This is a genomic window from Streptococcus sp. LMAG:39 (assembly GCF_008680485.1).
Classification (GTDB): domain Bacteria; phylum Bacillota; class Bacilli; order Lactobacillales; family Streptococcaceae; genus Streptococcus; species Streptococcus pasteurianus.
In genome coordinates this window covers 1837628-1952970 of record NZ_NALE01000001.1, presented here as the reverse complement: position 1 = coordinate 1952970, position 115343 = coordinate 1837628, and the positions used below count along the sequence as shown (strand labels likewise).

Sequence of the window (115343 nt, the reverse complement as noted above, 5' to 3'; positions counted from 1 at the left end):
TTGTCCTCTAAAGCTGCTTCAGCATTAATTACTTTATTATCACTAGAATATGAAATCCAAGGTTCTGAAGTTGAAAATCCATAACCATCGGTGATATCTCCATTCCAAGGAAATGGTGTCCGAGCATTATCTCTTGACTTCAGGTAAAGCGATTCTTTTATATAACTTTCAGGCTCTCCTTTTTCTTCCATTAACTGTGAAAAATACTGAGTTTCGATGTCTTGATATTCCTCAAATGTCGCAAAAGGTACATTCTTCATACCTAACTCTTCACCTTGAAAAATATAAGGTGTGCCCTTCATCATATGGAGTAGGGTTCCTAACATCTTAGCAGATTCGACACGATATAACTCATCATTACCAAATCGTGTTACCACCCTAGGCTGATCATGATTACTCCAATATAAACTATTCCACCCTTCAGATAATTTGTCTTGCCATTCAGATAATACCTTCTTCAGATCACTTAATTTAAAACGGACATCAGAAAATTTACCATAACGTCCGTAATCTAAATGCATATGATCAAAATGAAAAACCATATTTAATTCTTCATTTTCAGCTTTCGTATAACGAAGAGCCTGATCAGCATTGGTATTAGGCGCCTCACCTACCGTCATCACATTATACCGTTTAAGCACCTTCTGGTTTAATTCATGTAAGTACTCATGAACCCTAGGACCATTTGATGCACCAATATAATACGATTTAGTATATGGTAAAGATTCGGGTGCATCAGGATAACTAGGATCTTTGCTAATTAATGTAATGACATCCATTCTGAAGCCATCAATACCAAATTGAAACCACCAATTAATCATCTGAAAAATTTCTTCACGTAGTTTAGGATTCTCCCAATTTAAATCGGGCTGTTCCTTAGCAAAACAATGTAAGTAATATTGGTTTCTCTCTGAAACATATTCCCAAGCTGAACCTCCAAAAGTTGATCCCCAATTAGTTGGTTCACTACCGTCTGGTTTTGGATCTTTCCAGATATAATAATCAGAATAAGGGTTATCTTTACTTTTTTTAGATTCTTCAAACCATTTATGTTGATTACTGGTGTGATTAACTACCAAATCTAAGATTACTTTCATCCCAATTTTATGGGCTTCTTCTAATAATGTCTTTAAATCGTCTAGTTTCCCATATTTGACATCAACCTTATAATAATCACTAATGTCATATCCATTATCTACCCCTGGTGATTCATAAATCGGATTTAACCATATCACATCAATACCTAGCAAAGATAAATAAGGAAGTTTTTCAATGACTCCTTTTAAGTCCCCAATACCATCTCCATTACTATCTTTAAAACTCTGTGGATATACCTGATATACCACACTATATTTCCACCAATCTTTCTCCATTACTCTATTCCTTCATATTATTTTCAACGAGATAATGTGCTGTAAAAATTACATTTCATCATCTTCTGAATCGACTGTTTCTTGTAGAAAATGATTAACGTAAATAATCTGATTTTTAGCCTCTTCAATCGCCTGTGTGATTAGTGACTCAGATAACTCTTGATTTTCCAATTGGAGTAACAAAGCCATAATAACTGGCAAATTCATACCTGTAATCAAATGAACATTTGGTTTTAACTGTTTAACAAATTCCTGATTGACTGATCCCCCCAACAAATCTGTAAAAACCAGGATATCTTCCGTACCTTGACAACGATTTAATGCCGCTTCAACAGCCACAGTAATTGGCTCATTATCAACATATGCACTGATGGTTTCAATATTCGTCAGGGAAGGAACTAGATACTTCAACGTATCATCCATACCATCTGCTAAATGACGATGACTAGCAATTATAACTTTAACCATATCATAAACCTACGCTTTCAAAATCCCAAAATAAGATAAAATAATAGATAATACAATAATTCCAAATATAATCTGGATAACAGACATTTTTTTACTTGCAATCAATTTATAAACAACTAGCGTTAATAATGCAGGTAATAGCGACGGCATAATTTTATCTAAAACTTCTGTTTGTAAAGATAAAGAGACTTCTCCTGTTTTAAAAACAGGAGCAACATTAATTTTGATGACAGAAGCCACTAAAGCACCAATAACGGTTAAGCCCATTATAGAAGCTGCTTCAGTAAAAACACTAAGTCGATCACCTAGAGCTGTTACTAATTTGATACCTGATTGGTAACCAATCTTAAATAGCTTCACTCTAAATAACAGAAAGATGATATTGAGTAGTAACCAAATAATTGCTCCTGTAGGATTTCCTTCTAATCCCATATATGCAGCTATTGAACCAATGATAGTTGGATAAAGAACCCAAACAAGAGTGTCACCTATACCCGCTAAAGGCCCCATCATTCCTGTTTTAAAGCTCTGAACAGCTTCTTGAGCAGCAACGCCATCTCTTTCTTCCATTGCCACACTCGCTCCAAGTAAAACATTAGCCATCCAAGTTGTCGTATTAAAGTATTTAAAATGATTATTTAAAGCAGCAACATACTCATCGTCATTAGAATAAATTTTTCTCAATAATTTATTTAATCCAAACACCACTGCGGGTCCTTGTTGAGTTTCGTAGTTAAAAGTATTACAAGCCATAAACATATATCTAAAAGCTGCTTTATTAATATCTTTATTTGTTACAATATCATTTTGCTTATTCATCAAAATCATCTCCTATTTCTTCAACGGTATTAAGATTAGAAGTCGTAACTTTCTGAATTGTTGTTGTGAAATAATAATACGCTAACGCTAGTCCAACAATAGAGACTCCTAAGATTGGTAAATTAAGATACGCTGTCAAGACAAAGCCAATTAATAATAGGGATAAATATTTTTTTGCTGGCATAACTTGTAGTAATAAAGCAATCCCCACAACCGGAAGCATATTTCCAGCAATCGTCAAGCCGCTCGTAACCCAATCAGGCACATAGTTCAGTATAAGTGTAACAATTGTTTGTCCAAATAAAACACATAAAGTCGTTGGGATAGCCGTCGATAATCCAAAAATAAGTGGACCAATCCAAAGAATCCGATTCATTTTCTCAAACTGTTTAGCATTAGCTGCTTTCTGTGCCCAGTGTGCTACATAAGTATTTAAAATTTTGGCTAATACATCTAACTGAATTCCTAACATACCAACTGGAACCCCAACAGCAAGTGCAACAGCCTTAGCCTCTTCAATAGTTGTCGTGCTTTTAATCGCAACATAACCTCCAACTAGCGCTGCTAATCCCCAGTTTGGAACGGATGAGCCCCCGATATTGGCAACACCTAAAGACATTAATTGGAAAGTTCCACCAATAACCATAGCTGTTTCCATATCCCCCATGATAAGACCAACAAATAATGACACCATAATAGGAAACCAAGTCACAACGACCAGTCCTTGTTGATCTAATACTACCCAAAATGATAGTAAAATAATTAAGATTCCTTGAATAATATCCATTTCTTTTTACCTCAATCAATGTAGTAACTCATTGGCTCCTCAACGTCATTTGGGACAAAATGGAAAGTCACTTCAATACCAAGTTTCTCCAATTCCTTCAAAGAATTGATTTCCTCATCATTTACTGAAACCATTTTCCTAATTGTCTTTTTACCAGGACCATCAAATATAATTCCGATATTAACTTTTGGAATAGCTACTCCTCCCTTAACCAAATCAACTAGCGTTTGAGGATGGCGAACAATCAAAAATACATTATGACTGTCATATTTCCCTGCTGCAAAATTGGTAATAGCGGTATTAGTATCAATGATAGACATACCTGTACCAGCTGGCTTACTCATTCTCATTGCTGCCTTCTGACTTTCATCTTTGCTAATCTCGTCATCCACAACCATGAGACGTTTTGCTTTTGTAAATCCTGCCCATTGGGTAACCACAATACCATGTATAAGACGTTGATCAATTCTTGCTAATACTACTGACATAAGATTTTCTCCTTTTGTTATCGTTTACATTTTAATTTTATCAACTCCATTAGGGGAAAACAATAGATTATCAACATAATGAAACTTAGTAACTCATATTGGGAAAAGTATCATAAACAAGGACTTTTTCCCAACAACTTATTTGTTTAGTATAATCAATTTTTCACAGTGTTTAAAACCACCGCAGAAGTAAGCAAATTTGGCTCATCACTATATCCCCTCTCCCACAATCGTTTTAAATACTTCTATCAGACTTCATATTTGATACTATTTCTGACACACAATCAGATTTATTCAATATAAGTGTGATAAAGATTCACCCTTAAATATCTACAAAACAAAAAAGACAATCAATTTTAAACTGCACCTCAAAAGTTGGACATAAAATCTAACAATTAGGGTGCTTTTTGCATGACATTAAGTTATGAAGATAAAGTAAAAATATATGAGATGAGAAAATCAGGCGTTACTTGGTCATAAATTCATGACCAGTTCGGTATGAATACTAATAACTTAATATGTTCCGCTTAATTGAGCGTCATGGTATCAAGGTTATTCAAAAGACAGCCAATCGTCACTATTCCCCTGAGCTAAAACAGGAAATCATTGATAAGGTTCTGATTCAAGGGGATTCTCAAGGGAGTGTTTCTATTGACTATGCGCTTCCTAATATGAGAACATTACCAAATTGGATAGCACAATACAAGAAAAACGGGTATATTATTGTTAAGAAACAACGAGGGAGACCGAGTAAGATGGGGGGTAAACCTAAAAAAAGACGCCTGAAGAGATGACTGAGCTAGAGCATGTTCTTGAAGAGAATGAACATCTGCGTGCTGAGGTAGCTTATCTAAAAAAGTTGAGAGAATTGCGCTTGAGGGAGAAATCTTACAGCGCACAAGGCGGAGACTGTTAGAGAACTGGTCTCAGGAGGATTTCGATTAGACCTTTTACTGAAAACCGCTAAGCTAGCTCATTCTACTTACTATTATCAGTTGAAACGTTTTAATAGAGCTAATAAAGATAAGAAGGTCAAAGAGATGATTCAAACCATTTACGATGACCATAAAGGTAATTATGGTTATCGCCGTATTCAGGTCTTCTTTGAGGACAATAGTTACGCTTATACACGACTCAATCCCTTAGAATCCAAAAAACAACTAGATAGCTTACGAGTACGTAAAACGGATAAGATTGACGCTGAAAAACTAGCTATGTCTCAGTTCATCCTCAATCGTAAACCAAGCTATGTCCAAGACGCGCTTTATCAAGAATTACGCGACCTCAGCCGTTTCTATCAGAATCTTACTGAGGATATTGTCTGCGCTAAAAACCGTCTGCACAAGGTTTTACAAGTCACTTTTCCTGAATTGGAAAACATCTTGTCGGCACCAACTGGGAAACAATATTGGAACTTGGTCATGACTTTTCCATGTAATAGTTTTGTACTGGAGTTGGATGACGCCGCATTAACAGCTATCATCCGTCAGTCTACATCAAAACGCATCTCTGAAAAACGTGTAACTTACTTAGTAGATAAGCTTACAAAACTAGCTAATCAGTCTTATTGTGCGGTCAAAAAAACCTCTCCAATGATGGAAGAGGTCAAATATTATGCAGGGGAGTTACTTAGGCTTTCTGAATACAGACAAGGTGTTTTAGAGGAGATGGTAACATTGGCTCAATCTTTGCCAGAATACGAGATTCTTCTCTCTATTCCTGGAATAGCTGAAACCACAGCGACAAGTATTATTGGTGAACTAGGTGACATTCGTCGATTTCACTCTGCCAATCAAATCAATGCTTTTATCGGCATTGATCTCAGACATTATGAATCTGGGAACTTTCTAGCTAAGGAACATATCACCAAACGTGGGAATCCCTATGCCAGAAAGATTCTCTTTAAGTGCATTCATAACATAGCTTCAGCTAGCCATACCAATCTTTGTCATATTGCAGACTTCTATGAGAAACGGAAAAGACAATCGTAAGTAACTTCAACCAAACCACATACGATTGCCTCTATACATCGTCTCATCAGAACAATGTATTACCTCATAACGCATAACAAACTTTACGATTATACTTCTACCCAAAATCGGTAAAATTGTTTATGCCATATTATTGTAACACCTTATCAAAAAAATCACTAGGTAAGGTGTTGGTTTTGTGTACACTTTTTATACTAAACTTTAGCTCAAAAAAAGACAATTTCCTTAGTTTGACATATGGAACTCAAACTATTTTTCATCAAATACCTTGATATGCTTGACAAATGGTAGAAAAGGACTTAGCCCTGTACAATACAGAACTAAATCCTTATCATAATTAATGGTCCAACTTTTTGGGGGCAGTACAGATTAAAGTGTCATTCTTCTATAAGTTCATATAGCTTTTTAATACAAGATTCTCTTTATGATAGTATCATTATTGTGAGACTACTCCTGATTTTCTAGATATTTCAGCGTAACAACCCATATCTTCTAGTTTTCCTAATAGAACCAAGACATCTTATGCGTATAATGACATTCATGACGTCATTCGCTTTTTTCAATATCTTCTTTCAATTCATCCATATTAAATTTTGCAAAAAGGTATTTACGATCCTGAACCGGAAAACGCTGATCTAGTTGATCAACTGGCCCAACTTCAACAACACCTTCTGAAATAATAAAATCCATCACATGACCACCAAATGTGAAATCATCAGAAATAAAATGCAAATGATAACCTGCAACACTCACACCATGGAACATCTTTGGTGTCCAAATTCCGACAATCGTCCCTGAAATATTTTCACGTGTGTATTCTGGTTGGCGTGTAGCAACATCAGCAAACTTAATGTCAGGGGCTGACTTTGGAATCATACGAACATGCATCTTCACAAATGTTCCTTTTATCTTAATTGAACGAAATAAATTAACACCATCATAATATGACTCAATGCGTTTTTCTAATTCCTTATCAGTCATTTCAAAGCGTTGTTTAAAAATCACTTCAGCTCGGTGAGGGACGACAGCAGCATAAGGAATTTTGACATCATCAGAAACTTCTACCACCTCTGCTTTACCATCAGATCCTTTAGCTTGATACGCTTTACCATCAAGAATAATCAGTTCCCCGTCAATAGAATCTAGTGTTCCAATCCCCAAATCCCCATGTTCTAAAAGTTCACCTATAGTCAATGTTCCACCATAAAGACCAGCCATAAGTGCACTTAACGTATTATACTGAAACAGTTTAATTGCTTCTGACATATTCTCCTTCACTTTCATCAATAACCTTAAATAGTGCCTTCTGATATTATTTTATTGTCATATGATTAAAAAATCAAGTTTAATAAAATTCATCTGGTAAGATTGTTTCACCAAGTTTGATGTTATCTTTGTAGTCAATTGGAATATCAATTAAAACTGGTCCATTATTTGCTTCTTTTAAAGCTTCCTTGAATATTTCTTCAAATGAAGCTCTACTATCAACACGATACCCTTTTGCCCCAAAACTGCTAGCATATTTTACAAAATCAACAGAACCAAAGTCAACACCTGATGAACGACCATATTTCATTTCTTCTTGGAACTCGACCATATTGTACTTGCCATCATTCCAAATGATATGGACAATCGGCAACTTGAGACGTACTGCAGTTTCTAATTCTTGTGCTGAAAAAAGGAACCCACCATCTCCAGACACTGAAACAACTGTCGTATTTGGACGAACAAGTGCTGCTGAAATTGCCCAAGGAAGTGCAACTCCAAGGGTCTGCATGCCGTTTGAAAAGAGCAGATGACGAGCTTCGTATGATTTGAAATAACGTGCCATCCAAATGTAGTGACTACCAACGTCAACAGTGACAGTCATATCATCTGTTGTATTTTCTTGTAAGACATCAATAACATCAAGCGGGTGAACCAAACCTTCCTTGGAATTACGATCAAATTTGACATCTTCGACAACATTTTTCTTCAGATTTTGCAAATAATCTACTGATGCTTTTGGCAAAACATAACCATTAACGGCAGGCAAGAGCAAGTCAATCGTATCCGCAATGTTACCAATCAATTCACGTTCTGGTTGGAAATAAGTATCGATTTCAGCTTGCGCAACGTCGATAACAATAATACGAGCTGAAATTTCAGCATTCCAATTTCGGGCTTCATACTCAATTGGGTCATAACCAATAGCAATAACAAGGTCAGCTTTTTTAAGCAACATGTCACCTGGCTGATTGCGGAAAAGCCCAACACGTCCAAAGAAAGTATCTTCTTCCAACTCACGAGAAACAATACCTGCACCTTGGAAAGTTTCAACAACTGGTAATTTTACAGCATCCAATAACTTACGAATAGACTTTGTAACTGCACGCGTTGAAGCACCATTTCCCAGAAGAAGAACGGGTAAGTCGGCATTTCGGATAGCTTGCGCTAAATAGTTGATATCACCAACTGACGCAGAACCCAATTGAGGATCTGTTAATGGCTTGATTGCTTTTACGGAAACCAAACTGTCAGTCACATCTTGTGGAATGGAAACAAAGCTTGCACCACGTTTACCTGACTTTGCCACACGATAGGCATTAGCAATTGTTTCAGAGAGAGTATCTGGCTCATGAACTTCTACAGCATATTTTGTAACTGGTTCCATCATTGCCACATTTTTCATAGATTGGTGAGACCGTTTCAGCAAATCGGCACGTTTTACTTGACCTGAAATCGCTAAAACAGGATCCCCTTCATCCGTTGCGGTCACCAATCCTGTCGCCAAATTTGAAACTCCAGGTCCACTTGTTGTAATCACAACGCCAGGTGTACCTGTAATACGTCCAATCCCTTGTGCCATAAAAGCAGCATTTTGCTCATGACGAGCTACAATCAACTGTGGTCCCTTATCTTCAAGAGTGTCAAAAATACGATCAATTTTAGCACCAGGAATACCAAAAACATAGTCAATGTCATGGTTGATGAGACTATCCACTACCAAATCAGCCCCATATTGTTTATTGTTATCTGTCATTATATCTCCTATAAATCTTTAGATGACTAATTCATAGCGGTGTTGTTTACCATCGAAGAGCATCAAATTCATAGCTGGATTTGGTGTAAAAATCAGTCAAATCTAAATCACAATTTTTTGTTTTTTCACAAGTATGATTCAATTATATCATAGTTCATTTGAAAGTTTGTGAAAAATAGCTTGTGATTTTTTTATTTAACTTTCCTTAAAATACTCTGGAGATAATTAAACTCCCCAAAATAAAAACAAAGAAAACACCGTATCCAGTCTACATATCCTTATCAAGAAGACAATTTAAGACATCATGCTATGCTGCTTTGTATTGCAGCAGATATATGGAATAGTTACACTATAAAAATGAAGAAGCAATAAACAGAAAACCATAGAATCGAAAATGCTTATTGGAGAATATCAAATATCTGACTACAAAGAAATTACAGACTTTTAGAGTGCCGTTCAAAATTGCTATATCGCCTAAATTATTTTTTTAATGCATCTAGATATTTTAAAACTCATGTTGTGATTGAATTACGTTCAATGCTTCTTGCATACTTCCGACTTTCCAATTTGCCTTATCATTAAATAGTGGCAATCGACTATCGTAATATCCAATAGTAGCAATACCAGCACTCGTTGATGCTTCAATCCCTGAGTAAGAATCTTCAATAGCAATACACTGTTCAGCCTGAACAGACAATTCATTCAATGTCGCTTGATAAATTTCTGGATTAGGCTTACTCTCCATAAAATTTTCACCGCTAACTATAACATCAAAATAACCTCTTATACCACAACTTTCCAGAATCTCAATAATATGTTTATACTTTGAAGAAGAGGCAAGAGCTAACTTTATGCCATTTTCAACAGAAAAATCTAGAATTTTTATAATGTCTTCCCTAAATAATTCCCGATAATTCAATTTACTATATTTTACATCACTGAAAACACCATATTCTTTCTCAATTTTTTCTATACTATATTCTTCGCCGATAAAATGCTGTAAAAGTTTATAAAGTGTCAAATAGGATTTACCTACTAGTACTAATAACTCTTTATCACTATAATTAGAGTGTGGATTAAAAAGTTTTATGAATTCTTTTTGTATCGAAAAATCTTGATACTCCGTGTCAACTATTACCCCATCCATATCAAAAATAAGCGCTTTCAAATCCATAATACTCTCCTTTCTAAAAGTTCTTGATTTATCAAATCTGATGGACTTTCGGATATAATATCTGTAATACTTTTAAAATGCCTTTTTCTGTACCAATTTACACCAACAGATTGACCACAAACCATCCTTGGCAGAAATTATATCTGCATCTGAATCGCCTACAAACACTGCTTCTTTTACCTTCACTTCAAAATAATCTAGTACTTTTGAAACTCCATCACTGCTAACTTTAGAAACACACACCATCATCCAAAATAATATGCTAAATATTACTATAATATTAGCATATTGTTTTGAAATAATCCAAGATAAATCAAAAGGATGTCCTAACATTATTGCGTTTTGTTAGTATACCTTTTTTTATTTCGTCGTATAAGCAAAACTCAAGCTACTATCCACCCCAGATAATTTACGGAAGGTGTAGTTTGGATTGCCATTATAGTTGGTTTCGGAGATAAGGAAAGAGCCATCCGAGTAAGCTTTCTATAGCGATAGGTAAAACTTTGATACTATCTCCATTTTTCCCTCACTTCACACCGTGCATGCGACTTTCACTGCACACGGCGCTCCATCAATAGTGTATTATCATAATTTTGCTTTATCGTGCTATATTGATGATATGATTAACATTATTATTCTGAGTTCAAATTTTCTTTCAAAAGTGGTGAAGTTCCTACAAGTTCACGTAACTGATTTAATTTGGTCAGTCCTGTATTACTCAAATTCAAAAGCTGAAAGAAATTTTTGATAATCTTCTCATTTGTTGCATGAATCAGGCGATGAATATCATCCATATCCAATTCCTGATCTGTGACATCACATTTTCCTTTTTGAGCTACAAATAAAGAAATTCGATTATCATTTTGTATTCAACTGTTGACGCTCATTTATAATTGGGTGTTCTCGTCTTGACATAGCTAATTGGAAGAATTGGATAACCCATTAAGTACCGAATATTTTGAGATTGGAGGTAGGGGAGAGCTCCTTTATCTTTTCCCTTGTATTCTCCTATTTTTGTCAGTTCTGAACTTCTTCCAAGTCAAAGAGTTGAAGCTATACTATCTCATCACTGATTCGGGTTATAAAACACCAAGTATCGCATACTTCTTATTATCTCAAAACTGAATCATTATACGATTACCTCTCTTAACACAGAGTAAGAGACTTCCTCAAGCTACTCTACTCTTAACATGCGATAACCAACTCCTATGTGAGTTTGAATGTATTGAGGAGAATTCGGTTCTTTTTCTATTTTTTTCTCAGAGTTGCCATAAATACTCGCAAAGAGGCAATATCATTGTCCCAGTTACTACCCCATATGTTTTGTGTAATATAGGTATGCGTCAGAACTTTTCCTGTATTTTTCGATAATAAACAAAGTAATTTGTATTCAATAGGTGTTAAATGCAATTCTTCACTATTAATATAGGCGCACCCTGCTGCATAATCAATTCGTAGTTCTCCATTTATAAAAACAGAAGCTTCTGTAGGAGAAAATCTCTGCATCATCGTTAACCTTCTTTGCGTTACTCGCAAACGTGCTAACAGTTCCTCAACAGAAAACGGTTTAGTTAAATAGTCATCTGCACCTGCATCTAGTGCATCAATCTTGTCGGTATCTTCACTTCGTGCACTAATAACGATAATGGGCATACTTGACCAGGAACGAATTTTTTTAATTACCTCAACACCATCCATACCTGGTAACCCTAAATCAAGTAACACAATATCTGGATTATGTGAAGATGCTTCCAATATTGCTGCATCACCATTAGGTGCAGTTAAATAACGATAACCATGTGCTTTTAAGGTTGTCGTCATCAGATTCCTTACCGATGAATCATCTTCTACTAATAGAACAAGTGTTTTATTCATGTATTTGTCCTCCTATAGGTAAAGTGAATGTGAATATTGATCCCTGAGGAATATTATCTGAAACACTAATCTCTCCTCCATGGGCATTGATAATTGATTTACATAAAGCCAAACCTAACCCTAAACTTCTATGACTATCAACAACTTTGTTGATCCCGCTATAGAACATATCAAAGACTCGCTCCTTCACCTCATCAGACATCCCCTCACCATCATCTGATATGGAAATAACTGCTTTATTACCTTGTCGTTCTGTTTGAATAAGGATATGTGATCCTTGAGGTGTGTACTTTATAGCATTATCAACGATATTAATTATGACTTGAACAATTAGTCGGGCATCCATTTTAGCAATAAGAAACTCATCTTTATGCTTCACTTCAATATGATGTTCCACGCTTTTTCGATTCACATGGCGTAATGCTTCTGATACAACATCATCAACTAAATCATCTATAATGCGTAAATTTACATTATTTTCTTCAATCCTTGTCACAGCTAATAGATTTTCGACAAGATTGATAAGCCACATAGAATCATCATAGATATCTGTGTACATCTGCTTTTTAGTCGCTTCATCAAAGGAATCGCCATTTGAAAGAAGATTACTAGCATTTCCTGATATAGAAGTCAGTGGTGTACGTAAATCATGAGAAATAGCACGTAGTAAGTTAGCACGTAATTGCTCATTTTTAGCAAGAATAGCTACTTTTTCTTTCTCATAAGCATTCTTTTCATTTTCCAAGGCTAATGCACACTCTCCAATAATGGATAAAAGAATACTTTTTTCAAATGAGTCAAGAGGCTGCTCATCAATAACTATTCCTACTACACCATACACGTTATTATTAACTCGAATCGCTAAATATAAACACTTCGCATTTGGGAGAGTATCAGTCGTTGAACCAGCAGCTTTATTGTTTTTAAATACCCACTCTGCGACTGCTTTTTCATTGCTACTAGTATAGCCGTTATTTAGCAAATCTTTCGTAGCTGAAAAAATATAGGGCTCACCCAGCGTTTCCTTTTTTGCCAAATAAAAAACAACGTCTTTACCTAAGAGCTTGACAATCTGATTTGAAGTAGCAGATATAATATCTTGCCGACTTTTCGCTTTCTGTAAGAGATGATTTGTATCAAATAAAACTTTCATACGATAAGCATCACGTGTAGCTTGTTTTGCATGTCTTTCTAAACGATTTGCCAAGGATCCTGTTAAAAAAGCAGCAAAAAACATTATGAGAAAAGTTACTGGATATCCCTGATCATAGGCTTGAAAAGTAAATTGAGGCTTAGCAAAAATAAAATTAAAGACAAGAACACTAACTACCGAAGATATTAAACTATATATCTGATGTGTTGTCACCACTGCAGTAATTAAGACACCCAGCACATAGACTGTAATAATATTAGCCTCATCAAATCCTAAATTACGGAAAGTGTATCCAATTAAACTAGATATGATTAAAATGACAAGACATTTTAGAATATCAGTAGTTGACCAAATGATGTTTTTCTTTTTCTGTGCTTTTCGTGCTCGATAAACAGAAACCGATGGCAACGTATCAGGAATAATATAAATATCCAAATTCGGGGCCATTTCTACCAATTTTTCTGTTAGTGTTGGTTTCTTGAAAAAGTGTGGTCTAGTTGCTGAACTTCGTCCAATAACAAGTTTAGACACTCCAAATACTCTCGCAAACTCCGCAATTTGAAAAGGAACATCTTCTCCACGAACTGTCTCAACCTGAGCACCAAGCTGCTCTGCTAGTCGTAAGTTAGCATATAAACGCTCCTTATTTTTGTCATCCATTGTAGAAAGGTCAGCTGTCTCAACAAATAAAGCTGTAAACCTTCCTTTAAAAGCTTTTGCCATCCTAGCCGCTGTTCGAATAATTTTAGTGCTCGAAGGAGATGAGGATAAACAGACAAGTATGTGTTCATCGATATAATAATCACCATGATTCTTAATGCGCGCATTCTCTGAAAGAATCTCAACACGTTGGGCACAACGACGCAATGCAATACCTCTAAGTGCTGTTAAATTATCTACAGTAAAAAAATTATCAACTGCTCGTTTAGCTTGCGACTCTTGATAAATGGCACCAGCATTCAAACGCTCAATTAAGTCTTGCGGTTCAATGTCTACTAACTCAACCTGATTAGCATTATCAAACACTGAATCTGGAATACGCTCCCTTACGGGTACCTCCGTGACAGAAGCAACCATATCATTTAAGCTTTCAATATGTTGGACATTAACTGTCGTGTAAACATCTATCCCTGCTTTTAAAAGCTCTTCAATATCTTGATATCTCTTTACATGACGGCAACCTTCAGCATTAGTATGAGCAAGCTCATCTACCAAAATTAATTCAGGAGCTCGTGCAATTGCCGCATCCAAATTAAATTCATGCAATTGAATCCCATTATAAACAATATCTAACTGTGGAAGCATCTCTAAACCATCCAGAAGGGCTGCGGTTTTCGGACGAGCGTGAGGTTCAATATATCCAGCAACTACATCAACTCCTCTATTCTGAGCCTCATGGGCTGCGGTTAACATCGCATAAGTTTTACCAACGCCAGCTGCATAACCAAAAAATATTTTAAGTTTTCCTCTTTTTTGTTTGTTTTCCTCTTGACGAATAATCTCTAATAACTGATCTGGATTTTTTCTATTTTGATCCATTAAATACCTCCAAGAATGTTATAAATGAAAGCAGAGAAAGTTCAGCACATGTTTTCGAGACAGACTTTAATATTACATAAAGATTGTAACACAAACTAGTTACCGTTTCCAACTTATCCTAACTCTAGGAGGTATTCATTAAACCAAACATTATCCTCCTAAATCGACTCATCAAAAAAACTTTGTATATCATAATCTTGGAATAAGAGTAACCAAGAGACGAAAAGCGATATACAAAGTCAATTTTACTATCTTGCAAAGTCTAATCGATTTGCAATAATTTTTAAATACTTACCAATTGCTCACTGCGTCCCCCTTATTCTCCTATGCAGTAGAGAACACTTTAATAAACAGTCACAAAAACAATCAGATTTGCTTTTGATTGCCTTGTCAAATGATTGAGGAACTTATATCTAAGTTAACTATGGTAATGCATCACAATATGATATTTATATAATACCATCCAACATCAAATTAACTTTCAAGACATTAACTGTTTTCTCACCAAAAATCCCTAAAAATCTACCCTTAGTGCACTTCTTTATAATTTTTCTAACACTCTGTTCAGATATATTATTTGCCTTGGCAATTCTCGCGACTTGATATTCTGCTGCTGCAGGAGAAATGTCAGGATCTAAGCCACTACCTGAGCTTGTCACTAGATCAACGGGAATGGTTTCTTCATTCATATCTGGATTATGCATACGCAATTTGGATATGCGTTCACTTAGCAATTTTTGATATTTATCACTTGAAGGACTTAAGTTAGAAGGCTCAGCATACATTAATATTTTACCATTTTTATCTTTATAAGTAGAAACGTCAACATTCATAATACGTCCCCACATATGCGCATCATCAGTATATTGCTGTCCTAGCAACTCACTACCATATTTTTTCCCATTAACCGTAATAATAGATCCATCAGCTTTATCTGGAAAAAGAAGTTGTGCTGCACCCGTTACAACTCCTGTATAAACAACTCCACAAAGTACTGTAAAAATAGCGAAAATCATCAGTGCTTTTGGAAATGTATTTTTTAATGTTTTCATTACAAAACCTCTCTTGATTTTTTACCACTAGACTTGTTATCTCAAAACAAAGAAAACTAAAAACATATCAATTAATTTCACACAGATAAACGGTGTTATTAGACCACCTAAACCGTAAATGAGTAAATTTCGAGATAGAAGCTTTCCAGCTGGAACTTCACGATATTTAACACCTTTTAATGCCAATGGAATTAATGCAATAATAATCAATGCATTATAAATAATCGCAGATAAAACAGCGCTTTGTGATGAATGTAGGTGCATAATGTTTAACTCGGATAAACCAGGATAAAGTCCTACAAACAATGCTGGGATAATTGCAAAATATTTTGCAACATCATTAGCTATAGAAAAAGTTGTAAGGCTCCCTCTGGTCATTAAGAGCTGTTTTCCAATACGAACAATATCAATTAATTTTGTAGGAGATGAGTCCAAATCTACCATATTACCAGCTTCTTTTGCTGCTTGAGTTCCAGTATTCATAGCAACAGCCACATCCGCTTGCGCTAGAGCCGGAGCATCATTTGTACCATCTCCAGTCATGGCAACTAAGTGTCCTTTAGATTGAAAATCACGAATCATCTGAAGTTTAGCTTCTGGAGTTGCTTCTGCAAGAAAATCGTCCACCCCAGCTTCGGCAGCGATGGCAGCAGCTGTCACTGGGTTATCTCCAGTAATCATTATGGTTTTAATTCCCATTTTACGTAAATCAGAAAATTTCTCTTGAACCCCTTGTTTGATAATATCTTTTAAATGAATAACACCTAAAATTTTATGATTTTTTGAAACTACTAACGGTGTGCCTCCCTGTTTAGCAATATCTTGTACAACATGGTCACATTCAGAAGAATAAATACCTCCTGCCTGTGTGACATATTGTTGCATTGTCTCAGCAGCACCTTTTCTAATCTCATTGTCATCATAATCAACACCGCTCATACGTGTTTTAGCAGTAAAAGGAATGAATTCCATGTTTTTATCAGAAAGATCGCGTGCACGAATTCCAAATTTTTCTTTTGCTAAAATAACAACACTTCGACCTTCTGGTGTTTCATCAGCTAGTGATGATAATTGAGCCGCATCAGCAAGTTCAACTTCACTTACTCCATCTACGGGTATAAATGCATGAGCTTGACGATTACCTAAGGTAATAGTACCAGTTTTATCTAACATTAAAATGTCAACATCTCCAGCTGCCTCAATGGCTCTACCACTCATAGCTAACACATTGGCTTGATTTAAGCGACTCATTCCAGCAATTCCTATAGCAGAAAGTAAAGCTCCAATAGTTGTTGGTGCTAAGCAAACAAGCAATGCTACCAATGTCGTAATGGAAATTGTATTACTAATCCCTGCCTGTTTTGCTGAAAAGACTGAATAAGTATATAAAGACATGGTAACAAGAATAAAAATAATAGAAAGTGCAATAAGAAAAATTTGTAAGGCAATCTCGTTAGGTGTTTTCTTTCTAGCAGCACCTTCAACCATAGCAATCATCTTATCCAGAAAACTTTCCCCAGCCTCACTTGTGATTCTAACTACAATCCAGTCTGATAGAACTGTGGTACCACCAGTAACAGCACTTCTATCACCACCTGCCTCACGAATAACAGGAGCAGATTCACCAGTAATGGCACTCTCATCTACAGATGCTGCCCCCTCTTCAACTTCACCATCTCCAGGTATTTGCTCTCCTGCTTTTACGATAACGAAATCACCTTTTTTTAAACTAACAGATGATACAGGGGTAATTTGGTCTTTCTTGTCTAGCGACGGAATTTTATGTGCTTCGACATCTTTTTTAGCTGCACGTAATGAGTCAGATTGAGCTTTACCACGGCCTTCTGCAATAGCTTCTGCAAAATTTGCAAAAATACAAGTAAACCAAAGAATAATTGTGATTGCAAGTGTATAGCCACTAGAAGCATCCTTTAATCCAAACAAAGATACTGCCCAAAGTATAGTTGTTAAGATTGCAGAAATATAAACTAAAAGCATAACAGGATTTTGAACTTGTGTTTTTGGATTTAGTTTTATAAATGAATCTTTTATAGCTTTACCAATCATTTTTTTATCAGAAAAAGTACCTTTTACTTTTGATGACATGTTAGGATCTCCTTAAATATTATTACTGAAAAAATTCTGCCAATGGACCAAGCGCCAAGGCTGGTAAAAAGCTCAGTGCTCCAACTAACAAAATAATGACAATCAGTAAGAAGACAAACGTACTATTTGTTGTAGAAAGTGTGCCTGCAGTTGTTGCAATTTTCTTTTTACTTGCTAAACTTCCTGCAATCGCAAGTGTCCCAATAATAGGGAGAAATCTAGCAAATAACATAACCAATCCAAGAGTGATATTCAAAAACGGTGTATTAGCATCAAAGCCTGCAAATGCAGAGCCATTATTACCACCTGCAGATGAGAAAGCATACAAAAGTTCTGAAAAACCGTGAGCACCACTATTATTTAAGCTATTTACCACATTTGGTACTATAGCAGCAATACCACTCCCTACCAAAATAGCAATAGGCGTTGCAAGACAAACCATCACTGACCACTTCATTTCATAAGGTTCAATCTTCTTACCTAACAGCTCTGGTGTCCTACCTACCATAAGACCTGCAATAAATACGGTCAGAATAGCAAATGCAAGCATTCCGTAAAGTCCACAACCAACACCCCCAAATACAACCTCTCCAAGTTGTATCAATAGCATTGTTACCATACCTCCGAGAGGTGTATAACTATCATGCATAGAATTAACAGAGCCGTTAGAAGCAGCTGTTGTAAATGCTGCCCAAGTAGCTGAAGAAGCAATACCAAAGCGTGTTTCTTTTCCTTCCATATTACCTCCTGATTGATTTGTCATGGAAAGATTAACCGCTCCATTTTGCGATAATTGAGTTGTTCCAAATTGTTCACTAACTGCAATAGAAGCAAGTGCTAAAACAAGACAGATAAACATTGCCATAAAGATTGCAATACCTTGTTTTTTATTTCCTACTGCTTTTCCAAATGTAAAACAAAGCGCGGTAGGAATTAACAATATAGAAATCATCTCTATGAGATTAGTGAAAGCATTAGGGTTTTCAAGTGGATGTGCTGAGTTTACTCCTGTATAACCACCACCATTTGTCCCAGTTTGCTTAATTGCTATCTGACTTGCAGCTGGCCCCATTGGTACAAACTGCTCTTTTACAATTTGAGCATCCTTAACAACATGACCGTCAACAGTTACAGTATTATCAGATAAGTCAATTTGAGCATTTTCAATGATTTCTCCTCTCGAGCTAACTGCAATAGGTTCAACAAGAGAAACTGTTTCAGCGCTTTTCCAATTCTGAATCACACCACCACTAACAAGCAATAAAGAGATGACCAAGTTAAGCGGAATTAAAATATGAATAATAATTCTTGTAATGTCTACCCAAAAGTTTCCTAATCCATCAGATTTCACTTTTTTAAATCCACGAATTAGAGCAAATAATACAGCAATACCAGTAGCAGCTGACACAAAGTTCTGAACTGTTAATCCGATAGATTGTGTCAAATAGCTCATTGTAGATTCTCCACTATAAGCTTGCCAGTTTGTATTCGTAATAAAGCTTATTGCAGTATTAAATGCTAAATCCCATTTTACTCCTGAGAGGCCTTGGGGATTTCCTGGAAGAATACCTTGTAAAAGTTGTAAAAGAAATAAGAAAATAAAACCTATTCCTGAAAAAACAAATACTGAAATAGCATATTTTTTCCAATTCATCTGTTCTTCTTTATTTAAACGCAATAATTTATATACCGCATTTTCACAAGGCGTTAAAATTTTGGACAAAAAGGTCCTCTCGCCATTCATCACTTTTTTAATATAGGTTCCAAGCGGAATTGCAAGAATTACTACTATAGCTAGATAAAATATGTATTGAAATACTGAGCTCATTATTGTGAATCTCCTTTCATGAGAATGTACACATAATAACTTAGTAGTGCCACAGCACATAGACCGATTATACTGATTATCACAGTCATTTTTATAACTCCTCCTTGTTTTATAATTGTAACACCAGCATTATTAAAACGGAATTAATAGAAAAGCCACAACATAAAGATTCTATAAAGAAACATTCAAATAATATAGTTATTTGATAACAAAGCTATGTCATAATATGAATTATTTTTACAGATCAATCTGCCCTATATAAAACTAGTGTAAAAGTAAGGAAAATCAATATTAATAAAAGAAGTATAGCTCTAATGTGCTATACTTCTTTTATTATTTATTTTTTCCGTCTTGTTTTAACAAAATCATAAACAGTCATTAAAATAAAACCTGTAAAGACAATAATGATATTACGTAATGGTGTACCACTATGGTCAAAAAAAATTAGCAAGCAAAAAATAATAATGACTGTGATAAGATTACTAATTAAACGGTTTCTAAAATTCATTTTCATTTAAAAATCCTACCATATTCACATCATCTGGAACTAGTTGCAAATAACGTTCTGCAACCTGATGAGCACGTTCCTTTTGCCCAAATTCACGTAAAATATAAGCATAATCTTGCAAGAACTCTGGATTATCCGATAAATCTGTTGCCAATTCATCATAAAGATTGAGCGCTTTTTTATCAGCTTCCAAAGCTTGGTAAGCTTTAGCGATATTCCATTTTGTTAGGACGCTGTCGATATTATCGCGTGACAAAGTAACAACATCCTCATAACGTTTCTCTTCCAAATACAAGTTGGTCAAACGCATTAAGACATCTTCATCATCAATCGCAACATCTTTTGCTTTCAAAAGATAGTTTTCAGCTTGCTTAGAATCATGCAACTCATATGAAAATTGTGATGCAGTAAGCAACAAATTGGTATCAAATTCGTTTTTACTCAAGCCTTTTTGAACTAGACGAAGCGCCTCTTCTGTTTTGTTTTCCTCATGAAGAGATTGGGCATAGACGTATTCATAGCCCTCAAAATCAGGATTCATCGTATCCAACTGCTTAAAGTAAACATTTGCCTTTTGATACTCCCCTTGGTCATACAAAATAGTGGCTAATTCAAAAATTGTTCCGTCGTCATATTCAATTTCAATCGTTTTTTCAAGAAATTCAATCGCTGCTTCAAATTTCCCAAGACTAGCATAAGCACGACCGATACGTTGATAAGTAGAAATCCCTGTTAATTCAAGGATTTCACGGTTATCCAACTTAGCGTATTCTTTGATTGCTTGATTAAAATTACCTAATTCTAACTCAATTTCAGCCAAACCAAAGATAACCAATGGGTCATCGCTGATTTTACTAGCTAGCAATAATTTCTCACGCGCAACATCTGTCAAACCTTCCATATCGTAAATATCAGCCATGACAAGCAAAGCTGATAAATATGCTTCGCTTTCTGGTGAAATGGCATCCAAATACAAGAAAGCTCCCTCAATATCACCATCTTCAGTTGCAATCTGCGCTAGGTTAATGTTTACTTCAGGATAACTCTCACGCTCCTGCAAATAAATTTCCCTTGCTTGTGGCAAAAAGCCAATGCTTTCAAGATATTCTGCCAATTCCAAGAGCGTCTCAGCATCATCTTCTTTTAAAGCGCGTTTAAAGTATTTATCAGCATGCTCCAAATCTTGTTTTTGAATCGAAGCCACCATTTTTTCACTATTCAACATCTTTAGCTTTTTCTTCCCCTTCTATAATAAGTACTTCTTCCTCATACAAACCACTGATACGTTTGTACCATTCAAAAATTTCTTTAACAACAACTTTGATTGAAGCGTAAATTGGAATCCCTAGGAAAACGCCCCAAACACCAAACATTGCCCCAGACGTTAGCAAAATAAACATGATGGTAATCGGGTGAATGCTCAATTTGCTTCCCAGAACCAAAGGCGAAACAAAACGTCCCTCGATTGTCTGCTCAATAACAAATGCTATCAAAACTTTAATGAGCATAATCGGACCTTGGACAACTCCCATGATAACGACTGGAACCATGGCAAGAAAGCTCCCAAGATATGGAATCATGTTAAGAAAACCAGCAATGATCCCAAAAGTAGCCGCATAACGCAAACCAATAATATTAAAGAAAATCGTAAATATAATACCAACAACAATAGCAACCGTTACTTGTCCTTGAACATAACCAGCTAATTGTTTATTAATATCACCGAGAACACGCGAAATTGGGCGGCGCATCCGTGTCGGAAGTGTTTTTAATAAGCCTTCTTTCATCTTACCGCTATCACGCAAGAAATAAAATAAGATAAAAGGAGACATAATGATTGCCACAGTTACACGAGCAATAGCACTGGCAAAATTTGATGCCCAGTCAATCGCATTTTTTGAAAAGCCTTCCGCATAATCAATTGCTTTAGTGCTCACATTTGACAGCATTTCTTCCAATTCTTCTTGATAATTGGCTAGCCAGGGGCTCTCTAAGAATTTATTAGCTTCAACATTAATGCTTCTGACATAGCTTGGTAAATTCTCAACGAAAGACGTTAACTGCTCTTGAATCGTTGGGATAAAGCTCGCCACAGCCCAGATTAACAAAGCAATGATAATCGCAAACACAATAAAAATAGAAGTTGTCCGACTAACGCCACGTTTCTCAATAAAACCAACCAAAGGTTTGATTAAATAATAAAGAATTGCCGAGATCACCAAAGGCAACATAATAATAGCTATAAAAGATATAATCGGCGTAAATAAAAATGAAATCTTGGTAAAGAGATAAAGGGTTAAAAACACAAGAAAAGTAATCAAAACAGCGACAACTGCTTGATTATTTAAAAACCATTTAAAAAACCAAGAATCTGTAAATTTCTTCTCTTGATGATAATTCATGTAAACTCCTCACTACTGTTTGCAATCGATGATTAAACTAACTTCCATTATAGCATTTTCTATTAAAATCACCATTTTTTAGAATGATGCGCTCATTTATCATAAAATGTCACGCTTTTATCAATCAAGCGCTGTTCGTCGTCATAAGTAAATTTGGCTGAAAAGAATGGCACATCATCCAAAATCCATTTAAAAATTTCGTAGTCACCCTCCCAAGTCGGTTTTGATAGAACTTGGTCGTAAGGCACCCACTCTAAAGTTCCTTCACGTGACTCTTCATCAGAAATCAATTCTCCCTCAAAATCGGTTACCTTGAAAACATAAGTGTACCAATCATGCCCTGGTGTGAATTCTGGAAACGTAATCACTCCCTTGAAATCCATTTCTTTAACAGTAAAATGCGTTTCCTCAAAAATCTCACGTTTCGCACATTCATCTGGTGTCTCACCTACTTCTAGCTTACCACCAACAGAAATCCATTTTCCTTCATGAACATCATTTGGTTTTTTATTGCGATGTAAAAGCAAAAGCGCTTCACCATTATCAATATAACAAATCGTTGCTAATTTTGTCATTTCTCTCTTCTTTCTTGTTTTATTCTATTGTACCAGAAAACTAAGGACAATTCTTGAATCAAAGGTTAACTTAGACGGCATTTCCTATTTTTAAGGGGATAAAAAGCACATAGAGCTATCTAAGTGCTTAAAAATATAGTGGCATCTTGGTATTTTTTCAGACGTTTGATGTCGTTTCGAGTGACCTGAGCCAGCCTTGATAAATCTGAATTGTGCTTTAAATCCGCCAATTTGACAACACGTGCTAATTCATTTGTTTTAACAAGTTTAAGATATTGCTTGTACGATTGCCCATCTTTTCTAGTCAATAAATCAACTGCTTTTATGATTTCAGACGAGAAACCTGCTTCTTCTAAATCACTCAGCTGATAAGGAGTGTCTTCTATCACATCGTGTAAATAGGCAACAATTTTTTCATCATCTTTCGTGACAAACGATGCCACAGTCTCAGAGTGTAAAATATACGGCGCACCAGCTTTGTCAACTTGATCGTGATGTGCTCTTTTAGCAATTTCGTGAGCTAATTTTACATCATCTTTCATCACTGTTCCTCCTTTACCGAAAAATTAAATCTATTATAGCACTTTTCTACCCTTACGTTGCCTCCGAAAATGCCCCAAAACTACAAAAAAGCCTGTCGCCCAAGCTGTAACCCTTGATACGATAGGCTTTTATGATTATTTGTCAAGAACTTTTTGTGTTTTAGCGTAGTTAGCTTCAACAGCTTCTTTTTCAGCTTTCCACCAATCTTGGTTATCTGTGTACCATTTGATTGTTGCTTCAAGTCCTTCTTCAAAGTTTGTGAATTGAGGTTTCCAACCAAGTTCTTCACGAAGTTTAGTTGAATCAATAGCGTAACGAAGATCGTGACCAGCACGGTCTGTTACGTGGTCATATGCGTCTTTTGGTTGACCCATTTTTTCAAGGATAAGTTCAAGAACTTCTTTGTTGTTCTTTTCACCATCTGCACCGATAAGGTAAGTTTCACCGATACGTCCCTTAGTCAAGATAGCCCAAACGCCAGTTGAGTGGTCGTTTGTGTGAATCCAGTCACGAACGTTTTTACCGTCACCGTAAAGTTTTGGTTTAATTCCTGACAAAATGTTTGTGATTTGACGAGGAATGAATTTTTCGATGTGTTGGTATGGTCCATAGTTGTTAGAGCAGTTAGAAATAGTTGCTTTAACGCCAAATGAACGTACCCAAGCTTTAACAATCAAATCTGATGCAGCTTTTGTTGATGAATAAGGTGAACTTGGATTGTATTTTGTTTCAGCAGTGAATTTTTCACCCGGTCCTTCACCATGTCCTGGAAGGTCCTCACGAAGTGGAAGATCTCCGTAAACTTCGTCAGTTGATACGTGATGGAAACGAATATCGTATTTACGAGCTGCTTCCAAAAGTGTGTATGTTCCAACAAAGTTCGTTTGGATGAATGGGCTTGGATCTTTCAATGAGTTATCGTTGTGGCTTTCAGCAGCGTAGTGAACGATAGCATCAGCTTTAGCAGCTAATTTATCAACCAATTCAGCATCTGCAATGTCACCAACAACCAATTCAACACGGTCACCAAGGATTTCTTCCAAGTTAGCACGATTACCAGCGTATGTTAATTTATCAAGAACAGTAACATGTACGTCTGGATGGTTATTATAAACATAGTGTACGAAGTTTGAACCGATGAAACCTGCACCACCGGTTACAATGATATTTTTGTATTCAGACATAACTTAAGATACAAAGGGACGTTTCGCTTGCGAAAAATCTCGTGGAAAAATAGAAAGTCCGACGTAGACGACTAGCGTCTAGGAAGATTTATCTTTTTTCTCAGAGATTTAGTCCCGTGTTCAGTTTTTTTAATAAACTGAACATTCCTTTCTGATTTATTTTTTTATTAGGTATTACAAATCTTCTTTGCTTAATGGTTTAACGTCTTTAAGCAATGGGTGATTTTTGTCAGCTTCAGAGACTTCTGCTGCTTCCAAGTTTTCCCATTTAATGCCTAATGTTGGGTCTGCATAGTTAACAAAGGCATATTTTGGTTTGAGTTCAAGTGCCCAGTAATCATTAACCAAATAGCTATATGCAACTTTATCAGACAATACTTGGAAACCATTGGCAACACCGCGAGGAACAAAGATACCTTTTGAGGCATCAATAACAGTTTGATAAACATGACCAAAACTGTCACCTTCACGTAGGTCAACCCATGACCCTAGAACTTTACCTTCGTCAGCCACAGAAATGTATTTATCCCAAGGTTCTGCATGAAGTCCACGCAAAACATTTTTATGTGAGAAGCTAACGTTATTTTGTAATTTACCTTCTGCAAAGAAAGATTCTGGAAAACCAAGAGGAATCATTTTTTCTTTTTGGAAGTTTTCTTTGAACCATCCGCGGTTGTCACCATGGACCGGAATATCAAATTCAATCATTCCAGGGATAGCATCAATTTTGCGCCCTGCTAATTCTTTACCAAAAAACTGTTCAGTCATTACTCTTCTCCAATCAAACGAAGCAAGTATTTTCCGTATTCGTTTTTCTTCAATGGTTGTGCAAGGTTATGAACATCTTCTTTGGTGATGTAGCCCATACGATAAGCAATCTCTTCCAAGTTTGCCACTTGAAGATTTTGCATACGCTGTACAGTTTCAATGTATTGAGCCGCTTCCAAAAGACTTTCGTGTGTTCCTGTATCAAGCCACGCAAAACCACGTTCCATAACTTCTACAGAAAGGTCGCCACGTTCAAGGTAAACTTTGTTGACATCTGTAATTTCAAGTTCACCACGCGCACTTGGTTTGATACTTTTAGCAATTTCAATAACATCATTGTCATAGAAATAAAGACCTGTTACGGCATAGTGAGATTTTGGATGTTCCGGCTTTTCTTCAATTGAAATCGCGTTACGATTATCATCAAACTCAACAACACCAAAACGTTCTGGATCTTTGACTTGGTAACCAAAGACAGTAGCCCCTTTTTCTTTGCTAGCTGCTTTTTGAAGCATTTTGCTAAGTCCTGGTCCATGATAAATGTTGTCTCCTAAGATAAGCGCAACGTTGTCATCACCGATGAATTCCTCACCGATGATAAAAGCTTGTGCCAATCCATCTGGGCTTGGTTGAACAGCATAAGAAAGTGAAATTCCAAATTCTGACCCATCACCAAGTAATTCTTCAAAACGATGAATATCAGTCGGTGTTGAGATGATTAAAATATCTCGAATTCCTGCCAACATTAGTGTAGACAGTGGATAGTAAATCATTGGTTTATCATACACTGGCATAAGTTGTTTTGAAGCCGCACGAGTCAATGGGTACAAACGTGTACCAGATCCTCCTGCTAGAATAATACCTTTCATAGTTAGGTCTCCCTCTTTATTAATTATCAATTCTATTTTACCATTTTTTGGAAATGCTGTCACTAAGTTTCCTATTTTGCAAGTTTTTCAGGAATTTCCTGCACTGAAATAACGCAAATTCTGGATTAGCATGACATTTTTAAACCAAAATAGGATTGAGACTTCTTCTCAATCCTACAACTTATTACAAATGAAAAAATGGATTAGTTTCTGCTTGGCTGGCTATAAAATCAACATTCCATTGATTATCGGCTTTCCAAGCATTGAATTTTTCAACCAATTTATCGATAAAAAGCACTTCGATGTGATGCCCAGGGTCAATCGCAAGCATGCCGTTAGTAATCATTTCTTGGGCTGTGTGATAATAAATATCTCCTGTGATATACACTTGTGCCCCTTTTTCCATTGCGTCACGATAAAATCCTTGACCACTTCCGCCACAAATCGCAACACGGTTAACGAGAGTCTCTTGATTTCCATAAGCAACTAGGCGTACACTATCCAAATGGAATTTTTCTTTTACTTTTAATGCAAAATCGGAAAAAGTCTGCTCCTCAATCTTTCCGATACGACCAATCCCATAGCCATCTGCAGTTGGTGTCAAAATGTCAGTGTCCTTAATCTCCAAGAGCTCACAAAACCAATCATTTAAACCATCTGGAACAATATCAATGTTAGTATGACTAACATAAACGGCAATGTCGTGCCTCACCAAGTCAATGTAAATCTGATTTTGTGCCGTTGCGACCAAGTCCTTAAGTGGTTTAAAAATCGGAGCGTGTTTAACAATAATCAAATCAACACCTTTTTCAATTACTTCTGCAACTGTCGTCTCACGAACATCAAGTGCAATCATCACACGCTTAACATCCTTGTCAAGAGTGCCAATTTGAAGCCCTGAAATATCTCCTTCCATAGATAATTCACGTGGGCAATACGCCTCATAACGAGCAATAATCTCACTTGCTTTCATTGATAGCCTCCTTAATTGCTGCTATTTTTTGTGAAATGGCTTCGCGGTCATCGATACGATTTTTAGGAACATGTGGCAAAGCAATCTCTAATTTTTTCAATTCACGTTTCCAACGTAATTTGAAGATTGCTGATTTTTCTTGATTTAAAAATGGTCCAAAACGCAATTCTGTATCCGACAAAGTCATTTTCCCATGTTCTACCACCATGATTTCGTAGAATTTATCATTTTCAGTCATGATTTTTTCCGCAATAATTTTGAAATGATTTGCCATAAGCCAAGCACGAAGCTCATCCTCACGGTTATTAGGTTGTAAAATCAGACGCTCAACGCTTGCTAATTTATCAACGCCAGCTGCGAGAATATCAGCAATCAAACCACCACCCATGCCACAAATGGTGATAGCTGTCACATTATCAGATTCGTCAAAAGCCGCTAAACCGTCTGCTAAACGAACAGCGATTTTATCAGCTAAACCAGCTCCTGCAACATTATGAAGGGCTGATTCATAAGGTCCTTTAACCACTTCACCTGCAATAGCAAATGAAATTTTTTCCCCTTCTGTCAAAACAATTGGTAAGTAAGCATGGTCACTTCCAACATCAAGTAAACGTGCCCCCTGCGGCACAAATTCCGCCACGGCAGCCAAACGTTGTGATAATACTGTCTGCATAAATTTTCCTTCTAAAATATCATTCATTTCAATTATATCAAAAGGGAGTGAGACAAATAAAGTCTCCAGTGGAGACTTTATTCATGAGCCTAAAAATTAAAAAGCGAATCAGTAGTTTCGTAGAAACTTGATTTCTCAGCAAGTCTTAATTTCTTGTTGCTGACCTAAAACGGTCTATTCCTAAACCGTTTTTGACACTTACTTCGTAAGTTTTATTTCCCGATTATAAAGGTTCCCCAAAGCTTTATAACTCACCCCCGCACAGCTCAAAAGCTTTGGGGAAGCTTTTGAGGTGGGAAATAAAGTCAAGCGAAGCTTGATGTCAAGTAGGGTTGTAAAAGCTGATTTATCAGCGCATTAGAAACCACTCAACCACTGCGTCTTGTAAATAATAACTATGTAAACAATTTTCGTCCCAAACTCTAATTATTTTTCACATTATCTTTGTAATACTTACAGTAGGCTTGAACTGGACAGATGTCGCATTTTGGCTTTTTAGCCAAGCAATGATAACGTCCAAAGAAAATCAAGCGATGATGTGTTAAAATCCAATCTTTCTTTGGAATTTTCTTCATCAAGTCTTGCTCAATTTCGGTAACATCAGCATCTGGTGCTGAGATATTGAGACGTTTAGCGATACGCGACACATGAGTATCCACAGCGATGGACGGGATACCATACACTTCTGCCAAAACAACATTAGCCGTCTTACGTCCAACTCCAGGCAAACTTTCAAGCTCCTTATGAGTCTTTGGAACTTTGCCATCAAAATCTCGTAAAATAGCTCGCGCTGTCTTGACGATATTTTTAGCTTTATTTTTATAAAGACCAATCGTTCTCAGACAATCTTCAACATCTTCTAAATTTGCATTGGCTAAATCAGCAATTTCAGGGTATTTTTTCCAAAGGTTTGGCGTGATTTTATTAACTGCCTTATCTGTCGTTTGCGCAGATAAAATGACCGCGATTAGCAATTGAAATGGTGTCTCCCACTCCAATTCACCACGTGCCTCTGGATACATCTCACCAATAATAGCTAAGATTTTCTTTAAACGTTCACGTCCTACTCTCATTAGTCACTCCATAAATCCATAGCAGCTAGAAAATCATCTGATACGGATACTTTGCCTGCTTTCGAGTCCTCATGCTCTTTACGACGTTCCTCAACTTGACGCATGGTTGTAATACCCTCACGACGCCAATTACGTAAAATCGCATTGATATAATTCCAATTAGTTTTACCATTAAAAACAGCTTCACGAAGGGCTGCCCGAACCAAATCAGGGTCTGTCTTGTCCTCACGAATTGTTTTTTGCAAATCTTCCAGTTCAAATGGGCTAAGCATGCGGCCCAACTCACGCTCAAAATCTTCAACCAATTCTTTAATAGGATTTAAAGCTTGTTTTTCTTGAGTCTCCGTAGGTTTAGCTAACAAGTCATCTAAAAGTGCCAAAACTGGACTTGCATCAAAAATAACCTCAATTTCACTACCAAGCTCAATGGTTTTCATGTCCAAAAGACCTTGAGCAGTCAAATCAGAAATCGAACGATTCACTTCGGCAACTGTCTTGTCTAAAGCAGTTGCGATTTGACTAGGCGCTAAGTCATCCATTTTGGTCGTGTTTTGCAAATAAATAAACTGCCAAATCAAAAAGTCATCTGAACTTTTGAAGATATCTTTATAATGAAAAAGAAGAGCACTCGGTAACACCAAATTACCCGATTTAAAATTTTCTAAAAAACTCATAATAATATTCCTAAAAGATAATCCTATCCATCAAGTCATCCAAAATAGAGATTTAGCACGTCTTATCGTCAGAAAATTAACCCTATCTGATTATAGGTAACCATAAAATGAAAAATCTTTTTCCAGTTCTACCAATGAATATGGGGTTTCCTGATAAACAGCATAGTTAATCCAGTTACTAAAGAATGTTGTTGCTGCCAAATTCCAGTGCATTGGCACATTTTGGGCGGGGTCGTCATTCAAATAATAGTGTTCTGGAAGGTTAGGATTTTTTCCAACCTTAACATCACGTTTATATTCCCTATCAAGGGTTTCTCGATCGTATTCTAAATGTCCAAAGCTATAAACTTCACGCAAATCTTTACTAGCCACAATAGACAAACCAACAACTTCACTAGCCGCAATAACTTCCAAGTCATCAATTTTTTCAACGTCTTCACGACACACCTCGGTATAACGTGAATGTGGCGCCATAAAACTATCATCGAATCCACGTACGATAGGATTTTCAGGGCTAACAACGTCTTGTGAAAAAACACCTGATAACTTACAGTCTAACAAAACTTTTTTGATGCCGTATTTATAGTACAAGCCCGCTTGCGCTCCCCAACAAAGATGAAGAGTAGAATAAACGTGTGTTTTAGACCAATCAAAGATTTGACAAAGTTCGCTCCAGTAATCAACTTCTTCATAATCCAAAGTTTCAATAGGAGCACCTGTTATGATTAATCCATCATAATACTTATGTCGCACATCGTCAAATGTTTTGTAAAAAGTTTCTAAATGTTCAGCAGTTGTATTTTTAGACTCATGGCTCGTCATATAAAGAAACTCAACATTAATTTGCAAAGGCGTATTGGCTAATAGGCGTAAAAGCTGTGTCTCTGTCACTTCTTTTGTTGGCATCAAGTTGACAATGAGAAAATCCATTGGTCTAATATCTTGATGTTTGGCACGTTTATTATCCATAATGAAGACATTCTCTTTGCGTAAAATGTCTAACGCCGGCAATTCTTTATCAAGTTTTATTGGCATGAAAATATCTCCATTCTATAATATTGTCGTTAAGTAATATTATAAAATATGGAGATATAGTTTTCAATTATATAATTCCTCTAAGTAGATATAGTTTTTAACTATGATTACCCTGGAAAATTCATTAAAACTTTTGTATCGTAACCTTCAAGTGCTTTACGTCCGTTCAATCCGTCCAATTCAACAAGGAAAGCACATCCAGCTACAACACCGCCAAGGCGTTCTACCATTTCAATGGTTGCTTTAACGGTACCACCTGTCGCCAAAAGGTCGTCAACAATAAGAACACGTTGTCCAGGTTTAATAGCATCAGCGTGCATACATAATGTATCAATGCCGTATTCTTTTTCATAATCAGCTGAGATTACTTCACGTGGTAATTTACCAGGTTTACGAACTGGTGCGAAGCCAATTCCGAGTTCAAATGCAACAGGGCAACCGACGATAAATCCGCGCGCCTCTGGACCGACAATCATGTCAATCTTCTTGTCAGTAGCGTACTGTACAATTTCGCGAACAGCATAGCTATAAGCATTTCCATCTGCCATCAAAGGAGAAATATCACGGAAAGTGATTCCTTCTTTAGGATAATTTTCAATTGTAGCGATATAATTTTTTAAATCCATTTTCTTCTTTCTATGGGCTTTTTGCCAAAAAATGTTTTACATTTTATTATAGCACACTTTTATGAAAAATGTAATACTGACAAACAACTTGTAATAAAAGGTGAATTTGACAGTTTCAGATAAGGTATCATCATCATTTTAAAATGAAACATTATCTTCTCCAACCTTATTCTGACAAGAGTTTTAACGTTTGCTGCTCTAAAAGAGTGAGATCGTATTCTTCATCTTGACTTTCTACATCAAAAGTGACCATTTGCATTATATAACTAAAAAAAGGTGAAATTGCAATACGGATAACCTCCGTTTTTCGAAGACAATTCCCTTCACATAAACGCTCAGCAATTTTATCAATAGAGGGTGCTAATTGCTCCATCTGTTTCCCAATAAAGTGCTTCATTTCTGAATTCGTCAATAGTTCTTGAATAATAATCTTCACCAATGAGTGATTGGCTTTGATAAAAGCGTAACGATCATAAATAAAATAATGAACAATATCTTCTTTCTTGCTAAACTTCATAATATTTTGGATAAAAGGAGCACTCAAAAGTTCTGCCATTGGCTCCAAGACACCTATTAACAATTCCTCTTTTGTCTTAAAATATTTAAAAATAGTTGCTTGACTCACTCCAGCCACTTCTGCTATTTGTGCAGTCGATGTTCCGTGAAATCCTTGCGCTGCAAATAACTTCATAGCTGCCAATAAGGTATTGCGTTTTCCCGAAGGCATTTTAACTTTCGATAAACGTTCTTCAAAAGATAAAACGATATTTTTTTCAGTCATGTAAAACTAAACTCCTTTTTATCACCACTTCTTTCATTATATCACACTTTACGATAGCGTTTGAGCCCTATAATATTAGCAGTGGTTAAACCAACAAGAAACATTAATAAGATTAAAAGATCAAAGGCAACACTATTAAATCCATCGCCATACATGATAATCTTAGTCAAGGCATCTCCTGAATATGAAAGAGGAAGAATTTTACCAATATGTTGTACCCAATCTGCCATACTATCCAGAGGAATGATTCCTGAGAAAAAGAGCTGAGGCATGATTACCAGCGGTAAAAACTGCATCATCTGAAATTCTGATTTTGCTAGAGTAGATAATAAAACTCCAAAAGCTAGGGCTACCAAGGCTAAAACAAAATTCACAATGATGACATTGATAATATTACCAACTACCTCAATATCAAGCAACCAGATAGTTGAAAGGACAATAACAACAGTTTGAATAACCGCTATAATACCATAGGAAATCATATATCCAAACACAATGTCGCTACGTTTAACAGGTGTGGCTAACAAACGATCAAGAGTACCGCTCGTACGTTCTTTGAGTAACGCCATTCCTGAAATCAAAAAGACAAAGAAGAAAACCATAAAGCCCATAAGGATTGGAATCATCTTGGCAAAGAATCCCGTATTTTCGTCACCATAATCATAATGTTCGGTTAAGTCAGTCGAACTAACATTGCTGGTAGGGAGAAGGGAAGTGAGACTCGGAGTTTCAGCTACAGCTTCCTTAACTTGGCTCATAAACTGGTTGGTAATAGACCAACTAAGCACCGATTTGATAGCTTGACGGGTTAGAGCGGTTTTAGATGAGTCTGTATTGGCATAGGTTACATCATAAGTATCATCATCAACCGTAAGAATCGCATCAACTTCCTGATTGTCTAAATCCTTTTGCGCCGCTTTAGCACTAGTATATTTTTCAACAGCAACATGTTCCACATCATCAAGATTTTCAATCAAACTACTTGGAACATCAACAGCAGCAATAATCACTGAAGTTGTACTGCTAGCCGAGAACATGACATTCATCAGCCACATGATAAGAATTGGTGCCACAAACATCATAGCTAGGGTACGCTTATCACGTAGTAATTCTTTTAATACTTTTTTAGAAATAGCTAGAATACGCATCTTAAAGTTCCTCTCTATCTTCAGCAGCCAAAAATGCTTCTTCCACAGTATTGACACCATAACGCTCTTTGAGCCCCTGCGGTGTATCAAAAGCAATGACGTCACCATATAAGAGCAGAGCAACCTTATCTGTAAGTTCAGCTTCGTCCATAACGTGTGTCGTAATGAACACTGAACGTCCTTCCTGGCGAATATTATCTAACTCTGCCCATATTTTTCGACGAAGAGAAGGGTCAATTCCTACTGTTGGTTCATCCAAAATCAGCAAGTCAGGATTTCCAAGTAGGGCAATGGCAAGTGATAAACGACGTTTCATTCCTCCAGAATAGCCTGAGACAAATTTATCAAGATGATCTTGCAAGTCAACAACTCGTGCTACATGGTGAATTTGCAAAGTTAAGTCTTTCTTGGCAATTCCTTTCATCTGTCCATAAAATTCCAAATTTTCAAGACCAGTCAAGGCATCATAAAGAGCATCCGATTGAGCCATATAACCAATTTTTCCCAAGATATTCCGATTAGGCATTTGAGTATTGAGCACCAAAGCTGTTCCACTATCTGCCTTTTCCATTCCCAGCATAGTTTTTATCATTGTTGACTTTCCTGCACCAGATGGACCAATCAATCCGATGATTTCACCTTTATTAACTTCAAGGGTCACACCATTCAAAACCGTTTGCGCAGAGAAAGCTTTTTTTAATCTTTCAAATCAATAACTTTCTCCATTGATAAACCTTCTTTCTATATTCGATAAAAGTGAGTGATTAGTTACTTATAAAAGTCGTTATAGTGAGTATTCACTCACTTGTCAAGAAATAAGTCTCTTTTTTCTTACATTATTAAGCAAAAGACAAGAAGCCTCAACATGAGACTTCTTGTCTTTTATAGATAGTTTTTCAGTCCACTAATCCAAGCAATCGTCGGCTGTAAAAGACTTGACCAGAATGCATGCTGGCATCATCGATAATGGAGACCAGACGCACACCGCGTGTGACTGCTGGCGTCCAATTGTTATCAACGATATCATCTAAACCGGATTCTGTTAGAGTTTCAACATAATTTATCGCTGCTATTGTAGCAGCCTTTAAATACCCGAATAAAGCTTCCTTATTATCACTTTGAATCAAGCGTGCTTCTGATAAACTATGCGCCCAATCTTGGGCATCGTCAGCTATGGTAAAGAGAAATTCTGCTTTCCAATTTTGGGTATGCCAGATTGGCCTTTCATCTGCCAAATCGGCAATTTGAAAATCGAGCTCTCGTGCGGTATGCCAAGCTAGCCAAGTCATGGATTTTATCTGCGGCGCTTGATTTGCCACAGGGAAGCGATTAGCTTCCTCTATGGTCACACCATTAAAAGCACGATTAAGATTATCTATTAACAAATCTTTGTATGTCGTTATCTTATCACCTCGATTGCTATTTATTTTGATAAAGCACATTCCATTCTTTTTGAAGTGGGTAACGAATTAACCGGCTGCTATCAAGATTTTCTTGATGCATATCAATTGCTGTGATTTGTGAATTTTCATAAGTAGTGTAATAATAAATCCCTTTATCAACGTTCACACAAGAACTATAAATAGTATACTCATATCCATTACTTTCATCAACATAACACAAGCCCTTTTGTTGTTCAACAGATTTTAAAATATGGAAAAATTGATTAACGCTACTAGCTTCAGAACAATCAGCTACAGCATTTAATTTTGTAAAAGCTACCTTAACGAAACGCGACATTGATGACAAATCACCTGGAAGTCCTATTCCACCCATACCACGGCTGTAAACATCTAAATCGAGAACTTTTGAAAATAAATTGTCAGATACTTTTGGCGATAGGTGACGATAATTATTAAGATTAAATAACTGTTTATCAAATGTTGGATTATTAGTTAAAACACCTATAGGATTATCATATATAGCCACTTTATCCTTTACAGGTTCTACAACAATAGATTCCTTGCTATCTGAAATCATCCAATGCAAGGGCGATACAGGATAGTCTGAACTAAAAGCATCATCAGTTAAATTTAAATTTTCACATTGTTGACGCACTTCTGACACACTTTCACACTGCGACAAGATCCAAAGGATGAATTCAAAAGAGGCAACATTTGTTTTACCATCTTTAGCAGGTTTAAAATCAGCATTTTCTGGGAAATTTAATCCTGCCATACTTAATCCTTTTTCATTTGTAGCATCATAAAACAATGGATAGTCATCTACAACTGTTGCCATGCCAATAATTGCTAAATGATTGTCTTGTTTTGTCTCGTACTTGAATGAAAGAGGATAATTTCTGGGACAAATCGTAACTTCTTCACGATAAGAAAAATCCAAATCAAGATTTCGACCAAAATAATTGTCTTTAGTTTGATAAGTTATAGCTGTACACATATGTTACCTCCACTAACAAGAACTCCTACAAGACCAAGCCATTACAACATGAACAAGGTCTTGATACTCAATATTTTTACATCCCCATTATAGTACTAAATTGTACTAAATTCAATTATTTAGCGATTACAATTGACGTTATCATCATGGATTGCAACAGTCTATTGAAATAAAATTATTACATCATGTCACTAGAATCTATATCAAAAGTCAATCATTTTGTCCCAAATTCATATTATTTGACTGGATAAAAAACAATATGTTATAGTTATTGTATTAATGATATAATACTAAAGGTAGAGGATTCTAAACTTGATTATAGATTCAATTAAAAAAAGTAATGGCTTTTTACAATTAGTAACCGGAACAGTCGTATTTATGGCGTTTGTCATAAGCTCTAATTTTCTAAAGGATATGAGTAAAGAAGCTACAGTTGTTGGTGCTTCCCTAAGATTTTTGCTTAGCGTTATTTTAGCTGGTATTTGGTATTACTTTATCAAATCTGAAAAATTATTTAACAAGTCTATTAAACTATCAAGAATGTCTAAAATTTGGCTAACAATCTTAATTTTACTTTTTATTGCCTTTTTAGTAGTAGCTTTAAATATTGGAGATAATATTCAAGGGATTTTATCGGGCGGGTTTGGACTCTTTCTACCTTCTCTGCTGGTTGTATTATCGGCGGGAATATTTGAAGAATTTTTAGTGCGAGGATTATTTTTCTCCGGCATTTTAAATCTTTTCCAAAATAATCGTTTTAAATTAATATTAACATCACTAATCTCCTCAGCAATATTTGGGCTATTGCATTTGGTCAATATCATACATAGCCCAGTCCAAGCCGTTTTACAACAAGTGTTCTATGTAACGGTGATAGGTTTAGTTTTTGCTATTATCCGTATAACTGCTAATTCACTTTGACTCCCTGTCCTAATCCACGCTTTAATCGATTTTCAGCCAACAATTACATTCGAAACAGTTGATGTAAATCCGTGGTTAACACTCATTATTATTTATTTGCCACTAGCACTCTTTTCTATCATTACACTGTCTAGTTTAGATAAAAATCTTAATCACCAAGAAACTAATTTATAAATTTATACTCTCAAAAACCGACAGTTCAGCAAGAACTTGTCGTTTTTTTCATTATCATAATGTTTTATAATAATGCCAAATAGGAGGTGTCAATATGTTTGAACAATTAAAACAAACTGCCAATCAATTAGGACGTATGCGTAAAGAGCATCTTATCAACCAATCAGGCTCAACCGCTGATGATAGCTTGGATAAGGTACATTCAGGACAATCTTATCTTTATATGAGCCAAGGCATGGATAGCGAAGTTTGTGAGGTTCGTTTTAAAGAACGTGTCTCTGGTAGCGATTTGACCGAAGCCATTCGTTATGCCTTAATGCGTTTTCCATACATTAATACACGTTTGATTGAATTAGACGGTGACTTTTACATCGTGCAAAATCCTGTCGCCATGGCTGCACATCCCACTAAAAATCTTGGAAAACTTGGCAGCCTACGTACCAATGAACATTTGGTAGAAGTCACTTATCATAAAAATTCTGCTTATTTTGCTTTTCACCATGCTCTTTGCGACGGTCGCGGTGTCAAGCCATTCATTGAAACAGTCATTTACTACTATTGCCAACGTTTTTATCATTCTAATGCTCAAGCTGAAGGCATTCGTCTCAAAGATACACCACTTTTGCCAAATGATACTGCTGATGCTTTCTGGGACTTTTACGATTATGATGACATCAACGACTATCGTTTTGAGATTACCATTCCACAAAGCGATTACATGTCAGTTGCAAAAGCTAACAACGCAACACCTGTCATTTTACTAAGCTATGCGATCAGTCAAACCATTGCCAAACTTTTCCCAGATTTTGACAAACCAATCAATGCTAACATTGCCACCGATATGCGTGCAGCACTTGGTTATGAAAATACCTTTAAAAATACTGTCAAATCAACGATTCTACCATATACTAAAGACGATAAAAGCAAAACGTTTAAGGAAATTGCTACCAACTATCGGACTTATCTCAATCAACAAAAAGACATTGATTTCTGTAAAAAAGAGGCTAATGGTATCATCGGACTTTATAATAAACTAGATGAAGCGCCGTCATTTGAAGAGAAACAAAAGCTATTAGCTTTCATGGAAAATATTCACCTCAACACTTACACCATTAGCTACATTGGGCAATTCATTCTCAACGAAAACGAGCAATATATTGATAGTATTCACCTTTACAGCGCAGGAACAATCGGGATTTCAATTAATATGATTTGTGCCAGTGGTAAATTCACCATTGATGTCAAACAGAACTTTCCAGAAGATACCTATGTCAAACCATTCCTTGAAACCTTGGCAGAATTGGGTATCACAAACGCCCAAGTTTCTGACAGTATCCCATTTACCACACCAAAAGACGGTTTGAGAAACCGAAAATAAAAAAGATTCACCTAGCTCTTTTATGAGTCTAGGTGAATCTTTTTTTGTATGATGACATAATTAAAGATATGATATTCTTACTTTTTTAGTCATTTACCAAACAAAACCGTCATCATCATTAGTAACGTCTTTTGTCTTTCTAGTGGTATTTTGCGTTTGATTTTGTGAAGCTTTACCTCAACTTAATCATCCTTTTAAAATAGCACTAACAACTTTCATTCGGTATCAGAAATACATCACTAACGCTATCAAGCTCCCTTATTCTAACGCTAAACTTGAAGCAACCAATAAACTCATCAAAGATATTAAACGAAACGCTTTTGGTTACAGGAACTTTGACAACTTTAAAAAACGCATTTACATCGCTTTGAACTGCAAAAAAGCGAGAACATCATTTGTTCTCGCTAGAGCTTAACTTTGCCACCCACTACAGTTGACAAAGAGCCCTAAAATCTCCTTGGAACTATAATATCCCAAGGAGGTTATTTTTAGTCATCTTCATCAGTCAGCCAATCGTAAATTTCTTGTGGGGTTCCGAGCGCCATTAGCTCTTGGAATTTAACTTGTTGTTTGAGGTCTTGGTAGATTTGGCTTTCTGAAATACTGCGTTTCTGAGCATCTTTGTTGACGACCATAACACCATCTGTAATGGTTACAAAATCTAATTCATCAAAAATCTGAATCATTTTAATGAGCAAAATATCAGGGATATTAAGGTATTGGCTCAATTCTTTCAACTTGTAGCGGACATCAAATTCTGGGAATTGATAAATGGTTTTATAAAGCTTAGCAAATTGGTCACGTGTGCCATAGCCTGTCAGATAATAAGCACGTTTAATATGATTTTTAAAATAAATGGCTTCAAAATGACGACCCACAAAGAGTGATTTTAATTCTTCAGCCTTATCAGGGATGTCTAACACCACAACTTCATTTGCCGTGCTATCTTCAGTCAATACTGGAACACGTTCTGGAAGGCTAGCCGTTTTGGAGCGAATATCAATCAACTGAACACCCTCAACACGCGCATCTTCCAACATTAATTGAACAGTCGTTTGCCCATTCCACTTATTAATCGATAAGGTCGTTGCAAGGCAAAGATTTTGCACTTGTTGAAATTCCTGCGCCAGATGTCCTTGATTAAAGGCAACAAGGTCAATTGCCGTTGTGCCTTGGGCAATTTTTAATTTTAAATGCGCACCATTTTGCCCCATAGTGCGTGCTTGTTTCACCACAAAATCTTTAATTTCAAAGACTGGTTTTGGATTGTCCATGCCAAATGGTGCCAATTTTTCAAGACTGTGCACGGTATCAAGGTTAATCTCTGAGAGCTCCAGAACCTCATCAATAACAAGCTCTTTTTTCTGTGATAAGTCAATATCATTTTCAGCAATATAATCACACAAAACTTGTGATAATTTATCAAGATTTTCAGTCACCAAAGTCATTCCAGCAGCGCCAGCGTGTCCACCAAAGGCTTCAAATAAATCACGGTGCTCATCAAGAGCATGGAAAATATTAATGGCCTCGATACTTCTGGCAGAACCTTTAGCAATCCCATCTTCGATATTTAAAACAATCACTGGCTGCGCGATTTGTTCTAAAATACGCCCTGCGACAATTCCTAAAACGCCTGGGTGCCAGCCTTCTTTAGCCAATACTTGCACTGGCTTTTCCAAATCAACCATGCTCATGGCTTCATCGAAGATTTTCTGAACAATTTCCTTGCGCTCTTCGTTTTTAGCATTAATCATCTTGGCAATGTTATGCGCTTCTTCATCATCAAAGCCAGTCAATAATTCGACAGCAGGATTTGGGTCATCTAGGCGACCAAGTGCATTTAGCTGCGGAGCAATTTTGAAACCAACCGTTTCTTCATTGACATCTGCCATATCCACATCTGATACTTTTATCAATTCAATCAGACCAATGCGTTCGGTTTGTTTCAGAATTTCAAGTCCAACTTTAACCATAATGCGGTTTTCATCAGTCAAACTCACCATATCAGCAATTGTTCCAATTGCCACCAGATCAAGCATTTCTGTCGGAATAGATTCTAGCAAAGCACAAGCAACTTTGAAAGCAACGCCACAGCCAGCCAGATATTTGAACGGATAATCAGCTTCTGGGTGTTCTGGGTGCACAATCGCAAATGCTTCTGGTAGCTCTGCTGGCAAACCGTGGTGGTCTGTCACAATGACATCTACCCCCTGACTTTGTGCGTAGGCAATCGCTTCGTGCCCTGCTACGCCATTGTCCACCGTAATAATCAAAGAAACGTTTTGCTGCTCAATGAAATATTTATAGACTGATTCATTTGGGCCGTAACCATCTGTGAAACGATTTGGCAGATAAACTTGGGCTTCGGCACCCAACATTTCAAGGGCTTCTTTCATAATGCTGGCACTAGTCATTCCGTCAGCATCATAATCACCATAAACCAAGATTTGCTCGTAATTCTCAATAGCTTGGCGAATACGATTAACCGCTTTATCCATGTCATGTAAAAGGTAAGGGTCATGCAATTGTGACAAATCCGTTGATAAAAATTGAATCAATTTTTCTGCCGTATCAACACCTCGACTATAAAGAATCTGACTAGCTAATTCTGTTAGTTTTTCTTTTTTTGTCAGCTCAAAAAAGCCATTATCTGGCTCTTTTTCAATATTTTTCCAATTGTATTTACTTGTTATCATTCACTTCTCACTTCTTATGTAGAGTTGAAACGACGCTTGTTTTATTTGTAATTAAATATTTTTCTAGCTAAAAAATCTGCAATTCTTGGGAAAAGTGTGTAAGCTTTGTGAGCCGCCGCAAGCGACCAAGGCATATTTAGCTCACGCTTATTCTTGCCAAAAATGGCAACGGTGCGTTTCGCAACGTATTCTGGCTGTAAAACAAAGCGCCCAACACTTTTAAGATAGTCTCCTGAAGGGTCTGCTTTATCAAAGAATTTCGTTGCAATCGGTCCAGGGTTAACAGTTGTCACAAAAACGTTGCTGTCAGCTAATTCTAGTCGCAAAGCATTTGAAAAACCAATCACAGCAAATTTTGTTGCAGAATAAACAGAAGACTTGGCAGAAGCAATCAAACCTGCAATACTAGCAATATTGATGATATGACCTTGCCCTGCTTCTTTCATCCTTTGGCCCACTAAACGTGAAAACGTCATTGTTGCAAAGGTGTTAATGTCAAACATATCACGAATTTGCGCCGTGGTATAAGTGTCGAAATCACTAAAATCTCCATACCCAGCATTATTGATAAAAATATCAACGCGTCCATGGATAGCATAGATTTTTTCAACCGTTTCAGCAATTGCTACATCGCTTGACATATCAAGGGCAAAGTACTCTGTATTTGAACGTTTACCATAATGTGTTTTTAATTTCTTTAAATCACGTCCCAAGGCAATCACATAATCGTCTTCTGGTACATGTTTGATGATTTCTTGAGCAATACCACCGGTTGCTCCTGTAATGGCTATAATTCTCATAAGCTAATTTCTTCCAAATCTTTAACAAGGTGTGTGTTTTCAAAGACTGTTTTGGCGTCATTTTCGATTTGTTTGCACTCACGTCCAAGAAAACGAGCACTAATGTGGTTAAGCAAAAGCATTTTAGCTGAGGCCTCTTTGGCAATTTGAGCAGCTTGCATATTCGTTGAATGACCATGTTTACGCGCGATTTTTTCATCACCTTTACCATAAGTTGATTCGTGAACTAAAATATCAGCTCCCAAACCAAGACGAACACTAGCATCTGTCTTACGTGTGTCACCTAAAATGGTAATAATTTTTCCTTTTTTTGGTGCTGAAATGTAATCTTTGGCAATGATTTTTGTTCCGTCGTCTAAAACAACATCTTGCCCGCTCTTGATTTTGCCAAAAAGTGGTCCGAAAGGCACACCTGCAGCCTTCAAAGCTTCAGAATCAAGCGTTCCTTCTAAATCTTTTTGCATCACGCGATAACCAATACAGAAAATCGTATGGTCAAGTTTTTCTGCATAAACCACAAATTTATCAGTTTCCATAACCTTACCAAGGCTATTCTCGTCAAATTCATGGAAATGAATGCGGTATGGCAAGCGTGCTCCTGACAAGCGCAAGCTATTTAAAACATACGAACGAATACCAATAGGACCATAAAACTCAAGGTCTGTTTGTTCCTCGTTAGCTTGAAAAGCTCGGCTAGCTAAAAATCCAGGCAAACCAAAAATATGGTCTCCGTGTAGATGCGTAATAAAAATGCGCTTAACTTTACGCGGTTTAATTGTTGTTTCTAAAATCTGACGCTGTGTGCCTTCGCCACAGTCAAACATCCAGACCTCATTGATTTCATCAAGTAGCTTCAAAACCAAACTTGACACATTACGTGACTTTGATGGCTGACCCGCTCCTGTTCCCAAAAATTGTAATTCCATTCTATAATGATAAAAACCGAAGTTTTTATCTCCTTTCCTCTACTGTACTTTTACATAAGCGATGAACTCACGATGATCAAAGGTATAATAAACTTGTCCTTTGTAGTGAGCTAGTAATTCTACTAATTCATCACGATTAAAACTTTGTAGCTTAACCACATTTCCTTTTAATTTTGAAACATGGCCGAGCAGACTTTCTTGTGGCGTTAGGTCCTCAAGGACTTCTTCATTAAAATCCATTTTTGACATCTTTATGTGTCCTTCTTCCACGTAAACCTTGTATTGTGGGAAAACCTGTGCCAATTCAAACAAAATATCTGTAGCTAGCGCCTCATTCTTTTCAGAAAAAACACGCGCTACTTCTTGATCATTTTCATAGGTAAAGCCATATGATTTGCCTGATAAATTCAAGCGAATAAAGGGCTTGTATTCATCAAAAGATGGGTTAGCATTTAACAAATGCAATTCTTTAGATAATTCAAAATAATAATCTGTTGCGGCTTCTGGAGATTGTTTTTGATACATTTCCGCAAAATAAGCATTGATAACACTTGGTGGCGGTGTGATAAAACTGAGTTTTTGCTCATCCGTCAACTGCTCCAAGGTATTTTGTAAATAAACTTTATCGAGTGATGTAAAACCACCGTATTTTAAAGCCAAGCTTATATAATCAGTCATAAAATTCTTCTAGTCTCCATTTATTTTTAGGATTGATGTAGCCAGTAATGGTTTCGTATTCTTGGGCAAAGTCATAATGGTCTAGCAAAGCAATTTTATTTAACTCATACAGTTTGTAAGCCTGACTTTGGTGAACACGAATGCTAAATGGCTCAAAAATCTCACGAATTTCATTGATAATCAAACGGCGTAAGAGTGTGCGAGCGTCCTTATCACGCGCAGAAATACGCACATTTGGAAAAGCTGTTGCCACCAAATGCTCCGCAACATCCATTTTGTTATAAACAGCTAGGCGCGGAATATCTAGCATGTCTAGCTCTTTTAACAAATTCAAAACCACTTTTTCATGCTCCGCATGATTTGGATCGCTGGCATCAATAACGTGCAACAAAAGGTCAACGTTACGACTTTCTTCCAAAGTTGACTTAAACGCAGCAACCAGCTCTGTCGGTAAATTTTGGATAAATCCAACAGTATCCGTCAGCGTCACCTGAAATTGATTTTGTAAATAAATTTGTTTGGTTGTTGCATCCAAAGTTGCAAACAATTCATCAGCTTCATACTGTTTATCATTGGTTAAAACGTTCATAATCGTTGATTTTCCAGCATTAGTGTAACCAATTAAACCGATTTTAAACACTTGTGATTCGGTGCGTTTTTCACGACCTGTTTCACGATTTTTTTCGACAACCTTTAGTTGACGTTCAATATCTGAAATTTGATGACGAATTGAGCGGCGATTAAGCTCCAATTGACTTTCACCAGGACCACGACTACCGATACCACCAGCTTGTCGGCTCAACATAACCCCTTGTCCGACAAGACGTGGCAACATATATTTGAGCTGAGCGAGATGAACTTGCAATTTCCCCTCATGACTACGTGCCCGCATGGCAAAAATATCCAGAATTAACTGCATACGGTCAATCACTTTGACACCAAGTTCAACTTCCAAATTGACATTTTGCCGAGGAGTCAAGCGGTCATTGACAATAACGGTGTCAATCTCATCAGCCTCCACAATCGCTTTAATCTCGGCTAATTTGCCCGAACCAATCAAAGACTTACTGTCGTATTTTTCACGCTTTTGACGATAAGAAGAGACAACTTCTGCCCCTGCCGTCTTAGCTAGAGAAGCTAATTCTTCCATTGACATCTCAAAATTTTCCGTCTCTGGCAACTCAACACCTAGTAAAATAACACGCTCCTGACGCTTGCTTGTTTCAATCATCTGCTCACCCCTTTCTCTTTAATCCGTAACTATCATTATAACATAAAAAGTTCCAAAAAGTAGGAGAAACCCTGTTACTCTCTTCTGACATTTCATTATAATCTCTATGACAAAAAAGTGCGTCGCACATAATTCTCTCTATTTTAAAAATTTGTTAACTTCTTGAATAACAGTTTCTTTAAAATCAACTTCTGAAACAGTGTAAAAATTGACAGCCATGCGATTTCTGAACCACGTCAATTGGCGCTTGGCGAAACGGCGTGTGTTCTGCTTGAGTTTTTCGACACAGTCTTCCAAAGAAGCGTCGCCTGTAAAATATGGAAAAAGCTCTTTATAACCAATCGCTCGCGCTGCTTGAACATTACGGTGATTATCATAAAGCCATTTGGCTTCATCCAAAATACCCTTTTCAAGCATCAGGTCAACACGGTGATTGATACGGTCATAAAGCACCTGACGGTCATCATTTAACCCAATGAGAAGCGCCTCGTAATTCGTTTCTTTGTTTTCAAGATTTTGCCCAAATTTGGCTAGTTCCAAGGCACGAATGGCACGACGACGATTTATCTCTGGAATCTTTTTTCCCAGATCTGCTATTTTTTCAAATAAAACCTCATCTGATAATTGTTCCAAGTCTTTACGATAAGCCAATAGTTTTTCTTGGTCAACCTCGCCACCTAAGTGATACCCTTCAAGTAAGCTCTGCAAATACAAGCCTGTACCACCAACGATAATAGGTACTTTGCCACGACTAGCAATCTCCATAATTGCTTGACTGGCTTCCGCCACAAAATCGTAAACAGAATAATTGGCATCAACATCACGCACATCGATTAAATGATGCGGTACTGCCGCCTGCTCTTCAGGAGTTGCCTTAGCCGTTCCAATGTTCAAATGGCGGTAAACTTGTTGGCTATCACCGCTGATAATTTCACCATTAAATTGTTGTGCCAACTCAATTCCCAAAGCTGTTTTTCCAACAGCTGTCGGACCAACTACTACAATTAATTTTATTTTTTCTGACATCTCGTCTTTATATCCGTCCTAAGCCCTATTTTTTAATAAAAATAACGTTTTCACTTGAATTTTAAGTCATTTTTCGTTACCATTATTATAACATAAAGGCGATTGGACAAGAAGTTTGCGTTCCGTTGCTTAATAATGGGTATTATCGATTTTGCCCGCTGTTCTTATCAGTAAGGAGGAAAATTATTATGGCTAAAAAATTTGCATTTGCTAAAGGACTTGCTACTGGAGTTGTAGCTACTGCTGCTACTGTTGCTGGCGCTGTTTTTGCAATTAAGAAAAACATTATTGATCCTGAAGAAGAAAAAGCTGCTTTCATTCAAGAAAACCGTAAAAAAGCAGCCCGCAAACGTGTTTCTCACTAATTGCTGAAAAAAGTATAAAAAATGCTATGAGTTAGATTGCTCATAGCGTTTTTTTATTAAAAATTTGCCTAGATTGACTACATGATTCTATTTAGAAAGTTTTTAATAATATTAGCAAAATCATCTGGACACTCTGTATTTAACACATGCCCACTATCTGGGATAATGTTCAACTGTGAATTAGTCATTAGTTTGTGCATGGCTTTTGCTGCTGGTAAGTTTGCCTTATCATTTTGGCCACAAATAAGTTGAACTGGTAACTCAACCTCTGTTAATACTTTAGCTAAATTGAACTGTGAAAGCCCTCCGTAAAATGATTTCATGGCATGTTTGTCAACACCTTGTTTTTCAAATACCCGAGCTGGGGTGCAAGCAAAAAGTAGATATTGCATATAAAAAGCTAAATTCCCCTTCATTTTATATTGACCACCCGAAACCACAATCCCTTTTAGATTTGCCAAATTAAACTGAATCATATCAAGCGCTAGCATGCCACCTAGTGATAACCCTACAAGAATAAAATCTTCATCAATACTTTCCAGAATACTAAGAACTTTATCTTCCAACACTTTGAAATCTGTTGGGAAAACATCCCTTTCAAATAACTTGACACTCAAACAGTCGTGATTCGGCAATGCCTTTATCACTTCATCCCAAGATGTTTCGTCTTGTCCTAAACCATGTAAAAATACGATTTTCATCCTAAATTTCCCTTTATAAAATCTCCCATTCTTTGATATCACATTCGTCTAGCAATGCTTGTATTTTGTCAAAAGCTAAGCGGAAATGCTCCAACTTGTGCCCGTCTGAACCAATGGAATACTTATGTCCACCTAATTCTCTTACCAAGCCTAAGGCATAGCGATAAAGGTCCTCGTGATGATAGAGGTACATTGATTTACTATTTAACTCAAATGCCAAATCAAAATCAATCATTTTTTGGAAAATGCGGCGGAGCTGTTCTTCATAGACTTGTAATTCTGCCACAGAAACCTCAAAAAGTCGAAAACCATAATCAAAATGAGCTAAAACGTCTGCCTCTACACGACCAATAGCATGTTCCAATTTGTCGAGATATTCTTGAATAATGGCATTTTTATCCATGTCAGCCACTTCATCATCTAGATAATCATTAATACCATTGTGGTGAACTGACAATAGTTTCAAATCATAATCTTTATTTGCCAAGAAAGCTGTAATATCTGCCTCGCGTGGCTCATAATAACCAATCTCAATACCACGCTTGATGCGATTACCATATTTGACATTCAGCTCAGCTATTTCCTTAGAATAAGCATCATAATCAGGAATGTCATCTTGTTTCGTATAAGGATTTGATAAATCGTAGTGCTCTGTTGTCACAATATCGCCGTCATAGTGCTCTAAGTAATCCTCGAATCGAGCATCCGAATCATAAGAAAAATGTGTGTGTAAGTGATTATCACGCATTGGTTTTACCTCGCCGTATTTTATGTTAGATGTCCTTTAAGCCCCATCAAAAATTTTTGTCAGTTTTTCCTATTTTACCAAATTTTCAGACAAATACATACTTTTTTCGTTATAGTTTGTAACTATATATAAGCCTATAAAAATAACTATTTTTCAAAATAGCAAAGCTTTTATACAATGAACACAGAAAGATAAAGAGGTATTTGAAATGGCTAATTCAAAATTTCAACTCGTTGGTTCGCTTTTGCGACCAGCAGACTTACGTGAATATAAAACAGCGATTGAACATCGTGATGATATTGTTTACCCTTTCTATGATGCTTTTGACGGCTATCAAGAAACCGAAACAGCTGACATCAAAAAAATAATTGCTGAAGAAAAGGCAAACGGTATTGATATTATCACTGACGGTGAATATTCAAAATCAATGTGGCACCTTGATTTTGTATGGGGACTAAAAGGTATCGAACGCTATATTGCTGACCATGGTTACACTTTCCAAGACCATGACGGTGGTCAATTTGAAACACGCAAAGACATTGGCATTCGTATCACTGAACCACTTTCTGGTAAAAATCATCATTTTCTTGATATTTTTAAACTCGTTAAACAAGAAGCTGGCGATACAGCTACCAAATTAACCATTTGGGGACCTGCGCATGCTTACACTGAATTGGCGATTTTTGACGGATTGGCTGGGGAAAATCAAGTTTACAAGACAAATGAAGAACTAAAAGCTGGTCTTATCAACGCTTACAAGGAATTTTTAACAGAATACAAAGAAGCTGGTGGAGAAATCATCCAATTTGACGATTGTCTCTGGGAACTTTTTGACGAATCTAATCCTGCTAGTTTTTTTGCGGAAGGAAATGGTGGTTTAGCAGACTTGGCAGATGAATTCATCGCTATTAACAACGAAGTTGCTGACTATGGACATAAACTTGGGCTAAAAGTTTGGACACATAACTGCCGTGGAAATTACGAAAGTCGTTCTGCTGCTGGTGGCACTTATGAAGCTATCGCCACAAAATTCTTGAAAGAGCAACACTACGACCGCTTCTTCCTTGAATGGGACAGCGAAGTCTCTGGTGACCTTAAAGCTCTTGAAAGTTTGAAAGATAGGGATGCTGAAGTAGTTCTTGGGCTACTTTCAAGTAAAACAACTAACCTTGATGATGAAGAACGCGCTCTAAAACTTTTAGAAGAAGCAAGCAACATCATCCCTAAAGAACGTCTTTTCCTTTCTCACCAATGTGGTTTTGCCTCATGTGACTCTGGAAATGAACTCGCTATTCCACAACAATGGGCTAAAATCAAACAAGGGCAAGAAATTGCTGCTAAATTCTGGAGCTAATATTCTCTGAATTCAAAAATCATTTCATTTACAACTAATAACCCTCTGAGATAAGAACATCTCAGAGGGTTATTTTTATTCAAGTGATAAAACAATATGATATTTTATAGTTTAACAACTTCTAGCTGTTCGCCACCAAGCAAAACGAGGTATTTATCAACGTTTTTTCTATCATAAGACTTGCTGAGAGCTTCTGCATATAAAGCCATTTGTCCTTGATAGCGTTCCTTGATTTCCTCGCTATTTTTGTATTTATCAGTCTTGTAATCAAAGAGTACGATGCGGTCATCTAAGACAAGGTAACCATCGACAATCCCACGGACAACGAATTTTTCCTTACTGTCAGGGTCCTCTTTTAACATGGCAAAAGGTGCTTCACGATAAATCTTGTCCGTATGTTGCTGAATCAACTGACCGAGCTCTGAATTTTCAAAAAAGGCTAGGACATTTTCCAAACGAATACGTGCTTTCACCTCATCTTCTGCCGAAACTTGGGCTAACGCCGCGGTAATATCGGCTATCGTCACCTGTTTTGATAGAGGAATACGTTGCATGAGTTCATGCATTGCCGAACCAATGGCTGTCGCTTCAATTTTGGCTTTCTTCGAAAAATCTGGCAATTCAAATGTTGGTTGTGCTTGATAGGCTTTTGTCATCACGTCAACACCGTCAGTATCCATAACTGGCTCATAGAGTTTTTTGACCTGACTTGGCGTTCTCAAACTTGGCAAATTGATGGCTGCGTGGTACTTCGCATTTAACTTTTCGACCGCTTCCAATCTATCCACGGCTTCCGTGATATTTTCAGACTGGCGGTTATCTGTCAAATCATCTGGCGTTATCACAGAAGTGACTTCAATTTTACCAATCTTATCATCTGTCAAATCTTCGTCCGTGACAAAATCAACGGCAAAAGGCGTGTTCTCCTTGCTATAAGCCTCATAAATGGCTAACACCCAATCTTGAAAGGTCATGAAATTCTCACGTTCTGCCACTGGCAAATGATTGTTTTCTGATTTACCGCTATATTTATCCACTAACTTTTCGGAGCTTGCTTTTCCGACCAAATACAATTTCTTTTCTGCGCGGGTCATGGCAACGTAAAACAATCGCATTTGTTCTGAAAGCGTAGCTAAGCGCAATTCACGCTTATTGAGCTGGTAAGGCAAGGTATCCATGCTAACCTTGACTGTTGGGAAAACGTCCGTTTCCAACTCTCCTTTCATATCAGCTAGATACTTGATACCTGCACCATTTTGACGTGATAAAATCAAGGGTGACATCAAATCCTGAATACTAAATTTCTTGTCAATATTCAAAATGAAAACATACTTGAACTCGAGACCTTTACTTTTATGAATAGTCATCAAGTTCACCGCATTTTTAGGCAGAGCCACCTCAACGTCCGCAAGATCATTCTCACTTTCTAACACCTTATCAATCATGCGAATAAATCGTGAGAGTCCTTTAAAACCAGTTCGTTCAAAATTATTGGCACGAAGAGCTAAAGCATATAAATTCGCTTGACGTTGCTCAGCACGTGGTAAATTGCCCACGTAATCATAGTAAAATCTGTCGTTGTAAATTTTCCAAATCAAGTCATAAAGCGCATGCCATTTGGCAAATTCACGCCAAGCAACAAAACAAGCCATAAAATCAGCCAATTTATCATGTAAAGTGATTGTCATCAATTCATTATGACTTCCTTTGCCAGCTAAAGCATGCTCCAATTTTTGATACAAATTAGCTCTATGGTCATCTTCTGTTGTTTGTAGCGCAAGGCGTGCCAGCTCATCTTCATTGAATGAAAACATCGGTGAACGCATGAGTGCCACTAAGGCATAGTCATTGAGCGGATTATCAAGGGCGCGAAGCGTGTCAAGCATAACCATGACTTCGACTGATTTAAGGTAATTTTGCTCACCACCGTCAGTCACCAAAGGAATACCATAGTGTTCAAAGGTTTGTAAAATACCGTCGTTACGCGTGCGTGATGAGACCAACAAGGTAATATCCTCGAAAGCAACGTGTTCCTCATTGTGCAAACGAATGATTTCTTTAGCCACTAACTTGACTTCGTTAGGGTTGATTTGTCCTTCTTCGGCATCACTTGGCAAGTCACTATTGTTATCAATGTCGTAGATAAGCACTTGCGTTTTATTTTCTGGGTGACTTTCCTTTTGAGCAGGGCTTCCAGCGACCAATTTATGTGTGTCATCGTACAAAATCTCACCAACAGCCTCGTCCATTAAATGCGTAAAAATACTGTTTGTCGCATCTAAAACTTCTGACTGACTACGGAAATTCTCTTTTAACAAAATTAATTTCCCATGGTCAGGATGTTCTTGAAAATCTTTAAATTTTTGGTTAAAAATCTGTGGGTCGGCTTGACGGAAGCGGTAAATGGATTGCTTGATATCCCCCACCATAAATCGATTATGACCATTCGACAACAACTCCAACATGCGTTCTTGCGTGTGGTTATTATCTTGGTACTCATCGACCATGACTTCGTGATACTTATTCTGATAAAGTTCACGAATATCAGCGTTTTCTTCCAAAATCTGAATGGCAAAATGGGCAATATCCGAAAATTCAAAAGCATTTTCTTGGATTTTCGCTTGTAAATATTGCTCTGAAAAATCTTGCATAAATGCCTGCAATAGCTCTAGCAACGGAAGGCTTTCTGGCTGGTATTTAAAAATGGTTTCCAAATGTTTCAAACCAGTCAAACGCCCCTGTAAGGTTTTAAAGACGGGATATTTCGTTCCTGCAACTGTCACAGCAGGACCAGCTGGAAGCAATTTCGCCACATCTGTCGCCAACCGTCCAAGTCCGTCACGACCATAAAGAGTTTCAAAATGCTGTGCCCATTCACGCAAATGCTCAATGATATTCAAATGCTTTTTATAATTGGCTGTGGGTGTTCCTTTGGCTGTTTTTTGCTTGTAGTCTTCTAAATCAGTCACATCTTGCAACTGGTCAGCCGTATCATGCAAGCAAGTCAGAAAATCCGTGACTTCTTGGTCAGGAATTGCTGAAAAATCGGTATAAGTTTTAGCACCTTTTAAAAATACTTCTGCCAACCACTTCTGTGGATTATCGGTTGCTTGACTAAAATCATAAATTTTATAAACAATGCCTCTAAAAGCGGTGCTATCCTTACGATTACCAGAAAAATTCCGCACTAATTGACGAAAAAGCTCAGCATTATTTCCTGTCATGTAATCAGAAAAAAGGTCAAAAAAGACTTCATTTTTCAAAATATCTTGCTCACTCTTATCCGTCATAATACGGAAAGTTGGTGAAATTCCCAGCGTGTAGCCGTATTGATTGACCAATTTCTGCGTAAAAGCATCCATGGTTCCAATATCAGCTGTCTGTAAGCCCAGCAACTGCTCATTGAGATAATTTTTCAAATCATTGTCAGTCGTTTCTTGCAGAGCTTGGCTAATTTTCTTCTCAATACGCTCTTTTAATTCCCCAGCAGCCTTGACCGTGAAGGTTGAAATGAATAGCTGGTCAATCGTCACACCACGCAAAATTTTATCAATAATGCGTTCAACCATGACAAAGGTTTTCCCAGAACCAGCCGATGCAGACACCAAAATATTATTGCCATAACTATAAATAGCTTCGATTTGTTCTGGCGTGCGTTTTTGTTTTTTGGATGACTGTGCTTCTTGGATTTGTAGAGAAGAAATGTCTTCTGACGTTAGAAATGGTTTAAAGATCATCTGTTTCCTCCTCTTCTTGCATTAGGCTCAAAAAGCCTTGACGTCTATCTTTTCTTGGTAATTTATACCATTTGCGAGCATAAGGCATATGGCGGTCAGCCTCAAATCGTGTGATTGCCTTCAATTGGTCTCCTTGAACTGACTTACCGTCCTCACTATAAGGATTAATCAAGAAATGCCCTTTCTTAATCTGCTCTGCTGCTTTCAGATATAAGTTTTGATTATAAGCTAGCAAAATCTCAAGTTCTTCTTGACTGTAAAGCGAATCATTCAGATGATAGCGACCATTGGCTAAATACGCTTTTTCATCTTCCAAGAATAGACCACGATAAGTCAACTCTTTAGCCAAATTTTCTAAAATTTTCTCTGTTGTAGCCACCGATGACAAATCAACTTTTGGCTCTTGCATATGCAAATACATAGCACCAAAAATATGCTCCGACTCGCTCAAGCCTTTTTTATCACGCAAAGCTTGCACATAAGTCACCAATTGCGGACTTAAACCATTGTAGAATTTCTGAATATCAAAAGTATTGCGACTTGATTTGTAATCCACAATGCCAAGACTGCCGTCTGATAAGCGGTCAACACGGTCAATAATTCCTCTGATACGAACACTATTTGCAATCATTAATTCAAACGTTTCTTCTTCACTTTCAACTTGAATCTGAGCATCATCACGTAAAATCGTTGCTGTACTTCTAGCAATATCTTCCAAGACAGTCAAAGAATAATGACTTTCTTCATCTTCTTCGTAAACAAATTTGAAATCGTCTTCCAAATTCGTTATCTGAATAGCTTTATCAAGTTTGCTATCAAAAGAATGGTTTGAATCATCTTTCATGACCAATTCAAAAACACGATGCAGGTAGGTACCATGATTTCTGGCATCTGGGTGAATCGTCTCAACCTCTTGCAAGCCAAGAACATATTGCAAGAAATATTTATACTGATTATTGTAGAAGGTAGTGACTGCAGATGATGATAACAAAATCGGCTCATCACTTGGAAAACGTGCCTCAATCACGTCGGCAGAGACCGTCTTAGTTTGCATATTATCCTTAATCAGCGGCAATTCAATGCCTTCTGCTGCCAATTTTTTTCGAAGATAACGAACAGCAACTGACCAGAAAGTTTGCTCTTCCTTGCTAAGTTCACGCTCTTCTTCAATCGCCAAACGATTGACTTCAATCACACAAGACAATAAGGCCTTATAATTACCAATGTCCTCAGCATCCGTTGACAAACGATTACGACCTTTAGCAAGAACTGGCACACCAAAGCTAGCTAATTCGGTTAAGTAAGAAGATTCCGTATCTTCGGCTTCGTTGGCAATTTGTGGCAGACTAAGCACCAATTCTTCTGTCGCCGAGTTAAATAACGATAGGGCAGCAAAATGATTTTTCTTGATATTTTCGCGACTAACAATATCAAAACGTTGATTATCATCAGTTGATTCGTTGATTTGGGCACGTTCTTCATCTGAAATCAGACTACTATTTTGCGCAATTTTTGGAAAATGTGCCTGCGTCATGCCCAAAGCAAAGACAAATTTATTGGTGTGCGGTTCCACCAAATCATAAGATTTGACCGAAACAACATCAACCGTTGCAGGCACTACACGGTACTGCGCAGCTAACATTCCGCTACGAATCAAGGACAAACAGTCGTCCAGCGATAACTTTTCTTGCCCAAAAATCGTTTGAAATTGCGTTAAAATACCTGTAAATGTCCGCCAAACTTGCTCATGCTTTTCTTGTTCATTTTCTGAAAAAGTCGCTACCATGCCTTCTAGATTATCAGGCAAATGAATGGCGTGTAAAAATGTCATTAATTTCTCAAGCAAACTAGAGCCACGTTGCTTTTGCGCCTTAAATAAAGCAAGTAAAGGCGTCATGATTTGCTCGCGCATGCGATTAACAAAGGCTAAATGTTTTTTTCCTTTATAAACAATCGTGAACTCCTTGGCAAATTTGCTTTGTCCCTTAATATCAGCATAAATCAAATATTGCTCAAAAAGGTCTAAATCTTCTTGCTTGAAATTTCCATAAAGCCCTGTTTTTAACAGATCAACAACATCTTCGGTACGAAAACGATAACGCTTCACACGCTCCAACGAATCAATAAAATGCACCAAAGGGTGGTCACTCATTGACTCCGCTTTTCCGAAATAATAAGGAATGTCATATTTGTCAAAAATCTTGCCAATTTGCAAACGATAGCTGTCCACATCACCTAAGAGCACTAAAATATCCTTGTAACGATACCCTTGATAAAGCTTATGACGAATAGCTTTTGCCACATGCTCGACCTCTTCTTTCTGATTAATGACATCCCAAATAGCGTAATGTTTTTTATCATCAGCCGTCAGCGTCACATCTGAACTCGTAAAGTCGTGCTTTGCTTCGAATAATTTTGATAATTTTGAAAAAGCCTCGTGAGATTTCTGAGAACTTTCAACATACTGCGGTTGCGCATGGAATTTAGCCGCTAAACCACGCAAGAAATCTAAACTCGCTTGGTAAATATTTCCCGTCGAAAATGCCGCTCTATACGCCTTTTGACTACTGTAAGTTCCGATAATCACTTGCGCACATTTTTCTTCAAGCAAGCTTACTAGATACTCTTCTTCTGCTGAAAAGCGTGTAAAACCGTCAATGACAAGGCTCACATTTTCAAGCGTGGCATCCAAATGTCCTGCCTCAACCTGCTTTGCAAAATAAGCAATCTTGCTCTGATTATCATACTGATTGGCAAGCAAAATATCATTAACCGCTAAAAAGATTTTCACCAAATCTTCCTGCTTCTCCGCTGAATGCAATTCTGTCAAATTAAGCACAGTCATGTTAGCCGTTTTTAATTCTTTGTACAAATCAACCAACTGCTTGATAAAATTCGTATCCTGCTTCAAACGCCCAAAAACTTTCAAATCTGTATCTGAAAAATGTGACAAAGCACGATAAAAAATCATAGCCAAGCCATTGTCATCAATGCTTTCCTTGACCTGCGCTTCATTTAACACAAAATAACGAGCCATTTGAGCAAAACGTGTTACCGTAATCGCAAAAGAAGCTTCGTCTCGTAACAACTCCAAAACTGCTCTTTCTTTTTCAAAAGATAAAGAGTTGGGAGCAATGTAAAAAACACGCTTACCAGCATCTGCCTGAGCTACTGCCTCTCCAACTAAAATTTCAGTCATATCATACTGAATATCTGTGTATAGTAATTTCATAACATACCTTCATTAAGCAAATCGTTACTCCTATTATACCAGATTTCAAAGTGTTTATAAGCTCTCAACAATCATCAAAAATCCCACCACTACTTTCGTAATGGTGGGAATCATCTATATTACCCAAAATAGCACAATGAGTTTGGAAATTAACGAACTTCTGCGCCGAGTTGGTCAACAAGGAATTTAGTGATTTTATCCATGTATTTAGCAACTTCTTCATCAGTTAAGTTGTCATTTGGATTTTGGAATGTGAGGCTGTAAGCCATTGATTTCATGCCTTCAGCGATATTTGCTCCAGCATAAACATCAAAGAGTTTGATGTCAGTCAAACGTTTCACTTTAGCTGATTCAATCGCTGCTAGGATTTCTTTATGAGTTGTTGCTGCCGGTAATAGCAAAGCAATGTCACGAGAAACAGTAGGGAATTTAGTGATTTCAACAAACGCTTTGTCAGCGTGAAGCGCTGCTTCAATGATATCCAAATTCAATTCAGCCACGTGAGTTTCTGGAACGTTGTAGTTTTTAGCAGTTTGTGGGTGAACTTGTCCAACAAAACCAACTAATTGACCGCCCAAGTAAATGCTTGCTGTACGACCTGGGTGCATGCTAGCAAGACCTTTTTCAGCTACATAATCAACTGTCAAATCAAGTTTGGCAAAGATAGCTTCAACGATACCTTTCGCATAGAAGAAATCAACTGGCGTTGCTTTTGTTTGGAAATCTTTTTCAGCAACCAATCCAGAAATCGCAAAGGCAAATGTGTTGACTTCGTTTGGCAATTCTTCTTTTGGATTACCTTTTTGTTCAAAAACTTTACCGATTTCGTAGATTGCCACGTTGCTATTTTTACGAGCAACGTTGTAAGCCACAGTATCAAGCATACCAGAAATAACATTTTGGCGAAGAACTGAGCGTTCTACCGACATTGGCCACATCAATTCTGTCAAGTTGCTTGGTTGCAATGTAAATTCAGTTGCTTTTTCAGGTGTTGTCAAAGCGTATGAGACGATTTCAGTCAAACCAGCACCCTCAGCGATTGAACGCATTTTACGACGTAATTTTTGTGTTGCTGTCAATTCACCTGCTGTACCTGCAGCTTCTGGAAGTGTAGTTGGGAGGTTATCATAACCATAAATACGTGCGATTTCTTCAACCAAATCAGCTTGGATAGCAATATCCCAACGACGACGTGGCACAGAAACTGTAAATTCATCTGCTTTTCCTGACAAACCAAAGCCAAGTTTGGCAAAGACATCTTCAATGTCAGCGTAAGTCAATTCTGTTCCCAAACGAACGTTAACATAATCAAGTGTTGTTGATACTTCAACAGCTTCAGTTGGAACTGAACCAGCTTCAACACTACCAGCAAGAACATCACCGTCAGCTAATTCTGTAAGCATTGCAGCTGCAAAATCAAGAGCTTCAGCAACAGTTGCATAGTTGATACCTTTTTCAAAACGTGATGAACTTTCAGAACGAAGGTTCAAACGACCGCTTGTTTTACGAATTGATGTTCCGTCAAAGACTGCCGCTTCAAGTACAACGTTTTTAGAATTGTCATCAATTTCAGTAGCTTGACCACCCATAACACCTGCAAGTGCAACTGGTTTATCAGCAACTGTGATAACAAGGTCTTCAGCAATCAATTCACGTTCTTCGCCGTCAAGAGTAACCAATTTCTCACCAGCACGCGCATTGCGGGCAACGATTTTGTTATCTTCAAATTTGTTCAAATCAAAGGCATGCATTGGTTGACCAAAGTACAACAAGACATAGTTTGTCACATCAACAACGTTATTGATTGGACGGATACCAGCGTTCATCAAAAGGTTTTGCAACCATTGTGGACTTGGTTTAACAGTCACATTTTCAACCACGCGCGCTTTGTAAGTCAAGACTTTATCAGATTCAATAGCAACGTTGATAACATCTTTTGCTGCTTTAGAAACTTCTTTAAGTTCTTTTTCTGGGAAATGAACTTCTTTACCATAAATGGCAGCCACTTCGTGAGCAACACCACGCATAGAAAGAGCATCCGCACGATTTGGCGTGATTGACAATTCAACAATTTCATCGTCTAAATCAAGATATGGGAAAATGCTATCACCTGGCTTAGCATCTTCTGGCAAAATTTGAATACCGTCTGAAAATTCTCTTGGAATGATAGAATCTGGCAAACCAAGTTCTTGGAGTGAGCAAATCATCCCAAGTGATTCCATGCCACGGATTTTACCTTTTTTGATTTTGTAGTTATCAGCAATACGTGCACCTGGAACAGCCACGATAACGTTGATACCAGCAGTCACATTTGGAGCACCGCAGACAATTTGACGCAACTCTTCATCACCAGTATCCACTTGGCAAAGGTGCAAATGTGTTTCTGGAACATCTTCACAAGATACAACGTGACCAACAACTAGTTTTGTCAAGCCTTCAGACGGTGTTGAAACACCTTCGACTTCAATCCCTGTTGTTGACATTTTTTCAGAAAGCTCATATGTTGTTACATCAACATCAACAAGCTCTTTTAACCATTTATAACTTACTAACATAATAATGTGTTAAAAGCTTTTCGCAGTCAAAATACGTTTGACAGGCAAGCTTCTTTATCCCTTTCTACTGTTATTCTTTCAGGGCTTTTCTCAAAAGCCAATCTGTATCTACTTTATCGCCAACTTTAAAAGAGTGTTCTGAAAATTTTTCAAAACCATATTTTCGATAGAACCCTTGTGCCTTAATATTATGTTCCTAGACACCTAACCAAGCCCAATCAAAGCTGCCTTCTTTTGCCACATCAAGCGCTAGCCCAAATAATTTCTTACTTAAGCCTAATCTTTGACACTCGTTAAGAATGTAAATGCGTTGAATTTCAAAGGCATTTTCTAGGTCATGTTCAGTCTGTGTAACGCCCATCAACTAAGACAAAATGAACATCAGATTCTAGGTCAGCTACCCCTTTTTCGAGTTGTTCTAAAGTGTAACTATCATCGAAAAACTGTTGAAGTTCTTCTTCGGTATTATCAAAAGCAAAAGTTTCGCGAAAAGTCTGAATATTAAGTTCTTGAAAGATACTTAATTTATCCAATGTCACTTTCTCAACTTCTATTTCTGACATATCTTTTCCTCCAATCGTTTTTCGGTTATCTCGTTTTATTTAAATTGTTCTGAGAAACGGACATCGCCTTGATAGAAACCACGGATATCATTGATACCATAGCGAAGCATTGCGATACGTTCTTGACCAAGACCAAAAGCAAAGCCAGAATATTTTTCAGAATCAACACCAGACATTTCCAAAACGCGAGGGTGTACCATACCAGCACCAAGGATTTCAATCCAACCAGTTTTCTTACATACGTTACATCCTTTACCACCACATTTGAAGCATGAGACGTCAACTTCTACTGATGGTTCAGTAAATGGGAAGTATGATGGACGAAGACGAATTTTACGGTCTTCACCAAACATTTTCTTGATAATCATTTCAAGCGTTCCTTTTAGGTCACCCATAGAAATGTTTTCCCCAACAACAAGACCTTCGATTTGGTGGAATTGGTGGCTGTGAGTCGCATCATCTGTGTCACGACGGAAAACACGCCCTGGTGAAATCATTTTCAAAGGACCTTTAGAAAAGTCGTGTTTATCAAGTGTACGTGCTTGCACAGGACTTGTGTGCGTACGAAGCAAGATTTCTTCAGTAATGTAGAACGTATCTTGCATGTCACGCGCTGGGTGGTCTTTTGGCAAATTCATACGCTCAAAGTTATAATAGTCAGATTCTACTTCGTAACCATCAACAACTTGGAATCCCATACCAAGGAAAATATCTTCGATTTCTTCACTTGTTTGCGTCAAGACATGACGGTTACCAAGGTTAACTTGACGTCCTGGAAGTGTCACATCCAAACTTTCTGATTCTAGTTGTGCCTGGATTTTAGCGGCTTCAACAATTTTAGCTTGTTCTTCGAAAGCTTTTGTCAAAACATCACGGACTTCATTGACTTGTTTTCCGACAACTGGACGCATTTCTTTAGAAAGATCTTTCAAACCTTTCAATAATTCTGTCAATGATCCTTTTTTCCCAAGAACTTGCACACGTAATTCTTGAAGTTCTTTTGCATTGTTTCCACGCATTTCAGCCAATTTAGCTTGCGTAGATGATTTTAATTCCTCTAACTGCGCTTGTAAATCCATTAAAATTCCTTCCTTGGGTAAGACCCTAAATGTTTTTAAACGAAAAAACGTGCCACACTCCAATAGCGGAGCGTTGACACGCGGTACCATCCGTTTTTTATCTGACTAGCAGACCTTAATTTATCGTCTTTAACATGAGTGAATTCGCCAAACTTTCATCTAGGAAGCTTCCAGTCACGGCTTCCATTCCCTGTAAAACTGCCATAAGGTTACTAATCTCATAAGACACTATTCAATTTATAACCCATTCTAGCAAATTTTTAGCCATTTGACAAGATTGAATAAATCAATTCACACTAACTTGACCTGAATAATAATCAAATGTTAGTCCGCTTTGCACATTTGGAATAAAGACGTTAAATTCTAGACTACCATCGGATGATTTGGCTTCCAAATGCGTGCCACTTGCTAAAAGATTGTCTCCATCGTAAATCAAGGTAACACGGTAACGAACTCGTTTATTTTGGTCAAGAGCTTTGCGGACAAGGGATTCATAGTAATTTTGACCAGTTGAACTTTCCGAATTTGCCTCGTTTGCCCAGGCAGTCTGTGTTGCCACATTGTCAGGATTGCTTGTTGACGCATCAAAGCCTTTTAGACCACCAACCAAAGCATAGCCAAGCAAATGACCACGATCTACCGCATGGCTATAAGTCCCTGAAAGGTCTTGAACTTGATGCCAACCAGCTGGCTTCCAAGACGTTGAGCCATTTCCAGTCTCCTCACGACTTTTGTATTGACGAGTTGACTTACTTAGCAAAGCATTAGCAACCGTTGGAACGGTCTGACCTTGCACCGTTTTCGTTTTGTTGTTGGCGTAAGGTTGACTTGAAACTTTTGCATTTAGGGAGGTTTGATTATTATTGATAATATAGGCTCCCGCACCATTCCATTCTATATTTGTTCCTAACTGCTCTTTGACACTATCTGTTAATACCGTCTCTGCCAAAGCTTGTGTTGGCGTTGCTGAATCAGAACTCGATTGATTTGACGTTATTTCAGAAGAGGAGTCACCAGTAATTAACGAAACGACTTGATTGAGCGGGTCGTTCGAATCTGATATCGTCACCCAACCAGTACCAATCCCAACTAACAAAATCACCAAAGACAGCAGGGATTTTATCTGTTTAGACAATTTTGATTTCTTTGCCATAATTTCCTTTCATCAAAAAAGCGGAAAAACCGTTACTTTATTTCAAATCATAAAGCCGATTATCCCACTTCTAAATAATAATTGTTCCTAAGACAATCACTAAAATAAACCTTATTAATTTCCAGTAAATTTTCCAATAATCGATTGCCATTTATCCAAAGATAAAATCGCAAACGGATTTTTACCTTCACCAATGACACTATAACCAATCATCAAACCAATTGCCAAAAATAAACAAGACAAAAGAGCTATTACCAGAATAAGAACAAATTGTTTTGCAACGTATTTCCAGCCACTTGTCATTTTTAAGCCTCACTTACGCGTTTAATATTTGCACCTAGCTCAGCCAATTTTTCATGGAATTTATAATACCCACGATCAAGGTGAACCAACTTCCCAACAGTTGTTGTTCCTCTAGCAACCATTCCTGTCAAAATCAGAGCAGCACTTGCACGAAGATCAGTTGACATTACTGGTGCCCCTTGAAGTTCTTTACCTCCATGAATCATGGCTGTATCTCGTAGAATTTCTGATTGCAAGCCCATACGACGCATTTCTTCTAAATGTTGGAAGCGGTTCTCAAAGACTGTTTCAATCATCGTTGATTCACCATCTACAACTGACATTAATGCTGTGAACTGTGCCTGCATATCTGTTGGAAAACCTGGGTGGGGAAGTGTCTTAACTGTTACAGGTTTCAATTTTGATGTATCAGCAATCACACGAATACCGTCCTCTTCATCAATAACAGTAACCCCCATCTCAATCAACTTTGAAATCAATGGACGGTTGTGCTCCCAAATAGCATCCTTGATAAGAACATTTCCTGATGTCATTGCTGTTGCCACCATAAAAGTGCCCGCTTCAATGCGATCTTGAACAACATCGTGGTCTGTACCATGAAGATTATCAACGCCAGTAATAGTTAATGTTTCTGTACCTGCACCTCTAACGTTTGCTCCCATTTTATTAAGAAGCATTGCTAAATCAACAATCTCTGGCTCACGTGCCACATTTTCAATAGTGGTAACACCATCTGCTAAAGTTGCAGCCATCATCAAGTTTTGTGTAGCTCCAACAGACGGAAAATCCATATAGATAGTTGTTCCTTTAAGTTTACCATCAACAGTCGCCGTAATATCACCACCAGATTGCGTAATCTTAGCTCCCATTGCTTCCAAACCTTTAAGGTGAAGGTCAATTGGGCGGCTACCAATCGTGCAACCACCAGGCATTGAAACCTTAGCGTGTCCATTACGTGCTAAAATTGGTCCTAAAACAACGATTGAAGCACGCATCTTACTAACATACTCGTAAGGAGCAATATCCAAAATATCACCAGAAGCATCCACTTCGATTTTATTGTTAGCTTCATCAAAATCAACTTGAATATTTAACCCACGGACAACATTATTCATCGTAAAAACATCTGAAAGGATTGGAACATTGGTTAAAATTGTCTTTCCTTCCTCAGGTAAAATTGTTGCAGCCAAGAGTGGAAGAACAGCATTTTTAGCCCCTTCAATCACTACTTCTCCTTGCAAACGTGTATTACCACCTTCAATAATAATTTTATCCAAAACGAACTCCATTCTTATATTATAATACCTAAAATTATATCATAGTTTACAAATTATTGCTTTTATTGAAAACTCAAGAAAAGAGTTTGACTCATTGTAATGATTTCTAGGAAAAAATGACTGACGAGATAACCAATAGCAATGCTAAAAAACAAGATAAATACTTTTAGTTGTCCAACGTTTTCCGCTGAATTTTTAATGATTTTAGACCAATCAAACAATTGACGAAGCAATTGATGCGTCATCGCAATGAATATCAAATGACACAAAATGGTCACAGTACTATTTAAAATTTCCATAGTCTTATTATAGCAAAATTTGCTTCTCATAACAAAAAAAGCCAGCAAAGCTGACTTTTTATTATTTATTACCAACACTGATACGGTTCAAAGCACGACGAAGCGCAACTTGTGCACGGCGTACTTCGTCAATATCGTGAGTACTTTGAGCTTGTTCCAATTTGCGTTCTGCGCGAATCTTAGCACGTTCTGCACGGCTAACATCAATATCACGTTCACGTTCTGCAGAGTCTGCAACAATTGTCACAAGATTGTCTTTCACTTCAATAATACCACCGTTGATAGCCACCCAATCCACGTGATTCTCATAATCAATACGACGAATCTTCATTTCGTGGACAGTAAGCGGAGCAATGAGGTTAATGTGTTCTGGCAAAATCCCCATTTCACCATCCGGTGTTTTTACTGAAATAAAATTAGCATGGTGATCATAGCGGATACCATCTGGTGTTACTACCTGAACAGTCATATATGTCATGGTATCACCTCATTAGTAATTCATTTTCTTAGCTTTTTCAACTACATCCTCGATTGGACCTACGTTACGGAAAGCATCTTCTGGAAAATCATCGTATTTTCCTTCCAAGATTTCTTTAAAGCCACGAACAGTTTCAGCAACTGGTACGTATGAACCAGGCATACCTGTAAATTGTTCGGCAACGTTGAAGTTTTGTGACAAGAAGAATTGGATACGACGGGCACGTCCAACCAATGTTTTTTCTTCGTCAGACAATTCATCCATACCAAGGATTGCAATGATATCTTGCAATTCACGGTAACGTTGAAGGACGCGTTGTACTTCTGTTGCCACTTCATAGTGTTCTTGACCAACAATTTCTGGTGCAAGGGCACGTGAGCTTGAAGCAAGAGGATCAACAGCTGGGTAGATACCCATTTGAGTCAACTTACGTTCAAGGTTAGTTGTTGAATCCAAGTGAGCGAATGCTGTTGCTGGCGCTGGGTCAGTGTAGTCATCGGCTGGCACATAGATGGCTTGGATTGATGTAACAGAACCTTTTTTAGTTGATGTGATACGTTCTTGCAATTGCCCCATTTCAGTTGCCAATGTAGGTTGGTAACCAACGGCTGACGGCATACGACCAAGAAGGGCTGATACTTCAGAACCCGCTTGAGTGAAACGAAAGATGTTATCAATGAAGAGAAGCACGTCTTGTCCTTCAACATCACGGAAATACTCAGCAATAGTCAAACCAGTAAGGGCAACACGCATACGTGCTCCAGGTGGTTCATTCATTTGGCCAAAGACCATGGCTGTTTTTTCGATAACGCCAGATTCTTTCATTTCCCAGTAAAGGTCATTACCTTCACGTGTACGTTCCCCAACACCAGTAAACACTGAAATACCACCGTGTTCTTGGGCAATGTTGTGAATCAATTCTTGGATAAGAACGGTTTTACCAACACCGGCACCACCGAAAAGTCCGACTTTACCACCTTTTAAGTACGGTGCAAGAAGGTCAATAACTTTGATACCTGTTTCAAGGATTTCTGATGATGTTGATAATTCATCAAAAGCTGGTGCTTTTTTGTGGATTGGTTCACGTGGTGCGTCTTCAGCAAATGGTTCATCAAGGTCAATAGTCTCCCCAAGAACGTTGAACACACGCCCCAAAGTTTCTTTACCAACTGGTACACTAATCGCACGACCAGTATCAAAAACTTCTAATCCACGTGTAAGCCCATCAGTTGATTCCATAGCAATAGTACGTACAAGACCGTCACCAAGTTCAAGAGCAACTTCAAGAACGATCTTTTGAGATTTATCGCTATCTTTATAAACAATCAATGCATTATTAATCTCAGGTAATTTTTCCCCAGCTGCAAACGCAACGTCAACAACTGGACCAACAACCTGAGCAATTTTGCCTGAGCTCATGTTTTTCTCCTTTTAGATTTTTTAGGAATTCAATCCTGTTTTAGTGAGTAAACGAAATACTCACTTTTATTCTAGTGCGTTAGCACCTGCTACAATTTCAATAATTTCATTTGTGATGGTTGCTTGACGAGCACGGTTATATTGTGTTGTTAAGTCAGCGATAATGTTTTTAGCATTATCAGTCGCTGTCTGCATAGCTGTCATACCAGCTGCATGTTCAGCGGTTTTCGCATCAACAATGGCACCATAAATGAGACTTTCAGTATATTGTGGTAAGAGTTGTTCCAAAATCAATTCACGACTTGGTTCTAACTCAAAACCAGTTGTCCCTTCTTCTGCCGCTTCATCAGCATCTAATTCTGCAATTGGAAGCATTTGTTGGACACGAACTTGACTTGTCAAGCTGTTCACATGGTGATTGTAACATACATATAATTCATCAAACAATTCGTTTTTATACATTTCAACAGATTTTGAAATGATATTGCCGACTTGTTCAAATGATGGCTGATCTTCCAAACCACGCAATTCAAATACAACATTCATACCGCGTGCTTTAAAGAAATCTGCTCCGATACCACCGATGGCAATAATAGCATAATTATCATCTTCAGCATGATATTCTTGAATAAGATCCATCATAGCTTTCAAGATTTTAGAATTATACCCACCAACAAGTCCTTTATCAGATGTAATCACAATGTAACCTGTTTTTTTAACTGGACGTGCGGCTAACATTGGATTTTTTGAACCGTTAATAAGTTCTGATTTCAATAAATCCGTAGTAATTTGGCGAATTTTTGAAGCATAGATTTGGAAATCTTGTGCTGCTTGCTCAGATTTAGTCAATTTTGCAGCTGATACCATTTGCATGGCACCAGTGATATGACTTGTTTTCTGAGTTGAAATAATTTTCCCTTTGATTTCACTAAGAGAGCCTGCCATATGCTACCTCCCTCTTATTTGAATTCTGACTGATCTTTAAAGGCTTTAATAGCTGCATCTAAGACAGATTCTTCTGGTAAATCTTTGGTTGTACGGATAGTTTCAAAGATTGATTCGTAATGTGCATCAAAGTAATCATACAAAGCTTCTTCAAATGCTAAAATGTCATTAACTGGCACATCATCCAAGAAACCATGAGTAAGTGCATAAAGAATCACAACTTGTTTTTCAACAGGAAGTGGTTTGTGAACAGGTTGTTTAAGCACTTCAACTGTACGACGTCCACGATTAAGTTTAGCTTGTGTTGCTGCATCCAAATCAGAACCGAATTGTGTAAAGGCTTCAAGTTCACGGTAAGAAGCCAAGTCAAGACGAAGGGTACCAGCAACTTTCTTCATTGCTTTGATTTGTGCTGAACCACCAACACGTGACACTGAAGAACCAGCATCAATCGCAGGACGAATACCTGAGTTGAAAAGATTTTCTTGCAAGAAGATTTGTCCGTCAGTGATAGAAATCACGTTTGTTGCGATGTAAGCTGAAATATCACCAGCTTGTGTTTCAATAAATGGAAGGGCTGTGATAGAACCACCACCAAGTGCATCAGAAACTTTAGCTGAACGTTCAAGTAAGCGGCTGTGAAGATAGAAAACATCACCTGGGTAAGCTTCACGTCCTGGTGGACGACGAAGAAGAAGTGAGAGTTCACGATAAGCTACCGCTTGTTTTGATAAATCATCATAAACAATCAAAACGTGTTTTCCGTTATACATAAATTCTTCTGCCATTGCCACACCAGCATAAGGAGCGATGTAAAGTAATGGAGAAGGTTGTGAAGCTGAGGCTGTCACAACGATTGTATAATCAAGAGCACCGTACTTACGAAGTGTTTCAACTTGTGTACGAACAGTTGATTCTTTTTGACCAATAGCAACATAGATACAAATCATATCTTGTCCTTTTTGGTTCAAAATTGCATCAATCGCAACAGATGTTTTACCTGTTTGACGGTCACCGATGATTAATTCACGTTGACCACGTCCAATTGGGACCAAAGCATCAATCGCTTTAAGACCAGTTTGGAGTGGTTCAGAAACTGATTTACGTTGCATAACGCCTGGTGCAGGTGTTTCAACTGGACGAGTTGCAGTTGTCTTGATATCTCCAAGACCATCCACTGGTTGACCAAGTGGGTTTACGACACGACCAATAAGAGCTTCACCTACTGGCACTTCCATGATTTTACCAGTACGTTTAACTTCATCACCTTCACGAATTGTAGAAAAATCTCCAAGAATAATGATACCAACGTCATTAGACTCAAGGTTTTGAGCCATACCGAAGGCACCATTTGAAAATTCGAGAAGTTCTCCACTCATGGCATTATCAAGTCCACGAGCACGGGCAATACCATCACCGATATAAGTGACTACACCAGTTTCTGTGACGTCAAAATTTGGCTGGAAGTTTTCAATTTGCTTTTTAATTAAAGCGCTAATTTCTTGTGCATTAATTGCCAAAAGTCACACCACTTTCTATTTCAAATTCATTTTAAATGTTTGTAATTGACGACGAATGCTTGTGTCGATTACTTTATTGTTAACATTAATGATAAATCCACCGAGGATTGATTCGTCAATGTTTTCAACGAGTTTTCCAGCTTTAACACCGAATTTTTCAGCAACCAAAGCTAAAATACGTTCTTTTTGTTCATCTGTTAAAGTTACTGCAGTTGTCACAACAATGTCATGTTGATTAGTTGCAATAACAAAATCTTTTTGAACACCTTCTAAAATGTCTTTTAGGAACACTTCTCGTTCGTTTTGTAAAATTACCTCAAGAAAATTGTTCATATATACTGAACTAGACTCTTGAAGTAACCTAACAAGTTTTACTTTTTCATCACGTGAAACAACTAAACTTGACAAAAAGTTAGCTAAGTTTGTCTCTTCAAAAACAGACAACAAGGCTTCTGTTTCTGATTGGAGTTCAGCTAAACTGTCTTTTTCAATAGCAATTTCTACGAGACTTTTCGCATATTGCTCAACAAGAGCTTGTGTCTTTTTATCCATTAGGCATCTCCTAGCTTGTCAAGATAGCTATCAATGAGATTGCTTTGAGCTTCTTTGTCAAGGTTGGTTGTCATGATTTTTTCTGCTAAAAGAACAGTCAAATCAGCAACATCACTCTTAACACTTGAAAGAGCTTCTGCTTTACTTTGTTCAATATCTTGATTAGCTTTAGCTTTCAAGCGGCTTGCTTCTTCACGTGCTTCTGCAACGATTTTAGCCTCTTGATTTTTACCTGTTTCTTTGGCATCATCAATAATTTGTGTTGCCTCTGTACGAGCGCCAGCTAACTCTTCTTGGCGTTTAGCAGCTAATGCTTCTGCTTTTTCACGAGCAGCTTCTGCGCCATCAATATCGTTAGAGATTTTTTCTTCACGAGCTTTGAAAACTCCTGTTAATTGTTCCCAAGCAAAAATTTTAATGAGAACAAGCAAGAGAAGAAAAGAGCCAGTTACGATAATAATGTTACCAAGACTTGTACTATTGATAAGAGTTGACATAATATACTTTCTCCTTTCTTATTATTCTTCTTCGTGATTTACTTTTTTACCAACATAAGTTGATGACAACATTACAAATACGTAAGCTTGGATTGCTGAGATGAAAATTGAGAACCCTGTCCAAAGCATATTTAAAATAAATGCAAATGGTACAGCTACGATATTGTAGTGTGCAAATTGCACAAGCAAGCTCAACACAATTTCACCCGCAAAAATATTACCATACAAACGTAATGTTAATGAGATAACATTGGTAAATTCTTCGAGAATGTTCATCGGCAACATTACTGGTGTTGGAGATAAATATTCTTTTAGGTATTCTTTGATACCATTCTTACGAATACCTTCAACATGGACAACAACAGCAATCAGCAATGCTAATCCAAAGTTGTAGGCAGCGTTTGAAGTTGGAGATGACCAAAGGTTATAGTCACCGACTTCAAGTTTTGTAAGTAAACCTATGTTATTGGCAATCAATAAGAAAAAGAACAATCCAAAGAAGAGGAGACCGTAATTGCTAGTATAACGTCCAAGATTAGGTCTAATGATTCCTTGAACGAACTCATATACCCACTCTAAAACATTTTGTTTTCCTTTTGGTTTTAGTTGCATATTGCGGCTGAACCAAAAAATAAGAACAAAGGCTACTAGCACCGTCAAGAGAGACATCGCGAGAATGGTCAAGTCGAACTCAATACCAAAGAATTGCGCTGTTGGATTTACAGATGTTTCCAACTCTACCCCTCCTTCTTTTTATAGATTCTTTGTTAGGTTTAACCAACGAAGAATGTTGATGCAAGAAGAACGAAGAAAGTACCTTCAATAAAGGCTACCCCCATGATCATAAGGGTTTGCAATTTGCTGTACATTTCTGGTTGACGTGCAGCAGATTTAGCGATGTTGGCAACGAGGATACCTTCACCAAGACTAACCCCTAGTACGGCGATACCAAGTGCTAAGATTTTTAAATTCAACATGATTTGAATCTCCTTTTAAAATTTTTTACCTCGTTATTTTAGTCCTATTTTAGGAAATTGTCAATGAAATCGCAAATTTTGGAAACGTTTTTCTATTTCATTCTTAACCTTTGTTTAGTTTTTTAAAATAAAAATAAAGAAACGAGCAAAATCGCTTCTTTATTAGGTTTTTCTTCCTATTCTAGTGTGATGAAAATCATTTAAAACCTCTGGATTGTTGACAAGACCATTAAGCTTACGCAGTTCATGGATATCACTCTGCCAATCCATTTATCAATGGTTTTAGAAAGTGATTGGTCTGTGATTTGTGTCCAACGGCATTGAGAAATACCATTAGTTTTATTATTGAATTTTTCAGAACAGAGATTTCTTCACAGTTCATGTAAACTGTTTGGTCACTGCTAGAGCGTTTCTGGTAAGTCAAAACTTATTCATAGTAATCTTTGTCTACAAATTTACTATCATTACTATTATTGTAAAATCCTAGGAAATAGTGGCTTAACAAGGAATTAATTCCCCATTCACGACCACCTCTGATAGGGGCAAAAACAAAACGAATATTTTGACCACAGAAAATCGCATAAATGCTACTTAATTAACGTTGACATATCATGATATCCCACTACATTTCCCAAAATCGCAGTACATTTATTAATCTTCATTTGGCCCCCACTACATCATCATAACCAAAAATTTATACTTCTTTACCTATACCATTAATTTCAATATCATCACCGATAACAGTATTGTCACCAACGATTACACATTTTATCTTAATCCCTTCAACAATAATTACGCCACTTATGATTAAAAAACAGGTATTTCAGCATCTTTCTTAACCTGAACATTCGTTGAGAGAATAAAATGATTAACTTTTTCTGAAACAAAGCAGCCATTAACAACGAGGGAATTTTTTACGCTGGCTTATTCAGTGATAAAGTTTGGTGGTACAATATTGTCTTCACCAATATATTCCATATTAGCTTTCCAAAAATGCTTTAGTAGATTTTGAATGTTCTGGTTTTTCTTCAAATTCAACAATCCGATCGTTTGAGTCTGTGTTCATAATACCAAAACAATTTGCTTCTTTAAGCGCTACCTCAATAACCGCAACGGTCAAACTGACTAAATTATCTTTATGTGTCCGAAGCATATCATCATAGTCAATCTTGTAAATATGGTCACCAAATAGAATAAGGACATATTCTGGGTCAACAGAATCAATATAATCAATAGCTGCTGTTAGTGCCTAGAGAGGAAACTCCGTTTTTTTAGTACTGATAAAAATACTGATAATTCATTGCCATCTCAAAAGCACGGCTATCACGATGACTATAATAATGGCTGGTAATTGCCATTTGACGTGAACAATAAAGCGTATCATCACTCTCCACAATCCATAACTTGTAGGAACTCCACTATTGCGTTGAATTCTAAAGTCTCTTGTCTTGATAAAAGAATTATCATTTTTGACAATTACATACAATGTGTTCCAAAAAGAACGGACTATCGATTGTTAAATTTCCCACTAAACCAAAATTATTAAATCCTGAGAATTGACTGTCTGTCCCTTTATAAAAGTCAATCCATTTCCACAAACTATAGTCAAAATAATTGCCATATTAGCTATGATAATGAACGATAACTGTATTTTTCAGAGGTTCGCACTCAATTTCTATTCCTCTGAATTAAGCTCATCGACTTCCTGTGTGAATTTTTGGGCAATAGCTTCCAAAGCTAAATCTTCTTGATTCCAAACGAGTGCATCATCTGAAATTTCATCTGTATTAGCAAAAAATGTGATGTGATTTTTGAGATTACGGAGTTTAATTGGGGCATCACCACCGTATTCACCGTCCAAATTAATCATCATCTTCTTATCAGATAACGGTTCGATTTCCAAGAAATCAGTCTTAATATACTCGATACGTTTGTCACCAATGTGTTTTCCACCGTCTAATACCAAACGAATCAAACGCAAAATTTCAATCAAGTTAGCTGTTTTAATCAAAATCAAAGTAAATTTTCCGTCGTCTAGCTTAGCATCTGGCGCAATTTGTTCAAAACCACCAACTGAATTGGTAATAGCAGCGAAAATCATTGAAACTTCGCCTTCAAAAGTGCCTTTTTCGTGTTTAATACGAACAGGAACTGTACGAATTCCTGGTAGCAATTCAACACCTTTTGCCAAATAAGCCAAATAACCAAACATTGTCTTTAATTGGCTTGGCACACTATATGTTAATTCTGTGAATGAGCCTGCAGCAGCAATATTGATGAAATACGTATCTTCACGCGCTTGTCCAATATCCATTTGAATAATTTGATTTTTACCAATAATCTTAGCGGCTTCAACTGGATTACCACGTGGAATTTTAAGAGCACGCGCGAAATCATTGGTCGTTCCTGTCGGAATAATAGCCATTTGAGGTCGATTAGAAAGCGGAGCAATCCCATTGACAACTTCGTTGATTGTACCGTCACCACCAGCAGCAATCACTAAATCAAATCCAGCTTTCGCGGCACGTTTAGCCTCATCACGAGCAGAATTTGGCTCTGATGTTGTCTGAAAAGCTGATGTTTCATAACCAAAACCTTCTAAAACATCTAGCACTTCTGCCACGTTTTTCTTCATGATTTCCTGACCTGAAGTCGGATTGTAGATTAAACGTGCACGTTTTTGTTTCTTAGCCATAAAGATACCTCAACTTATTTATAAACTTTCTAACCAAGCTTCATCGCGGACATCAATTCCTAAAGCTTGGGCTTTGGTCAATTTTGAACCTGCATCTGTACCTGCGACAACAATGTCCGTTTTTTTGGACACGCTGTTGGTCACTTTTGCTCCTAAATCTTGCAGTTTTTCTTTTGCTTCGTTTCGCGTTAAACGTTCCAATTTTCCAGTCAAAACAACTGTTAAACCTGCTAATTGAGCATCTTTTGAAACTTTCTTACCAAGATAAGCAAAGTTGACACCTGCATTTTCCAATTCATGCAAGAGCTCTGTCGCTTCTTCTTTGGCAAAATAGCTACGCAATGAGTTAGCAATAACTGTTCCCAAACCGTCGATACTAGCAATGCTGTCAGCATCCGCAGCAACCAACTGATCAATCGTTTCAAAAACTTCCAACAATTGACGACTAGCCTTGGCACCGACATGACGAATTCCCAGTCCAAAAAGCAATTTATCAGCTGAATTTTCCTTAGAAACCTGAATGGCATTGTAAAGTTTCTCAGCAGATTTTTCCTTAAAGCCATCCAAGCTTAGCAAATCTTCCACCGTTAATTGGTAAATGTCTGCGACATCATGAACCAATTCTGCTTTGAAAAGTTTCTTAACGATAGAAGGTCCTAAACCTGTGATATTCATGGCATCACGGCTAGCAAAATGCGTTAAACGTTCTTGAATTTGACTTGGGCAAAGCGGATTGATACAACGTAAAGCCACTTCATCTTCATAATGAATCAGCTCACTACCACAAGACGGACAGTTTTCAGGAATCGGCATTGGTACTTGCTTACCACGTTTGCTATCAACAACATGTAGCACTGCTGGAATAATATCTCCCGCCTTATAGACGATGACCGTATCGCCAATGCGAATATCTTTTTCAGCAATGTAATCCACATTATGCAAAGTCGCACGGCTAACCGTTGTTCCTGCTAACTGAACAGGGCTAAGATTAGCGGTTGGTGTCACCACCCCAGTACGTCCAACAGTCCAATCAACCGAAAGAATTTCTGCTTCTTTTTCCTCAGCTGGAAATTTATAAGCAATTGCCCAACGGGGCGCCTTAACCGTAAAACCAAGTTCTTCTTGCATAGCAAGACTATTGACCTTAATAACAATACCGTCAATATCGTATGGTAAATTATCACGCTCAGCGGCTACTTCTTGAATAAATTTCCAGATGTCTGCCATTGAAGATGTCGTGATACGTCGCGGATTAACCGAAAAACCATAGCGAGACAATTCTTCCAAAACATCATTTTGCGTTATCATGCTAGTTGATGCCACTTCTTGATAAAGAAATGTTGCCAAATTTCGCTTAGCAACAACTACTGTATTTAACTGACGTAATGTCCCTGCAGCCGCATTTCTCGGATTCGCAAATTCTGTCTGACCACTATCACGACGTTCCTCATTGATTTTATCAAATGACGTCTTTGGCAAATAAGCTTCACCACGAACTGTAATGTTAAGTGGCTGTGCCAACTTATGAGGAATGTCCTTGATACGTTTGACATTTTCAGTGATATTTTCACCAACTGAGCCGTCACCACGAGTGGCACCGACTTGCAACACACCATCAACATAAACTAGTGAAATTGACAAACCATCAATTTTCAGCTCTGCCATGTAAGAGGCATTGGGAAATTCAGCTTTCACACGACGGTCAAAATCCTCTAATTCCTCACGTGAAAAAGCATCTTGCAAGCTATAAAGCGGCGTTTCATGCTGATATTTTTCAAAACCATCTAAAACAAGCCCACCCACTTCTTGCGTTGGACTATTTGGCAAAATCAACTCTGGATGAGCTTTTTCAAGCTCGACTAACTCGCGATAAAGCTTGTCATATTCGCTATCTGAGACCGTTGGTTGGTCCTCTGTGTAATACTCTTTTCGGTACTGGTTGAGCTCATCAACCAATTCTTGAATACGTTTTTTCATATTACTATTTTAACATATCTGGTAAAAAATGCTCTCTAAAAAAGCTAACTATTTTTTAAGAATTTTACTAAATAAAAAACTCCCTAAAAAGGAAGTTTTTAATCTATCATACGGTTAAATCAATACGTTTTCCAAGTTTGTCCATGATAATAGCACCAATCAATAGCGAAGCAAGTTCGCCTACTGCTGATGTAAACCAAGTCATCAAAAATGGTGAGCCACCAACATAATATAATTCTAGCGCAATAGTAAACATTGAAGCCGAAAACAATAATGAAAAGTAAAAGAATGCTTTGTTAAATAAGCCGTTAAATAAATATTGCTCCTTATAACGGTCAAATAAAACAACACCTAATGTTAGAAAAACAAACGTTTGGCTACCACCAACAAAGACATCAATTAAACCAAAGCTGTACAAATTGGCAATCATACAACCAAGCGTCAGCCCAACAATATACTTACGATTGTAAAATGCCATAAACGCTAACATTTCCGAAACACGGAACTGATAAGCACCATAAGAAATGGCATTTAAAGGCGGTGTGACTGTCAACACAATATAAAGTGCAGCAACAAGCGCTACTTGCGCAAAATCACGAATAGTAAAATGTTTCATAAAAATTCTTTCTCCTTTAACGTTAAAGAGCAACAACTCTTCACGTCTATAATATGCTTGACGAAAGGGAACTAAGCGTCAAGGGTTGTTTACACAACGCTTAAAAGTATAGCACAAATTGTTAAAATTTGGTATAGTAGTTCTATGAAAAAGTTATTATCTAGTGAAGTTTTTAAATACTTATTTTTCGGTGTTCTTGCCACACTCGTTTACATGGGAACACGCTTAGTCATTTTTGCCCTAACGCAATCGGCAACGACTTCCGCAGTTATCGCTAACGTCATTGCTATCATGTTTGCCTTCTTTACAAACGACTACTTCGTCTTTAATCAAGTTCGAACAGGATGGTTTAACCGTTTTGTCAAATTTTTTGTAGCGCGTCTATCAACACTTGCCCTAGACTTGATTTTAGCCTACCTTTTAGTCACAAAATTCCCTCACATTATCGGACAATTTGTCAATGATAATATTTCATTAGTCAACATGATTGAGACTGTTTTCTCACAAGTCCTTATTATCATTTTAAACTATGTGTTTAGTAAATTACTAATTTTTAAAGATAAAAAATAACACCCCCACAGGTGTTATTTTTTATCTTTATCTTGTTTGCGGTGTGTTAAGATGGAAAGAATATCACCACGTCTGCTTTCCATTTTTCCTTGGCGCAATTCTTGATAGGTTGCATTAAAAATAGCTCCCAAAATCAAAATATGCGCTAAGAAAATAAACCATAACATCAAAACAAAAATCACAACCGAACCAAACGTTTTAATGTCAACCATGCGTTCAAAGGTTCTCAAAATATAATTGCTAAACAAATTATTCAAGAACACAATGACGAAAGAAGTGAAAATTGTTCCTGGTAAAATATAACGAAAACGTCTGATTTTGACATTTGGTAGAATGAAATACAATAACATCAACCCAAATACAATCGTCAAAACAGTTACCGGCTGGGATAAATTCAGAACGACTGTTGCAACCGTATCACTCAAATCATAGTGAGTACTGATAATTTGCAAAGCAGCCTTTGAAAAAGTAGAAAAGATTAACACAAACGTCAGTAGGAAAAGAATGAGCAAGCTTGCCAAAACCCCAATCAAACGCCCAATCACAAAATCTCTGTGTTGTGAAACGCCATAAGCTTTGTTAATAGCTTTTTGTAGAGAGGTCAGCGATTTAGACATTGTCCAGAAAGCCGTTAAAGTCGCAACTCCCAAAATACTACCAGAAGGTTTTGAAAAAATATCTGTCGTAATTGCCGAAACAGAAGGGTAAAGATTGGTCGGTAAATTTTTTTCCATGAAAGACAATAACACTGAAATATCAATGTTAAGATAAGGAAAAATATTTGCCGCAATCACAATCAATGGGAATGCTGTCAGCAATAAATAATAAGCGACAGCAATCGCTGATAGATCAATCTCTGCACTTTGGTAATGTTTTAAATAAACCTGTAGCGGTTGCCACTTTAATCTAGACACTAGTTTGTCTATAAGCTGCTTACGATTCATCCTAGTAAGTTCTTTCTTCTCCTTGACTTGTTAAAATAACAGGTCCATCTTTAGTGATAACAAATTGATGTTCGTATTGGCATGACAAACCGCCGTCAAGTGTCTTATGAGCCCAACCAGTTTTCATATCCGTATCAATTTCCCAAGTTCCTGTATTAATCATTGGCTCGATAGTCAACACCATACCTTCACGCAAACGAAGACCACGACCTGCTTTACCATAGTGTGGTACCATTGGTTCTTCATGCATTGTTGGACCAACACCATGTCCTACTAAATCACGAACAACACCATATCCACGGCTTTCAGCGTATTCTTGAATAGCTGCACCAATGTCACCGATACGGTTACCAACAACAGCTTTTTCAATTCCGATATAAAGGCATTCTTTGGTAACATCCATCAGATTTTTGACTTCGTCAGACACCTCACCAACAGCATATGCCCAGCATGAGTCTGCCAATCCACCAGAGTATGATTCAGTATATTTTTTAACTTGTGCAACATTGTCAAAGTTTAATTTTGAAACGTCAACAACTGATTTATCCAGCGGTTCACTCAAAACCATATCAACCTTAAGCAAATCTCCTTCTTTTAAAATGTAATGGCGAGGAAAAGCGTGTGCTACTTCGTCATTAAGTCCGCAACATGTGGCATAAGGATAGTCCATGATAGAACCATCAACCCCAATTTGGAGTGGAAGAACATTTGCTTCTTTACAGCGACGACGCACGTACTCTTCGACTTCCCACATATCAAGACCTGGTTTAATCAATTCACGTAAACCAATGTGAATTGAAGCTAGAAAATCTCCAGCGCGGTCCATTGCTTCAATTTCACGAGCCGATTTTAATGTAATCATATCAATAATGTACTCCTATTAGTAATCTCTAAAAATGCATCAATAACACTAATTATACACTTATAGTCACCAAACTGTCAAAAATGGAATGATTTTGTCATTTAAGTTAACCACTATGTATTAGTTAATTTTCGTCGTTACCAAGGCTTTAGCAACAATTTGATCCTCTAAAAGAATTTCAAAGTCAATCACCGAACTACGACGTTTTTCAGTAATGACACGGGGATGAATCACCAAACAATCGTCAATCTGAACTGCTTGTACAAAATAAAGCATCAGTTGTTCAATGATGATATTTTTTTGATGTTTTTTGGTCAAAACACGAACGCTAATGTCCTTGATAAATTCTGTCAAGACACCTTGGGCAAAATTACCAGCATTATCAATCATCGTAGGTTCAACCACAAATTTATAAACACCATCTTCGTATTGCAAATTTGATAAAATCTGGTCGCTATATGTATAAAGGTTAGAATGTTGTAAATTTGGTAGATTTTCAACCGCCTGGCGGCGTGTAATAACTCCTAGCAAGGTCAAATCATCTGCTACAACAGGAAGCATATTCAAATCTTCAAAAATCATTTTCTGACTGATGTTAGCAAGACTGGCTTGCGGTTTTGCCACAATCAGATTACGCGACATGATACTCTTGATATCAATATGATTTTCCTTGCCAACAACATCTAGCATACTAACAACGCCAACAACCACATTTTTACTATTTACAACAGGGAAACGCACATTTGCCGTTTGTTTAATCATCGCATTAAATTCACGAATCGTAGCACCTTCCTGCAAAAAGCCATAGTCTTCCTTGGTCTGATAGACTTGCTCAACAGTCGTCAAATCTGTTTTAATCCGAATATTGGAGAGAGCATGGTTGATCATCGTCGCCACGGTAAAGGTATCATAGTGCGTAACCATGACAGGTATTCCGAGCTCGTCGGCGACACGAATCACCTCACTAGAAACAGGAAATCCACCCGTTACCAGAATAGCATTGTGTTTTTCAAGCGCCAACAGTTGAATTTTTTCACGGTCTCCGACAATCAAAAGCCCACCTTTAACAAGGTAACGTAAAATATTTTCTTGAGTCATCGCACCAATTGAAAACTTGCTAAATTCACGACTAAGCCCAGCCTTACCTGCCAGAACCTCAGAGTCACTAATGCGAGCAATTTCCGAATAGGTCAAACGCTCAATACGAACAGCTGGCTTCTTCTCAATACGAACCGTACCACTACGCGGTCGGGTTTCAACAATGCCACGGTTTTCGGCTTCCTTAATCGCACGATAAGCTGTACCGTCGCTCACTTTTAAGTGATTTGAAATGCTTCGCACACTCACGCGCTTTCCAACTGGAAGATTCTCCAAATACTCTAAAATTTTCTGATGTTTACTCATAACGATAATCACCTTTACTAATTTGATAATCAACGTAATCTCGCATTTTACGTGTATAACGGTCACTTCCTTTGAAGCGTTGTTTCAATTTGAAACCTGATTTTTGCGCAACACGTTGACTAGCCAAATTTTCTCCATGGACAATAACATGTAATTCTTTAAAGCCAAATTCCTGAAAGCTTAAAAAACATAAGTTTTTCAAGCTTTCTGTCATCAAGCCTTGTCCCCAAAACTGTTGATTCAAAAAATAACCAATTTCTGCAGATGACCGATTCAAATCTATCTTCTCAAATCGAATACAGCCAATCATTTTATGAGATTTTTTATCTTCAATAGCCCAAACCCCAAGTGGCTCTTTCATGAAATAATGGACCATTAGATAATCACTTTCATGGTGACTAGCTTGACTTGGAAAAATAAAACGAAGATTATCAGGATTGCTACAAATCTCAAAAAAGTCCTGACTATCCTTATAGGTAAAAGGGCGTAAATACATGCGTTCTGTCTCAAAAAACGCATAACATCCTAAACGTGTCCAAATATCCATATCCCTATTATATCACAATAGGTTCTCATTTTGTCTCTGACTATCTGACCACCTATTACCAAAAAAGAAGCCCTTGGGCTTCCTCTTAATCTTCAATTAATTTAATATCAGCGCCTAGGGCTGTTAATTTTTCAATGATATTTGAATAACCGCGCAAAATAAATTCAACGTTGGTAATTTCCGTTTGACCTTCTGCCATTAGACCTGCAGTAACAAGCGCTGCACCCGCACGCAAATCAGAGGCCTTAACAGGAGCTCCTGTTAATTTATTTGGTCCTTGGTAAGCAATGCGACCACCAACAATAGAAATATCAGCACCCATTCGTACCAATTCAGCAACGTGATTAGTACGTTTTTCATAAATGGTATCTAGAATAGTACCACGTCCCTCAGCTGTCAACAACAACGGTGTGATTGGTTGTTGCAAATCAGTCGCAAAACCTGGATATGGCGACGTTTTCACTGATACAGCTTTCAATACTGATTGTTTTTCAACAAAGATAGAATCCTCTTCAATCGTCATACGAACACCCATTTCTTCGAGCTTTGCAATATAACTCTCTAAATGTTCATAAAGGACATTGGTAATACGAACCCCTTCACCCATTGTTGCTGCCATGGCAATATAAGTACCAGCTTCAATACGGTCAGGAATGACCTGGTGACGTGTGCCATGAAGGTAATCAACACCTTCAATTGTAATCACATCTGTACCAGCACCACGAATGTGAGCTCCCATATTATTTAACAAAGTAGCCACGTCAATGATTTCTGGCTCACGCGCAGCATTTTCAATAATCGTACGACCATTTGCTTTAGTTGCTGCAAGCATCGTATTAATCGTTGCTCCAACACTAACTGTATCCATATAGATATGTGCACCATGAATAGACTCACCATTTGTCGCCAAACGCATTGCTTCGCCTTCATACGAAATCATAGCTCCCATAGCTTCAAAAGCCTTAAGGTGCAAATCAATAGGACGAGGTCCAAGGTCACAACCACCTGGGAGACCTACTGTAGCTTCACCAAAACGACTTAACAAACTACCATAGAAATAATAAGAAGCACGTAAGCTATTAATCTTACCATAGGGCATTGGTTGGTTTTTAATGCCACGTGGATCAATTTCAAGGGTATCTTCTTCTCTTTTCACCTTGGCGCCCATAATTTCCATGATTTCAATTAAACTATCAACATCGGAAATGGCAGGAACGCCATCTAATATGACAATATCATCTGCCAGAATAGCCGCAGGAATCAAAGCAACTACACTATTCTTTGCACCTGAAATAGTAACCTCACCTTTTAAAGGCTTGCCACCATTAATTACAATTTTACGCATACATTCAAAACTTTCTGCTAGAATTCAACCTTTTCATTTTAACACATATTATTCAAATTGACAAACTGAATGAGCAGATGGTATGTGGTAAATTTTTTTAGATTCGAATATTTAAGTAAAATCACAAAATTTAGCAATATCATCACACCTATATGTGTCAAGTTAAGTTTTTTAATCCCATGCAAAAAAGTTAAAACCTCCTATAACAATTAAAGTTCTATCTGCTCTTTTTCTATCTGCTCTTTTTTAGAGATAAAAATAAAAGGCAACTTTTCCTTACCATAAGGAATAGCAAAATAACCTAAATAATATGGCTAATAGTGCATTTCAAAACATCATCTAAATGACTTATAAGCTTCGTATTTCCTGTAATCAGAGAAGCTAGGGTAGAATAAAGAAACTCTATAATGGATCATTGCCACTTCAATTAAGTAATTATCTTCAGAACATGTTGCTCTAATGTACCACCAAGTATAGCATGTTTCAAAATCACATCTGACATTACTTTTAAATCTTGGTTTACTTCTGAGTATCTTTTTCTCAATTCACCTGTAAAACGTAAGATTTGAAAATTAAACTATTTAATCTCTGTAATTGTTTCGATCATTGTAATCATTCCTCCCTTTTATTGTCGGTGGTTATTCTGATATTATTTCTTCTCAGTTAACCGAACAAAAAACGCGTAATCCACACGAAATTGCAGAACACATTAACAATATATTTATCAATGTTTCACGGAATCTAGAGTTATAACAATAAAAAAAGCTAGTTACAAACCAGCTTTTTTATTTCACTGCTTCTTTCAAAGCTTCTACTTTATCAAGTTTTTCCCATGGAAGATCAATATCAGTACGTCCCATGTGTCCATATGCAGCTGTTTGACGGTAAATTGGACGTCTCAAATCAAGCATTTGAATAATTCCTGCAGGACGAAGGTCAAAGACTTCACGAACAGCAGCTTCCAACTTGCTTTCAGTAATAGTATTAGTACCAAATGTATCCACACGAACCGAGACAGGTTGCGCTACACCAATAGCATATGCCAATTGCACTTCTGCTTTAGTGGCAAAACCAGCAGCAACAATATTTTTAGCAATATAACGCGCAGCATATGAGGCTGAACGGTCCACTTTTGTCGCATCTTTACCAGAGAAAGCACCGCCACCATGACGCGCATAGCCACCATAAGTATCAACAATAATCTTACGACCAGTCAAACCAGAGTCACCTTGAGGTCCTCCGATAACAAAGCGTCCAGTTGGATTAATGAAGAATTTCGTCTTATCATCAAGGTATTTTTCTGGAATAACCGCTTTGATAACTTTTTCAATTACATCTTGACGAATTTGGTCATTTGTCGCTTCTGGGTCATGCTGTGTAGAGATAACAACAGTGTCCACACGAACCGGCTTGTCATTTTCATCATATTCAACAGTTACTTGTGATTTAGCATCTGGACGAAGGTATGAAATCTCACCAGATTTACGTAAATCAGCCAATTTTTTCACCAATTTATGAGAAAGTGAAATTGGTAATGGCATTAATTCAGGTGTTTCATCAATAGCAAAACCAAACATTAACCCTTGATCACCTGCACCAATCAAGTCAAGCGGGTCTTGGTCTACATTTCCGCGAACCTCAAGCGCTTCGTTAACTCCTTGTGCAATATCAGGTGATTGTTCAACCAATGACGGATGAACCCCAACCGATTCAGCAGCAAAACCATATTCAGCATTAGTATAACCAATTTCGGCAATAGTATCGCGAACAATACGATTAATATCAACATAAGCCGTCGTTGAAATTTCACCAAAAACATGAACTGAGCCAGTATATACGGCTGTTTCTGCCGCAACGTGCGCATCAGGATCTTGTTCCAACACAGCATCTAAAATAGCATCTGAAATTTGGTCTGCAATCTTATCTGGATGCCCCTCAGAAACTGATTCAGACGTGAAAAGTTTACGTTCTGACATAAAAATGTCCCCCCATATCATTAATTTTTCATTCTAACACCTCTAAGTATTAGAATGTCGGAAAAAATTTTTTCCTTGAAATATCTGTACAAAAAATATCATCATTTCAGCGAGAGTTATGACGGTCAAAAACTAAAACGATTATTTTTAGTTTTTGACCTAATAAGTCACTTAGGAAACCGCCATAGCGGCTTTCCGTGAAATGACTAGCTACTTTCAGTAGCAGACATTTCTAGTGAGTTACAAAGTACCAATCTACATCTTCTAAAAAGAGATGACGCGGTTAATGGCGGGTTAGTCAAGGCAGCGAAATCGCAGATAATACTGAAGTATATCAAGATGAGCTAACGAAGAATAACACGTTATTAAACCGCCAGATTGTCTTATCGGGACTCATTAACTCACTTATTGTACCACGTTTTACCGCAAATGCCTATAAAAAGTTTATTATTAGGTGATAACTTTTACCTATCTTTACAAAGGTGATATTAGTTTTACCGTGATGACATCTTTGTCACTTCATGTACAATACCTTTATAAATTTAACAATATTGAAGCTTTGTTAGGAATATTTGGAAAAAATATATTATACTAAAGATATGAAAACCTACAAAAAACTTTATGATTATCTCAAGACACAAGACGATTATGTTAGCGGGGAAAAATTGGCGCAAGAATTTGAGCTATCTCGCACAGCTATTTGGAAAGCTATTAAAACCTTGGAAGACAAGGGGGTTCAAATTCATTCGATTAAAAAACGCGGTTATAAAATTATCTCAGGCGATTTACTACTCCCTGAACAAATTGCGACAAATCTTAATATTGCGGTCACTTTGAATGAAAAAAGTGAGTCAACTCAGTTAGATGCTAAAAATAATATCGATACTGATAAACAGTCGCACCTTTACCTAGCTCCAAATCAAGAAATGGCTAAGGGACGCTTTGGCAGACGTTTTTTTGCCTCAAAACAAGGTGGCATCTATATGTCTCTTCACCTAAAACCAAACGTTCCTTTCGAACAAGTTAAACCCTATACGCTCATGGTTGCATCTAGTATTGTCAAAGCCATTTCTCGTCTGACAGGTATTGAAACCGAAATAAAATGGGTCAACGATATCTACCTAAATGGCAAAAAAATCGCGGGCATTTTAACCGAGGCGATTTCATCTGTTGAAACTGGCTTGATCACTGATGTGATTATTGGTGTCGGACTTAATTTTCATATCACAGATTTCCCAGACGATATTGCACAAAAAGCTGGAACCCTTTTTAGCGAGCAACCAACTATCACACGCAATCAATTAATCACTGAAATTTGGAAGCTTTTCTTCACAATTCCTCAAAAAGATTTGGTAAAAGTTTATAAAGAAAAATCACTTGTTTTAAACAAACAAGTGACCTTTATCGAAAATGATATTCTCTTTTCAGGTGTAGCTGAAGAAATCACAGACCATGGACATCTTCTTGTTAAACTTGACAATGGTCAAGAAAAATTATTACGTAGTGGTGAAATCAGTCTTTCTTCTTGGTAGTTGAACTCAACGTGTGAATGAATTTGTCAACCTTATAGGTACGCTGGAGATCACGAAAAAGCAAAATTCCCCAAAAGAAAGCAAATAAATAATCACCTTCAAATAAACATTCATTAAAAAAGTATGTTTCAAAAGCGCACATCAGCGCCACAAATATAAAACGGCTTTTAGTCATATTTCTATTATAACATATCTTCATTATTTTGACAGATTTCACAGAATCTGTTGTGTAAAAAGGAGTGGGACAAAATGCTCAGCTTCTTTGTTTATTATAGTTATTATTTACAAGGCGCAGTAGTTGAGTGGGGATAATAAGCTGATAAATCAGCTTATTATCCCCTTTTTGATGTCAAGCTGCACTTGACTCCATTTCCCACCTCGAAAGCTTCCCCAAATCTTCCGAGCCATGTATAGGTTGGTTATAAAGGTTTGGGGAAGCCTTTATAATCGGGAAATAAAACTCACAAAATGGTCTGGGACAGACCGCTTTAGGTCAGAAACAAGAAATTAAGACTTATTGAGAAATCAAATGTCTTCGAAACTACTAATTCACTTTTTTATTTATCTCACTCCCTTCTTAATCCTCAATCTTATTAATTTTATCTGCTAGGAAACCAAAGCCTTCTGGAATGAAATTTTCTTCTTGCACTTCTCCCTGTGCTGGCTCTTTGCGTTGTTTTTTCAAATTTTGAGCAAATTCTGTTCGGATACTGTTGAAGTCTTTACGTGGAACAGCCAAAATATTTGGTGAAAAACCTGCTGCCTTGCTCATGATGTTGCCAAACATATCGTTAAGGTCAGTTCGTTTCATAGCTTGTTCCGCATTAAAAGCTGCATCAAAAGCTAAAATAGCATTTTCACTATTGGCAAGAACTGGCTCCGAACCTAGCAAAAGCGCGCGGTCTTGGGCAGAAATACTGTCCAAAATCTCATTCCACGCTCCTTTAAGAGCTTCTAGATATTCCCTTGATTTCTGACTATCAACAATCGTTTCTTCCATGATGGTCAAAATCTTCACGCGGTCCACTTTAAACTTAAAGCCAGTAACTGATTTTTTGCGGCTTACCGTTTTTTGAGAAATAGCTGAGCTATCAATCTTAGAAAATTCTTCTTTCAAGTCTTTGATTTCATTCTTGAGCTTTGCTAATTCATCTGACAATCCGTCTGGAACTTGTGCTGTCGAAATTTCTTTTCCTGCTTCTGATAATTGAATCGTTAACATTTCAGCATAAATTTTTGGCTGAACACCATTTTTGATTTCAGGCAAAGCTTTCGTCACCAAATCAATCATTGTAAAAATACGATTTTGTTCAGCAGTTGCTAAATTCTCTTGGAATTTTTGACTTGTGTGTGTATTTTCACCACCAGTTTGAACAACCAATAAATCACGTAAGTAATTTAACAAATCCGTCGCAAATCGACTCATGCTCTTTCCGCTATCAAAAATAGTTTCCAAATTTGCCAAAGCTTGACTAGTTTGATTTGCCAAAACATTTGCCACAAAATCATCTAAGGCTATCATTGAAATGCTACCTGTGATTTCTTCTGCGATAGCAAGCGACACATGATTATCAGGTGTTAAACTAAGCGCTTGGTCAAGAATCGAAAGCGCATCACGCATTCCACCCTCAGCACAATGCGCAATCAAGGTCAAGGCATCTTCTTCATAGCTAATTTCTTCTTTGTCAAGAATATTAGCCAAATGTTCACGAATAGCTGCTAATTTAATCGCTTTAAATTCAAATCGTTGCACACGTGATAAAATCGTTGCTGGAATTTTATGCAATTCTGTTGTTGCTAAAATGAAAACAACATTTTCTGTTGGTTCTTCCAACGTTTTCAAAAGAGCATTAAAGGCACCTGTCGATAACATATGCACTTCATCAATGATGTAAACTTTATAAGTTGCACGACTTGGTGCGTAGGTTGATTTATCACGAATTTCACGAATTTCATCAACACCATTATTTGATGCAGCATCGATTTCAATGACATCTTCAAGGCTGCCATTTGTAATATCACGACAAATATCGCAATGATTACATGGCTCGCCATTGACTTGATTAGGGCAGTTCATCGCCTTAGCAAAAATTTTAGCAGCACTTGTTTTCCCTGTTCCACGAGGACCAGAAAACAGATAAGCATGGCTAATTTTTCCTGAAGAGACTGCTTGTTTTAAAGTTGATGAAATGACCGTTTGCCCAACCATTTCATCAAAAGTTTGGCTACGATATTTTCGATAAAGTGCTTGATACATTATTTTTCAACTCCAAACATATCCAAATTCCAATATGATTTTTCCAAAAGTACGGCAACAAATTTTTCAAGATACTCTTGGTCAATCGCATCATAATCATCCGTTAAATGTGAGTCCAAATCCAAAACCCCCACTAATTGGTTATTTTTAACCATAGGGACAACGATTTCACTCATGGCTGCTGAATCACAAGAAATATAATTAGCATGTTTTGTCACATCTGCCACAATTATCGTTTCTTGATTAGCTGCTGCTTCGCCACAAACACCTTTTCCAAGTGCAATGTGAACGCACGATACCCCGCCTTGAAAAGGACCCAAAAGTAATTCCTGACCATCAAATAAATAAAAGCCTGTAAAAACAGAATTTGGTAAAGTCATCTTTAACAGAGCGCTAGCATTTGAAAGATTTGATAGCAGATTTTTTTCGTTAGCAAATAGCGCTTTCGCCTGTGCTAACATGATTTGATAATTCTTTATTTTCTTTGTGTTTTCCATAAGGTTTATTATATCAAAAAATAAGCCTGCCGTCATATTTTGCTTAGAGTAAACAAACACCACAAAAAAGTCTGAAATAATCATATTTCAGACTTTTTCTATATTTTATTGAATGACTACAACTGTTATTTTGCCTACTACTTTTTTTAAATTATTGCCAATAACTTGGACGATTTTTTTCGTAGGCAGCTATCAAATTTTCATATTGAAGCGTGATGCCAATATCATCAAGTCCAAGGACAAGTTTACGCTTCCATTCGCCATCAATTTCAAATGGAAATTCTCCCGCAGCTGACTTGATGACTTGGTTTGGTAAATCAATCATAATTTCTTCACCAGCTGGTAGCGCCGCTAATTTCTGACGGACTTCCAAAGGTTGAACAATTGGAAGCATCCCATTTTTCAATTCATTATTGTAGTGAATATCAGAAAATGAGCCTGCAATCACACAACGAAAGCCATAATCTTCCAAAGCCCAAGCAGCGTGTTCACGTGATGACCCTGAACCAAAGTTATCCCCTGAAATCAGAATCGTTGCATCACGATATTCAGGTTTGTTAAAGATAAAATCTGGATTTTCATCGTAATTATCATTGAGATAGCGCCATTCAAACAGCAAATTTTTACCAAAACCTTTTTTATCAACAGCCTTCAAGAACTGTTTTGGAATAAGCTGGTCAGTATCAATATTATCATTCATCAAAGGGACAGATTTCCCTGTGTAAACAGTAAATTTTTCCATTATCTCTCTCCTTTACTGAACTTCTGACAGTTGGCGAACATCGATGAATTTACCAGCAATTGCTGCCGCTGCCGCCATAGCTGGGCTACAAAGATGTGTACGCGCTCCAAAACCTTGACGCCCTTCAAAGTTACGATTACTTGTTGAGGCACAATGAACACCTTCTGGCACATGATCTGGGTTCATTCCAAGACACATTGAACAACCAGGCTCACGCCATTCAAAACCAGCATCCATGAAAATTTTATCAAGCCCTAGTCGCTCTGCTTCTTTCCTAACAGGACGAGAACCAGGAACAACAATAGCTGTCAGATTCGGTGAAATATGTTTGCCCTTAACAATCTTAGCTGCTAATTCAAGGTCTGATAGACGTGCATTGGTACAAGAACCAATGAAAACGTAACCCAAATCAATATCTTCAGCTTTATCACCAGGCTTAATGTCCATATAATGATAAGCACGTTCATCATTCATGTCTTTGATTTCTGGGAATGGTTTGCCAAATTCAACACCCATTTCAGGGTTTGTCCCCCAAGTCACCATTGGTGCCAATCCTGAAACATCAATGGTAATAACTTTATCATATTCGGCATCAGGGTCAGAAACCAATGTTTTCCAATCTTCGACCGCTTGCTCGAATTTATCACCTTTAGGCGCCGCTTCACGACTTTTAACGTAATCAAAGGTCTTTTGGTCTGGATTCATCAAGCCCATTTTTGCCCCAAATTCAATCGACATGTTTGCAATGGTCATGCGTTCGTCCATTGAGAGAGCATCAATGGCTTCACCACAATACTCAACCGCATAGCCTACACCAGCATCAACACCATATTGAGCAATCAAAGCAAGGATAAAGTCTTTTGAATAAACACCTTTTTGTGGTTTGCCGACAAATTCAACTTTCATTTTCTTCGGTTTTACTTGCCAAATGCACTGTGTTGCAAAAACGTGCTCCACTTCGGATGTTCCGATACCAAAGGCAATTGCTCCAAAAGCACCGTGAGTTGCCGTATGGCTGTCCCCGCAGACAACAAATTTACCAGGTTGACTACGTCCTGTTTCTGGACCTACCATATGAACAATCCCTTGGCGTTCTGTTCCATGCGTTGCCGCATCAATGCCAAAGTCTTTAACATTTCGAGCAAGGGTATCAATTTGATTTTTTGACACCAAGTCACGAATATTGAAAATATCTACCGTTGGAACATTGTGGTCAGTCGTTCCAAACGTTAAATCTGGACGACGTACTTTACGACCCGCATCTCTAAGTCCTTGGAATGCCTGCGGACTTGTTACTTCATGAATATAGTGCTGGTCAACATACATAAGTTGTGGTTCGCCTTCTTCACCAGTAACCACATGGCGTTCCCAAAGCTTATCAAAAATCGATTTTCCGCTCATTTCATCCTCCAAATTCTTCTCACTATTTCATTTTCTAGTTAGCTACTATTTCCAAATGACGATATACCAGTATAAAACCGCAATATCAATCACCATTCCCAAAGACCAACAAGCTTTAAAGTACCATTTCAAAGTTTTATGATGAAAGATTTTTCCACCAAGAAAAGCACCGATTCCACCAAATAAGATACTCTCTAAAAGCAATGTTTTCTCTGGAATTCGCCAACGTCCATGCTCTGCTTTCTTTTTATCAATACCATAAGTCAGAAAGGTCAAAACATTCCAAAAAACGAAAATGAGAAGCGCTAATTCTTTTAAAGTCATAGATTTGCAATAATAGCTGCGGTCATTTCAGCTGTTGAAGCTTTACCGCCTAAATCACGTGTTAAAATGCCTTGATTGAATGTCTTATCAACCGCATTTTCAATAAGTTCTGCACCAGCTACTTCACCAAAACTTTCACGCAACATCATAGCAACAGATAAAATCATGCTGACAGGATTGGCAATGCCTTGTCCAGCAATATCTGGAGCTGAACCGTGAATCGGCTCATAAAGGCTTGGTCCATTTTCTGAATGGCTAGCTGATGGCATAACACCAAGTGTGCCTGGAAGCACGCTTGATTCATCAGACAAAATATCACCAAAAAGATTTTCCGTAACCACAACGTCAAAGCGTGATGGATTTGTAATCATAATCATGGCTGCGCTATCCACCAATTGATGTTCCAACGTGACATCTGGAAATTCTAAGGCTACTTCTTCAGCAACTTTACGCCATAATTTTGAAGTCGCCAAGACATTTTGTTTATCAATGCTTGTCACTTTTTTGCCGCGAAGTCGTGCCAATTCAAATGCCTTGCGAATAATACGGCGGATTTCCTGCGCTGAATAGTCATTGATATCACGTGCTGATTCATCTTGTAATTGATGTTCACCAAAATAGATACCACCTGTTAACTCACGGACAACAACAAAGTCTACTCCTTCAATACGTTCAAGTTTCAAAGGCGACAAATGTTTCAACGCATCAAAGATACGAACAGGTCTGATATTTGCAAACAAATTTAATTCCTTACGAATGGCAAGCAAGCCTTGTTCTGGACGAACAGGAGCGTTATCATACTTTGGACCACCAATGGCAGCTAATAAAATCGCATCAGCTGATTTTGCCGCATCCAAAGTTTCTTTTGGTAGTGGATGACCATTGGCATCAATTCCTGCGCCACCAAAAGGTTTTGCATCAATGTCATAATCAAAATTAATTTTTGAAGCCACAGCTTCAAGGACTTCTAAGCCTGCTGCCATAATTTCTGGACCAATACCATCACCAGCAAGTGTAACAATTTTTTTCGTCATAATGAGATACCGCAAGCAACATCGTTGCTTCTCTATAAATTCCTTTCTTATTTAATTAGTTGGCACATCACGGAATGAAACGGCTTTGCCAATTTCACCAGCATTTTCTTTTTGAACAAAAGCATTCGCATTGACATAAGCAATGGCACCTGCTTTAAGCACATCAAAATCAATACCAGATGCGTTAAAAATTGTTCCTGTATCAACATTTTCAATTGAAACAGACACACGCGCTTGTGAATCAATACCGTCTGTTACAGCATCCATTGTGTAGCTGAGAAGGCGGACAGTTTGATTGAAGAATTTATCGACAGCGTTATAGATAGCTTCAACAGAACCTTTTCCATTTGCAATAACTTCAACTTCTTCACCGTCAGCGTTTACCATAAGTACTTCGGCTGTCACCGTATCATCAGCATTTGATGTTAATTTCAAATCGCCAAAGTGGAAGCCTTCTGGATTTTCAATTGCTGTTCCAGCAACCAAAGCTCTGATATCAGCATCTGTAATTTCATGTTTCTTATCAGCCAATTTTTTAAATTTGCCAAATAGCGTTGCAATTTCTGATTCTTCGAAAGCAAGTTCGAGTTCTTTCAATTTTTCAACGAAAGCATGACGACCTGAAAGTTTACCAAGCGGAAGCGAGTTGTGTTTGACTCCGACAAGCTCTGGCGTGATAATTTCATAAGTGAGTGGATTTTTAAGCACACCATCTTGGTGAATACCAGATTCATGTGAGAAGGCATTTCCGCCAACCACAGCTTTGTTCTTAGGAATTGAAATTCCTGAGAAGCGTGAAATCAATTCAGACGTATTGACCGTTTCGTTAAGGACAATATCAGATGTCGCTTGATAATAATCTTCACGGATATTAAGAGCTACTGCAATCTCTTCAAGTGCCACATTTCCAGCACGTTCACCAATACCATTGACTGTCCCTTCAACGCGTCCAGCACCATTTTTGATAGCTGCTAAAGTGTTGGCTGTCGCCATTCCAAGGTCATCATGACAATGTGGACTGAAGATAATCTCGCGGTCTGATTTTGTATTTTCAATCAAATATTTGAAGATGTTACCATATTCCTCTGGCGTTGTGAAACCAACCGTATCAGGAATATTGATGTAAGTTGCGCCAGCATCAACCGCTGTCTGAACAACTTGGAGAAGATAATCAAGTTCTGTACGAGTTGCATCTTCTGGAGAAAATTCGACCACATCAAATTTACTACGTGCATAAGTTACATGTTCTTTGATAATATCAAGAATTTCTTCTTTTGTTTTTTTCAATTTATATTCACGATGAATAGGACTTGTTGCAATGAACACGTGACATTGTGGGTATTTAGCATCTTTCAATGCTTCATAACAAGCATCAATATCTGATTTCACAGAACGTGCTAAACCTGACACCGCAGTTGTTGTCATTGCTGCTGAAATTTGACGAACCGCTTCAAATGAATCAGGACTAGCTGCTGGAAAACCAGCTTCAATTGAAGCAATACCCCATTTTTCAAGCTGTTTGGCAATTGCTACTTTTTCTTTGATTGAAAAATTAATACCTGGTGTTTGTTCGCCATCACGAAGAGTAGTATCAAGGAATTCAACTTTACGCATAATAACCTCTTTCTAATTATTAACAAAATCATTAAGATAAAAATAAAAACATCTCACGGACAAGCGAGATGTTTTTTATCCCGCTTGGTAAGCCAAACAGGACTAATGCTTTCATGCACTAGCCCTCATTACGCAATAGCAAGACTGTCATATTTGCGAATGTCATTGACTTAATTCCCTTCGATGTTTTTCGTTTTTTTACATAATACTCTTTTCTAGAATAAAAGTCAACAGAATAATCCAAATAAAATAAATTTTCTGAATACTTTCTGGGATTTTTACTAAATAGTTGATAATTTAGCTGAAAAAGAGAATCTTTCTGTTGATTGGTTATAAAAAGCCACCAAGCTTAGTTTGGTGGCTAGATTCTCTATTCACTACAAATCATTCTAAAATAGTTGCGATTTTAGTGTTGATAAGGTCGATAGCGACAACGTTTGATGCTCCTTCTGGGATGATAATGTCTGCATAGCGTTTTGTTGGTTCGATGAATTGGTGGTACATTGGCTTAACAACTGATGTGTATTGGTCAATAACGCTGTCAAGACTACGTCCACGTTCTTCCATATCACGTTTGATACGGCGAATAATACGGATATCGTCATCAGTGTCAACAAATAATTTAATATCCATCAAATCACGGAGGCGTTTATCTTCAAGAACCAAGATTCCTTCGACAATAAAAACATCTTGTGGTTCTTGGCGATATGTTTTTTCGCTACGCGTATGTTGTGTGTAATCATAAATTGGAATGTCAACAGGACGTCCTGCAATGAGTTCATTGATGTGTTCAATCATCAAATCCGTATCAAAAGCAAGTGGGTGGTCATAATTGGTTGACACGCGTTCTTCAAATGTCAGATGACTTTGGTCTTTATAGTAAGAATCATGTTGAATCATCGCAATCTTTTGGTCTTTAAAATTCGCCAAAATAGCCTTTGAAACACTGGTTTTTCCACCACCAGAGCCACCAGTCACACCAATAATAATAGGTTTTTTACGCATTTATTACTCCAAATCAAAAATATTTCCTATCTATTCTACTACATTTTTACCATTTTTTAAATGCTGAAAACTCTTACTTATTCACGAAATAAAAAAAGATTCCCTTTCTATGTTATAATAGGTGAAGATTACAAACATAGAAAAGGAAACTTATGATTTCACAATTTCCACAAGTCTGGCGAGAGCAGTTAGCTAATCTGAAATTTAGCGAGCTAACAGCTATTCAAAAACAAATTTTCGAGCCTATTTCACAAGGTGATAATGTCCTTGGTGTCAGCCCAACTGGTACAGGTAAGACACTAGCTTATCTTTTTCCAACACTTTTAAATGTGACACCCAAAAAATCACAACAATTATTGATTTTAGCACCAAATACCGAACTAGCAGGGCAAATTTTTGAGGTAACTAAAACATGGGCTGAGCCTCTAAATCTTACAGCACAGCTATTCATTTCTGGTTCTAGTCAAAAACGTCAAATCGAACGTTTGAAAAAAGGTCCAGAAATTCTTATCGGAACACCTGGGCGTGTTTTCGAGTTAGTCAAGCTCAAAAAAATCAAAATGATGAACGTTGACACAATCGTTTTGGATGAATTTGATGAATTACTAGGTGACTCTCAATATCATTTTGTTGAAAATATCATCAACCGTGTTCCACGTGACCACCAAATGGTTTACATGAGTGCAACTAATAAAGTTGACGCTGACGCACTCGCTGAAAATACGTTGACGATTGATTTGTCTGACCAAAAGCTGGAACAAATCGCTCATTATTACATTACCGTCGATAAACGTGACCGCCTTGAATTACTCCGCAAATTTTCAAATATTCCAGAATTCCGTGGCTTGGTCTTTTTCAACAGTCTTTCAGATTTAGGAGCTACTGAAGAACGTCTTCAATTTAATCGTGTTTCTGCTGTTTCTTTGGCTTCTGATATTAATGTCAAATTCCGTAAAGTCATTCTTGAAAAATTCAAAAATCATGACATTTCACTACTGTTGGCAACTGATTTAGTTGCCCGTGGGATTGATATTGAAAATCTCGAATACGTTATCAATTTTGACCTCGCTCGTGATAAAGAAGTCTATACTCATCGTGCAGGAAGAACTGGACGTATGGGAAAAGCTGGCGTTGTTATTACTTTCATTACGCACAAAGAAGAATTGAAAAAACTAAAAAAATACGCTCAAGTCTCAGAAGTTTATCTTAAAAATCAAGGACTTCATTTGAAAAAATAAGCCTTCAATACACTCAAAAAGCACACCCGATTGAGAATGTTCTCTTTCAGATGTGCTTTTTTTGTTAGAGGAAGGGATGACTAAACTTAAATTTATTAGTCTTTAGAGACTTTTCTTCGTTTCCAAATGCCTGCTGTTAGTGTCACTAAAGCAAAACCGAGAGCAAGAAGATAATTTTGTGTAACGCTTGATGTTTGAGGGAGCTCGTCGGTTGCTTTTGAACTTGCCAAAGGTTTAGCAGGAGTTGAAGCTTTAACTTCTTTATGAACGGTTACGACCCCTAGGGCAGCTACCTCTCCTCCTTTCTCGTTTTCACTGACCTGCGGTTCCACTTTCGGTGGTGTTTCTGGTTTGATGATCTCTTCAGGAAAGGAATGAGAGTTTCTTCTTTTGGAATATCAAGAGCTTCTTCTGATACTGTCTCCTGTACTTTAGAAGCTGCTGTTGCATTAGCTGTCGCCATGCTTTCAACACCACTTGCTCAATATTAGAAGCAGAGTCTGTTTGACTTAATCCTGCTACTTTTGACAGCTCCCACAAGGACTGAAACTAGTCCGACCTTGTACTTTCTAAAAGAGAATCTCTCTCTTATCCATAATAAACCTCCCAAAATGGTTATTTTATATTGACGGCTCGTCAATATAAAAAATATTAAAACACAAGTTTATTAAAAAAATAATATCTTTCTGAAAATTCTTTTATTTTTATCACGTTTTATAGTTATAGGTGTATGTATGAAATGTTTATAGTCAGATTTATTGACAAATAATGTGATAAATGATAAGAATTACCTAGTTTATAACCATTAGATAAATATTGTATTTTTATTGAATAAATATCAAAAAAAGTACCCGCTAGGGATACTTTTTCATCGAAGAAATAGTTTTTGTAAGAATATGACCTTATTTTAAATTGTTAATAACTCGTTCCAAACGTGAGATAGCTTCAACAGGCAGAGCTAGTTTAGGATTGTTTTGATTAAAAGACAATAGAAAATTCAAACGAATTTGCATCCGCGAACGAATCAATTGTTTATATTTAGCATCAAAACGGTGGACAGGATAGTCCTCTAATGCCAAATATTCAAAGCCTTCAATGGGGCCAAAAGCTTTAAAATCGACATTGCCATCAACAATTTTTTCAATGATATCTAAAGAAACTTCTTTTGGAATACCATTTCCCATGTAAAATCCCGTATTAATGATATAACAGTCAACACCACTAGCAAATAATGAACGGAATTTTTGATAATCTTCGACCAAAGGATAAACCCTAAATGGATTTGCAAATGGTTCAATAACCAATGATTGCTTGCTACCTTCAATATTTTCAGCGCTTGAACGTTTTGTCATCAATGTACAACCCATTGTCGCTGCCATGAGTGAATCATTAATTTTGATTAAAGGTGGCAATGAATCGTCTTTCATAATCCAAAAAATAGCATTAATTGGCTCCTCAATATGGTCAACACGATTTGGCGTTGCAAAACGTGATTTTACGGTACGTCCGTTCCCATTACGAATATCCTCGGTCATCAATTTTTGACGACCATTATCATCCAGCGTCACACCACAATTTTGAACAGTCACGAAAAAGTCTTGCTCTGGGTGTCCCGTTGGATAATCGTTGGTCTTATCAAAATAAGACGGTTCTAGCGCAATGGATGAGCCATCTTTTTCAGAAATAATAAAGGCATCATCATGCAACACTTTGATATCGTATTTTCCATTATGCTTAGCATGAGTCAACGTTGATTTTCCTGAACCAGATAAGCCAAAGAAAGAGGCAACATAATCATTTTTTTCCTCTTTTCCTTGGAAAATTTTCAAACCACCGTGGCAAGAAACATAGCCATTGCGTGCAGCTGTTCCCCAAGCCAACGTTAATGTCGCTTTTTTCAATTCTCCAAAATAATTCAAACCTAAAATAGCCACACAATTGTGATTCGTGTCAAAATAAGCTAAACCATCTGGATAATCTGGATGAGACCATTTAGGATCAAAAAAGACAAAAATATCATCTTCATCATACCGTTTAGAAACTTTTAAACGATTTTTAAATTCTTCATCTAAAATCTGAAAATTAAGCAACCATGAATAGAGATTGTTGATTTCTTCCTCAGGCACCATCAAATGTGCACGTACCATAAACTCTTCATCCAAACCAACAATAGCATCTGCTTTATAGAATTTGCGACTATGGGCTTGATAAACCGCACTTCGCACAATGGATAACAAGCGCTCATCTTCATCTGAATCCAAGCCATAAATACGACGTGCCTTAGCTGTTCTACCAACCACAGCTCCCGAATTTGTCAATAAAACTCGAGCATAGGACGGCAAGCCAAGTTCTTTTGTGTGAATGACAGGCATGTCCAGAATCACTGTTCCAGCAGCATTCGATGCCAATTGATAAGCCTCTTCTAAAGTCTTAATTGAAATGACCTGATTCTCATAAAATGCTGTTTCGACAATAGTTTTTAATGCAGAAAAATATGGACTTGCTTTGCGCATTTCCAAAGTTGAAAATTGATTACGTGTTACCATTTTCTACCTCCTATTGTATGGCTACCCTTATTTTATCACAATTGCATACGCTTTCATAACTAAAAGTGTAAAACCATTGCAAAAAAGAAAAATTTATAAAAATTTTCATGAAGAACACAATTTGTAACCATATTTCTAAACTAAAAAAAGTCAGAACAGAGCCGTTCTAACCTTCATCAAAAATTATTTTGCAATATCAAATACTGTAGATTTAACAGTAGTCATTGCTTCAATAGAGTATTTCACACCTTGTGTTCCAGCACCAGATTTCTTAGCACCAAGGAATGGGAAGTTATCTGTACCACGTTGTGTTTTGTTGTTGATGTGAACAGTACCCACTTCAAGTTGTTCAGCAATCTTGAATGCTAATGGGAAGTTATTTGTAAATACTGCTGCTTGAAGACCGTATTCAGATTTATTTGAAATTTCGACAGCTTCTTCTACTGAATTAACACGGATAACTGGAAGGACTGGGCCAAATGGTTCTTCCCAAGCCAAACGCATATCAGTTGTTACATTGTCAAACAATACTGGACTAATAAGATTACCTTCACGTTTGAATGAAATAACTTCTTTAGCACCCTTATCTTGAGCGTCTTTGATAAGACCTTCAACGTAGTCAGCTGCTTTTGTATCGATAAGCGGAGTAATATCAGCATCATCTTCAGGCATACCAACAGTCAAATCTTTAACAAGTTCTGAAACTTTGTCAACCAATTTATCTGCAACGCTATCCATAACAAGGACACGTTTAACGGCTGTACAACGTTGACCTGAGTAACCGTAAGCACCAGCAACGATGTTTTTAGCAGCCAAATCAAGGTCTGCATCTTCAAGAACGATAGCTGAGTCTTTCCCACCAAGTTCAAGCATAATTGGACGCATACCAGCCAATTTACCAATGTGTTCACCTACTGGTGTAGAACCTGTGAAGTTGATGTAGTTAACAGCTTCATGTTCAACGATGTAGTCACCGATTACTGAACCACGTCCTGTAATTGTGTTAAATACACCAGCTGGAAGTCCAGCTTCAGCAAATGCTTCAGCCAAAAGAAGACCTGAAATAGAACCTTGCGTAGGTGGTTTAAGGGCAACAACGTTCCCTGAAATAAGGGCAGGAGCAATCTTAGAACCTGCAAGGTTAATTGGATAGTTAAATGGTGAGATAGCGAGTACCAATCCTACTGGTTCGCGACGAACAATAGCGATCTTTTTCTTACTTGCTGCTTCAAAGCTTCCACCTTCAAGAACTTCACCTTCAAGACGGACACCTTCTTCAGCGGCATAATTAATGATTTCAGCTGTACGGATAACTTCACCCACTGCTGATTTGTAACCTTTAGCGATTTCTTTTGAAAGTACAGCACCGATTTTTTCAGCATCACGCACTAAAATATCAGCTGCTTTATGAAGGTAAGCTGCACGTTCTACGTATGAAAGCGCACGCCATTCTTTTTGAGCAGCTTTTGCAGAAGCGTAAACATAGTCAACTTCTTCTTGGCTCATTGCAGGTACAGAACCGAGTTCTTCACCTGTGGCAGGAGCATAAATTTTAATTTCTTCTTTAGAAAGTTTCCACTCTCCATTGACATAGTTTTTATATTGTTTAGTCAAGCTATATCTCCTTTTAAATGTGATAACTCCATTTTATCACTTTTTCTGCTTTTTTCAATATTTTAACACGAAAAAATTCAGAAAATTAAGACAAAATCTTTGCAATATCAAATTTTCATAATAATAAATTTATTGAATAAAGCTTTTTGTGGTAAAATACGAATTTCATCTGTATTATACAACTTAGAGTACACTCCAAGTCAAGGAGTTTGTTTTAAAAAATAAATTCTCCAGTAAACATTCTATTCATAAACCTTTAAAAATCAGCAGTTCCGACAAAAGTTGATTTTTCAGTTATTGGCTAAGCTAAAACGGCAGAAAAACCTCTACACATCTATCCGAAAAATCAAAAAAGAGTTCGGACAAAATAGTCCAAACCCTTTCTGATAATATTAACCACAATTAATCAAAATCAACATACTCTTTGCTAAGCTCAAGAACTTCTTCCATCGTTGAGCATTCTGTAAGAGCGCGATTTGCATATTCTTGCATTTTAGCTGTATCAAGTTTCTTCATAAGGCTACGTGTACGAAGAATTGATGTAGCTGACATAGAGAACTCATCAAGTCCCATTCCGACAAGAAGCGGAACAGCTTTCTGGTCACCAGCCATTTCACCACACATACCAGCCCATTTACCTTCAGCGTGTGCTGCTTTGATAACATTATTAATCAAACGAAGGATAGATGGGTTATATGGTTGGTAAAGGTATGAAACTTGTTCGTTCATACGGTCAGCGGCCATAGTGTATTGAATAAGGTCGTTTGTACCAATTGAGAAGAAGTCAACTTCTTTTGCAAATTGGTCAGCAAGCATAGCTGCTGCTGGGATTTCAATCATGATACCTACTTGGATATCATCTGCCACTGCAACACCTTCAGCTTTAAGGTTAGCTTTTTCTTCATCAAAGATTGCTTTAGCAGCACGGAATTCTTTAAGAAGTGCAACCATTGGGAACATAATACGAAGTTGTCCGTGAACAGATGCACGAAGAAGTGCACGAATTTGTGTACGGAACATTGCATTTCCTGTTTCTGAGATAGAAATACGAAGTGCACGGAATCCAAGGAACGGGTTCATTTCTTTTGGAAGGTCAAAGTATGGAAGTTCTTTATCCCCACCGATATCCATAGTACGAACCACAACCGGTTTACCATTCATGCCCTCAAGAACAGCCTTGTATGCTTCATATTGTTCATCTTCAGTTGGGAAATCTTGTGAATCCATATATAAGAATTCAGTACGATAAAGACCAACTGCTTCTGCACCATTAGCATTAACACCTTCAACGTCTTTAGGTGTTCCGATGTTGGCTGCCAATTCGAAGTGTTTACCATCAGCTGTTACTGTTTCGGCATCTTTAAGAAGAGCCCATTCAGCTTTTTGTTTAGCATATGCTTCACCAGCTGCTTTAAATTCAGCAATTTCTTCTTCTGTTGGATTGATAATCACATCCCCTGTGATACCATTTACTGCTACAATGTCGCCATCTTTAACGCGACTTGTGATATCGTTTGTTCCAAGAACAGCAGCGATTTCAAGAGTACGTGCCATGATAGCTGAATGACTTGTACGTCCACCAATGTTAGTAACAAAGGCTTTTACAAATTGTTTGTTTAATTGAGCAGTATCAGATGGCGTCAAGTCATGTGCAATAACAATTGATTCTTCATCAATTGTTGCAGGATTTGGAAGTTTAGCACCGATAAGGTGTGCCAATACACGTTTTGAAACGTCGCGGATATCCGCTGCACGCTCTTGCATGTACGGGTTATCTTCCATTCCCTCAAAGATAGTGATGAACATGTCAGTCACTTCTTTAAGGCCTGCTTCTGCATTCGTTTGTTTTGCACGGATAGTTTCTTTAATTTGACTGATCATTTCTGGGTCAGCAAGAACCATCAAATGTGCATCAAACACGGCAGCTGCTTCTTCACCTAGTGTTTCTACTGCTTTCTCACGAATAACAGAAAGCTCGTCTTGTGATGCTTTTAATGCGGCATCTAGGCGAGCTTCTTCTGCACTTGTATCTTCAACTGTAACAGTTTCAAATGACAAATCCGGTTGAACGAGTAGATACGCTTTAGCAACAGCAACACCATCAGATGCGGCAATTCCTTTAAGCATTTCTGTCATTTTATTAAGCCAATCCTTCTTTAGTCATTGTTTCTTCGATTGCTGCAAGTGCGTCATCTGCATCTGCACCTTCAGCAGAGATAGTAACGTCAGCACCTTGACCAACACCAAGGCTCATAACACCCATGATAGATTTAAGGTTTACAGCTTTACCTTTGTAATCAAGAGTGATGTCTGAAGCAAATTTGCTAGCTGTTTGAACAAGCAAAGTAGCTGGACGTGCGTGAATTCCTGTTTCTGCAACAATGTGAAAATCTTTTGAAGCCATATTATGGTTCTCCTTTTTATTTGTTTTTTTCGAATTATCATATGATAACCCTTACAAGACATGATTATAGCATATTCCTATTTTTATTTCAATACTTACACGTTTTTGTGCGCGCTTTCTTTTCTGATAATTTTTGATTTTGCTTATTTGCAACACCTACTCAAAAAGCTGATTTAGAGGTAGATTTGAACATTTTTTGTAGAAATTGACAAAAGTATCTATCAAATTAAGCATCCTAAAATAAATTCTCTTTTTTCTGTGGTATAATGAAAATCAGAAAAATGTCATGGTAAGCGGTATAAAATTTTTAATTCATTTTCTTTGTTTTTATGGAAAATACTGAAATTCGTGCTTACTTACAAACATCTTACACTTCTGTTGAATTTGAGACAATTTCTGATGAATACCTAGAGAACAGTATTCCACATATTGATATGATATTGGAGAATAAACATGAACAACACTTTTAAAGAAATTTTAGAAAAAATAAAAGCTTACGATACCATTATTATCCACCGTCATCAACGTCCCGACCCTGATGCTCTCGGTAGCCAAGTCGGGCTTCGTGATATTATCAGACATAATTTTCCAGAAAAAAAAGTCTTGGCGACTGGGAAAGACGAGCCAACACTTACTTGGTTAACAAAAATGGATACTGTCTCTGATGATGATTACCAAGGCGCTTTAGTTATTGTTACCGATACTGCAAACACGCCACGTGTTGACGATGACCGCTATACAAAAGGTGACTTTCTGATTAAAATCGACCATCACCCTAATGACGATGCTTACGGTGATTTGCTTTATGTTGATACAACTACTTCTAGCGCTAGCGAAATCATCACCGATTTTGCCCTTTCAACTAGTCTAGCTTTATCAAATGAGGCAGCTCGCCTGCTTTATTGTGGTATTGTCGGTGATACTGGACGTTTCCTTTATCCTGCAACAACGAGCAAAACCCTCTCAATTGCGAGCAAACTACGCGAATATGATTTTGATTTTTCAACACTAGCTCGCCAAATGGACTCATTTTCATTTAAAATTGCTAAACTTCAAGGATACGTTTTTGACAATCTTGAAGTTGATGAAAATGGCGCTGCTCGTGTGGTATTGACACAGGATATCATGAAAAAATTCAACGTAACAGATGCTGAAACATCTGCCATCGTTGGAACTCCTGGAAAAATCGATTGTATCCAATCATGGGCAATTTTTGTCGAACAAACTGATAAACATTATCGTGTGCGCCTCCGTAGTAAATCACAGGTTATCAATGAAATTGCTAAACGTCATGACGGAGGCGGACACCCATTAGCCAGCGGAGCTAATTCTTATAGCCTTGAAGAAAACGACGAAATCTACCAAGAAATCAAAGACTTACTAACATCAAAAGACTAAGCTATCTCTTGATAGGCTTGACTTTTAGACAAGTTGATTTTAATTCAATTAATTTGTCTAAAAGTCTTGTCAAATATCGCATTATTTGATAAACTATAGAAGTTAAAATAACTATGGTGCGTCAAAAAAGCACCATGGCAGAAAGGAAATCTTTTAACAATGAAACAAAACATCCATCCAGAATACCGTCCAGTTGTGTTCATGGACACAACTACTGGTTACAAATTCCTTAGCGGTTCTACAAAATCTTCTAACGAAACTGTAGAATTTGAAGGCGCTACTTATCCACTTGTACGTGTGGAAATCTCATCAGATTCTCACCCATTCTACACTGGACGCCAAAAATTCACACAAGCAGACGGTCGTGTGGATCGCTTCAACAAAAAATACGGTCTCAAATAAGAAACCGCATTTTACAGGAAAGCCATTTTCGAGCAATCGAAATTGGCTTTTTTTATTTAGCGAATTGTCAAATTAAGTGCACATTTATCCCATAAAAAACTTCATAAGGTGTTTTCCAGTTTAGACATTTTCGTGGTCTGTTGTTTAATTTATTTTCCCATTCCTGAATAATCAAGTGTTCTACCTCTGTTAAGTCACTTCCTTTTGGAAAATACTCTCGCAATAAGCCATTTGTATTCTCATTTGTTCCTCGTTGTCAAGGAGCATGAGAATCAGGAAAATAGACTTCGACATTTAGTTTCTCGGTGAGTTCAGGATATCCTGAGAATTCCTTACCTCTATCAGGAGTCACTGTTTCTTTTGGTAGAGATGCTAACATATTTACCATGGCTTCTATAACCAATTTACTTTTCTTGACAGCTACTTTCTGAATTTTGAGGAAGCGGGAATGCCTATCAGTGAGTGTTACTAGGCAAGCTTTTCCAGTCTTTCCAGCAACAGTATCGGCTTCCCAATCACCTATTCTCGAGCGTTCATTAGCTGCTATTGGTCTCTCATGAATGGTATGAGAAATAGGAATTTTTCCTCGCTTTTCCACATGGGATTTTGTATGGCGTGTTTTACCATGGTGACGAAGTTTGCGAACAACCCCACGAGCACCATGTAAAAGAGGCGTGTCGTCAAAGTGACCGCGATAGATAGCTCTATAAATGGTTTGATAACTAATGACGTGTCTTTCTCGTTCTAAACGTAATCGCCCCTCAATTTCTTCTGGCGACCATTGACACTCAAGAAAAAGATGCTTGACGATCTGACTGTGTTCAGTGTCTATTTCTAATTTCCTTTTTCGCCCACAATGCGATTTAGCGAGATGATAAGCTGTTTGTGCCCTACTATAGTTGCCTTGTTTGGAATGACGTTTTAATTCACGGCTAATACTTGAGGGGTGCCGATGTAATAGTCGTGCTATTTGAGAAAAGGTCATCCCTTTAAGTACGATAAATCAGAATACTTTCTCGTTCATCTATGGTAAAATGATGGTAGCTCATAAGATTTCCTTTCGTAAGATGTTTGTTCAATCCTATTTTACTAGAAAAATCTTATGAGTTTTTATTGTGCACTTATATTGTAAATTCAAGATATAAAAAATCCCATTATTCCCGACAAATGACAGAAATATAGCAAAAAAGCCCCAACCAATAGGACTTTTTTGCTATATTATACCGGCGGCCGGGGTCGAACCGGCACGTCCTTGCGGACACTGGATTTTGAGTGCGATACCGATATTTTTTTAAGCCAGAGATGCTAATTTAGTAGGCTTACTATCACTTAATTTCTTTAAAAATATGAAAGTTTTCTTCTTTTTAGATACTTTTTAGAAACTCTATAAAGATAATAAAAAATTTTGGGTATAGAAATTTGAGGTTAGTTAAAGAAAGCATCTAAAGTCTTATAAATTTTGTCATATCATGGGGTTTATCATTTTTTATTTGTTATAGAAAATCAGACTAAATTAGATTTTATTGACCAAAAATTGACCAAATTTTGGTATTTTAAATGTGAGTACAAAATAGAATTTATTAAAAAAGTAATAGATTCTGCTGTGTATTTACTATTTATTATAAAATGGCAACATTTCTGTTTGGGCTAGCCCAAACAGTATAACTAACGAGTTCTAGTCTATCAATGAACTTGTTGTCTTATAACCCTTACTAAACTTAATGACATTGGGTTTGGTCTATCCTACCTATTTATCAAAAGTTAGGGGTGTTAAACTGTATTCTCTAATCGAATCTTGCCACCTTTGGGTAGTATTGTATAATGTAGATCAACGATTTTGTTGTTTAAAGTTACCCTTGAAACAACGAGATTTTCTAGACATCAGATTCTTCTTACTTAGTATAGAACACTCTATAAATTCTGTCTAGTTTAATGCAATATTCATTTTACTCGTTACTCGGAAATTGTATCAAAAAAAATAAGCATTTCTCCTGTCTCTCAAAGCGGTAAAGAATCCCTTCGTGCTCCAATAAGCTTTTAACTACAAAGAGGCCTAGACCAGAGCCCTGTGCCCTTTTATTGCTAGTATTCAAGAAGGATTGGGTAAATTTTTCTTGTTCCTCTGGATTACAGCTGTTTTCAATGGAAATCCAGCCCTCCTTCTCAGCGATCCTCACGTAACCACCTTGAGTAGAATGCTTGATGGCATTGCTGAGAAGATTAGACAGGATAAGTTTGAGAACAGAGGGGTTGAGGTAAGCCTGCTGGTTCGTCAGTTGATTTTGCACCAAAAGCTTCCGCTCTTTGGCAAGTAGGCTGTAGTCCTGTATTAGCTCTTTTGTTATATCCAGCAAAGAAACCTCTTCTTTTTCGTCTCGTAGCTCCTGAACGGAAGAAAGGGTTAATATTTGCAAGACATTATGGCTGAGTTCATCAACTATTTCTGAAGCCACAGCTAGGTAGCGGTCTCGGTCTTTATAGCGTCCTATATTCTCTTGCATATTTTCAATGAGGATTTTCAGGCTAGTGAGGGGTGTTTTTAGTTCATGTGAGGCCCCACGCAAAAACTCCACCTTCATGTGTTCAAGCTGGAGAACAGCCGCATTTTTCTCGTGCAAATCTGCAATGACCGTCAAGAGATGTTGGTAGAGACTATTGATTTGTTCCTTTAAATCGCCAATCTCATCTTTGGAATCCACACGCAGACGAACCTCGGCATCTAAGTCCATCATGCGGCGAGTCACCCGCTTGATTTCTAAAATCGGTGCGACAATGGTGCGAGCATAGATGTAGGCGATAAGCAGTGAAATCAGAAAAGAAGCCAGCAAGGTGTAAGGAAGAAACTGAAGACTAATCTGCTCTGCCTCCTTTTGCAAATCCATAGAAGCTAGAAACTGGAGAGTCATGCTTTGACCGTCCTGAGTCGTTACCTCTCGCTCCTCGATGACCACAGAGGTCGTCTGGCGGTCAGGGTCCAAGGGAATACCCTCTGCGATCTCTATCCCGTCCTCTGTCACCTCCCCCTTGACTGAAATCAGGATGTCACTGGTCTCGGAGTAAACAGCCAGCACCCGCTCAATCGTCCTCTTATCCTGTCCTTCAAGTGACTGGGCAATCTTAGTTGCCTTTTTGACAATGACTTCCCGCCTGTTACCCTGATAGGTGATGGGAAAGAGAAAATATATGGCCAAGTGGAGGCAAATGACCAGAATACTAAAAATGGAGAAAGTGTAGATAAAAATCTTTTTAAATAAACTGAGTCGCTTCATTTTCTCTCCAATTTATAGCCAACATTTCTGACGGTATGGATACAATCTAGGTGCAACTTTTTGCGCAAGCCCTTGATGTAGACATCAATCACTCGTTCAAAAGGAACCTCATCTGTTGCCTTCCACACTGCATCAATAATCTGTGATCGTGTCAAGACACGTCCTTCATTTTTGACCAAATAATCTAGAATTTCTAATTCTTTGGCATTAATAGCCACTTCTTCTCCTGCTAGACTTGCACTGTAACTCTCAAAGTCCACTCGCGTATCCTTGTAAATAAAGACTCGTCCCTTATCATAATAGCGCTTAAAAATCGCATCCACTCTCACTTTTAAAAGAGATAGAGAAAAGGGTTTCTCCAGATAACCATCCGCTAAGGAAGCAAAAGCACCCATCTTGTATTCTTCGTCCTGAAAAGCTGTCAACATCAGAACAGGAACCTGACTGGTTTTACGAATCTCAGCTAAGACTTCTAAGCCACTGAGCTTAGGCATTTGAATATCCAGTAATACCAGAGCAATTTCATAACTAGAAAATTGCTCCAAGGCCTCCTGACCATCTGCTGCCTGAATAGTTTCATAGCCACAGTCTGTCAAATAATCACTAATCCCCTCACGGATCATATCTTCATCTTCTACAATTAAAATCTTCATAGAAAAATATTTCTCATTCCTTTAAATTTCTTTTCAATCATCTCCATTCTAAAGACAAGTGCAGTTATGGAGAGTAGACACATAAAAATGCTACCTATATTATACCCCATTTAGGGGAGAATAGGTAGCAAGTTTTTTTATTCAATATCGAGCAAGAGTTCTTTTGGTTGTTTTCTGAGGAGATTGCTTGAAGCAAGTGCCATCACTAACACAACTAAAACTAAGGCAAGAATAAAGACGATGATAAAGTCTGATGTCTGAATAGAAATGTCTAGGCTTGATAGAGTTTTACTAAATCCATCTACTTCTGCACCACCACCAAGGTTAGAAGCTTGAGCCGCCTTGCTGGCTTGTTTGGCAACTCCAGAAGTCACATTGGCAAGAACCGTATTTCCAATAGCACGAGCTGTATAGTTGGCTAGGAAATAAGCAGAAACAAGAGCTGGGATTGCAATCAAGATAGATTCGGTAATAAATTGACCCAAGATACTTGCTTGTTTGAGACCAATAGAGAGGAGAATTCCCACTTCTTTGCGTCTAGCATTAATCCAGAGACTAAGAAGAAGGGCTAATAGGAGAACAGAGAAGCTCAAGCTACCCCAGAAGAGGAGGTTGGCCATCTTGTACATACCTGAGATAGACTGCTCAAGAGCTGGGTAGTTAGAGGAGCTCTTAACGAGGGTATAGTTCTTCCAGTTGATACCACTGATACCATTCAACTCCTTCATGACATCATCCAAGTTCTTGTCCGCTGTTACAAAGAAAGTTGCATCCTCATAAATAGCAGTTTCTTCTGTGTAGCCGTATAGTTTAGCAGCTGTATGGATGTCTGTAATAGCTGTATTTTCGTAGAGCTCTTGTGAGTAGGTAACCGCAGACTTATTGTGACCATCAAAGAGACCCTTGATTGTTACTTCAACCGTTTCTTTAGCGCCTTTTTCATTATCAGCATCATAAATATTGGAGTCAAGTTTGACCTTATCTCCTACTTTCCAACCATGTTTTGCTGCTAAATCCTTATGCATAAGGATTTTGTCCTTGTCATCATTGGTTAAGTGCTCTCCTTCAACCAATTTATAAGAACCTGAGACGAACTTATCTTCTTTTGATGAATCGTTGACACCTGTCAGCATCAAACTACTTCCAAAACGTTTAGCACGATCAGCAGTTAGATTTTTCTTGGTCTCTGGCGTTTCGATGAGGTCATATCCAGTCAAATCCCCGATAGCATTGATTCGCTTCACATAAGATTCAATAGCCTTGTTTTCAGTGATTTTTTTGATGTCTTCACCCTTAATATTTCCTGCACCACGTGGCGTTCCTTGATTAACGCGACGGTTAATTTGCATGGAAAAACTATTGGTGATATTTTTAAAAGTCTCCTGAGAAGCCTTGGCCGTAGCTCCCTTGATCGACAAACCGACTAAACTCAAGCTCGCCATGAGGAGAATGATAAGGAAGATAACAATAGATTTGAAAAACTTCCTTGTGACATAGGCAAATGCGTTGTGTAACATAGTTTCCCTTTCTAGATTTAATTCGATTTTATAGTTCTATCAAAACAAGTTCATATTATTTGCTAGTATTGCGAGCTTCAGTAAGCTTTTTATCCTTCAATTCAAGTGTAATATCTGACGCTTGTGCCACTTCTTTACTGTGGGTTACGACGATAACACATTTACCTGTTTTTTGGGCAAGTGATTTGAGAAGGTCGATAATATCTCCAGCAGTCTTAGGATCCAGATTTCCTGTTGGCTCATCAGCTAGAATAACTGGAGCTTCTGAAACAAGACTGCGAGCGATGGCTACACGTTGTTGTTGTCCACCTGATAACTGGAGAACATTCCGCTTGATCTGGCTTTCATCCAAACCAAGCTCAAGAAGTATATCCTTGCTTATCTTTTTGTTGACCAAGCGGATATTTTCCAGTGGAGAAAGATAATCTATCAAGTTATAATTTTGAAAGACTAGGGAAATATGATGCATACGATGATAAGAATATCCCTTGTTACGAATATCCTCTCCTTGGAAAAGGATAGTTCCTTCGACAGGGCTATCTAAGCCAGCAAGAAGGGACAATAGAGTGGATTTCCCTGCTCCAGACTCCCCAATGATGCTATAAAATTTTCCGGGTTCAAAATTATACTTGATCTGATATAAAACTGCTTCAGCAGTGTTCTTATAACGGTAGGTAACATCTTGTAATTCTAATAAAGTCATGATTTCTCCTTCTTAACTAATAGACGATAAAATTTCCTTCGGTGTTTTTCTAAATAAAAAGATAAAACAGAGAGTGACAGACAAGCAACTAATTAGTAGCAAAAATACATAGGATTCTGTAAATGATAGGATGCTACTGGGTAAGCCACTTGCTTTGGCTAGGGTGTCTTGAAGAGCTGCCTGTTCTCCACTTGCGAGTAGAGTTCGAAGCAGGTAGGACGTAATGGCATTTCCTGCAATAAAGGATGGAAGCAGAGCTCCAACTGATACCAAAACCACCTCTAAACAGAACTGTAGGAAAATCGAACTTTTCCCTTTTCCAAGTGACAATAGGATTCCGACCTCATAAACCCGCTCTCTCAACCAGAGAGACAAGACCAAAATCAAAGCTCCTGCTCCTGCTATCATAATCCCATAGAGGAAGATGGTCAGGAAGGTTTGGAAGGTCGCAACTGAATCTTTAATTTGCTCAAATGCCTTGTTTTCCTTCTCTACTTGGTAACCTTGATTTTCCAGAGACAAGTTTGCCACTTGTTTCAAGAGGCCATCCATTTCCTTGGGATTTTCTAGGTAGAAACGAGCTGCGCTGACTTGAGGTTCGCTATTTCCCAAGAGACTTTGACTGCTTTCATAGTCGGTAAAGACATTATTTTCACTAAAATCAGAGGACATGCCCGTAAATTTCTCTTGCTTTTTACCAGAAAAAATTCCTACAATCTCAAACTCAACGGTTTGTCCCTTTCCTGATTCAGACTGACCTGCATCTAAGCGAATCTTGTCATTGAGAGAGAGACCATTTTTCTTGGCCAATTCTTCGTGAATCAAGATTTTTTTTGAATCCCCTTTTTGAAGGTGGCGTCCTTCTTTTAGGTTAAAGGCCGAACTTGTAAAGGTTACATCCCTGGAAGAATCCTCTAACGCAGTTAAGCTGACCAAGTTCTCGTCTGCAGCTGACAAGTCATCACGTTCTACGCTCTGCTCACCACTCACTGCTTCCTTATCTTTTAGTTTTGCGATTGTTTCTAATTCTGGTGAAACATTTTCAAGTCCCTTAATCTTTCTCACAGACTCTAAGTCTGATAACTTGAAAGTCTGACCATCCTCTATCTTCTTAATGGAAAAAGATGTATTGAGCGTTTTGTAAAGATTGTTTTCTACTATTTCGTTGGACTTCATCAGAGTCAAACAGGCTGAAATTCCGGCCAAAAGGACGAATAAAATCAGAAATAAAATAAAACTTCTCAGTCGTTTTCTGCTGACATAAGCCCAAGCTCTTTGGATTGGATTCATCTAATACCTCCATCATTAATGACTTCACCTAGTTTTCTACTCACCTAGACATTGATTTGTCTTAACCGATCCTAAGTTCTACATCTACTAAACTAACTATAAGTCTATTATAAAAGGCAATTATGAAGTGTTTATGAAATCTACAAAAAAGTTCTAAGTGAATCGGTTACACTAAACTAGACAGAATTTATAAAGTGTTCTACACTAAAGAAAACAGGAGAACAGATATGTCTAGAAAAATACGTCGCCACTTCACCGATGACTTTAAGCAACAAATTGTTGACCTCCGCAATGCTGAAATGAAACGAAGTGAGCTTATCAAAGAATATGAGTTAACGCCCTCAACCTTCGATAAGTAGGTCAGACAAGCCAAACTAACGGGTTCCTTCAAGTCTGTTGATAATATGACAGATGAACAACGGGAACTGATTCAACTCAGAAAATGCATTTACATCGCTTTGAACAGCAAAAAAGCGAGAACATCATTTGTTCTCGCTAGAGCTTAACTTTGCCACCCACTACAGTTGACAAAGAGCCCTCTTTCCTATTCTATTGACTAATGAAGCGAAGCCATGCTTCGTCTTCTGCTAGAATGGCTGCTGTTGTGTAAGAGCCACGATATTCATTCCAGACATGGTCTGAATTGTCCTCGCTACTTGTTTCTTCCTCTGTGCTTGCTGGTTCATCATAGACTGTCAAACCATATTGCTCAATTAAAGCATTTAATTTATCAGCGTAAGATGTGTCTGTGGCATACAAACCAGTCAAGGCTGCCGTGGCGTCTTGGTAAGATGTTGTGTTAGACTTCCACGTTCCAGAATACAAATCCCAACTAAGCAAATTAGCGTAATCATTCAACGAATCGCTTAAACTATCATATGACCTGAATGCTTGGTCAACTTCGTAAGTATTGCCATTTCCGTCATCTTCCCAAGTTAGCATGGTCACAGAATTGCCATTGTAACTCCCCTTGATACCAAAGAAATTATAATAAGGAGACTGGCTGAGCGCAGACTGCCCACTACTTGATTCTAAGACAGCTTGTGCAATCATCACAGAAGCGTAGAGGTTACGATCTTGCCCAATTTGTCGTGCTGTTTCGCCAATGCTTGCAATAAAATCAGCTGTTGCTGTATCTGATGTTTCCGAAGATTCTGCGACAACCGCTTTTGTAGAATGTTGAAAACAAAGGTTAACGCCCAAGGTAATACCAGTAACCAAAGTTGCGCAGGTTAAAAAGAACTTTGTAATACGCTTTTCTTTCACGGTGCCTCCTTAATGTAAGTGCTATCTTAGTTCATTATAACAAAGTTTTCAGAAGCTGGCAACGCACTCAAAACCAAGCCAAATCACCAAGAAAACACTTGTGATCAAGATAGCTAAAGTTAAGTAGCCTATTCCTGTACTTGATCCAATAGTCATTACTAAAAATAGTGCCAACAGTTCACGCGCACCACCTACAGCTGAACGAAAACGTACCAAACTAAATGTCCCTGTCCCAGTTACGGTAACACTTGTTCCCAGACTACCATTCACCAAGACAATAATCACTGACAATAAGCTAGGAAGGATTGTCAATGTAATGACAAATTTTTTGTATAAAGTGTCCGATAACGATACAGCCGCGCTAAAACAGCACCTAATATAAGACTGACCAAAAAGATAAAGCAACCATCAATGGATTTACCGTCGCACTCACACCTGTATAAACACTATTAAATAAACTCAAAACAGTAATCATCTCCTAAGTGATTCATTTTAATTAGACTATTCCTTACGATTTACGATAGGCTGTGTCATATTTTGAAAATGATGTTGACTCAATGCTGTGTTTCATCAAAAGAGCTCTAAGCCGTTCAGGTTGGGGACCAGGGGGAATCTCCATAGTGACTTTTCCATAACCAACTAGCTCACTACCGTAATTTCCCATTGATTTTTCTACATCGTAATCACGGTACGTAACATTTTTGTCAACTGTCACACGAATTTTCGTTTGTGATTGCCCATTTAATATGATGTTTTTCTTTAATCATAATAAATCAACATATGTACACTCAAGTCGCCGTAGCGTTCTTTAAGCGCATTCAATCCGTCAATCAAAAGGTAGTCTTTGCTTATGGCAGGTTCCTATGTTCCGCTCTTGATAAATTGTTTAATCGCACCTATTTCCGAAACAAAACGGAATTTATGTCCAACACCTTAGGCGTCTTTTTTCTTTAATTCCAAAAAGGCTTGGCTATCATCTGTCGAATTGGTTATATAAGTTCACATACGAATCTTTTCATGACCATTTTTCTTTGCAATCGAGTCCTGATTGGCTTCCCTTTGCTTACATAATGCTTAGCATCTTATTAAAACTTCCTTATTTTTTCACTAACAAAGAACAACACAGTTGTAACAGGTATCATAGCTTTAAACAAAAAAAGTCTGAGACATTTTATTTCAGACTTTTTTAACTATTTTTTGATGAGTTTTTTAGTGAGCAACAATTTCTTGGGCGATTTCTTGACCTGTTAAGCTAGTTGGATAATAGGTTGGCCAGTTATCCATTTCTTCAAGAAGTGCGTCTTGGCTTTCGCCACCCCAGAAAATGTGGAAATGCTCGGCATCTGTTGTTGTGATATTGTGGTCACTAAATTGGACGTATTTGAATTCACCAGCATTTTCATCATCCGTTTCAAACAAATAACGGACACCACGGTTACCTTTTTCATAAGTCAAAATCTTGTAACCTACATATTTATAAGTAAACTTGTATTTCTCACCGTTTTTAATAAATGTAATGGTATTCTTTTTACCGCTGATATTGATTTGTTCAACGTCTGTCTTGTAACCTGTTGTGTAGTATTCCTTATATTCTTCGGCTGTTTTTTCACCTTTTGAAGCTTTAGCTTTGTATTCCCAAACTTGATCCAATGTGCCGTCAAGAAGATATGGGTAAACTGATTGCCATTTACCAGACCAATCGCTCAATGAACGGTCGGTAACATCTTTATCTTTGAAGTAACCATTTTGAACAGTCTTGGTTGTGTCTGTTTCAGCTTTGATAGTCTTACCAGCGACATCTGTTGTCAGTTGCAAAGCTTTCAAGTTTTCTTCCATAACTGAGAAATAATCTTCGCCAGCTTTGATTTGTTTGCTTGTTAAGCTTTCAATCGGATTTAATACCGCTGTTTTGACCCCTGCTTCATCTGCTAACGTTGAGGCAACTTTACTTGACGCATTTTCTTCAAAGTAAATGTACTTAATATCGTATTTTTTGACATATTTTGTCAAACTTGCTAAACGTTTTGCTGATGGTTCTGATTCGGCTGACACACCAGTGATTGGAATTTGTGTCAAACCGTAATCAAGTGCTAAATAACCAAAAGCAGCGTGCTGTGTGACAAAGCTTGTTTGTTTAGCATTTGACAATGCTTCTGTGTATTCGGCATCTAAATCATTTAGTTTTCCAATGTAAGCAGCTGCATTGCTATTGAAAGTATCAGCTTTATCAGGATATTTTGCAACAAAAGCGTCACGGATATTTTCAACCAATGTGATAGCGCGTTTTGGTGAGAGCCAAACGTGTGGGTCATATTCGTGAGTATGACCGTCATCGCTATCTTCGTCGTCTTCATCAGCTGTTCCTGCCATTAATAGCATATCTCCTGTTGATTTAACAACTGTTAAACTGTCTGAACCAATGGATTTTTCAACGCTATCAACCCATGTTTCCATACTATCGTCCATATAGACAAAAACATCAGCGTCTGAAATCGTTGCAATATTTTTGGTAGATGGTTCAAAATCGTGTGGTTCAGTTCCTGCTTTGATCAACATGGTTACATCTGCGGTATCTCCCGTAACAGCTTTGGTAAATTCATAAACAGGATAGAAAGTTGTGACAACATCAATCTTGTCATCTGCCGAAACTTGCTTGATATGGCTGATTTGCCAAGCAAATAAAAGTGCAACTAAATTTATCAATAAAAGAAATTTCTTCTTCATGACAACTCCTTTTCTTAACTAGTTAATAGTTTACTGGTTAAGTATAACACAATTTAAGTTTTTTGCAAGCTTTTTTCTCACAAAAACTATTTTTTTCATACAAAAATAAAGAGCCCCTACGAAAATCAATAGTTTCATAAGATGATTATGTGAGGGTTGAGATTTTGAGGATTATTTACACTTTTTCCAGCAATATATGATGCTAAACGAATTCCTGACGAAAATGCTGGAGCTTCTTTTGAACCTAATTTTATGATTTTATTTGGTAGCTTCAACAGACAAATCAAGCTAATCATCACAAAGCTAATGGATATAGGACACTTTGTTTTAGTAAAAATGGCGAAATAATCGTTACCAAAGCAGTAAAAACATACGTTATCGTATTTGAATTTTTAAAGAATTTAGCATACTCTTGTTCATTAGCTAAAACATCAAAATTAAAGGGAACTAATGTTCCTGAAGATAATGATTCAGATAGGCCCATGAATACGGCTGCTAGAAAAGCAAAAGACTAACAAATAATAAAGCAAACTCGCACTAAAAGCATTCACCAATAGCAAAGATCGATACCGATTTACTGGTATGCTTTGCTCCTGACCTTTCCCTATTAATCTTTCAAGGTGATTTTGAAATTTTGGGCGAATTGGTCACTAAATGCTAGTGTCACCATCTTCTTTTGACAAGTCACGAAGATAAGCTCTGATTAAAATAGTGTTCAGGTGTTGAAACAGCTCATTTACTGTATTGTTAGCTCGCTCTGCTGCTAACAAATATTCTAAACCAGAGACATCTTGTGCTGAATGATAGTAATGAATTTTTTCTAACACTCTCTCTAAATGATTACGCTGAGAATCTCCCACAACGTGCATAAACTCAACAATCGGCATATTTATTTGCCCCAAGACTAAAGCAAGTTTTATTATCGTTAAATCTGTCTTTCCTTGCTCAAAACGTAATAATTATGACGTTGAAATTCCTGCTTCAGCAATATCTTACAATGTTAAGCCTCGTGATACACAATATTTTTTGAATAATTTTTCCAAATCTCTTATTATTAATCCCCCTCATTGAAACTTATGCTACTTTTTTATTGAAAAAGTAATAATTTTCAGTTTTTTTAATCATTCACATTCTATCACTCTATCTTTATTAAGTCTATAACTTTTAAAAATTTTAAATAAAAAATCCCCTCTTGAGTAAAGTTCAAGAGGGGAGAATGCTATTAATCACTGACTGAAAAGCGGTTTGTCATGAGATTGCTTGCATCAAAGAGGACCTTGTTTAACAGTTTTTGAGTTTCTTCTTGGACAAAGTCACTCATGGCTTGGTTTTCGGCATCAAAATCAATACTTTCTCCGTTTGCTAAAGCAGCATCGACACGTTTGATTCGTGCATGTCCTGCTGCCATTGTTTTTTCGATATAATCTTCAATATCACCTTCATGTTGGTGGAAATGTGGGTCAGCAATTGCTGCAATAAGACGATT

The 115343-nt window shown here is 37.4% G+C and carries 104 protein-coding genes, 9 pseudogenes and 1 riboswitch (2 of these 114 running past the window's edge); of the genes and pseudogenes, 13 read left to right on the top strand and 100 right to left on the bottom strand.

Features of this window, described 5'->3' with window-relative positions; all coding sequences use genetic code 11:
* The 5 genes in view from CCC20_RS10015 to CCC20_RS09995 are tightly spaced (at most 48 nt apart) and all read right to left on the bottom strand, a layout consistent with a single transcriptional unit that may run on beyond the window.
* Positions 1-1373, bottom strand: the 5' portion of a protein-coding gene (locus CCC20_RS10015) for a glycoside hydrolase family 13 protein (protein WP_003064281.1). The gene continues 310 nt to the left of window position 1, outside the view; the window shows 1373 of its 1683 coding nt (coding positions 1-1373); it begins with the start codon at positions 1371-1373; its stop codon lies off the left edge, out of view.
* A gap of 48 nt (positions 1374-1421) precedes the next feature.
* Positions 1422-1841, bottom strand: a complete 420-nt coding sequence (locus CCC20_RS10010; RefSeq protein WP_117567375.1) for a PTS sugar transporter subunit IIA — start codon at positions 1839-1841, stop codon at positions 1422-1424.
* A 9-nt stretch (positions 1842-1850) separates the two neighbouring features.
* Positions 1851-2669: a PTS system mannose/fructose/sorbose family transporter subunit IID gene (locus CCC20_RS10005; RefSeq protein WP_043910150.1), complete on the bottom strand. Its 819-nt coding sequence runs from the start codon at positions 2667-2669 to the stop codon at positions 1851-1853.
* On the bottom strand, positions 2653-3447 hold the full coding sequence (locus CCC20_RS10000; protein ID WP_003064270.1) for a PTS mannose/fructose/sorbose/N-acetylgalactosamine transporter subunit IIC: 795 nt from the start codon (positions 3445-3447) through the stop codon (positions 2653-2655). The genes CCC20_RS10005 and CCC20_RS10000 overlap by 17 nt, the downstream gene beginning before the upstream one ends.
* Positions 3448-3458: 11 nt before the next feature.
* Positions 3459-3935: a PTS sugar transporter subunit IIB gene (locus CCC20_RS09995; RefSeq protein WP_003064268.1), complete on the bottom strand. Its 477-nt coding sequence runs from the start codon at positions 3933-3935 to the stop codon at positions 3459-3461.
* A 518-nt stretch (positions 3936-4453) separates the two neighbouring features.
* Here CCC20_RS09995 and CCC20_RS11515 point away from each other — a divergent pair.
* Positions 4454-4729: an IS3 family transposase gene (locus CCC20_RS11515; RefSeq protein ID WP_003064267.1), complete on the top strand. Its 276-nt coding sequence runs from the start codon at positions 4454-4456 to the stop codon at positions 4727-4729.
* 159 nt (positions 4730-4888) lie between these two features.
* A pseudogene (locus CCC20_RS11440) lies at positions 4889-6040 on the top strand (IS110 family RNA-guided transposase).
* 432 nt (positions 6041-6472) lie between these two features.
* On the opposite strand, the gene budA reads toward CCC20_RS11440, so the two are convergent.
* From budA to bsh, 29 genes and pseudogenes are all read right to left on the bottom strand, one after another.
* Entirely contained in the window at positions 6473-7192 is a 720-nt protein-coding gene (budA, locus tag CCC20_RS09980; protein WP_013851677.1) for an acetolactate decarboxylase, read from the bottom strand.
* Positions 7193-7271: 79 nt separating this feature from the next.
* Positions 7272-8948 carry an acetolactate synthase AlsS gene (alsS, locus tag CCC20_RS09975; protein ID WP_003064256.1) on the bottom strand — a complete coding sequence of 559 codons (1677 nt, stop codon included), beginning with the start codon at positions 8946-8948 and terminating at the stop codon, positions 7272-7274.
* A 505-nt stretch (positions 8949-9453) separates the two neighbouring features.
* A complete protein-coding gene (locus CCC20_RS09970) occupies positions 9454-10122 on the bottom strand; it encodes an HAD family hydrolase (RefSeq protein ID WP_058692817.1) in 669 nt (222 codons plus the stop codon).
* 72 nt (positions 10123-10194) lie between these two features.
* Entirely contained in the window at positions 10195-10455 is a 261-nt protein-coding gene (locus CCC20_RS09965) for a hypothetical protein (RefSeq protein WP_259293830.1), read from the bottom strand.
* Between the two features lie 27 nt (positions 10456-10482).
* Positions 10483-10605, bottom strand: a pseudogene (locus CCC20_RS11510) (CHAP domain-containing protein); the annotation flags it as partial.
* 149 nt (positions 10606-10754) lie between these two features.
* Positions 10755-10916, bottom strand: coding sequence for a maturase (locus CCC20_RS09960; protein WP_117567371.1), 162 nt, complete (start codon positions 10914-10916; stop codon positions 10755-10757).
* A 454-nt stretch (positions 10917-11370) separates the two neighbouring features.
* On the bottom strand, positions 11371-11997 hold the full coding sequence (locus tag CCC20_RS09955) for a response regulator transcription factor (protein ID WP_502705562.1): 627 nt from the start codon (positions 11995-11997) through the stop codon (positions 11371-11373).
* On the bottom strand, positions 11990-14689 hold the full coding sequence (locus tag CCC20_RS09950; protein WP_287180155.1) for an ATP-binding protein: 2700 nt from the start codon (positions 14687-14689) through the stop codon (positions 11990-11992). The genes CCC20_RS09955 and CCC20_RS09950 overlap by 8 nt, the downstream gene beginning before the upstream one ends.
* Before the next feature lie 449 nt (positions 14690-15138).
* On the bottom strand, positions 15139-15741 hold the full coding sequence (kdpC, locus tag CCC20_RS09945) for a potassium-transporting ATPase subunit KdpC (RefSeq protein ID WP_003064237.1): 603 nt from the start codon (positions 15739-15741) through the stop codon (positions 15139-15141).
* A 36-nt stretch (positions 15742-15777) separates the two neighbouring features.
* Entirely contained in the window at positions 15778-17847 is a 2070-nt protein-coding gene (kdpB, locus tag CCC20_RS09940; protein WP_003064236.1) for a potassium-transporting ATPase subunit KdpB, read from the bottom strand.
* 22 nt (positions 17848-17869) lie between these two features.
* Positions 17870-19675, bottom strand: a complete 1806-nt coding sequence (gene kdpA / locus CCC20_RS09935) for a potassium-transporting ATPase subunit KdpA (protein WP_003064233.1) — start codon at positions 19673-19675, stop codon at positions 17870-17872.
* A gap of 497 nt (positions 19676-20172) precedes the next feature.
* Entirely contained in the window at positions 20173-21408 is a 1236-nt protein-coding gene (locus tag CCC20_RS09930) for a tetratricopeptide repeat protein (RefSeq protein ID WP_287180154.1), read from the bottom strand.
* On the bottom strand, positions 21398-22585 hold the full coding sequence (locus CCC20_RS09925) for an AI-2E family transporter (RefSeq protein WP_117575427.1): 1188 nt from the start codon (positions 22583-22585) through the stop codon (positions 21398-21400). The genes CCC20_RS09930 and CCC20_RS09925 overlap by 11 nt, the downstream gene beginning before the upstream one ends.
* Positions 22586-22677: 92 nt before the next feature.
* Positions 22678-23160 carry an NUDIX hydrolase gene (locus CCC20_RS09920; protein WP_117575429.1) on the bottom strand — a complete coding sequence of 161 codons (483 nt, stop codon included), beginning with the start codon at positions 23158-23160 and terminating at the stop codon, positions 22678-22680.
* Positions 23161-23279: 119 nt separating this feature from the next.
* Positions 23280-23702, bottom strand: coding sequence for an HD domain-containing protein (locus CCC20_RS09915; protein ID WP_003064219.1), 423 nt, complete (start codon positions 23700-23702; stop codon positions 23280-23282).
* A 135-nt stretch (positions 23703-23837) separates the two neighbouring features.
* Positions 23838-24887, bottom strand: coding sequence for a dTDP-glucose 4,6-dehydratase (gene rfbB / locus CCC20_RS09910; protein ID WP_003064218.1), 1050 nt, complete (start codon positions 24885-24887; stop codon positions 23838-23840).
* Between the two features lie 174 nt (positions 24888-25061).
* On the bottom strand, positions 25062-25655 hold the full coding sequence (locus CCC20_RS09905) for a dTDP-4-dehydrorhamnose 3,5-epimerase family protein (RefSeq protein WP_003064215.1): 594 nt from the start codon (positions 25653-25655) through the stop codon (positions 25062-25064).
* Positions 25655-26524: a glucose-1-phosphate thymidylyltransferase RfbA gene (gene rfbA / locus CCC20_RS09900; RefSeq protein WP_013851675.1), complete on the bottom strand. Its 870-nt coding sequence runs from the start codon at positions 26522-26524 to the stop codon at positions 25655-25657. The genes CCC20_RS09905 and rfbA overlap by 1 nt, the downstream gene beginning before the upstream one ends.
* A 184-nt stretch (positions 26525-26708) precedes the next feature.
* Positions 26709-27497, bottom strand: a complete 789-nt coding sequence (locus CCC20_RS09895) for a Nif3-like dinuclear metal center hexameric protein (RefSeq protein WP_003064208.1) — start codon at positions 27495-27497, stop codon at positions 26709-26711.
* Complete coding sequence (locus CCC20_RS09890) at positions 27484-28170, bottom strand: tRNA (adenine(22)-N(1))-methyltransferase (RefSeq protein ID WP_041973705.1); 687 nt, start codon at positions 28168-28170, stop codon at positions 27484-27486. The genes CCC20_RS09895 and CCC20_RS09890 overlap by 14 nt, the downstream gene beginning before the upstream one ends.
* A gap of 422 nt (positions 28171-28592) precedes the next feature.
* Positions 28593-29243, bottom strand: a complete 651-nt coding sequence (gene nth, locus CCC20_RS09885; RefSeq protein WP_003064202.1) for an endonuclease III — start codon at positions 29241-29243, stop codon at positions 28593-28595.
* On the bottom strand, positions 29243-29917 hold the full coding sequence (locus CCC20_RS09880) for a DnaD domain-containing protein (protein WP_013851674.1): 675 nt from the start codon (positions 29915-29917) through the stop codon (positions 29243-29245). The genes nth and CCC20_RS09880 overlap by 1 nt, the downstream gene beginning before the upstream one ends.
* A 90-nt stretch (positions 29918-30007) precedes the next feature.
* Complete coding sequence (gene metA, locus CCC20_RS09875; protein WP_013851673.1) at positions 30008-30952, bottom strand: homoserine O-acetyltransferase MetA; 945 nt, start codon at positions 30950-30952, stop codon at positions 30008-30010.
* A gap of 107 nt (positions 30953-31059) precedes the next feature.
* On the bottom strand, positions 31060-31578 hold the full coding sequence (locus CCC20_RS09870; protein WP_003064194.1) for an adenine phosphoribosyltransferase: 519 nt from the start codon (positions 31576-31578) through the stop codon (positions 31060-31062).
* A 166-nt stretch (positions 31579-31744) separates the two neighbouring features.
* The gene (locus tag CCC20_RS09865) at positions 31745-32359 is read right to left on the bottom strand and encodes a TetR/AcrR family transcriptional regulator (RefSeq protein WP_013851672.1); all 615 of its coding nucleotides are present in this window, start codon (positions 32357-32359) and stop codon (positions 31745-31747) included.
* Between the two features lie 41 nt (positions 32360-32400).
* Positions 32401-33507, bottom strand: a complete 1107-nt coding sequence (locus tag CCC20_RS09860; protein ID WP_058692814.1) for an ABC transporter permease — start codon at positions 33505-33507, stop codon at positions 32401-32403.
* Between the two features lies 1 nt (position 33508).
* Complete coding sequence (locus tag CCC20_RS09855; protein WP_117567366.1) at positions 33509-34177, bottom strand: ABC transporter ATP-binding protein; 669 nt, start codon at positions 34175-34177, stop codon at positions 33509-33511.
* Positions 34178-34403: 226 nt separating this feature from the next.
* Positions 34404-34949: a DinB family protein gene (locus CCC20_RS09850; protein ID WP_117567364.1), complete on the bottom strand. Its 546-nt coding sequence runs from the start codon at positions 34947-34949 to the stop codon at positions 34404-34406.
* A complete protein-coding gene (gene bsh / locus CCC20_RS09845; RefSeq protein ID WP_117567362.1) occupies positions 34927-35907 on the bottom strand; it encodes a choloylglycine hydrolase in 981 nt (326 codons plus the stop codon). Before bsh ends, CCC20_RS09850 begins: the two co-directional genes overlap by 23 nt.
* 312 nt (positions 35908-36219) lie before the next feature.
* Between bsh and CCC20_RS09840 the strand changes: the two genes are divergently transcribed.
* The 3 genes and pseudogenes from CCC20_RS09840 to CCC20_RS09830 all read left to right on the top strand — a co-directional run.
* Entirely contained in the window at positions 36220-36828 is a 609-nt protein-coding gene (locus CCC20_RS09840) for a CPBP family intramembrane glutamic endopeptidase (protein ID WP_259293829.1), read from the top strand.
* Positions 36829-37096: 268 nt separating this feature from the next.
* A complete protein-coding gene (locus tag CCC20_RS09835) occupies positions 37097-38380 on the top strand; it encodes a hypothetical protein (protein WP_117567360.1) in 1284 nt (427 codons plus the stop codon).
* Positions 38381-38546: 166 nt separating this feature from the next.
* Positions 38547-38795, top strand: a pseudogene (locus CCC20_RS09830) (transposase); the annotation flags it as partial.
* 73 nt (positions 38796-38868) lie between these two features.
* Here the strand turns inward: CCC20_RS09830 and recJ are convergent.
* The 6 genes from recJ to miaA all read right to left on the bottom strand — a co-directional run bounded on the left by recJ (position 38869) and on the right by miaA (position 45737).
* A complete protein-coding gene (recJ, locus tag CCC20_RS09825) occupies positions 38869-41076 on the bottom strand; it encodes a single-stranded-DNA-specific exonuclease RecJ (RefSeq protein WP_117567358.1) in 2208 nt (735 codons plus the stop codon).
* Positions 41077-41117: 41 nt separating this feature from the next.
* A complete protein-coding gene (locus tag CCC20_RS09820) occupies positions 41118-41876 on the bottom strand; it encodes an SDR family NAD(P)-dependent oxidoreductase (protein ID WP_117567356.1) in 759 nt (252 codons plus the stop codon).
* On the bottom strand, positions 41873-42802 hold the full coding sequence (gene rnz / locus CCC20_RS09815; protein WP_003064159.1) for a ribonuclease Z: 930 nt from the start codon (positions 42800-42802) through the stop codon (positions 41873-41875). Before rnz ends, CCC20_RS09820 begins: the two co-directional genes overlap by 4 nt.
* A gap of 39 nt (positions 42803-42841) precedes the next feature.
* Entirely contained in the window at positions 42842-43480 is a 639-nt protein-coding gene (locus tag CCC20_RS09810) for a cystathionine beta-lyase (protein ID WP_117567354.1), read from the bottom strand.
* Positions 43473-44711: a GTPase HflX gene (gene hflX, locus CCC20_RS09805; RefSeq protein ID WP_003064155.1), complete on the bottom strand. Its 1239-nt coding sequence runs from the start codon at positions 44709-44711 to the stop codon at positions 43473-43475. The genes CCC20_RS09810 and hflX overlap by 8 nt, the downstream gene beginning before the upstream one ends.
* A gap of 138 nt (positions 44712-44849) precedes the next feature.
* Positions 44850-45737, bottom strand: coding sequence for a tRNA (adenosine(37)-N6)-dimethylallyltransferase MiaA (miaA, locus tag CCC20_RS09800; RefSeq protein ID WP_003064153.1), 888 nt, complete (start codon positions 45735-45737; stop codon positions 44850-44852).
* 188 nt (positions 45738-45925) lie between these two features.
* On the opposite strand from miaA, the gene CCC20_RS09795 reads away from it, so the two are divergent.
* Entirely contained in the window at positions 45926-46102 is a 177-nt protein-coding gene (locus tag CCC20_RS09795) for a DUF3042 family protein (RefSeq protein WP_003064151.1), read from the top strand.
* Between the two features lie 77 nt (positions 46103-46179).
* Here CCC20_RS09795 and CCC20_RS09790 read toward each other — a convergent pair whose 3' ends face one another.
* Together CCC20_RS09790 and CCC20_RS09785 are read right to left on the bottom strand one after the other, a co-directional pair.
* On the bottom strand, positions 46180-46803 hold the full coding sequence (locus CCC20_RS09790) for an alpha/beta fold hydrolase (RefSeq protein ID WP_013851666.1): 624 nt from the start codon (positions 46801-46803) through the stop codon (positions 46180-46182).
* 13 nt (positions 46804-46816) lie between these two features.
* Complete coding sequence (locus CCC20_RS09785; RefSeq protein WP_013851665.1) at positions 46817-47551, bottom strand: PHP domain-containing protein; 735 nt, start codon at positions 47549-47551, stop codon at positions 46817-46819.
* Positions 47552-47759: 208 nt separating this feature from the next.
* Between CCC20_RS09785 and CCC20_RS09780 the strand changes: the two genes are divergently transcribed.
* Complete coding sequence (locus CCC20_RS09780; protein WP_013851664.1) at positions 47760-48905, top strand: cobalamin-independent methionine synthase II family protein; 1146 nt, start codon at positions 47760-47762, stop codon at positions 48903-48905.
* A gap of 104 nt (positions 48906-49009) precedes the next feature.
* Here CCC20_RS09780 and addA read toward each other — a convergent pair whose 3' ends face one another.
* The 24 genes and pseudogenes from addA to CCC20_RS09665 form a co-directional block, all read right to left on the bottom strand.
* Positions 49010-52642 (bottom strand): helicase-exonuclease AddAB subunit AddA, encoded by a 3633-nt coding sequence (gene addA / locus CCC20_RS09775; RefSeq protein WP_048791431.1) that lies wholly within the window; start codon positions 52640-52642, stop codon positions 49010-49012.
* The gene (gene rexB, locus CCC20_RS09770) at positions 52632-55874 is read right to left on the bottom strand and encodes an ATP-dependent nuclease subunit B (protein ID WP_013851662.1); all 3243 of its coding nucleotides are present in this window, start codon (positions 55872-55874) and stop codon (positions 52632-52634) included. Before rexB ends, addA begins: the two co-directional genes overlap by 11 nt.
* 149 nt (positions 55875-56023) lie before the next feature.
* Positions 56024-58429 carry a phenylalanine--tRNA ligase subunit beta gene (pheT, locus tag CCC20_RS09765; protein WP_013851661.1) on the bottom strand — a complete coding sequence of 802 codons (2406 nt, stop codon included), beginning with the start codon at positions 58427-58429 and terminating at the stop codon, positions 56024-56026.
* Between the two features lie 70 nt (positions 58430-58499).
* A pseudogene (locus tag CCC20_RS09760) lies at positions 58500-58992 on the bottom strand (GNAT family N-acetyltransferase).
* Positions 58993-59027: 35 nt separating this feature from the next.
* Positions 59028-60071 (bottom strand): phenylalanine--tRNA ligase subunit alpha, encoded by a 1044-nt coding sequence (gene pheS, locus CCC20_RS09755; RefSeq protein ID WP_013642932.1) that lies wholly within the window; start codon positions 60069-60071, stop codon positions 59028-59030.
* 286 nt (positions 60072-60357) lie between these two features.
* Positions 60358-61224 carry a DNA/RNA non-specific endonuclease gene (locus CCC20_RS09750; RefSeq protein WP_117567352.1) on the bottom strand — a complete coding sequence of 289 codons (867 nt, stop codon included), beginning with the start codon at positions 61222-61224 and terminating at the stop codon, positions 60358-60360.
* Between the two features lie 114 nt (positions 61225-61338).
* Positions 61339-61527 carry a DNA-directed RNA polymerase subunit beta gene (locus tag CCC20_RS09745; RefSeq protein WP_003064103.1) on the bottom strand — a complete coding sequence of 63 codons (189 nt, stop codon included), beginning with the start codon at positions 61525-61527 and terminating at the stop codon, positions 61339-61341.
* Between the two features lie 2 nt (positions 61528-61529).
* Entirely contained in the window at positions 61530-62804 is a 1275-nt protein-coding gene (gene murA, locus CCC20_RS09740) for a UDP-N-acetylglucosamine 1-carboxyvinyltransferase (protein WP_041974287.1), read from the bottom strand.
* 62 nt (positions 62805-62866) lie between these two features.
* On the bottom strand, positions 62867-63103 hold the full coding sequence (locus CCC20_RS09735; RefSeq protein ID WP_003064099.1) for a DUF1146 family protein: 237 nt from the start codon (positions 63101-63103) through the stop codon (positions 62867-62869).
* 61 nt (positions 63104-63164) lie between these two features.
* Positions 63165-63581, bottom strand: a complete 417-nt coding sequence (locus CCC20_RS09730) for a F0F1 ATP synthase subunit epsilon (RefSeq protein ID WP_003064095.1) — start codon at positions 63579-63581, stop codon at positions 63165-63167.
* Positions 63582-63593: 12 nt separating this feature from the next.
* Positions 63594-65000 carry a F0F1 ATP synthase subunit beta gene (gene atpD, locus CCC20_RS09725; RefSeq protein ID WP_003064092.1) on the bottom strand — a complete coding sequence of 469 codons (1407 nt, stop codon included), beginning with the start codon at positions 64998-65000 and terminating at the stop codon, positions 63594-63596.
* Between the two features lie 66 nt (positions 65001-65066).
* Positions 65067-65945, bottom strand: a complete 879-nt coding sequence (locus CCC20_RS09720) for a F0F1 ATP synthase subunit gamma (protein WP_003064089.1) — start codon at positions 65943-65945, stop codon at positions 65067-65069.
* 14 nt (positions 65946-65959) lie between these two features.
* Positions 65960-67465, bottom strand: coding sequence for a F0F1 ATP synthase subunit alpha (gene atpA, locus CCC20_RS09715; protein WP_009853907.1), 1506 nt, complete (start codon positions 67463-67465; stop codon positions 65960-65962).
* Between the two features lie 15 nt (positions 67466-67480).
* Positions 67481-68017: a F0F1 ATP synthase subunit delta gene (locus CCC20_RS09710; protein WP_013851658.1), complete on the bottom strand. Its 537-nt coding sequence runs from the start codon at positions 68015-68017 to the stop codon at positions 67481-67483.
* Complete coding sequence (gene atpF / locus CCC20_RS09705) at positions 68017-68514, bottom strand: F0F1 ATP synthase subunit B (protein WP_009853905.1); 498 nt, start codon at positions 68512-68514, stop codon at positions 68017-68019. Before atpF ends, CCC20_RS09710 begins: the two co-directional genes overlap by 1 nt.
* A gap of 21 nt (positions 68515-68535) precedes the next feature.
* Positions 68536-69249 (bottom strand): F0F1 ATP synthase subunit A, encoded by a 714-nt coding sequence (atpB, locus tag CCC20_RS09700; RefSeq protein WP_003064080.1) that lies wholly within the window; start codon positions 69247-69249, stop codon positions 68536-68538.
* A gap of 38 nt (positions 69250-69287) precedes the next feature.
* On the bottom strand, positions 69288-69491 hold the full coding sequence (locus CCC20_RS09695) for a F0F1 ATP synthase subunit C (RefSeq protein WP_003064078.1): 204 nt from the start codon (positions 69489-69491) through the stop codon (positions 69288-69290).
* A gap of 180 nt (positions 69492-69671) precedes the next feature.
* A pseudogene (locus CCC20_RS09690) lies at positions 69672-69847 on the bottom strand (glycogen/starch/alpha-glucan phosphorylase); the annotation flags it as partial.
* Between the two features lie 74 nt (positions 69848-69921).
* Positions 69922-70153, bottom strand: a pseudogene (locus CCC20_RS11435) (glucose-1-phosphate adenylyltransferase subunit GlgD); the annotation flags it as partial.
* A 32-nt stretch (positions 70154-70185) separates the two neighbouring features.
* A pseudogene (locus CCC20_RS09685) lies at positions 70186-70740 on the bottom strand (sugar phosphate nucleotidyltransferase); the annotation flags it as partial.
* A gap of 22 nt (positions 70741-70762) precedes the next feature.
* The gene (locus CCC20_RS09680) at positions 70763-70885 is read right to left on the bottom strand and encodes a hypothetical protein (protein ID WP_003064070.1); all 123 of its coding nucleotides are present in this window, start codon (positions 70883-70885) and stop codon (positions 70763-70765) included.
* Between the two features lie 281 nt (positions 70886-71166).
* Complete coding sequence (locus CCC20_RS09675) at positions 71167-72186, bottom strand: diacylglycerol kinase family lipid kinase (RefSeq protein WP_013851657.1); 1020 nt, start codon at positions 72184-72186, stop codon at positions 71167-71169.
* An 18-nt stretch (positions 72187-72204) separates the two neighbouring features.
* Positions 72205-74163 (bottom strand): NAD-dependent DNA ligase LigA, encoded by a 1959-nt coding sequence (gene ligA, locus CCC20_RS09670; protein ID WP_013851656.1) that lies wholly within the window; start codon positions 74161-74163, stop codon positions 72205-72207.
* Between the two features lie 106 nt (positions 74164-74269).
* Positions 74270-74779, bottom strand: a complete 510-nt coding sequence (locus CCC20_RS09665) for a QueT transporter family protein (protein ID WP_003064061.1) — start codon at positions 74777-74779, stop codon at positions 74270-74272.
* A 3-nt stretch (positions 74780-74782) separates the two neighbouring features.
* Positions 74783-74895, bottom strand: a riboswitch (PreQ1 riboswitch).
* A 28-nt stretch (positions 74896-74923) separates the two neighbouring features.
* Between CCC20_RS09665 and CCC20_RS09660 the strand changes: the two genes are divergently transcribed.
* A complete protein-coding gene (locus tag CCC20_RS09660) occupies positions 74924-75349 on the top strand; it encodes a GtrA family protein (RefSeq protein ID WP_013851655.1) in 426 nt (141 codons plus the stop codon).
* 14 nt (positions 75350-75363) lie between these two features.
* Here the strand turns inward: CCC20_RS09660 and CCC20_RS09655 are convergent, their stop codons facing one another.
* The 6 genes from CCC20_RS09655 to metK form a co-directional block, all read right to left on the bottom strand.
* Positions 75364-76293 carry a YihY/virulence factor BrkB family protein gene (locus CCC20_RS09655; protein ID WP_003064054.1) on the bottom strand — a complete coding sequence of 310 codons (930 nt, stop codon included), beginning with the start codon at positions 76291-76293 and terminating at the stop codon, positions 75364-75366.
* Position 76294: 1 nt separating this feature from the next.
* On the bottom strand, positions 76295-77155 hold the full coding sequence (locus CCC20_RS09650; RefSeq protein WP_003064052.1) for a methionyl aminopeptidase: 861 nt from the start codon (positions 77153-77155) through the stop codon (positions 76295-76297).
* Between the two features lie 120 nt (positions 77156-77275).
* On the bottom strand, positions 77276-78559 hold the full coding sequence (gene spxR, locus CCC20_RS09645) for a CBS-HotDog domain-containing transcription factor SpxR (RefSeq protein WP_058692809.1): 1284 nt from the start codon (positions 78557-78559) through the stop codon (positions 77276-77278).
* Positions 78552-79106 carry a GNAT family N-acetyltransferase gene (locus CCC20_RS09640; protein ID WP_003064046.1) on the bottom strand — a complete coding sequence of 185 codons (555 nt, stop codon included), beginning with the start codon at positions 79104-79106 and terminating at the stop codon, positions 78552-78554. Before CCC20_RS09640 ends, spxR begins: the two co-directional genes overlap by 8 nt.
* A gap of 85 nt (positions 79107-79191) precedes the next feature.
* Complete coding sequence (murA, locus tag CCC20_RS09635; protein WP_003064043.1) at positions 79192-80451, bottom strand: UDP-N-acetylglucosamine 1-carboxyvinyltransferase; 1260 nt, start codon at positions 80449-80451, stop codon at positions 79192-79194.
* A 785-nt stretch (positions 80452-81236) separates the two neighbouring features.
* Positions 81237-82427, bottom strand: a complete 1191-nt coding sequence (gene metK / locus CCC20_RS09630; protein WP_058692808.1) for a methionine adenosyltransferase — start codon at positions 82425-82427, stop codon at positions 81237-81239.
* A gap of 599 nt (positions 82428-83026) precedes the next feature.
* Here metK and birA point away from each other — a divergent pair.
* The gene (birA, locus tag CCC20_RS09625; protein WP_058692807.1) at positions 83027-83959 is read left to right on the top strand and encodes a bifunctional biotin--[acetyl-CoA-carboxylase] ligase/biotin operon repressor BirA; all 933 of its coding nucleotides are present in this window, start codon (positions 83027-83029) and stop codon (positions 83957-83959) included.
* Here birA and CCC20_RS09620 read toward each other — a convergent pair.
* From CCC20_RS09620 to udk, 9 genes are all read right to left on the bottom strand, one after another.
* Positions 83940-84134 carry a DUF3272 family protein gene (locus tag CCC20_RS09620; protein ID WP_043881188.1) on the bottom strand — a complete coding sequence of 65 codons (195 nt, stop codon included), beginning with the start codon at positions 84132-84134 and terminating at the stop codon, positions 83940-83942. The genes birA and CCC20_RS09620 overlap by 20 nt on opposite strands.
* Positions 84135-84536: 402 nt before the next feature.
* Entirely contained in the window at positions 84537-86216 is a 1680-nt protein-coding gene (dnaX, locus tag CCC20_RS09615) for a DNA polymerase III subunit gamma/tau (RefSeq protein WP_058692806.1), read from the bottom strand.
* A complete protein-coding gene (gene msrC / locus CCC20_RS09610) occupies positions 86216-86713 on the bottom strand; it encodes a free L-methionine (R)-S-oxide reductase MsrC (RefSeq protein ID WP_041973936.1) in 498 nt (165 codons plus the stop codon). Before msrC ends, dnaX begins: the two co-directional genes overlap by 1 nt.
* Before the next feature lie 151 nt (positions 86714-86864).
* On the bottom strand, positions 86865-87455 hold the full coding sequence (gene leuD, locus CCC20_RS09605; RefSeq protein ID WP_003064027.1) for a 3-isopropylmalate dehydratase small subunit: 591 nt from the start codon (positions 87453-87455) through the stop codon (positions 86865-86867).
* 12 nt (positions 87456-87467) lie between these two features.
* Positions 87468-88856 carry a 3-isopropylmalate dehydratase large subunit gene (gene leuC / locus CCC20_RS09600; protein ID WP_041973929.1) on the bottom strand — a complete coding sequence of 463 codons (1389 nt, stop codon included), beginning with the start codon at positions 88854-88856 and terminating at the stop codon, positions 87468-87470.
* 45 nt (positions 88857-88901) lie between these two features.
* Positions 88902-89180 (bottom strand): DUF1294 domain-containing protein, encoded by a 279-nt coding sequence (locus tag CCC20_RS09595; RefSeq protein WP_003064024.1) that lies wholly within the window; start codon positions 89178-89180, stop codon positions 88902-88904.
* Positions 89177-90214, bottom strand: a complete 1038-nt coding sequence (leuB, locus tag CCC20_RS09590) for a 3-isopropylmalate dehydrogenase (RefSeq protein ID WP_058692805.1) — start codon at positions 90212-90214, stop codon at positions 89177-89179. The genes CCC20_RS09595 and leuB overlap by 4 nt, the downstream gene beginning before the upstream one ends.
* Before the next feature lie 51 nt (positions 90215-90265).
* On the bottom strand, positions 90266-91828 hold the full coding sequence (locus CCC20_RS09585) for a 2-isopropylmalate synthase (RefSeq protein WP_003064020.1): 1563 nt from the start codon (positions 91826-91828) through the stop codon (positions 90266-90268).
* Between the two features lie 384 nt (positions 91829-92212).
* Positions 92213-92833 (bottom strand): uridine kinase, encoded by a 621-nt coding sequence (udk, locus tag CCC20_RS09580; RefSeq protein ID WP_003064019.1) that lies wholly within the window; start codon positions 92831-92833, stop codon positions 92213-92215.
* A gap of 152 nt (positions 92834-92985) precedes the next feature.
* On the opposite strand from udk, the gene CCC20_RS09575 reads away from it, so the two are divergent.
* Entirely contained in the window at positions 92986-94071 is a 1086-nt protein-coding gene (locus CCC20_RS09575) for a DEAD/DEAH box helicase (protein ID WP_003064018.1), read from the top strand.
* Between the two features lie 95 nt (positions 94072-94166).
* Here CCC20_RS09575 and CCC20_RS09570 read toward each other — a convergent pair whose 3' ends face one another.
* The 6 genes from CCC20_RS09570 to CCC20_RS09550 all read right to left on the bottom strand — a co-directional run bounded on the left by CCC20_RS09570 (position 94167) and on the right by CCC20_RS09550 (position 100635).
* Positions 94167-94403, bottom strand: coding sequence for an LPXTG cell wall anchor domain-containing protein (locus CCC20_RS09570; RefSeq protein ID WP_003064017.1), 237 nt, complete (start codon positions 94401-94403; stop codon positions 94167-94169).
* 155 nt (positions 94404-94558) lie between these two features.
* The gene (locus CCC20_RS11430) at positions 94559-94681 is read right to left on the bottom strand and encodes a YSIRK-type signal peptide-containing protein (protein ID WP_160312949.1); all 123 of its coding nucleotides are present in this window, start codon (positions 94679-94681) and stop codon (positions 94559-94561) included.
* A gap of 292 nt (positions 94682-94973) precedes the next feature.
* Positions 94974-96617, bottom strand: coding sequence for a phosphoenolpyruvate carboxykinase (ATP) (locus CCC20_RS09565; RefSeq protein WP_003064015.1), 1644 nt, complete (start codon positions 96615-96617; stop codon positions 94974-94976).
* 183 nt (positions 96618-96800) lie between these two features.
* Entirely contained in the window at positions 96801-98231 is a 1431-nt protein-coding gene (locus CCC20_RS09560) for an NADP-dependent glyceraldehyde-3-phosphate dehydrogenase (protein WP_003064014.1), read from the bottom strand.
* A 402-nt stretch (positions 98232-98633) separates the two neighbouring features.
* On the bottom strand, positions 98634-100367 hold the full coding sequence (gene ptsP / locus CCC20_RS09555) for a phosphoenolpyruvate--protein phosphotransferase (protein WP_003064012.1): 1734 nt from the start codon (positions 100365-100367) through the stop codon (positions 98634-98636).
* 4 nt (positions 100368-100371) lie between these two features.
* Positions 100372-100635, bottom strand: coding sequence for a phosphocarrier protein HPr (locus tag CCC20_RS09550; protein WP_003064009.1), 264 nt, complete (start codon positions 100633-100635; stop codon positions 100372-100374).
* Positions 100636-101088: 453 nt separating this feature from the next.
* Between CCC20_RS09550 and CCC20_RS09545 the strand changes: the two genes are divergently transcribed.
* Both CCC20_RS09545 and CCC20_RS09540 read left to right on the top strand, forming a co-directional pair.
* Positions 101089-102033 (top strand): DHH family phosphoesterase, encoded by a 945-nt coding sequence (locus tag CCC20_RS09545; RefSeq protein ID WP_287180118.1) that lies wholly within the window; start codon positions 101089-101091, stop codon positions 102031-102033.
* A gap of 159 nt (positions 102034-102192) precedes the next feature.
* On the top strand, positions 102193-102435 hold the full coding sequence (locus CCC20_RS09540; protein ID WP_003064003.1) for a type B 50S ribosomal protein L31: 243 nt from the start codon (positions 102193-102195) through the stop codon (positions 102433-102435).
* A 67-nt stretch (positions 102436-102502) separates the two neighbouring features.
* On the opposite strand, the pseudogene CCC20_RS09535 reads toward CCC20_RS09540, so the two are convergent.
* From CCC20_RS09535 to CCC20_RS09510, 6 genes and pseudogenes are all read right to left on the bottom strand, one after another.
* Positions 102503-103484: pseudogene (locus tag CCC20_RS09535) on the bottom strand (IS30 family transposase).
* Between the two features lie 897 nt (positions 103485-104381).
* Positions 104382-105704, bottom strand: coding sequence for a sensor histidine kinase VncS (vncS, locus tag CCC20_RS09530; RefSeq protein WP_270620172.1), 1323 nt, complete (start codon positions 105702-105704; stop codon positions 104382-104384).
* The gene (gene vncR / locus CCC20_RS09525; protein WP_270620171.1) at positions 105701-106357 is read right to left on the bottom strand and encodes a response regulator transcription factor VncR; all 657 of its coding nucleotides are present in this window, start codon (positions 106355-106357) and stop codon (positions 105701-105703) included. Before vncR ends, vncS begins: the two co-directional genes overlap by 4 nt.
* Positions 106358-106494: 137 nt before the next feature.
* Positions 106495-107874: an ABC transporter permease subunit Vex3 gene (gene vex3, locus CCC20_RS09520; protein ID WP_270620170.1), complete on the bottom strand. Its 1380-nt coding sequence runs from the start codon at positions 107872-107874 to the stop codon at positions 106495-106497.
* A gap of 55 nt (positions 107875-107929) precedes the next feature.
* On the bottom strand, positions 107930-108577 hold the full coding sequence (vex2, locus tag CCC20_RS09515) for an ABC transporter ATP-binding subunit Vex2 (protein WP_013851647.1): 648 nt from the start codon (positions 108575-108577) through the stop codon (positions 107930-107932).
* Positions 108578-108589: 12 nt separating this feature from the next.
* Entirely contained in the window at positions 108590-109867 is a 1278-nt protein-coding gene (locus CCC20_RS09510; protein WP_003063981.1) for an ABC transporter permease, read from the bottom strand.
* A gap of 227 nt (positions 109868-110094) precedes the next feature.
* On the opposite strand from CCC20_RS09510, the pseudogene CCC20_RS09505 reads away from it, so the two are divergent.
* A pseudogene (locus tag CCC20_RS09505) lies at positions 110095-110310 on the top strand (transposase); the annotation flags it as partial.
* Positions 110311-110416: 106 nt separating this feature from the next.
* Here CCC20_RS09505 and CCC20_RS09500 read toward each other — a convergent pair.
* From CCC20_RS09500 to CCC20_RS09470, 7 genes are all read right to left on the bottom strand, one after another.
* The gene (locus tag CCC20_RS09500; protein WP_041973938.1) at positions 110417-111088 is read right to left on the bottom strand and encodes a glucosaminidase domain-containing protein; all 672 of its coding nucleotides are present in this window, start codon (positions 111086-111088) and stop codon (positions 110417-110419) included.
* A gap of 93 nt (positions 111089-111181) precedes the next feature.
* Positions 111182-111445: a hypothetical protein gene (locus CCC20_RS09495; protein WP_231729884.1), complete on the bottom strand. Its 264-nt coding sequence runs from the start codon at positions 111443-111445 to the stop codon at positions 111182-111184.
* 196 nt (positions 111446-111641) lie between these two features.
* Complete coding sequence (locus CCC20_RS09490) at positions 111642-111848, bottom strand: CYTH domain-containing protein (RefSeq protein WP_003063974.1); 207 nt, start codon at positions 111846-111848, stop codon at positions 111642-111644.
* Positions 111849-112342: 494 nt separating this feature from the next.
* Positions 112343-113857, bottom strand: a complete 1515-nt coding sequence (locus tag CCC20_RS09485) for a zinc ABC transporter substrate-binding protein AdcA (protein ID WP_003063972.1) — start codon at positions 113855-113857, stop codon at positions 112343-112345.
* A 295-nt stretch (positions 113858-114152) separates the two neighbouring features.
* Positions 114153-114341: a hypothetical protein gene (locus CCC20_RS09480; RefSeq protein ID WP_003063969.1), complete on the bottom strand. Its 189-nt coding sequence runs from the start codon at positions 114339-114341 to the stop codon at positions 114153-114155.
* 166 nt (positions 114342-114507) lie between these two features.
* On the bottom strand, positions 114508-114744 hold the full coding sequence (locus tag CCC20_RS09475; RefSeq protein ID WP_244898379.1) for a hypothetical protein: 237 nt from the start codon (positions 114742-114744) through the stop codon (positions 114508-114510).
* A gap of 335 nt (positions 114745-115079) precedes the next feature.
* Positions 115080-115343 carry the final stretch of a C69 family dipeptidase gene (locus tag CCC20_RS09470; protein WP_013851645.1) on the bottom strand. Its footprint extends 1134 nt past the window's final position, so 264 of the gene's 1398 nt are visible here — the last part of the coding sequence; its start codon lies beyond the right edge, outside the window; the stop codon is at positions 115080-115082.

Bases quoted from the DNA above. Each gene is read 5' to 3' on its own strand.
- CCC20_RS10010 (WP_117567375.1), bottom strand. From the start codon at position 1,841: ATGGTTAAAGTTATAATTGCTAGTCATCGTCATTTAGCAGATGGTATG.
- CCC20_RS10005 (WP_043910150.1), bottom strand. From the start codon at position 2,669: ATGATTTTGATGAATAAGCAAAATGATATTGTAACAAATAAAGATATT.
- CCC20_RS10000 (WP_003064270.1), bottom strand. From the start codon at position 3,447: ATGGATATTATTCAAGGAATCTTAATTATTTTACTATCATTTTGGGTA.
- CCC20_RS09995 (WP_003064268.1), bottom strand. From the start codon at position 3,935: ATGTCAGTAGTATTAGCAAGAATTGATCAACGTCTTATACATGGTATT.
- CCC20_RS11515 (WP_003064267.1), top strand. From the start codon at position 4,454: ATGTTCCGCTTAATTGAGCGTCATGGTATCAAGGTTATTCAAAAGACA.
- budA (WP_013851677.1), bottom strand. From the start codon at position 7,192: ATGTCAGAAGCAATTAAACTGTTTCAGTATAATACGTTAAGTGCACTT.
- alsS (WP_003064256.1), bottom strand. From the start codon at position 8,948: ATGACAGATAACAATAAACAATATGGGGCTGATTTGGTAGTGGATAGT.
- CCC20_RS09970 (WP_058692817.1), bottom strand. From the start codon at position 10,122: ATGGATTTGAAAGCGCTTATTTTTGATATGGATGGGGTAATAGTTGAC.
- CCC20_RS09965 (WP_259293830.1), bottom strand. From the start codon at position 10,455: ATGTTAGGACATCCTTTTGATTTATCTTGGATTATTTCAAAACAATAT.
- CCC20_RS09960 (WP_117567371.1), bottom strand. From the start codon at position 10,916: ATGGATGATATTCATCGCCTGATTCATGCAACAAATGAGAAGATTATC.
- CCC20_RS09955 (WP_502705562.1), bottom strand. From the start codon at position 11,997: ATGAATAAAACACTTGTTCTATTAGTAGAAGATGATTCATCGGTAAGG.
- CCC20_RS09950 (WP_287180155.1), bottom strand. From the start codon at position 14,689: ATGGATCAAAATAGAAAAAATCCAGATCAGTTATTAGAGATTATTCGT.
- kdpC (WP_003064237.1), bottom strand. From the start codon at position 15,741: ATGAAAACATTAAAAAATACATTTCCAAAAGCACTGATGATTTTCGCT.
- kdpB (WP_003064236.1), bottom strand. From the start codon at position 17,847: ATGTCATCAAAAGTAAAAGGTACTTTTTCTGATAAAAAAATGATTGGT.
- kdpA (WP_003064233.1), bottom strand. From the start codon at position 19,675: ATGAGCTCAGTATTTCAATACATATTTTATCTAGCTATAGTAGTAATT.
- CCC20_RS09930 (WP_287180154.1), bottom strand. From the start codon at position 21,408: ATGTTGAATAGTGAAAAAATGGTGGCTTCGATTCAAAAACAAGATTTG.
- CCC20_RS09925 (WP_117575427.1), bottom strand. From the start codon at position 22,585: ATGAATTATCATCAAGAGAAGAAATTTACAGATTCTTGGTTTTTTAAA.
- CCC20_RS09920 (WP_117575429.1), bottom strand. From the start codon at position 23,160: ATGACAAAATTAGCAACGATTTGTTATATTGATAATGGTGAAGCGCTT.
- CCC20_RS09915 (WP_003064219.1), bottom strand. From the start codon at position 23,702: ATGAAAGATGATGTAAAATTAGCTCACGAAATTGCTAAAAGAGCACAT.
- rfbB (WP_003064218.1), bottom strand. From the start codon at position 24,887: ATGTCTGAATACAAAAATATCATTGTAACCGGTGGTGCAGGTTTCATC.
- CCC20_RS09905 (WP_003064215.1), bottom strand. From the start codon at position 25,655: ATGACTGAACAGTTTTTTGGTAAAGAATTAGCAGGGCGCAAAATTGAT.
- rfbA (WP_013851675.1), bottom strand. From the start codon at position 26,524: ATGAAAGGTATTATTCTAGCAGGAGGATCTGGTACACGTTTGTACCCA.
- CCC20_RS09895 (WP_003064208.1), bottom strand. From the start codon at position 27,497: ATGAAAGCAAGTGAGATTATTGCTCGTTATGAGGCGTATTGCCCACGT.
- CCC20_RS09890 (WP_041973705.1), bottom strand. From the start codon at position 28,170: ATGCAGACAGTATTATCACAACGTTTGGCTGCCGTGGCGGAATTTGTG.
- nth (WP_003064202.1), bottom strand. From the start codon at position 29,243: ATGAGAGTAGGACGTGAACGTTTAAAGAAAATCTTAGCTATTATTGGT.
- CCC20_RS09880 (WP_013851674.1), bottom strand. From the start codon at position 29,917: ATGAGTTTTTTAGAAAATTTTAAATCGGGTAATTTGGTGTTACCGAGT.
- metA (WP_013851673.1), bottom strand. From the start codon at position 30,952: ATGCCAATAAAACTTGATAAAGAATTGCCGGCGTTAGACATTTTACGC.
- CCC20_RS09870 (WP_003064194.1), bottom strand. From the start codon at position 31,578: ATGGATTTAAAAAATTATATCGCTACAATTGAAAATTATCCTAAAGAA.
- CCC20_RS09865 (WP_013851672.1), bottom strand. From the start codon at position 32,359: ATGACTGAAAAAAATATCGTTTTATCTTTTGAAGAACGTTTATCGAAA.
- CCC20_RS09860 (WP_058692814.1), bottom strand. From the start codon at position 33,507: ATGCGTATTCTAGCTATTTCTAAAAAAGTATTAAAAGAATTACTACGT.
- CCC20_RS09850 (WP_117567364.1), bottom strand. From the start codon at position 34,949: ATGTGCTTTATCAAAATAAATAGCAATCGAGGTGATAAGATAACGACA.
- bsh (WP_117567362.1), bottom strand. From the start codon at position 35,907: ATGTGTACAGCTATAACTTATCAAACTAAAGACAATTATTTTGGTCGA.
- CCC20_RS09835 (WP_117567360.1), top strand. From the start codon at position 37,097: ATGTTTGAACAATTAAAACAAACTGCCAATCAATTAGGACGTATGCGT.
- recJ (WP_117567358.1), bottom strand. From the start codon at position 41,076: ATGATAACAAGTAAATACAATTGGAAAAATATTGAAAAAGAGCCAGAT.
- CCC20_RS09820 (WP_117567356.1), bottom strand. From the start codon at position 41,876: ATGAGAATTATAGCCATTACAGGAGCAACCGGTGGTATTGCTCAAGAA.
- rnz (WP_003064159.1), bottom strand. From the start codon at position 42,802: ATGGAATTACAATTTTTGGGAACAGGAGCGGGTCAGCCATCAAAGTCA.
- CCC20_RS09810 (WP_117567354.1), bottom strand. From the start codon at position 43,480: ATGACTGATTATATAAGCTTGGCTTTAAAATACGGTGGTTTTACATCA.
- hflX (WP_003064155.1), bottom strand. From the start codon at position 44,711: ATGATTGAAACAAGCAAGCGTCAGGAGCGTGTTATTTTACTAGGTGTT.
- miaA (WP_003064153.1), bottom strand. From the start codon at position 45,737: ATGTCAGAAAAAATAAAATTAATTGTAGTAGTTGGTCCGACAGCTGTT.
- CCC20_RS09795 (WP_003064151.1), top strand. From the start codon at position 45,926: ATGGCTAAAAAATTTGCATTTGCTAAAGGACTTGCTACTGGAGTTGTA.
- CCC20_RS09790 (WP_013851666.1), bottom strand. From the start codon at position 46,803: ATGAAAATCGTATTTTTACATGGTTTAGGACAAGACGAAACATCTTGG.
- CCC20_RS09785 (WP_013851665.1), bottom strand. From the start codon at position 47,551: ATGCGTGATAATCACTTACACACACATTTTTCTTATGATTCGGATGCT.
- CCC20_RS09780 (WP_013851664.1), top strand. From the start codon at position 47,760: ATGGCTAATTCAAAATTTCAACTCGTTGGTTCGCTTTTGCGACCAGCA.
- addA (WP_048791431.1), bottom strand. From the start codon at position 52,642: ATGATCTTTAAACCATTTCTAACGTCAGAAGACATTTCTTCTCTACAA.
- rexB (WP_013851662.1), bottom strand. From the start codon at position 55,874: ATGAAATTACTATACACAGATATTCAGTATGATATGACTGAAATTTTA.
- pheT (WP_013851661.1), bottom strand. From the start codon at position 58,429: ATGTTAGTAAGTTATAAATGGTTAAAAGAGCTTGTTGATGTTGATGTA.
- pheS (WP_013642932.1), bottom strand. From the start codon at position 60,071: ATGGATTTACAAGCGCAGTTAGAGGAATTAAAATCATCTACGCAAGCT.
- CCC20_RS09750 (WP_117567352.1), bottom strand. From the start codon at position 61,224: ATGGCAAAGAAATCAAAATTGTCTAAACAGATAAAATCCCTGCTGTCT.
- CCC20_RS09745 (WP_003064103.1), bottom strand. From the start codon at position 61,527: ATGACAAGTGGCTGGAAATACGTTGCAAAACAATTTGTTCTTATTCTG.
- CCC20_RS09735 (WP_003064099.1), bottom strand. From the start codon at position 63,103: ATGGAAATTTTAAATAGTACTGTGACCATTTTGTGTCATTTGATATTC.
- CCC20_RS09730 (WP_003064095.1), bottom strand. From the start codon at position 63,581: ATGACATATATGACTGTTCAGGTAGTAACACCAGATGGTATCCGCTAT.
- atpD (WP_003064092.1), bottom strand. From the start codon at position 65,000: ATGAGCTCAGGCAAAATTGCTCAGGTTGTTGGTCCAGTTGTTGACGTT.
- CCC20_RS09720 (WP_003064089.1), bottom strand. From the start codon at position 65,945: ATGGCAGGCTCTCTTAGTGAAATCAAAGGGAAAATTATTTCAACTCAG.
- CCC20_RS09710 (WP_013851658.1), bottom strand. From the start codon at position 68,017: ATGGATAAAAAGACACAAGCTCTTGTTGAGCAATATGCGAAAAGTCTC.
- atpF (WP_009853905.1), bottom strand. From the start codon at position 68,514: ATGTCAACTCTTATCAATAGTACAAGTCTTGGTAACATTATTATCGTA.
- CCC20_RS09695 (WP_003064078.1), bottom strand. From the start codon at position 69,491: ATGTTGAATTTAAAAATCTTAGCACTTGGTATCGCCGTACTAGGGGTT.
- CCC20_RS09675 (WP_013851657.1), bottom strand. From the start codon at position 72,186: ATGGCTAAGAAACAAAAACGTGCACGTTTAATCTACAATCCGACTTCA.
- ligA (WP_013851656.1), bottom strand. From the start codon at position 74,163: ATGAAAAAACGTATTCAAGAATTGGTTGATGAGCTCAACCAGTACCGA.
- CCC20_RS09665 (WP_003064061.1), bottom strand. From the start codon at position 74,779: ATGAAACATTTTACTATTCGTGATTTTGCGCAAGTAGCGCTTGTTGCT.
- CCC20_RS09660 (WP_013851655.1), top strand. From the start codon at position 74,924: ATGAAAAAGTTATTATCTAGTGAAGTTTTTAAATACTTATTTTTCGGT.
- CCC20_RS09655 (WP_003064054.1), bottom strand. From the start codon at position 76,293: ATGAATCGTAAGCAGCTTATAGACAAACTAGTGTCTAGATTAAAGTGG.
- CCC20_RS09650 (WP_003064052.1), bottom strand. From the start codon at position 77,155: ATGATTACATTAAAATCGGCTCGTGAAATTGAAGCAATGGACCGCGCT.
- spxR (WP_058692809.1), bottom strand. From the start codon at position 78,559: ATGAGTAAACATCAGAAAATTTTAGAGTATTTGGAGAATCTTCCAGTT.
- CCC20_RS09640 (WP_003064046.1), bottom strand. From the start codon at position 79,106: ATGGATATTTGGACACGTTTAGGATGTTATGCGTTTTTTGAGACAGAA.
- murA (WP_003064043.1), bottom strand. From the start codon at position 80,451: ATGCGTAAAATTGTAATTAATGGTGGCAAGCCTTTAAAAGGTGAGGTT.
- metK (WP_058692808.1), bottom strand. From the start codon at position 82,427: ATGTCAGAACGTAAACTTTTCACGTCTGAATCAGTTTCTGAGGGGCAT.
- birA (WP_058692807.1), top strand. From the start codon at position 83,027: ATGAAAACCTACAAAAAACTTTATGATTATCTCAAGACACAAGACGAT.
- CCC20_RS09620 (WP_043881188.1), bottom strand. From the start codon at position 84,134: ATGACTAAAAGCCGTTTTATATTTGTGGCGCTGATGTGCGCTTTTGAA.
- dnaX (WP_058692806.1), bottom strand. From the start codon at position 86,216: ATGTATCAAGCACTTTATCGAAAATATCGTAGCCAAACTTTTGATGAA.
- msrC (WP_041973936.1), bottom strand. From the start codon at position 86,713: ATGGAAAACACAAAGAAAATAAAGAATTATCAAATCATGTTAGCACAG.
- leuD (WP_003064027.1), bottom strand. From the start codon at position 87,455: ATGGAAAAATTTACTGTTTACACAGGGAAATCTGTCCCTTTGATGAAT.
- leuC (WP_041973929.1), bottom strand. From the start codon at position 88,856: ATGAGCGGAAAATCGATTTTTGATAAGCTTTGGGAACGCCATGTGGTT.
- CCC20_RS09595 (WP_003064024.1), bottom strand. From the start codon at position 89,180: ATGACTTTAAAAGAATTAGCGCTTCTCATTTTCGTTTTTTGGAATGTT.
- leuB (WP_058692805.1), bottom strand. From the start codon at position 90,214: ATGACGAAAAAAATTGTTACACTTGCTGGTGATGGTATTGGTCCAGAA.
- CCC20_RS09585 (WP_003064020.1), bottom strand. From the start codon at position 91,828: ATGCGTAAAGTTGAATTCCTTGATACTACTCTTCGTGATGGCGAACAA.
- udk (WP_003064019.1), bottom strand. From the start codon at position 92,833: ATGCGTAAAAAACCTATTATTATTGGTGTGACTGGTGGCTCTGGTGGT.
- CCC20_RS09575 (WP_003064018.1), top strand. From the start codon at position 92,986: ATGATTTCACAATTTCCACAAGTCTGGCGAGAGCAGTTAGCTAATCTG.
- CCC20_RS09565 (WP_003064015.1), bottom strand. From the start codon at position 96,617: ATGGTAACACGTAATCAATTTTCAACTTTGGAAATGCGCAAAGCAAGT.
- ptsP (WP_003064012.1), bottom strand. From the start codon at position 100,367: ATGACAGAAATGCTTAAAGGAATTGCCGCATCTGATGGTGTTGCTGTT.
- CCC20_RS09550 (WP_003064009.1), bottom strand. From the start codon at position 100,635: ATGGCTTCAAAAGATTTTCACATTGTTGCAGAAACAGGAATTCACGCA.
- CCC20_RS09545 (WP_287180118.1), top strand. From the start codon at position 101,089: ATGAACAACACTTTTAAAGAAATTTTAGAAAAAATAAAAGCTTACGAT.
- CCC20_RS09540 (WP_003064003.1), top strand. From the start codon at position 102,193: ATGAAACAAAACATCCATCCAGAATACCGTCCAGTTGTGTTCATGGAC.
- vncS (WP_270620172.1), bottom strand. From the start codon at position 105,704: ATGAAGCGACTCAGTTTATTTAAAAAGATTTTTATCTACACTTTCTCC.
- vncR (WP_270620171.1), bottom strand. From the start codon at position 106,357: ATGAAGATTTTAATTGTAGAAGATGAAGATATGATCCGTGAGGGGATT.
- vex3 (WP_270620170.1), bottom strand. From the start codon at position 107,874: ATGTTACACAACGCATTTGCCTATGTCACAAGGAAGTTTTTCAAATCT.
- vex2 (WP_013851647.1), bottom strand. From the start codon at position 108,577: ATGACTTTATTAGAATTACAAGATGTTACCTACCGTTATAAGAACACT.
- CCC20_RS09510 (WP_003063981.1), bottom strand. From the start codon at position 109,867: ATGAATCCAATCCAAAGAGCTTGGGCTTATGTCAGCAGAAAACGACTG.
- CCC20_RS09485 (WP_003063972.1), bottom strand. From the start codon at position 113,857: ATGAAGAAGAAATTTCTTTTATTGATAAATTTAGTTGCACTTTTATTT.
- CCC20_RS09480 (WP_003063969.1), bottom strand. From the start codon at position 114,341: ATGGGCCTATCTGAATCATTATCTTCAGGAACATTAGTTCCCTTTAAT.
- CCC20_RS09475 (WP_244898379.1), bottom strand. From the start codon at position 114,744: ATGCCGATTGTTGAGTTTATGCACGTTGTGGGAGATTCTCAGCGTAAT.